Origin of the sequence: Selenomonas sp. AB3002 (assembly GCF_000702545.1) — a bacterium.
Taxonomy (GTDB): domain Bacteria; phylum Bacillota; class Negativicutes; order Selenomonadales; family Selenomonadaceae; genus Selenomonas_B; species Selenomonas_B ruminantium_A.
The window spans coordinates 110,599-224,210 of record NZ_JNIO01000002.1 but is presented as its reverse complement, the minus strand read 5'-3'; the positions used below and the strand labels follow the sequence as shown (position 1 = coordinate 224,210).

115 protein-coding genes, 3 tRNA genes, 2 pseudogenes and 1 other annotated feature (2 of these 121 only partly in view) are annotated in these 113,612 nt (G+C 52.6%); of the genes and pseudogenes, 95 read left to right on the top strand and 25 right to left on the bottom strand.

Translation table 11 applies throughout. The annotated features are described in order from the left end of the window. The 4 genes from P159_RS0101375 to P159_RS19005 all read left to right on the top strand — a co-directional run. Window positions 1-1,101 carry the 3' portion of a GTPase domain-containing protein gene (locus P159_RS0101375; RefSeq protein ID WP_029540691.1) on the top strand. It extends 117 nt beyond the left edge of the window, so only the last 1,101 of its 1,218 coding nucleotides appear in the window; the start codon falls outside the window, past its left edge; it ends in the stop codon at window positions 1,099-1,101. Window positions 1,102-1,164: 63 nt separating this feature from the next. After that, on the top strand, window positions 1,165-4,395 hold the full coding sequence (locus P159_RS0101370) for an ATP-binding protein (protein WP_051650037.1): 3,231 nt from the start codon (window positions 1,165-1,167) through the stop codon (window positions 4,393-4,395). Continuing rightward, window positions 4,392-4,934: an HNH endonuclease gene (locus P159_RS0101365; protein ID WP_051650036.1), complete on the top strand. Its 543-nt coding sequence runs from the start codon at window positions 4,392-4,394 to the stop codon at window positions 4,932-4,934. The genes P159_RS0101370 and P159_RS0101365 overlap by 4 nt, the downstream gene beginning before the upstream one ends. Before the next feature lie 12 nt (window positions 4,935-4,946). Continuing rightward, the gene (locus P159_RS19005; protein ID WP_029540688.1) at window positions 4,947-5,354 is read left to right on the top strand and encodes an SMI1/KNR4 family protein; all 408 of its coding nucleotides are present in this window, start codon (window positions 4,947-4,949) and stop codon (window positions 5,352-5,354) included. A 359-nt stretch (window positions 5,355-5,713) separates the two neighbouring features. On the opposite strand, the gene P159_RS0101355 is transcribed toward P159_RS19005, so the two are convergent. Next, window positions 5,714-6,274 (bottom strand): PD-(D/E)XK nuclease domain-containing protein, encoded by a 561-nt coding sequence (locus P159_RS0101355; RefSeq protein WP_185753573.1) that lies wholly within the window; start codon window positions 6,272-6,274, stop codon window positions 5,714-5,716. 257 nt (window positions 6,275-6,531) lie between these two features. On the opposite strand from P159_RS0101355, the gene P159_RS0101350 reads away from it, so the two are divergent. The 6 genes from P159_RS0101350 (at window position 6,532) to P159_RS0101325 (ending at window position 9,630) form a co-directional block, all read left to right on the top strand. Continuing rightward, window positions 6,532-6,918, top strand: a complete 387-nt coding sequence (locus P159_RS0101350; RefSeq protein ID WP_029540685.1) for a methylglyoxal synthase — start codon at window positions 6,532-6,534, stop codon at window positions 6,916-6,918. A 124-nt stretch (window positions 6,919-7,042) separates the two neighbouring features. Continuing rightward, window positions 7,043-7,118 (top strand) — tRNA-Asn (locus P159_RS0101345). Window positions 7,119-7,120: 2 nt separating this feature from the next. Beyond that, window positions 7,121-7,195, top strand: a tRNA-Glu gene (locus P159_RS0101340). Window positions 7,196-7,199: 4 nt separating this feature from the next. Beyond that, a tRNA-Lys gene (locus P159_RS0101335) sits at window positions 7,200-7,275 on the top strand. Window positions 7,276-7,433: 158 nt separating this feature from the next. Continuing rightward, a complete protein-coding gene (locus P159_RS0101330) occupies window positions 7,434-8,165 on the top strand; it encodes a LytTR family DNA-binding domain-containing protein (RefSeq protein WP_051650035.1) in 732 nt (243 codons plus the stop codon). Continuing rightward, window positions 8,158-9,630, top strand: a complete 1,473-nt coding sequence (locus P159_RS0101325; protein WP_029540683.1) for a GHKL domain-containing protein — start codon at window positions 8,158-8,160, stop codon at window positions 9,628-9,630. Before P159_RS0101330 ends, P159_RS0101325 begins: the two co-directional genes overlap by 8 nt. Here the strand turns inward: P159_RS0101325 and P159_RS0101320 are convergent. Then, window positions 9,615-10,199: a hypothetical protein gene (locus P159_RS0101320; RefSeq protein WP_029540682.1), complete on the bottom strand. Its 585-nt coding sequence runs from the start codon at window positions 10,197-10,199 to the stop codon at window positions 9,615-9,617. The genes P159_RS0101325 and P159_RS0101320 overlap by 16 nt on opposite strands. A 160-nt stretch (window positions 10,200-10,359) precedes the next feature. Here P159_RS0101320 and P159_RS19000 point away from each other — a divergent pair, with 160 nt between their 5' ends. The 4 genes from P159_RS19000 (at window position 10,360) to P159_RS0101300 (ending at window position 13,333) form a co-directional block, all read left to right on the top strand. Continuing rightward, entirely contained in the window at window positions 10,360-11,499 is a 1,140-nt protein-coding gene (locus tag P159_RS19000; RefSeq protein ID WP_051650034.1) for a DUF6033 family protein, read from the top strand. A 302-nt stretch (window positions 11,500-11,801) separates the two neighbouring features. Further along, window positions 11,802-12,671, top strand: coding sequence for an Rpn family recombination-promoting nuclease/putative transposase (locus P159_RS0101310; protein ID WP_051650033.1), 870 nt, complete (start codon window positions 11,802-11,804; stop codon window positions 12,669-12,671). Between the two features lie 60 nt (window positions 12,672-12,731). Beyond that, window positions 12,732-12,932 (top strand): hypothetical protein, encoded by a 201-nt coding sequence (locus P159_RS0101305; protein WP_185753572.1) that lies wholly within the window; start codon window positions 12,732-12,734, stop codon window positions 12,930-12,932. A gap of 86 nt (window positions 12,933-13,018) precedes the next feature. Beyond that, the gene (locus P159_RS0101300; protein ID WP_029540678.1) at window positions 13,019-13,333 is read left to right on the top strand and encodes a DUF2922 domain-containing protein; all 315 of its coding nucleotides are present in this window, start codon (window positions 13,019-13,021) and stop codon (window positions 13,331-13,333) included. Here P159_RS0101300 and P159_RS0101295 read toward each other — a convergent pair. Both P159_RS0101295 and P159_RS20435 read right to left on the bottom strand, forming a co-directional pair. Beyond that, window positions 13,323-14,129, bottom strand: coding sequence for a hypothetical protein (locus P159_RS0101295; RefSeq protein WP_185753571.1), 807 nt, complete (start codon window positions 14,127-14,129; stop codon window positions 13,323-13,325). The two genes, P159_RS0101300 and P159_RS0101295, sit on opposite strands and share 11 nt — an antisense overlap. A gap of 279 nt (window positions 14,130-14,408) precedes the next feature. Continuing rightward, complete coding sequence (locus P159_RS20435) at window positions 14,409-14,552, bottom strand: hypothetical protein (RefSeq protein WP_185753570.1); 144 nt, start codon at window positions 14,550-14,552, stop codon at window positions 14,409-14,411. Window positions 14,553-14,780: 228 nt separating this feature from the next. Here P159_RS20435 and P159_RS0101285 point away from each other — a divergent pair, with 228 nt between their 5' ends. From P159_RS0101285 to P159_RS0101225, 13 genes and pseudogenes are all read left to right on the top strand, one after another. Beyond that, a complete protein-coding gene (locus tag P159_RS0101285; protein ID WP_029540676.1) occupies window positions 14,781-15,305 on the top strand; it encodes a transcription repressor NadR in 525 nt (174 codons plus the stop codon). 63 nt (window positions 15,306-15,368) lie between these two features. Next, window positions 15,369-15,581 (top strand) — a binding site (T-box leader). A gap of 55 nt (window positions 15,582-15,636) precedes the next feature. Further along, on the top strand, window positions 15,637-18,312 hold the full coding sequence (locus P159_RS0101280) for a valine--tRNA ligase (RefSeq protein WP_029540673.1): 2,676 nt from the start codon (window positions 15,637-15,639) through the stop codon (window positions 18,310-18,312). Window positions 18,313-18,412: 100 nt separating this feature from the next. Beyond that, window positions 18,413-19,747, top strand: a complete 1,335-nt coding sequence (locus P159_RS0101275; RefSeq protein ID WP_029540671.1) for a folylpolyglutamate synthase/dihydrofolate synthase family protein — start codon at window positions 18,413-18,415, stop codon at window positions 19,745-19,747. Further along, window positions 19,740-21,116, top strand: a pseudogene (locus tag P159_RS0101270) (O-antigen ligase family protein); the annotation flags it as partial. The gene P159_RS0101275 and the pseudogene P159_RS0101270, both read left to right, overlap by 8 nt. A gap of 325 nt (window positions 21,117-21,441) precedes the next feature. Then, window positions 21,442-22,095 carry a redox-sensing transcriptional repressor Rex gene (locus P159_RS0101265; protein ID WP_029540668.1) on the top strand — a complete coding sequence of 218 codons (654 nt, stop codon included), beginning with the start codon at window positions 21,442-21,444 and terminating at the stop codon, window positions 22,093-22,095. Between the two features lie 172 nt (window positions 22,096-22,267). Next, the gene (locus P159_RS0101260; RefSeq protein ID WP_029540666.1) at window positions 22,268-23,767 is read left to right on the top strand and encodes an acetyl-CoA hydrolase/transferase family protein; all 1,500 of its coding nucleotides are present in this window, start codon (window positions 22,268-22,270) and stop codon (window positions 23,765-23,767) included. 84 nt (window positions 23,768-23,851) lie between these two features. Beyond that, a complete protein-coding gene (locus P159_RS0101255) occupies window positions 23,852-25,498 on the top strand; it encodes a methylmalonyl-CoA mutase family protein (protein WP_029540665.1) in 1,647 nt (548 codons plus the stop codon). 29 nt (window positions 25,499-25,527) lie between these two features. Continuing rightward, entirely contained in the window at window positions 25,528-25,923 is a 396-nt protein-coding gene (locus P159_RS0101250; RefSeq protein WP_029540664.1) for a cobalamin B12-binding domain-containing protein, read from the top strand. A gap of 148 nt (window positions 25,924-26,071) precedes the next feature. After that, window positions 26,072-27,004, top strand: coding sequence for a methylmalonyl Co-A mutase-associated GTPase MeaB (meaB, locus tag P159_RS0101245; RefSeq protein WP_029540662.1), 933 nt, complete (start codon window positions 26,072-26,074; stop codon window positions 27,002-27,004). 30 nt (window positions 27,005-27,034) lie between these two features. Continuing rightward, entirely contained in the window at window positions 27,035-27,448 is a 414-nt protein-coding gene (mce, locus tag P159_RS0101240; protein ID WP_029540661.1) for a methylmalonyl-CoA epimerase, read from the top strand. Window positions 27,449-27,564: 116 nt separating this feature from the next. Beyond that, entirely contained in the window at window positions 27,565-29,094 is a 1,530-nt protein-coding gene (locus P159_RS0101235; protein WP_029540660.1) for a carboxyl transferase domain-containing protein, read from the top strand. Between the two features lie 48 nt (window positions 29,095-29,142). Next, the gene (locus P159_RS20430; RefSeq protein ID WP_029540659.1) at window positions 29,143-29,283 is read left to right on the top strand and encodes a hypothetical protein; all 141 of its coding nucleotides are present in this window, start codon (window positions 29,143-29,145) and stop codon (window positions 29,281-29,283) included. A 24-nt stretch (window positions 29,284-29,307) separates the two neighbouring features. Further along, window positions 29,308-29,697, top strand: coding sequence for a biotin/lipoyl-containing protein (locus P159_RS0101225; RefSeq protein WP_029540658.1), 390 nt, complete (start codon window positions 29,308-29,310; stop codon window positions 29,695-29,697). 73 nt (window positions 29,698-29,770) lie between these two features. Here P159_RS0101225 and P159_RS0101220 read toward each other — a convergent pair whose 3' ends face one another. Beyond that, the gene (locus P159_RS0101220; RefSeq protein ID WP_029540656.1) at window positions 29,771-30,154 is read right to left on the bottom strand and encodes a hypothetical protein; all 384 of its coding nucleotides are present in this window, start codon (window positions 30,152-30,154) and stop codon (window positions 29,771-29,773) included. Window positions 30,155-30,391: 237 nt separating this feature from the next. On the opposite strand from P159_RS0101220, the gene P159_RS0101215 reads away from it, so the two are divergent. From P159_RS0101215 to P159_RS0101205, 3 genes are all read left to right on the top strand, one after another. Then, window positions 30,392-31,153: a DeoR/GlpR family DNA-binding transcription regulator gene (locus P159_RS0101215; protein WP_029540655.1), complete on the top strand. Its 762-nt coding sequence runs from the start codon at window positions 30,392-30,394 to the stop codon at window positions 31,151-31,153. Window positions 31,154-31,238: 85 nt separating this feature from the next. Continuing rightward, on the top strand, window positions 31,239-31,505 hold the full coding sequence (locus tag P159_RS0101210) for a DUF4160 domain-containing protein (RefSeq protein WP_029540654.1): 267 nt from the start codon (window positions 31,239-31,241) through the stop codon (window positions 31,503-31,505). A gap of 15 nt (window positions 31,506-31,520) precedes the next feature. Then, a complete protein-coding gene (locus P159_RS0101205) occupies window positions 31,521-31,757 on the top strand; it encodes a DUF2442 domain-containing protein (protein WP_029540653.1) in 237 nt (78 codons plus the stop codon). Between the two features lie 233 nt (window positions 31,758-31,990). Here P159_RS0101205 and P159_RS18200 read toward each other — a convergent pair whose 3' ends face one another. After that, a complete protein-coding gene (locus P159_RS18200; RefSeq protein WP_051650032.1) occupies window positions 31,991-33,172 on the bottom strand; it encodes a transposase in 1,182 nt (393 codons plus the stop codon). Further along, window positions 33,138-33,377, bottom strand: coding sequence for a hypothetical protein (locus P159_RS18995; RefSeq protein WP_051650031.1), 240 nt, complete (start codon window positions 33,375-33,377; stop codon window positions 33,138-33,140). Before P159_RS18995 ends, P159_RS18200 begins: the two co-directional genes overlap by 35 nt. A 189-nt stretch (window positions 33,378-33,566) precedes the next feature. On the opposite strand from P159_RS18995, the gene P159_RS0101195 reads away from it, so the two are divergent. The 7 genes from P159_RS0101195 (at window position 33,567) to P159_RS0101160 (ending at window position 39,859) form a co-directional block, all read left to right on the top strand. Beyond that, window positions 33,567-34,337 (top strand): hypothetical protein, encoded by a 771-nt coding sequence (locus tag P159_RS0101195; protein WP_029540652.1) that lies wholly within the window; start codon window positions 33,567-33,569, stop codon window positions 34,335-34,337. A gap of 151 nt (window positions 34,338-34,488) precedes the next feature. Beyond that, the gene (locus P159_RS0101190) at window positions 34,489-34,743 is read left to right on the top strand and encodes a P-loop NTPase fold protein (RefSeq protein WP_029540651.1); all 255 of its coding nucleotides are present in this window, start codon (window positions 34,489-34,491) and stop codon (window positions 34,741-34,743) included. A 116-nt stretch (window positions 34,744-34,859) separates the two neighbouring features. After that, window positions 34,860-35,744, top strand: a complete 885-nt coding sequence (locus P159_RS0101185; protein WP_029540650.1) for a hypothetical protein — start codon at window positions 34,860-34,862, stop codon at window positions 35,742-35,744. A 129-nt stretch (window positions 35,745-35,873) separates the two neighbouring features. After that, window positions 35,874-36,323, top strand: a complete 450-nt coding sequence (locus P159_RS0101180) for a site-specific DNA-methyltransferase (protein ID WP_029540649.1) — start codon at window positions 35,874-35,876, stop codon at window positions 36,321-36,323. 30 nt (window positions 36,324-36,353) lie between these two features. Beyond that, a protein-coding gene (locus P159_RS0101170; RefSeq protein ID WP_318253476.1) for an IS3 family transposase occupies window positions 36,354-37,513 on the top strand; the annotation gives its coding sequence in 2 pieces (ribosomal slippage) (window positions 36,354-36,609 and window positions 36,609-37,513; 1,161 coding nt in all). 57 nt (window positions 37,514-37,570) lie between these two features. Beyond that, entirely contained in the window at window positions 37,571-38,710 is a 1,140-nt protein-coding gene (locus tag P159_RS0101165) for a site-specific DNA-methyltransferase (RefSeq protein ID WP_080705864.1), read from the top strand. A 12-nt stretch (window positions 38,711-38,722) separates the two neighbouring features. Next, a complete protein-coding gene (locus P159_RS0101160; protein ID WP_029540645.1) occupies window positions 38,723-39,859 on the top strand; it encodes a DEAD/DEAH box helicase family protein in 1,137 nt (378 codons plus the stop codon). Here the strand turns inward: P159_RS0101160 and P159_RS18195 are convergent. After that, the gene (locus P159_RS18195) at window positions 39,835-40,728 is read right to left on the bottom strand and encodes an IS3 family transposase (protein ID WP_185753568.1); all 894 of its coding nucleotides are present in this window, start codon (window positions 40,726-40,728) and stop codon (window positions 39,835-39,837) included. The two genes, P159_RS0101160 and P159_RS18195, sit on opposite strands and share 25 nt — an antisense overlap. Continuing rightward, window positions 40,646-40,984: a transposase gene (locus tag P159_RS0101150; RefSeq protein ID WP_029540641.1), complete on the bottom strand. Its 339-nt coding sequence runs from the start codon at window positions 40,982-40,984 to the stop codon at window positions 40,646-40,648. Before P159_RS0101150 ends, P159_RS18195 begins: the two co-directional genes overlap by 83 nt. A 235-nt stretch (window positions 40,985-41,219) precedes the next feature. Between P159_RS0101150 and P159_RS20850 the strand changes: the two genes are divergently transcribed. The 8 genes from P159_RS20850 (at window position 41,220) to P159_RS0101110 (ending at window position 50,630) form a co-directional block, all read left to right on the top strand. Next, window positions 41,220-42,623 (top strand): hypothetical protein, encoded by a 1,404-nt coding sequence (locus P159_RS20850; protein WP_221174041.1) that lies wholly within the window; start codon window positions 41,220-41,222, stop codon window positions 42,621-42,623. Between the two features lie 309 nt (window positions 42,624-42,932). Next, window positions 42,933-43,388, top strand: coding sequence for a methylated-DNA--[protein]-cysteine S-methyltransferase (locus P159_RS0101140; RefSeq protein WP_318253475.1), 456 nt, complete (start codon window positions 42,933-42,935; stop codon window positions 43,386-43,388). A 5-nt stretch (window positions 43,389-43,393) separates the two neighbouring features. Then, on the top strand, window positions 43,394-44,800 hold the full coding sequence (locus P159_RS18990; protein ID WP_318253474.1) for a GGDEF domain-containing protein: 1,407 nt from the start codon (window positions 43,394-43,396) through the stop codon (window positions 44,798-44,800). A 32-nt stretch (window positions 44,801-44,832) separates the two neighbouring features. Continuing rightward, the gene (locus tag P159_RS0101130; RefSeq protein ID WP_185753567.1) at window positions 44,833-45,201 is read left to right on the top strand and encodes an arsenate reductase family protein; all 369 of its coding nucleotides are present in this window, start codon (window positions 44,833-44,835) and stop codon (window positions 45,199-45,201) included. A 135-nt stretch (window positions 45,202-45,336) separates the two neighbouring features. Next, window positions 45,337-45,660, top strand: coding sequence for a metal-sensing transcriptional repressor (locus P159_RS0101125; protein ID WP_029540633.1), 324 nt, complete (start codon window positions 45,337-45,339; stop codon window positions 45,658-45,660). A gap of 7 nt (window positions 45,661-45,667) precedes the next feature. Further along, a complete protein-coding gene (locus P159_RS0101120) occupies window positions 45,668-48,232 on the top strand; it encodes a heavy metal translocating P-type ATPase (RefSeq protein ID WP_029540632.1) in 2,565 nt (854 codons plus the stop codon). Window positions 48,233-48,378: 146 nt separating this feature from the next. Further along, window positions 48,379-50,313, top strand: coding sequence for a heavy metal translocating P-type ATPase (locus tag P159_RS0101115; RefSeq protein ID WP_029540631.1), 1,935 nt, complete (start codon window positions 48,379-48,381; stop codon window positions 50,311-50,313). 98 nt (window positions 50,314-50,411) lie between these two features. Then, a complete protein-coding gene (locus P159_RS0101110) occupies window positions 50,412-50,630 on the top strand; it encodes a cation transporter (protein ID WP_029540630.1) in 219 nt (72 codons plus the stop codon). A 112-nt stretch (window positions 50,631-50,742) separates the two neighbouring features. On the opposite strand, the gene P159_RS0101105 is transcribed toward P159_RS0101110, so the two are convergent. Then, a complete protein-coding gene (locus tag P159_RS0101105) occupies window positions 50,743-51,651 on the bottom strand; it encodes a polysaccharide deacetylase family protein (RefSeq protein WP_051650029.1) in 909 nt (302 codons plus the stop codon). Window positions 51,652-51,806: 155 nt separating this feature from the next. Here P159_RS0101105 and P159_RS18985 point away from each other — a divergent pair, with 155 nt between their 5' ends. Next, a complete protein-coding gene (locus P159_RS18985) occupies window positions 51,807-52,511 on the top strand; it encodes an EndoU domain-containing protein (protein ID WP_029540627.1) in 705 nt (234 codons plus the stop codon). A gap of 3 nt (window positions 52,512-52,514) precedes the next feature. Continuing rightward, window positions 52,515-52,826, top strand: a complete 312-nt coding sequence (locus tag P159_RS0101095) for a hypothetical protein (RefSeq protein WP_029540625.1) — start codon at window positions 52,515-52,517, stop codon at window positions 52,824-52,826. 72 nt (window positions 52,827-52,898) lie between these two features. On the opposite strand, the gene P159_RS0101090 is transcribed toward P159_RS0101095, so the two are convergent. Further along, entirely contained in the window at window positions 52,899-53,681 is a 783-nt protein-coding gene (locus P159_RS0101090) for a DUF6033 family protein (protein WP_029540624.1), read from the bottom strand. Between the two features lie 157 nt (window positions 53,682-53,838). Between P159_RS0101090 and P159_RS0101085 the strand changes: the two genes are divergently transcribed. Beyond that, window positions 53,839-54,624, top strand: coding sequence for a ZIP family metal transporter (locus P159_RS0101085; protein WP_029540623.1), 786 nt, complete (start codon window positions 53,839-53,841; stop codon window positions 54,622-54,624). A 37-nt stretch (window positions 54,625-54,661) separates the two neighbouring features. On the opposite strand, the gene hydE is transcribed toward P159_RS0101085, so the two are convergent. The 3 genes from hydE to P159_RS0101070 all read right to left on the bottom strand — a co-directional run bounded on the left by hydE (window position 54,662) and on the right by P159_RS0101070 (window position 57,795). Further along, window positions 54,662-55,735: a [FeFe] hydrogenase H-cluster radical SAM maturase HydE gene (gene hydE, locus P159_RS0101080; RefSeq protein ID WP_029540622.1), complete on the bottom strand. Its 1,074-nt coding sequence runs from the start codon at window positions 55,733-55,735 to the stop codon at window positions 54,662-54,664. After that, complete coding sequence (locus tag P159_RS0101075) at window positions 55,735-56,352, bottom strand: flavin reductase (protein ID WP_029540621.1); 618 nt, start codon at window positions 56,350-56,352, stop codon at window positions 55,735-55,737. Before P159_RS0101075 ends, hydE begins: the two co-directional genes overlap by 1 nt. 138 nt (window positions 56,353-56,490) lie before the next feature. Beyond that, a complete protein-coding gene (locus P159_RS0101070; RefSeq protein ID WP_029540620.1) occupies window positions 56,491-57,795 on the bottom strand; it encodes a dicarboxylate/amino acid:cation symporter in 1,305 nt (434 codons plus the stop codon). A gap of 234 nt (window positions 57,796-58,029) precedes the next feature. Here P159_RS0101070 and P159_RS0101065 point away from each other — a divergent pair, with 234 nt between their 5' ends. After that, the gene (locus tag P159_RS0101065; RefSeq protein ID WP_029540619.1) at window positions 58,030-59,157 is read left to right on the top strand and encodes a DUF362 domain-containing protein; all 1,128 of its coding nucleotides are present in this window, start codon (window positions 58,030-58,032) and stop codon (window positions 59,155-59,157) included. A gap of 107 nt (window positions 59,158-59,264) precedes the next feature. Here the strand turns inward: P159_RS0101065 and P159_RS0101060 are convergent, their stop codons facing one another. Both P159_RS0101060 and P159_RS0101055 read right to left on the bottom strand, forming a co-directional pair. After that, window positions 59,265-60,662, bottom strand: coding sequence for an ATP--cob(I)alamin adenosyltransferase (locus tag P159_RS0101060; RefSeq protein WP_029540617.1), 1,398 nt, complete (start codon window positions 60,660-60,662; stop codon window positions 59,265-59,267). Window positions 60,663-60,816: 154 nt separating this feature from the next. Continuing rightward, window positions 60,817-62,508 (bottom strand): DUF4127 family protein, encoded by a 1,692-nt coding sequence (locus P159_RS0101055; RefSeq protein WP_051650028.1) that lies wholly within the window; start codon window positions 62,506-62,508, stop codon window positions 60,817-60,819. A gap of 161 nt (window positions 62,509-62,669) precedes the next feature. On the opposite strand from P159_RS0101055, the gene rsmD reads away from it, so the two are divergent. From rsmD to P159_RS0100970, 17 genes are all read left to right on the top strand, one after another. Then, entirely contained in the window at window positions 62,670-63,251 is a 582-nt protein-coding gene (gene rsmD / locus P159_RS0101050) for a 16S rRNA (guanine(966)-N(2))-methyltransferase RsmD (RefSeq protein WP_029540614.1), read from the top strand. Beyond that, window positions 63,248-63,730: a pantetheine-phosphate adenylyltransferase gene (gene coaD, locus P159_RS0101045; RefSeq protein ID WP_029540612.1), complete on the top strand. Its 483-nt coding sequence runs from the start codon at window positions 63,248-63,250 to the stop codon at window positions 63,728-63,730. Before rsmD ends, coaD begins: the two co-directional genes overlap by 4 nt. A 78-nt stretch (window positions 63,731-63,808) precedes the next feature. Continuing rightward, window positions 63,809-64,441, top strand: a complete 633-nt coding sequence (locus P159_RS0101040) for an ATP synthase F0 subunit B (protein WP_051650027.1) — start codon at window positions 63,809-63,811, stop codon at window positions 64,439-64,441. Between the two features lie 31 nt (window positions 64,442-64,472). Further along, a complete protein-coding gene (gene larC / locus P159_RS0101035; protein ID WP_051650026.1) occupies window positions 64,473-64,943 on the top strand; it encodes a nickel insertion protein in 471 nt (156 codons plus the stop codon). Between the two features lie 82 nt (window positions 64,944-65,025). After that, entirely contained in the window at window positions 65,026-65,529 is a 504-nt protein-coding gene (locus P159_RS0101030) for a DUF177 domain-containing protein (protein WP_029540607.1), read from the top strand. Between the two features lie 30 nt (window positions 65,530-65,559). After that, window positions 65,560-65,739: a 50S ribosomal protein L32 gene (gene rpmF, locus P159_RS0101025; protein ID WP_029540606.1), complete on the top strand. Its 180-nt coding sequence runs from the start codon at window positions 65,560-65,562 to the stop codon at window positions 65,737-65,739. A gap of 415 nt (window positions 65,740-66,154) precedes the next feature. Further along, the gene (fapR, locus tag P159_RS0101020) at window positions 66,155-66,712 is read left to right on the top strand and encodes a transcription factor FapR (protein WP_029540605.1); all 558 of its coding nucleotides are present in this window, start codon (window positions 66,155-66,157) and stop codon (window positions 66,710-66,712) included. Between the two features lie 177 nt (window positions 66,713-66,889). Next, window positions 66,890-67,927, top strand: a complete 1,038-nt coding sequence (gene plsX, locus P159_RS0101015) for a phosphate acyltransferase PlsX (protein ID WP_029540604.1) — start codon at window positions 66,890-66,892, stop codon at window positions 67,925-67,927. Then, the gene (gene fabK / locus P159_RS0101010; protein WP_029540602.1) at window positions 67,927-68,874 is read left to right on the top strand and encodes an enoyl-[acyl-carrier-protein] reductase FabK; all 948 of its coding nucleotides are present in this window, start codon (window positions 67,927-67,929) and stop codon (window positions 68,872-68,874) included. The genes plsX and fabK overlap by 1 nt, the downstream gene beginning before the upstream one ends. 51 nt (window positions 68,875-68,925) lie before the next feature. Next, window positions 68,926-69,870: an ACP S-malonyltransferase gene (gene fabD / locus P159_RS0101005; protein ID WP_029540601.1), complete on the top strand. Its 945-nt coding sequence runs from the start codon at window positions 68,926-68,928 to the stop codon at window positions 69,868-69,870. A gap of 1 nt (window position 69,871) precedes the next feature. Then, on the top strand, window positions 69,872-70,615 hold the full coding sequence (gene fabG / locus P159_RS0101000) for a 3-oxoacyl-[acyl-carrier-protein] reductase (protein ID WP_029540600.1): 744 nt from the start codon (window positions 69,872-69,874) through the stop codon (window positions 70,613-70,615). Window positions 70,616-70,670: 55 nt separating this feature from the next. Then, entirely contained in the window at window positions 70,671-70,904 is a 234-nt protein-coding gene (locus P159_RS0100995; protein ID WP_029540599.1) for an acyl carrier protein, read from the top strand. A gap of 93 nt (window positions 70,905-70,997) precedes the next feature. Beyond that, window positions 70,998-71,939, top strand: a complete 942-nt coding sequence (locus P159_RS0100990; RefSeq protein ID WP_029540598.1) for a nitronate monooxygenase — start codon at window positions 70,998-71,000, stop codon at window positions 71,937-71,939. Between the two features lie 99 nt (window positions 71,940-72,038). After that, window positions 72,039-73,283, top strand: a complete 1,245-nt coding sequence (fabF, locus tag P159_RS0100985) for a beta-ketoacyl-ACP synthase II (RefSeq protein ID WP_029540596.1) — start codon at window positions 72,039-72,041, stop codon at window positions 73,281-73,283. A 15-nt stretch (window positions 73,284-73,298) separates the two neighbouring features. Continuing rightward, entirely contained in the window at window positions 73,299-74,015 is a 717-nt protein-coding gene (gene rnc, locus P159_RS0100980) for a ribonuclease III (RefSeq protein ID WP_029540594.1), read from the top strand. Between the two features lie 102 nt (window positions 74,016-74,117). Further along, window positions 74,118-75,083 (top strand): type I phosphomannose isomerase catalytic subunit, encoded by a 966-nt coding sequence (locus tag P159_RS0100975; protein WP_029540593.1) that lies wholly within the window; start codon window positions 74,118-74,120, stop codon window positions 75,081-75,083. Between the two features lie 158 nt (window positions 75,084-75,241). After that, the gene (locus P159_RS0100970) at window positions 75,242-76,036 is read left to right on the top strand and encodes an MBL fold metallo-hydrolase (protein ID WP_029540591.1); all 795 of its coding nucleotides are present in this window, start codon (window positions 75,242-75,244) and stop codon (window positions 76,034-76,036) included. Between the two features lie 63 nt (window positions 76,037-76,099). On the opposite strand, the gene P159_RS0100965 is transcribed toward P159_RS0100970, so the two are convergent. Then, window positions 76,100-76,537 (bottom strand): MarR family transcriptional regulator, encoded by a 438-nt coding sequence (locus P159_RS0100965; protein WP_029540590.1) that lies wholly within the window; start codon window positions 76,535-76,537, stop codon window positions 76,100-76,102. 197 nt (window positions 76,538-76,734) lie between these two features. Between P159_RS0100965 and P159_RS0100960 the strand changes: the two genes are divergently transcribed. From P159_RS0100960 to P159_RS0100925, 8 genes are all read left to right on the top strand, one after another. After that, complete coding sequence (locus P159_RS0100960) at window positions 76,735-77,895, top strand: efflux RND transporter periplasmic adaptor subunit (protein ID WP_139283580.1); 1,161 nt, start codon at window positions 76,735-76,737, stop codon at window positions 77,893-77,895. A gap of 12 nt (window positions 77,896-77,907) precedes the next feature. After that, window positions 77,908-81,108 (top strand): multidrug efflux RND transporter permease subunit, encoded by a 3,201-nt coding sequence (locus tag P159_RS0100955; RefSeq protein ID WP_029540587.1) that lies wholly within the window; start codon window positions 77,908-77,910, stop codon window positions 81,106-81,108. A gap of 133 nt (window positions 81,109-81,241) precedes the next feature. Further along, the gene (locus P159_RS0100950) at window positions 81,242-82,237 is read left to right on the top strand and encodes a biotin--[acetyl-CoA-carboxylase] ligase (protein ID WP_029540585.1); all 996 of its coding nucleotides are present in this window, start codon (window positions 81,242-81,244) and stop codon (window positions 82,235-82,237) included. 29 nt (window positions 82,238-82,266) lie between these two features. Further along, complete coding sequence (locus P159_RS0100945; protein WP_029540584.1) at window positions 82,267-83,061, top strand: type III pantothenate kinase; 795 nt, start codon at window positions 82,267-82,269, stop codon at window positions 83,059-83,061. Beyond that, window positions 83,058-84,023 carry a tRNA dihydrouridine synthase DusB gene (gene dusB, locus P159_RS0100940; protein ID WP_029540583.1) on the top strand — a complete coding sequence of 322 codons (966 nt, stop codon included), beginning with the start codon at window positions 83,058-83,060 and terminating at the stop codon, window positions 84,021-84,023. The genes P159_RS0100945 and dusB overlap by 4 nt, the downstream gene beginning before the upstream one ends. Before the next feature lie 154 nt (window positions 84,024-84,177). Next, window positions 84,178-85,569 carry an aminopeptidase gene (locus P159_RS0100935; RefSeq protein ID WP_029540582.1) on the top strand — a complete coding sequence of 464 codons (1,392 nt, stop codon included), beginning with the start codon at window positions 84,178-84,180 and terminating at the stop codon, window positions 85,567-85,569. Between the two features lie 32 nt (window positions 85,570-85,601). Beyond that, entirely contained in the window at window positions 85,602-87,020 is a 1,419-nt protein-coding gene (locus tag P159_RS0100930; RefSeq protein ID WP_029540581.1) for a sodium:alanine symporter family protein, read from the top strand. Between the two features lie 33 nt (window positions 87,021-87,053). Continuing rightward, entirely contained in the window at window positions 87,054-87,410 is a 357-nt protein-coding gene (locus P159_RS0100925; protein WP_029540580.1) for a hypothetical protein, read from the top strand. 59 nt (window positions 87,411-87,469) lie between these two features. On the opposite strand, the gene P159_RS0100920 is transcribed toward P159_RS0100925, so the two are convergent. Both P159_RS0100920 and P159_RS0100915 read right to left on the bottom strand, forming a co-directional pair. Next, window positions 87,470-88,657 carry an aminotransferase class I/II-fold pyridoxal phosphate-dependent enzyme gene (locus P159_RS0100920; protein WP_029540579.1) on the bottom strand — a complete coding sequence of 396 codons (1,188 nt, stop codon included), beginning with the start codon at window positions 88,655-88,657 and terminating at the stop codon, window positions 87,470-87,472. Then, window positions 88,654-89,133 (bottom strand): Lrp/AsnC family transcriptional regulator, encoded by a 480-nt coding sequence (locus tag P159_RS0100915; RefSeq protein WP_029540578.1) that lies wholly within the window; start codon window positions 89,131-89,133, stop codon window positions 88,654-88,656. Before P159_RS0100915 ends, P159_RS0100920 begins: the two co-directional genes overlap by 4 nt. A gap of 235 nt (window positions 89,134-89,368) precedes the next feature. On the opposite strand from P159_RS0100915, the gene P159_RS0100910 reads away from it, so the two are divergent. The 6 genes from P159_RS0100910 (at window position 89,369) to glmU (ending at window position 98,496) form a co-directional block, all read left to right on the top strand. Then, a complete protein-coding gene (locus P159_RS0100910) occupies window positions 89,369-89,839 on the top strand; it encodes a YhcH/YjgK/YiaL family protein (RefSeq protein ID WP_029540577.1) in 471 nt (156 codons plus the stop codon). A 109-nt stretch (window positions 89,840-89,948) separates the two neighbouring features. Then, window positions 89,949-93,764, top strand: coding sequence for a phosphoribosylformylglycinamidine synthase (locus P159_RS0100905; RefSeq protein ID WP_029540576.1), 3,816 nt, complete (start codon window positions 89,949-89,951; stop codon window positions 93,762-93,764). A gap of 190 nt (window positions 93,765-93,954) precedes the next feature. Next, window positions 93,955-95,343, top strand: a complete 1,389-nt coding sequence (locus tag P159_RS0100900) for a cache domain-containing protein (protein ID WP_185753566.1) — start codon at window positions 93,955-93,957, stop codon at window positions 95,341-95,343. 99 nt (window positions 95,344-95,442) lie between these two features. Beyond that, window positions 95,443-96,312: a 4-(cytidine 5'-diphospho)-2-C-methyl-D-erythritol kinase gene (gene ispE, locus P159_RS0100895; RefSeq protein ID WP_029540574.1), complete on the top strand. Its 870-nt coding sequence runs from the start codon at window positions 95,443-95,445 to the stop codon at window positions 96,310-96,312. A gap of 41 nt (window positions 96,313-96,353) precedes the next feature. Beyond that, window positions 96,354-97,079: a GntR family transcriptional regulator gene (locus P159_RS0100890; protein WP_029540573.1), complete on the top strand. Its 726-nt coding sequence runs from the start codon at window positions 96,354-96,356 to the stop codon at window positions 97,077-97,079. A gap of 43 nt (window positions 97,080-97,122) precedes the next feature. Continuing rightward, on the top strand, window positions 97,123-98,496 hold the full coding sequence (gene glmU, locus P159_RS0100885) for a bifunctional UDP-N-acetylglucosamine diphosphorylase/glucosamine-1-phosphate N-acetyltransferase GlmU (RefSeq protein WP_029540571.1): 1,374 nt from the start codon (window positions 97,123-97,125) through the stop codon (window positions 98,494-98,496). A 197-nt stretch (window positions 98,497-98,693) separates the two neighbouring features. On the opposite strand, the gene P159_RS0100880 is transcribed toward glmU, so the two are convergent. Next, a complete protein-coding gene (locus tag P159_RS0100880; RefSeq protein WP_029540568.1) occupies window positions 98,694-99,119 on the bottom strand; it encodes a tyrosine-type recombinase/integrase in 426 nt (141 codons plus the stop codon). 226 nt (window positions 99,120-99,345) lie between these two features. Here P159_RS0100880 and P159_RS19755 point away from each other — a divergent pair. From P159_RS19755 to P159_RS0100845, 6 genes and pseudogenes are all read left to right on the top strand, one after another. Then, window positions 99,346-99,489: pseudogene (locus P159_RS19755) on the top strand (DUF2922 family protein); the annotation flags it as partial. Between the two features lie 61 nt (window positions 99,490-99,550). Continuing rightward, a complete protein-coding gene (locus tag P159_RS19750) occupies window positions 99,551-99,715 on the top strand; it encodes a YvrJ family protein (RefSeq protein WP_072004088.1) in 165 nt (54 codons plus the stop codon). A 104-nt stretch (window positions 99,716-99,819) separates the two neighbouring features. Next, a complete protein-coding gene (locus P159_RS0100860; protein ID WP_051650025.1) occupies window positions 99,820-100,809 on the top strand; it encodes an Rpn family recombination-promoting nuclease/putative transposase in 990 nt (329 codons plus the stop codon). Window positions 100,810-100,864: 55 nt separating this feature from the next. After that, window positions 100,865-101,218: a hypothetical protein gene (locus P159_RS0100855; RefSeq protein ID WP_029540564.1), complete on the top strand. Its 354-nt coding sequence runs from the start codon at window positions 100,865-100,867 to the stop codon at window positions 101,216-101,218. A gap of 34 nt (window positions 101,219-101,252) precedes the next feature. Beyond that, window positions 101,253-102,008, top strand: a complete 756-nt coding sequence (locus P159_RS18980) for an HNH endonuclease (protein ID WP_029540563.1) — start codon at window positions 101,253-101,255, stop codon at window positions 102,006-102,008. A 51-nt stretch (window positions 102,009-102,059) separates the two neighbouring features. Continuing rightward, entirely contained in the window at window positions 102,060-102,614 is a 555-nt protein-coding gene (locus tag P159_RS0100845) for a hypothetical protein (RefSeq protein ID WP_029540561.1), read from the top strand. A gap of 499 nt (window positions 102,615-103,113) precedes the next feature. Here the strand turns inward: P159_RS0100845 and P159_RS21090 are convergent, their stop codons facing one another. After that, window positions 103,114-103,248, bottom strand: coding sequence for a hypothetical protein (locus P159_RS21090; RefSeq protein ID WP_318253473.1), 135 nt, complete (start codon window positions 103,246-103,248; stop codon window positions 103,114-103,116). Further along, window positions 103,249-103,557 (bottom strand): hypothetical protein, encoded by a 309-nt coding sequence (locus P159_RS20420; protein WP_185753565.1) that lies wholly within the window; start codon window positions 103,555-103,557, stop codon window positions 103,249-103,251. Window positions 103,558-103,825: 268 nt separating this feature from the next. On the opposite strand from P159_RS20420, the gene P159_RS0100825 reads away from it, so the two are divergent. Continuing rightward, complete coding sequence (locus tag P159_RS0100825) at window positions 103,826-104,749, top strand: site-specific integrase (RefSeq protein WP_029540560.1); 924 nt, start codon at window positions 103,826-103,828, stop codon at window positions 104,747-104,749. Window positions 104,750-105,128: 379 nt separating this feature from the next. Beyond that, window positions 105,129-105,374, top strand: coding sequence for a hypothetical protein (locus tag P159_RS0100815; RefSeq protein WP_029540558.1), 246 nt, complete (start codon window positions 105,129-105,131; stop codon window positions 105,372-105,374). A gap of 52 nt (window positions 105,375-105,426) precedes the next feature. Here P159_RS0100815 and P159_RS0100810 read toward each other — a convergent pair whose 3' ends face one another. Next, window positions 105,427-105,738, bottom strand: coding sequence for a hypothetical protein (locus P159_RS0100810; RefSeq protein WP_221174040.1), 312 nt, complete (start codon window positions 105,736-105,738; stop codon window positions 105,427-105,429). Window positions 105,739-106,323: 585 nt separating this feature from the next. On the opposite strand from P159_RS0100810, the gene P159_RS0100805 reads away from it, so the two are divergent. Next, window positions 106,324-107,052 (top strand): Tat pathway signal sequence domain protein, encoded by a 729-nt coding sequence (locus tag P159_RS0100805; RefSeq protein ID WP_185753563.1) that lies wholly within the window; start codon window positions 106,324-106,326, stop codon window positions 107,050-107,052. 166 nt (window positions 107,053-107,218) lie between these two features. Then, the gene (locus P159_RS18975) at window positions 107,219-108,781 is read left to right on the top strand and encodes an AAA family ATPase (RefSeq protein ID WP_051650023.1); all 1,563 of its coding nucleotides are present in this window, start codon (window positions 107,219-107,221) and stop codon (window positions 108,779-108,781) included. Window positions 108,782-108,848: 67 nt separating this feature from the next. On the opposite strand, the gene P159_RS0100795 is transcribed toward P159_RS18975, so the two are convergent. After that, complete coding sequence (locus tag P159_RS0100795) at window positions 108,849-110,123, bottom strand: hypothetical protein (RefSeq protein WP_029540550.1); 1,275 nt, start codon at window positions 110,121-110,123, stop codon at window positions 108,849-108,851. A gap of 285 nt (window positions 110,124-110,408) precedes the next feature. Between P159_RS0100795 and infC the strand changes: the two genes are divergently transcribed. From infC to P159_RS0100775, 4 genes are all read left to right on the top strand, one after another. Beyond that, window positions 110,409-110,969, top strand: coding sequence for a translation initiation factor IF-3 (gene infC / locus P159_RS0100790; RefSeq protein ID WP_037376813.1), 561 nt, complete (start codon window positions 110,409-110,411; stop codon window positions 110,967-110,969). A 26-nt stretch (window positions 110,970-110,995) separates the two neighbouring features. Then, a complete protein-coding gene (gene rpmI, locus P159_RS0100785) occupies window positions 110,996-111,193 on the top strand; it encodes a 50S ribosomal protein L35 (RefSeq protein ID WP_029540547.1) in 198 nt (65 codons plus the stop codon). 46 nt (window positions 111,194-111,239) lie between these two features. Further along, window positions 111,240-111,593 carry a 50S ribosomal protein L20 gene (gene rplT / locus P159_RS0100780; RefSeq protein WP_029540545.1) on the top strand — a complete coding sequence of 118 codons (354 nt, stop codon included), beginning with the start codon at window positions 111,240-111,242 and terminating at the stop codon, window positions 111,591-111,593. Between the two features lie 78 nt (window positions 111,594-111,671). Further along, window positions 111,672-112,478 (top strand): TrmH family RNA methyltransferase, encoded by an 807-nt coding sequence (locus P159_RS0100775; protein WP_037376812.1) that lies wholly within the window; start codon window positions 111,672-111,674, stop codon window positions 112,476-112,478. A 1-nt stretch (window position 112,479) separates the two neighbouring features. Here P159_RS0100775 and P159_RS0100770 read toward each other — a convergent pair whose 3' ends face one another. Continuing rightward, entirely contained in the window at window positions 112,480-113,190 is a 711-nt protein-coding gene (locus P159_RS0100770) for a thiamine diphosphokinase (protein ID WP_029540542.1), read from the bottom strand. A 195-nt stretch (window positions 113,191-113,385) separates the two neighbouring features. Here P159_RS0100770 and P159_RS0100765 point away from each other — a divergent pair, with 195 nt between their 5' ends. Next, window positions 113,386-113,612 carry the beginning of a metal-dependent hydrolase gene (locus P159_RS0100765; protein ID WP_029540541.1) on the top strand. It continues 448 nt past the right edge of the window, so only the first 227 of its 675 coding nucleotides appear in the window; it begins with the start codon at window positions 113,386-113,388; its stop codon lies off the right edge, out of view.

The following is a 113,612-nucleotide window of genomic DNA, read 5'->3' as shown; positions in this document are numbered from 1 at the left end:
TTACCTGTAGCAAATATCATTGTTGCAGGTATTACTGGATCTGGAAAAAGTACTTTAGTTAATGCAGTGTTTGGAGAAGAGATGGCAGCTACAGGTATGGGGAAGCCTGTTACTGAACATATTGCGGAATATAAGCCTAAAGACAAGCCGATATGTATTTGGGATACAGTCGGATTTGAACTTGATTCTAGTAAAACGGGAGCTTCTATTAAATCAATAAGAGAAACGATTAGAAAGAAAGCTAAATCTGAAGATGTTTTTGATAGGATACATGCTATTTGGTATTGCATAACTGCTGATTCAAACCGCGTTCAACCGAAGGAAATAGAGTTTATTAAAAGATTATATGAAGAGGGCGTACCTTTTATTATTGTTATAACTAAATGTCACCTTGCTGAAGAAGACACTGATCGTTTCGAAAATGAAATAAAAAATGCAACTGAAGAAAATGGTATGAATAATATTGATATCATTCAGATTTTAGCTAAGCCTTATAAGGCAAGGGGAGCGGATAAGCCTATCCCTTCTTTTGGTTTACCTAAATTGATAGACGTAACATTGGCTAAATTGCCTAAATTTATCGTCAGCGCATTTACGGCAGCTCAGAAAGTAAATAAAAATGTGAAAAGAGATGAATGTGGAAAAATTATTTTGAGAATAGCACGGGAATCTATAGGATTTCTAAATAAGCTGGTAATTATAGGGATAATACCACTTTCAATGAATATTAGAGAAATGCTTATTGGTATAAGCAAGCAATATAATGAAGTGGTTCCTGATGTAAAGATCGATGAATTTATTTTGCCACGATTGAAAGATCTTTTGCTGATGTGGGCAAAAGCACAGCTTCCAATAGATATGGTGAAAAGTCAAATCTTTGATTTCCTTGAAGAAAAAGAACGTGAAGGATTCAAACTAAAGAATTGTAAAATGTCCGATTTTGGTAAAACTCAATATCTCATAGTTTATGTTGGTGTTTCCTTCGTAGAAGCGTATGAGCAAGTTTGGGATGAGGTGAACGATGGACAGTTAAAAGAATTGAAAGAGAAAACTGATAGATTGGCTGAAGTGCTTAAGGTAAAATTTAGAAATTATAAGTAAAAAATTATTGGGGCAAATTTTGGTGTTGAAAATAGTGAAATGCTAAAATTGGAGGTGTGGATTATGGGAATCGTGACAAATACGAAGGAATATATACAGCAGAGAATGATTCCTGTAGGGAGAGCAATAGGTGATGGTATTGCACATGTCGCTGGTTTTAGTCCAAAGCAGATTAATGAGGCAGAGGAAAAAAGAAGCAGATACCTTCAATCCATGCCTGATATGGAATCAGATAAAATTAAAAATGTCATACAGAGCAATATGGGGGCTATAGCAGTAGAAGTATATCAAGCTTATTTTGAACAATTGAAAACTGTTTATGAACCCCTAGGATTTGTTTCGGAACGCTTTGATTCTGATAATAGGATTCGATATTTTGATATAACTAAATGGGTGGTAGATAGGGACGAAAAAAGTTTGGATAAACTCATTAATGTTTATCATGTGTTAAGTGAAGAAGAATGCAACATTGCGTTGATTTACAATAGGAATAGGGAGTCATGTCGTTTAACATTGGGGATTGTGAATAACAATTTAAGTGCTGATCCAGCTATTGCCGATAATTATCAGGAGCGCATAGCAGGGGCCTTGAAAGGTAATTTCCCGGGTACTTGTTTTGAAGAAGCCCAATGCGGTATACCTAATGTATTCACTGAGATTGCCAATGAACTTGGACAAACAAAATCTGTGGCAGTGGTTTCAAATATTGCCTCAGATAAATCTGAAAGCTTTATAAGTCAAAGTATAGAAAAACTTCTAGATGGATTCGTTCCTGAGAATGAGGGACAAGAGTATGCAGTTGTTCTATTGGCAAAGCCGGTCAGAGATCAATTGGAAAGAAAAAACAGATTGTATGATATGTATTCCAGATTGGCTCCTTATGCAGAGTGGGAGAACCAATATTCATATATGGAATCAGAAAGTCTATCCTCTTCTGCAACATTAGGTGCCAATATAAATGTAAGCACAGGAGCTCATGCAAGTGGTAATGTAACAGCAGGAACGGGTCATTCACATTCTGTTTCCAGTGGCAATAATTCTGGTGCAGGTCTCTCATTTACACCATTTGGAATTGGAGGAAGTATAAGCGGGGGAAGCTCAAGTAGTACCACGGACACATATAGTGCATTTGAATCCTCTGGAATAAGCAGTGGCGTGAGTGCAGCTTTGAATTTTGGTGCATCATTTTCTCGTTCGGCAGGTGTGGCGGTTCAGTCAGGGAAAAATGAAGGAATAATCCTGAAACAAATAAATTTTGCTATAAAGCATACCTTGGAAATTATTGAATCTCAAATAAAGAGGATAGAGGAAAGTTCTGCCCTTGGAATGTGGGAATTTGCAGCTTATGTTGTTTCTGATAGTTCCATTGTCGCTAATAATGTGGCTCATATGTATTTGGCTCTTACCCAAGGAGAATCTTCATATGTAACAAAGACAAATGTGAATCTTTGGGATGGTTCCAGAGAAAGGCAGTATTCATATGCTATTCTATCTAATATATATAGGTTGCAACATCCAGTGTTTGCGAGGAGATTATCTTATGAAAAAGAATGGCTCATGTATCCTACCCTGATAACGCCAACAACTGCATTATCAGGGAAGGAATTGTCCAAGGCATTAAATTTCCCGCGTAAATCGGTTGGGGGCCTGCCTGTTTTAGAAATGGCTTCCTTCGGCAGAGAAATAATAAAGTTAAGGGATACACCTAATGATAAAGAAAAGAGAATGAATATTGGGCGTATTTATCATATGGGAATTGAAGAAAACAATCCCGTATATTTTAATATGAATTCTTTGAACACGCATACTTTTGTAACAGGTTCGACAGGTAGTGGCAAATCAAATATGGTTTATCGATTGCTGGATGAATTGAAGCGCCATAAAATTCCTTGGCTGGTTATTGAACCTGCCAAAGGTGAATATAAAGATGTTTTTGGGGGAATGTCAGATGTTACTACCTATGGGACAAATCCATTTAAGGTTCCCAATCTGTTGAAAGTAAATCCCTTTAGTTTCCCAGATGATGTGCATGTGTTGGAGCATATTGATAGGCTGGTAGAAATTTTCAATGCTTGTTGGCCTATGTATGCAGCGATGCCTGCAATCTTGCGGGAAGCCATAGAACGAGCGTATGAGGAATGTGGCTGGAATCTTAACCTGTCTAAGGGAATCGGTGTATATCCTGATTTCAGCACTATTTTGGAGATACTCCCCGTGGTTATTGATTCTTCGGCATATTCTGCTGATACTACCAGTGATTACAAGGGGGCGTTAATTACGCGCATACGTTCTCTCACGCGGGGGATTCATGGCTTGGTTTTCAGTGGGGATATTTCTGCTGCTGAACTATTCAGTCGTAATGCAATTGTTGATTTGAGCAGGATTGGTTCTCAGGAGACAAAATCATTGATTATGGGGATATTGGTTCTGAAATTACAGGAATATCGGATGTCGGAAGGGAATCAACCCAATATGATGCTACGGCACGTCACGGTGCTGGAAGAAGCCCATAATCTACTGAGAAAAACTTCATCAGAGCAGTCCCAAGAGAGTTCGAACCTTGCTGGACAGGCGGTAGTTATGCTGTCCAATGCTATTGCAGAGATGCGTACATATGGGGAAGGATTTGTTATTGTTGATCAGTCGCCAGGATTGATGGATATGTCGGTTGTTCGAAATACGAACACGAAAATCATCATGCGTCTGCCTGACGAAGGCGATAGGGAACTGGTTGGTCGTGCGGCAGGACTTAATGATGCACAGATTGAGGAACTGGCCAGGCTGGAAATGGGAGTTGCGGCTGCGTTCCAAAGTGATTGGGTAGAGCCTGTACTGGTTAAAGTGACAAAATTTGAGAATATGCAGCCTTTGAAGAAAAGGTATGGCACCGAGAATTTTGAATGGTATGATAAGGAGCCAGAGGCTGTCCGTAAGTTTCTGCGAAACGCGATGGATTTAGAGCAAGAGCAGCTTTCGACAGAAGATAAAGATATTCTTCGTAAATGGTACAAGCGTTTGGGGTTAAGTTTAAAAGCGCAGTATGTATTTGATGAAATCTTGAATGGGAAAATGCTCAATGAGGAAGCTCAGCTGCTTGTTATTTTAGGAATAGCAGGACAAAGAGCGTCGGCAATGCTGTCAAAGGAAGCGATGATACATGAAATAGATAGTATTTTTAGGGGACGTTATGGCATTGACTCTGAAAGTGACGTTATCCGTGAAACGAATTATCTTATAAGGAACTTCTTGCCAGATATTTTGGGGCAAGACAGGAAAGCAGGTGTTGTGTTATGATAGAGAAAGGTGGATGTGAATCTCTTGAGAAGGTGACACCGCGAAATGATATTGCTACCTCCAGAAGGCAACATCTGGAAAAGAATGCAACGGTATCTGATTCGGAAAGGGAGAAGCTGGAGCATATAACGACAATTCGTGAAGATCTGGCAGGTAAAAAACATCCTGATACAGGTGTGTTGTATAGGAAGAGAATAGTAGAGACTTCTGATGGTAAGCAAGTTGAGGGAGTATTTCCTAAATTTCCTAGTGTTTATGATACTAAGCTTTCGCCAGAGCAATACAAAGCATCAGATGCAGTTCAGTTCAATACTTGCAAACAAAAGTTAAAAGAATCTGTGAATAATAATCCTGATATGAGAAGCAAATTCAACGCAAAACAACTTGGCCAAATTGAAAATGGAGACAGGCCAAGTGGTTATACATGGCACCATAATGAAAAGCAGGGTAGGATGCAGTTGGTTCCTACAGAAGTACATAGCAAAACGCCACATACTGGAGGAAGAAGCATATGGGGCGGTGGAAGTGATTATAGATAAGGGGATGGTCTTGTGGAGTGGAAATATGTCGAACCTTTGGAAAAGGTCAATGCGGTAGAAGTCTTTCTGAAGAATCAGGGAATATCTGTGTCAAAAGAGGTTGTGACGTTTATAGTTAAACACAATGCTGGTCGTCCTGCTGTGAATCGCTTTGATACGAACAAGAGAAAAGAATGTGTTTTTGATGGAGTGTTTTCTTATAATGAGAAAGATCCTGAGAACATATATGGAATTTATAAAGGCGAATTAAAAGAATCACTGAAGAAAGCTGGTTTGTTTCCTTTTGGCATGGAGCCAGGTGGCGATTTGATTTGTGTTGACATGAAAAACAAGGGAAGGATATGTATATTTGGATTGGAAAGCGGTGAGGTTGAATTTATAGCTGGGAATATAAATGATATGATGAATAAACTATATTAAAAGTGGGTTTATCATGATTGGAGCTGTTTATGAAATCCATCCGAGCGAAAACCTGCCGTCGCTGTGCTTTCTGCCAATATTGGTATGACCCTGGCAACGCCGCCATACGCCCCAAGAACCCTGCGCTGGGTTTATGGGAATATGATGAGAATGCTAAGAGCCATTGCAATAAGTTCGACTATAAACCGCCCAGAAGAAGCTCTCAGTCCTGCAATTCCTGGGTGTGCAAGGTGTGAATATATGGCGCTGTTTTTGATAATGCTGGTTCTGGTAAGCATATAAAAACAGGGTTAGGTGGGGGAAATGAGCCACAACCTGCCCTGTTTTCATGCTATTTGGTTGACGTATAGCGTGGGTGCTTACATCCCTGCCATGCAAACCTTCTTCCCCTGGAAGGCGATGCCGTAACTCCAGATTTCCTTTACGCCCTGTCGGGATAGTTCGTGTGTGTACTCTTTTTCCGCAATCTGCCCCAAAGCCTCTTGGGCTTTTTCTTCCAGTTCCTCCTCGGATTTGGCAGCCTTAAGTTCCAGGATAACCCCGGGGGTGACCGGTTTTAGAGGGAAAAAGGCCAGGTCGAAGCGGCCGTAGCCGGATTCGCGATTGGACTCCACCCGGTATTTTCCGTCAAGGAGTACGGAGAAGCCAAGCATCATACCGTGATATAAACAGCGAACCGATGCTTCAGCATCATGTGAGTCGTTTACGCCCTGGTGAAAACTCTCGGGCTGGGCAGTATCGTGATAGCTCACGAAATCCTGCAGGATATCGGCAAGGTGTTCCGAGAATTCTTTTGTGTCCCCGGCCATCATGGCACGAAGCATATCCCGCAGCAGGGTTTCACCTTGGCTGGGGACGATGTGACTAAGGATTTCCTTTCGATAGGCCATGCGGACTTCCACATTGGGAATTTTCAGCAATGCCCAGTCTGCATAGTCTTCGTCTTTCTAAGGGCAGAGCCGAGGAAACTGCGCATGAAGTCGATGCACTCCTGATTATTCCAATTCGTCATGGAAGGGAAGATTCCTTTGGGAACAGCTTAATTTGAAGGTTCGAAGCCATAAGGAAAGCCCGTTATGGCTGGCGGTCTATGAATCTGCCTGTCGACAAACAGTCATAATAGCTGTACAATATGAAAAGAATGAAAAATTCACACTAGCGAAAAGAGGTTGAGTATATGGAAACTATTGCTTTGATTGCTCATGACAAGAAGAAGGAAGAAATGCTGGACTTTGCTTCTAATCACAAGGAGCTGCTCTCCAAGTTCCATCTGGTTGCTACCCGTACCACCGGCACGCTGCTGAAGGAGAAACTGGGGCTGGAGGTGGAAACCATGATGTCCGGTCCTCTGGGAGGCGACCAGCAGATCGGCGCTTTGGTGGCTACGGAGAAGGTGCATTATGTGATTTTCATGAGGGATCCCCTGACCTCTCAGCCTCATGAACCGGATATCAATGCGCTGCTCAGGCTCTGCGATGTGCACAATATCCCTCTGGCGACCAACAGGAAGAGTGGCCATATCCTCTTGCAGTATGCGGATAAAAAGCTCAACGAGCAGGACTGAAAAGCCCCTTTGAAATTTTTTCAAAAAAAGTTTCAAAAAGGTGTTGACGAATGGGGAAGACCTGTGTATAATAATCTATGTTGTTAAGGCACAGCGCAAAAACAAAAGCGCGACGCCATGACATTCCTCGATAGCTCAGTCGGTAGAGCACCTGACTGTTAATCAGGCTGTCGCAGGTTCGAATCCTGCTCGAGGAGCCAATGGCGCCATCGTCAAGCGGTTAAGACACCGCCCTTTCACGGCGGGTTCATGGGTTCGAATCCCATTGGCGTCACCATATCGACTCACTAGCTCAACTGGCAGAGCAACTGACTCTTAATCAGTAGGTTCACGGTTCGATTCCGTGGTGGGTCACCATTGAATGCACAAGCCACCTTCGGGTGGCTTTTTTCTCGTATGCAGAAGTGATTTGCCATTCGCACCTCAAATGGGGTTGTTGGCTCCCTGCCTATTGAATCTTCTCTTCCTTTGTGCCTAAAATGTAAATTGGCATAATAGGCAAGGGAGACTTGAATGTGAACATAAAGATAGCCGTTTGCGACAGCAGCAGGGAGTCAGTAGACTGCCTGAAAGACTTGATTGTCAGGCAAAAGCCCGGAACAAGGGTACAGGCCTTTGCCTCGGCAGAGGAACTATTGGCTTTGGGCGAGGAGTTTGATATATATTTCCTGGATATAAAGGGAGCCGGAGGCATGGAACTGGCCCGTCATCTGCGGGCACGGGAGCAGGGGCGGCGCCATATCATCATCTTTGTCACGGGTTACAGGGAGTATATGGAGGCGGCCTTTGATGTGCAGGCGTTCCATTATCTCGTGAAGCCTATCGACAGAGAAAAATTTGCGCAAGTGCTGGAAAAAGCCTGCCGGGAAGCAGAATTCCTGCATCAGCAGGGAGAAGACCACGTGATTCTGAAGGTGCGGGGCCGGGAGGGGGAGATGGAAAGTCGCAAGGTGCTCTTGCGGGATATCCACTTTGTGGAGAGCAATAACAAGAATGTGATTTTCCATACTGAGGGCGATGTTTTCTCAGCTCAGGGCACCATGGAGGAGTTTGAGGAAAGGCTGGGGGCTGGTTTTTACCGCTGCCATCGCTGTTTCATCGTGAACATGGCCAAAATCACTGCTTACAACCAGAGGGAAATCCAGGTGGCAGGGGGAGAGACGGTCATGCTGGCCCACAAGCGCTACGGGGCCTTTGTGAAGGAATATCTCCGCTATGCCAGGGGAGGAGGTATGGTGAGTGTTTGAGGATTATCTGCTGGAGGTCATGGTCAGCCTGGTCTCCGGCTTTTTGGCGTTCCGCTATACGGAAAAATTCCTGCCTTTGCAGGCCGACAGGCGGGGGCGGGCCATGGGCCTTTGGCTGGCGGTTTTCGTCCTGGGACAGCAGCTTGCATCCAGGGGCATGGAATTTGCCTTGCCGGAACTGCAGCAGGGCATTTACGGCAGCATGCTGGGGCTTTTGGCAGGGACCTTGCTTATGGTCCTTCTGCAGAGGTGTTTCTTTGAGAAGGACATGACCAGGCAGATTTTTGTCTTGGCCAGCTTCTGGGCGGGCTGGGGTATACTGCGCTTTACCGTCAGTCCTTTGGCTCATGTGCTTTTCGACTGGTGGAATCCCCTGTGGCTGTATCTGGTGGAAGAAAGCATGAACCGGGGGATTGTGCCTGCTGATTGGCTAGTGGCAAATCTGGCCATGCTGAACCGGGTGTCGGTCTTTGTGCTACTCACGTTCTGCCGTCTGGTGCAGCTGGGGCTGCTGGCCCTGTACCTGCGGCTTATCGTGGTGAATTTCCCTGGGGATTACAAGCTGAAAGGTCAGGAGAGCTTCTTCCTGCTGATTCCCTGCGCTACGGCTTTGGTGATAGACCTGACCCTGCGGGTCATGGCCTTTTCCGTGGACAACAGTGCGCTCATGCTGATTTACGACAGGACGCCGGAAATCCTCGTGCTGTTGCCAGTGGTGAGCCTGTTGCTTCTGGGGCTGGTGGTATCGGCGGTGATTCTCTTCCGGGGACTGGTGCAGTCCAAGGAAGAGGAGCAGAAACGGCTGCTGTTGGAAAAAGGCGTGGCAGATGTACACAGGCAGGTGCATGAACTGGAGGATATCTACGGAGATATCCGTGGCCTGCGTCATGACCTGCGTGGGCATATTGCAAACCTGGCTGACTATGTGGAGCGCCATCTGCCAGAGGGCGGCAGGGAACTGGAGCCATACCTTTCAGGCATGGCCAGCACCGTGGCGAGGCTGGATTTTGCGGACAAGACAGGCCATGCCCTGACAGATATCATTCTCCATCAGGCCAGGCAACAGGCGGAGAAAAGGGGCATAGGCTTCTCTGCTGATTTCCATTATCCCAGGGAAGGCAGCTTTGACGTTTACGATATAAGCGTCATGCTGAACAATGCCTTGCAAAACGCCATTGAGGCCTGTGAAAAAGTTTCTGGCGGCGCGATAGATGTGCGCTCATACCTGCGGGGCAATTTGTATTTCCTTGAGGTTATTAACGATTACGCAGGCAGCCTGCAATGGCAGGAGGGAGGCGAACTTCCTTCCACCAGCAAGGAGGACAGGCAAAATCATGGGCTGGGCCTTGCCAATATCGCCCGTTGTGCGGGGAAGTACCAGGGCACCGTGGATATTGAGACAAGCGAAAAAGACGGCAGACCAAAATTTTGCCTTACCGTCATGCTTTATCAGCGCATCAGCTGAGATTGTAGATGATTTTTCTGTTGGGTTTCGGGGGAGCCTGCCGACAAGATTCGGCGGGCTTCTTTTTTTATAAGCCTTATTTCCCAACCTGCAACAGGCTGGCCTGTGATTTGTCCTTGATTGTTTACAAAGACAAAGGTTGGGGTGCTTTTGATAGTTGAGAGGAAGGGGAACAGGCTGTCATTGGTTAAAAGTTGGGGAAAGCTTGAGGGCAAGTTGCGGGTCATGCTCTTGGCTTTCGCAATCTTATCGGCGGGAGCATCGTCCTTAAGATCACCAACCAACCCTACAAGCTGAATAGAGTTTTCCTCTGTTTGTTGCCATGCTGCCAAGGCTTCAAGAATTTCAGCAGAGGAATCGTCTTTAGTTACCCAAAGGCAGACAAGGGTGAGATGGCCGTGGAAAAGGCTTTCGTCATACTCCTGCCCGTTTAAGTCTCTTGTACGGAAAGAGGGAAAGGTTGCAGGGGATTGTGGGAGTGTAGGGCTGAGATAGAATATGTCAATGGCAAAGAGCAGGATAATAAGGGTAAGTGGCGGCAGAAAGTACCGCAGATTTTGTTTCGTCATGGCTAAGACCTCGCTTTGCTATAGCATAGCACATAGCTTCCTTGCTTCCAATGCTGTTCGCACCGCAAATATAACCGTTCGCGCCAATCCTATTAAGAACAGCGTTTGCAGGTCGATATATAGGTAAAGAGGAGTTCGTCAGCACAAGGAGGTAAGGAAAATGCCGGTGAAAGTAGGAGCAAGCTATGTGTCCGAGGCGGCGTACGAATTTGCCAAGGCGCGCAGGGCGGAGAAAGCGGAAGGCAAGGAGGAGAAGGGCGTACTGAAAGAGCTGAAGGAAAAATATCCTGGCCTCAATATCACTGTGGGTACGGGGCCTTTCTCCGGCACAGGCACGAATAATCTTTCCATTTCGCCCAGGATTCTCAAGCAGATGGAGCAGGACCCGGAGAAGCGCATGGAGTATGAGGCGCTGATTTATGATGTGGCCCATACTGATGTCAATGGCGGGATTATGCCAGGCAGGAAGATGAAATCTCACGGCTTCATCATTGATGACAACGGCGGTCTGCGCGGTTGGGGGATTTCCGAAAGCAACGATGGCAGCCAGCGCCATCAGTCGCATCTTAAGCGCTCAGAGAAGAAGAACTGGTGGGAGGAGATGCTGGGGAAGCCCAAGCAGAAGAAAAAATCCTCGGCTAAGGTTAGGCAGGAACTATTGGAGAAGAGCAAGGAGCAAGCTGCCAAGGCGGATGAGGAGCCGACGGGCCTGCTGGCGGCTTTGCAAGGACAGGGGAGCGCTGTCAGGGACAAGGTGGTGCAGAGTGCAAAAGCTGATAACAATTCCGGCTTTGCCACCAAGAACGAATTGTATAAGTATTTGCAGGGAAACTATGACATCGTCAAGGGCGGCATGGCCAGCATTTCCGGCAAGTTCCTGCAAAAGTGCGTGACGGACGAGGAGAGCAGGAACAGGCTTTTTGACATCTTGAAAGCGGCAGACGAAAGCTATGCCAAGCGTAAGGATGAGGTGGGCTTCCAGGGGATGCAGATTACAATTGACGAAAATGGGGAAGTGACGTCAGAGTCCACCAAGAGCACTGTTTCCATCAACGAGGACAAACGCCGCCGTCAGATTGCTGCTGCCTCTACCAAAGGTGATATGCAATCCGTAATTGCCCTGCTGGAGGAAGATCTGCAGCAGGTGGAAGACGGACTGAAGCAGAATATATGTGACGAGGCTGAGGTGGCGAAGGCGAAGAAGCTTTTGGAGCTGGCCAAAGAGCGTATGGCTAAGCTGCCGGACAGGGCACCCACGCCTGCGGAACAGAGCAATATGACAGTGAATATGCTCATTTGAAAATATTTTTCATTTAGGTATTGAAAATGATTATCATCTATGCTATATTATCTATAGGCTTTCGTTTAAGCTCTCCTAAATACAATACACAGCCAAAAGGCGGCCGTACTGCTCATGCGGCCGTTTTTTGGTGTTTCGGGACGTAGGTGGAAGGGGACTTTTGAGGGGAAGTCAGTCACAAAGTCAGTCAAAGGACAGGGGCGGTAAATAACGAGGTCGAGCAAACGGCCTTTTTGGTGAGGTAATATTGCCTTTTAGGTGTCGAAGTCATAAAATATAGACAAGGAACAGGAGGAATGACCATGGCAGCTTTTCGCATCAATCGCACAAATGATGCAGTATTCAAGGCAATTTTCGCCAAGTACCCCAATATCACCCTGGCCCTTATCAACGCTTTCCTTGAGTTCCAGGGTACGGAGCAGCTGGTGGACATTGAGTTCATCGACCGGGAAATTGATTCTGACGAGTACGACGGCAAGGAATCCCGGCTGGACATTCTGGGGATTACCGCCAGTGGCGTGAAGGTCAATATCGAGATGCAGGTCAACTCCCTTGCTGCTATGGGCGAGCGCTCCCTGTTCTACTGGGCAAGGAATTATGCCGATCTGGAGCGTGGCGAGGAATATGACCAGCTGAAGCGCACCATTGCCATCAACATTCTGGGTTTCAATCTTTTCAATGAAAAGCAGTACCCGGATATACACAGTTGTTTCGGCATTTACGACATCAAGACAAAATGCCAGCTGACGGACAAGCTGGAGATACACTTTCTTGAACTGCCGAAGTTCAGGAGCAAGAGCGTAAAAGACATGAACCGCATGGAAAAATGGGCGGCCTATTTCTCCCCAAGCACCACCGATGAGGAACTGGAAGAAATCGCCGCCGGTGAAGAAGCCATTCGGGAAGCGATGGAGGTGGAGGACGTGTTCACCAAAGATGAAGTGGCAAAGAGGTCTTATGAGAAGGCCGAGAAATTCCGCCGCGACCAAGCTGCTCAGTTGGAATATGCCGAAAAGAAGGGCAGAGATAAGGAAAGGGCCGAAGGATTAGCCAAGGCTGTTGCCATGCTCAAACGGCTGAAACTCACCAAAGACGCTGCAATACAGGAGCTTATGGAAAGTTATTCCCTGCCAGATAAGGAAGCAACAGCTCTGGTAAACAGTAATTGGTGACTTCAACATTGCGGAGGAACTGGCATGTTTACTCAAGAAGAAATAGACAGGTGGAGGCGCTTGAAGCAGGAAAAGTTTGAGCATGATCAAAATGCTATGATGAGCTATGCCATAAAGAAAAGCTATCGTGAAGGACAGATGCTGGAGCGCCTCTCTAACATAAAAAGTGTAATGAACAACCTGCACTTTTCAGCAGAAAAGGCCATGGAGGCATTGGGGATACCAGCTGTGGACTTTCAAAAGTATCGTGGGCAGCTCTAAAATCCCCCTTGCAATCATAATGTTAACCTGCTAGGACAAACTCAACAATAAAACGTTGCTGCTTGGAATGACAGCAATCACTTACCATGACGTTCAAGCTGGAAGCAGGCGGCACCAAAACCTACGCCCTGCAGGACCCCGTAGATGGCCTGACTGAGGACGCGGTCAGGACCGTCATGCAGAAGATTATCAACAAGAAGGCCGTGGCCTCCGGCGAGGAACACGCCACGGAAATCCTTGGCCAGACGGCGGCCGTACTGCTCATGCGGCCGTTTTTTGGTGTGTGGGGCTGTAGGTGGCAGGGGGCTTTTGGGGGAAGTAAGTCACAAAGTAAGTCACAGCCAAAAGAGCTGCCGCGCATCATGTGCGTAGCAGCTCCACTTGCTCTGTTTACCGTCTGAACTCTATATCTGTGTAGTTGGGTTCCTCTGGTGACTGCCAGAACAGCACGCCCTCACGCATGGTAAAGGTGCTGCTTCCGTTCTGATAGATGATCTTATTCTTGCATGTGCCAGTCTCATCGCACACATAGTCAATGCGCTTGCCCCTGCCGTTGCAGAAAAGCTGGGCGCTGTAACTGTCATAGGTGCAGGGGAAGATCCAGCGCGAGCCCTCGGCAGCGCTGCTGGCCCACTGTATTTCTGCCAGGTAGCCGTTTCCCTCAGGCGTGATGGTCATACTGCACCTGCCGCAAGCCCATATTCCTGAATAGTCCTCCGGGTGCACTCCTGTGCCTGTATCGTGGCAGCTATTTTCCTGCCGGACAAAGTGCATGGCACCATCATGCCCGGAATACAAGTCAGTTTGCACCGGATATTCGCCATCTCTTTCGGCCCCCATCCACAGGGTGCCATCTTCTTCATAAAAATTGTACCAGCAGGATTTCGAGCCATCGGGGTGTTCATCCATGGACACCTTCACTGTCCCATGGCTTACGCCGCCGCCCCGATAGGCCAGCTCATAGGTGCCATCGGCATTTATGATAAGGGTGCGGGCATCAAGCACTCCTTCTTCCTGCCATTTGCCATAAATGCCCTGCAGGAAAGCCGAGTCGAGGCTTTGGGAATTGACCTCCTGCACAGAAGCGGGGACAGAAGGCGCATTCGCACCAGCTTCAGCCAGATTCCCGCCTAGCAGGCAGGTTGTGCTCAAGGCCAGGGCCAGGAGGAATTTTTTGCCTGAAAATGTCTTTTTCATCTTCTGCATTCCTTTCCCTCAGCCGGCAGCTTTTTCCCAATGGGTGTTAGTGCGGAAGCGAGAGTGACATTTTCCGTGATATTCAGGGATATCCGGATGCTGCACGTAGCAGGTGTATGCTATGTATTCGCCAGCAGGAACGTAAATATCGTTCACATAATGGCGAATGCCATAATCCGACCACATCTCCTGTCCGTTGTCGGCAATGAGCGTGAGGTCAATTTCTGTCCATTTGACGTAAGCTCCCTGGTCCCCGGAGTTCTCAAAGTAACCGACAATCTACGCCTCTCCCGCGGTGTGCAGATAGACATGTTCGATGGTGAATTTGATCTGTGGTTTTGCTTCTGCTCCTTGGGGAAGTGCGATGGCCCAGATCAGTGCCAGCGCCATCACAGCCAGGAGCCTTAAAGTGAGTGACTTCATAGAAAATACCTCCTTCTAAAATGTCACAATACTCACACAATATCTTTTCTATATATCTGCCTGAAATCCTGCTAAAGCTAAAAAAATATTTGGGGGAAATCTGGAATCATGCAGTGAGATGAGCGACAGGCTGACCTATCCAATACGGGCAGGTGAGCTTAGGGCTTGCCTGCCTGTTTGTATGTGTATATAATTTATGTAAATAACAGATTAGGCAGGGGATGGAATGTGACTACAGAGGAACGCAGGGCGGCGGTTTTGGCGCGGTTGAAGAAGGCCAAGTCTCCTCTTTCCGGCACGAAGCTGGCGCGGGAATTTGGGGTTAGCCGCCAGATTATCGTGGGGGATATCAGCATCCTCCGGGCAGAGGGGGCGAAAATCTACGCCACGCCCAGAGGGTATTTTGTACCCGAAAGTGAAGGGACAGAGGGGCTTCTGGTCAGCTTTATCTGCCGCCACAGCAGGGACGAGATGGAGCAGGAACTGCTGGCCTTCGTGGATAACGGGGGCGAGGTGCTGGATGTGATTGTGGAGCATCCTGTCTATGGTCCCTTGAAGGCAGACTTGCTCCTTACCAGCAGGCGCGATGTGAAGAACTTCCTCACGAAGATGCAGAAGTGTGAGGCGGCTCCTATTTCCATAGTCACCGGAGGAATCCATGTGCACACGGTGAGAGTGCCGGACGAAGAGGCGCTGGAGGCCATCAAGGAAGAGCTGGAAAAGCTGGGAGTTTTGGAGGAGACAGGCGTTTAAGGTCCTAAAAATCATTGTCAAGGCGGGGATTTTGTGATAGAATCAATGCCATGTCAAATGAATAGCAAGGCGATGACGGAGAGGAGTAGGGCTCTCTTCGCACTATAGAGAGGAAACGGCTGGTGGAAGTTTCTGTGCGGCGGGCTTGAAGGTCGCTTCCGAGCTTCCGGGCTGAACTTTGAGTAAGTGCGGACGTATGGCTGCGTTAAGGCTTTGAGCCGGGGATTCCCCGGGAACATTGGTGGTACCACGAAAGTGCGCGCTTTCGTCCTTTGGGGCGGGGGCGCTTTTTTAGTTTGTGGCGGATAGTTCCGCGAGTAGGAGGATAAAGATGAGCGAAGTTTTGGAGCAGGAAAACAACATTCCCAAGGTTTATGACCCCCAGTCCTTTGAGAAGAAATGGTATCAGTTCTGGGAGGAGAATAAGTTCTTCCACGCTGAGGTGGACAAGAGCAAGAAGCCTTACAGCATGGTGATCCCGCCCCCGAATGTCACGGGCCAGCTGCACATGGGCCATGCCCTGGACAACACCCTGCAGGATATCCTTATCCGCTACCACCGCATGCAGGGCTTCAACACCGTTTGGATGCCCGGCTGCGACCATGCAGGCATTGCCACCCAGGCCAAGGTGGAGGGGGCTCTCCGGGAGGAGGGCCTGAGCCGTTATGACCTGGGCCGCGAGAAGTTTCTGGAGCGGGTCTGGGACTGGAAGGAAAAGTTTGGCAGCCGCATCATGTCCCAGCTGCGCTCCCTGGGTTCCTCCCTTGACTGGGACCGTGAGCGCTTCACCATGGACGAGGGCTGCTCCAGGGCTGTGCGTGAGGTCTTTGTAAGCCTTTACGAGAAGGGCCTTATCTATCAGGGTACCCGCATCACCAACTGGTGCCCCTCCTGCAACACCGCCATTTCCGATATCGAGGTGGAGCATGAGACGGAGAATGGCCACCTCTGGCACCTGCGCTATCAGGTAGAGGGCACGGAGGAATATGTGGAGATTGCCACCACCCGTCCCGAGACCATGTTCGGCGATACCGGCGTGGCTGTGCATCCCGAGGATGAGCGTTACAAGCACCTGATTGGCAAGACCTTGATCCTGCCCATCGTGAACCGCCGCATCCCCCTCTTTGCCGATGAATACGTGGACAAGGAGTTCGGCACCGGCGCCGTGAAGGTGACCCCTGCCCATGACCCCAACGACTTTGAGATGGGCCTGCGCCACAACCTGGAGCAGGTGAAGGTCATCGGCAATGACGGCCACATGCTGGAAGGTGCCGGCAAGTACAACGGTATGGACCGCTATGAGTGCCGCAAGGCTCTGGTGAAGGAGCTGGAGGAAAAGGGCGTGCTGGTTTCCGTGGAGGAGCATGAGCATGCAGTAGGCCATTGCTCCCGCTGCCATTCCACCATAGAGCCCCTGGTTTCCAAGCAGTGGTTCGTGAAGATGGAGTCTCTGGCCAAGCCGGCAATCGAGGCTGTACGTGACGGCCGCATCGAGTTCGTGCCTGCCCGCTTCACGAAAATCTATGAGAACTGGCTGGAGAATATCCGTGATTGGTGCATTTCCCGCCAGCTTTGGTGGGGCCACCGCATTCCCGCCTGGTACTGTGCAGACTGCGGCAAGACCCATGTTTCCCGCACTGACCTTACGGAGTGTCCCCACTGCCACAGCAAGAATATCACCCAGGATGAGGATGTGCTGGACACCTGGTTCAGCTCCGGCCTCTGGCCCTTTGAGACCTTTGGCTGGCCGGAAGAAACCGAGGACTTGAAGCATTTCTATCCCACGGCAACCCTTGTCACGGGCTATGACATCATCTTCTTCTGGGTGGCACGCATGATCATGATGGGTCTGGAGTTCGGCAAGGACATTCCCTTCCGCCATGTGTTCATCCACGGTCTGGTGCGTGACAGCCAGGGCCGCAAGATGAGCAAGTCCCTGGGCAATGGCATCGACCCCATGGAAGTCATCAGCGAGTACGGTGCAGATTCCCTGCGCTTCATGCTGATCACCGGCAACACGCCGGGCAATGATATGCGCTTCTACGATGAGCGTGTGGAATCTGCCCGCAACTTTGCCAACAAGCTTTGGAACGCTTCCCGCTATATGCTCATGAACCTGGAGGGCTTTGACAAGAGCTTCGAGCCTGCTGCAGAGGACTATACCCTGGCTGACCGATGGATTCTCTCCCGCTATGCCCGTACGGTCCGCGATGTGACGGAGAACCTGGACAAGTTTGAGCTGGGCGAGGCTGGCCGCATGATTTACGAGTTCATCTGGAACGAGTTCTGCGACTGGTATATCGAGCTCACCAAGGCCCGCCTCTACGACAAGGAAAATGTCCGTGCCCGCAATACTGCCCTCTATGTGCTGAGCCATGTGCTGGAAGGCACCCTGCGCCTGCTGCATCCCTTTATGCCCTTCATCACCGAGGAAATCTGGCAGAAGGTGCCCCATAGCGATGAAATCAGGAGCATCATGGTGGCCCAGTGGCCTGTGGGTGATGAAGCCCAGATCAATGGCGACATTGAAGCTCAGATGACGGCCATCATGGAGACCATCAAGACCGTCCGCAATATGCGTGCCGAAGTTGGCGCAGCTCCCAGCAAGAAGAGCGAGCTGATTCTTTTCGTGGGTGATGATTCCCTGCGTTCCGTCTTCATGGATAACCAGGCTTATCTTGAGAAGCTGGCCTCCTCCGAGCCTGTCACCATCCTGTCTGCCGGAGCTGAAAAGCCCGAGAACGCCATGGCAGGTGTGGTAAGCGGCGTGGAAATCTACCTTCCCCTCAAGGGCCTCATCGATGTGGAGAAGGAAACTGCCCGCCTGAAGAAAGAAGAGGAGAAGCTCCAGAAGGAAATCAAGCGCCTTACAGGGAAACTCTCCAACGAAGGGTTCCTGGCCAAGGCACCCGAGCAGGTGGTGGCTGCCGAGCGTGAGAAGCTGGCTGGCTACGAGGAGAAGCTGAAAGCGGTGGAGAGCCGCATCGCTGACCTGGCCAAGCTGTAATAGGTAAATAAATGCTTTAGAATCACCCAGCAAGTCTGGGTGATTTGGGCATTTGGAGATTTTTCATGAGAAAAGAGAGAATTGAGATAGGAGCAGAAAGATGAACTATCAGGAAGCTCTGGATTATCTGGAGGGGCTGAATGTCTTCGGCGTGAGGCTGGGACTTTCCCGCATCAAGCGCCTGCTGGAACTGTTGGACCTGCCCCAGGAGCGCTATCGCACCATCCATGTGACGGGGACCAATGGCAAGGGCTCCGTTTCTGCCATGCTGGAGAGCATCATCAGGCGCTCGGGGCTTCATGTGGGTCTTTATACTTCGCCGCATCTTGCCTCCTATACGGAGCGCATGCAGGTGAATGGTCAGCCCATCAGCCAGCAAGAATTTGCTGACTGTCTTTCTACCATCAGGGCCTATGTGGAGCAGATGATGGCAGAGGGGGAGGAGTGCCCCACCCAGTTTGAGGTGCTGACAGCGCTGGCTTTCTTCTATTTTGCCATGAAGCAGGTGGACTATGCCGTCATCGAAGTGGGCTTGGGAGGACTTCTGGATTCTACCAATGTGATCGTGCCTGAGGTATCCGTCATCACCAATGTAGCCCTGGAGCATGCTGATCGCTGCGGCGGCACCCTGGAAGGGGTGGCGGAGCACAAGGCGGGCATCATCAAGGCCGGCGTGCCTGTGGTGACCGCAGCAACGGGCATCCCGCTTGAAATCATCCGCCAGACAGCTGAGGAGAAGAATGCGGATATCTTCGTGGCTGGGGAGGATTTCAAAGCTGTAGCTGTGGAAGCTGACCTGGAACGCCATACCCAGGGCTTCAGCTTCACTTCAGCTCTTCTGGGCATTGCCGAGGAACCCTTTGACGTAAGGCTCCTGGGCCCCCATCAGGTGCAGAACGCATCTTTGGCCGTGATGACGGCGGAACTCCTGCACAATGTGGAGCCCAAGGTGGATATTGATGCCATCCGTGAGGGCTTGAAGCTGGTTTCCTGGGGGGCAAGATTCGAGCAGGTGAACTGCGAGGGCAGGGAAGTCATAGTCGATGGCGCCCATAATCCTGCAGGCATAAAGGCTCTGAGGGAAAGCCTGGATATGTACTATCCCGAAAAAGAGCGGGTGTTCCTGCTGGGCATACTCCATGACAAAGATATAGAGCACATGCTGGAAACACTGCTGCGGCCCAACGATACAGTGGTAGTGACCCCGCCTCAGTCGGACAGGGCTGAGGCTGCAGCAGAACTTGCCAGACAGGTGTCTGGCAGAGTGAGCCATGTGGAGGCTTACGAGGATAACGAAGAGGCATTGGCAAGGTCCCTGGAACTTGCAGGGGATGAACGTCTGATGGTGCTCTGTGGTTCCCTTTACCTGGTGGGGAGCCTCAGGCAAAGCCTGCTGGCCCGCAAGGGCAGAGAGCGGGGTGAGGCGCATGGATGAGCATAAGGATATGAAGGAACTGAGGAAAGAGGCAGCCAGAGCCCGCTATGCCGCTTACCTCAAGAGCTGGACGGAAAATGCCCTATATGCCGAGGCATTCCTGTTGGCCCTGTGGCCTCTGGGGGCTACTATCGCCCTGTTGGCGGGAGTGGTGCTGGTGCTGGTGCGGTTTCGCATGGAGAAGGATTTCTGTTTCCGTCATCTGCCCCTGGATGTGCCGGTGGTGCTCTTTGCCCTGCTGGGGGCAGCTTCCGTCATCATGTCCCCGGATAAGGGCTTCAGTTTCTATAACTATTACAATCTGGTAGGTGTGTACCTGCTGACCTACTTCCTGGCGGGGCAGGTGGTGAGGGACGCCCGGCAGGTGCGCCTGCTGCTGGCGGTCATAGGCACTGCTGCCTGTGCGGTTATCCTCTATGGCTTCTACCAGTTCCTTTTCGGCATCGACACCGCCGCCATGAAATGGGTGGACGGGGAGGCCTTCCCGGAGCTGAAGAAGAGGGTTTTCTCCACCTGGGAGAACCCCAATATCCTGGCCGGGTATCTTGATATCATGGCCTGCCTGGCTATGGGGCAGCTTGTCACCTGCGGCAATCGCGACAGGCGCATAGTCATCGGCGTCTTCATGCTGGCGGCAGTGGCCTGCCTGGCCATGACTTATGCCCGTGGCGCCTGCCTGGTGCTGGCGGTGATACTGGCCGGCTACGGCGTGCTGAAGGACTGGCGGGTGCTGCTGGCCTGCGTGGGGGTGGCGGGGGCATTGCTGCTCCTTGACCCGGTGCTTTACGAGCGCATGCTGTCCGTCTTTACCAAGGTGGACACTTCCACGGAAATGCGCCTGGCCTTCTGGGAGAGCACCTGGGCTATGATACAGGACCATCCCTTCCTGGGCATTGGCTGGGGAGCTTTCTATCTGGTATACCCTGAGTATGATTTCTACATGCAGGGGGCTCCCATCCTGATTGTCCATGCCCACAATATGTATCTGAACTATGCGGCGGAAATTGGCCTGCCGGGAGCTCTGGCGTTCTTCTGGTTCTTCTTCGGCAGCATCTATCTTGCCTTCAGGGCGAGATTCCCCATGCCCAAGCCCCATCTGGTCATAACCCCCTTCACCTTGAAGGACGAGGGCCCTGACAAGGAACTGGCTGATATCACCGCTACGATTGAGGCTTCCATGCCCCAGCCTGCCCGGCACTTCTGGCATGAGATCTTTGATGTGGAGGAATGGAGGCTGCTGTCCGGCCTTTCTTTGGGCTTGGGGCTGGCCTTCATTTCCATCGCCTTGAACGGCCTCACTGACCATCTGCTTTTCAATATCCCGTCCTCTATGTTTTTCTGGCTGCTGGCAGCTTTGGCTGCGGCTGTGAGCCTTATGCAGGAGGAGCCTGAAAAGGTGGAAGAGGCAAAAGAAGAGGCCGGGGAAGAAAAACCTCAAGTGATTTATGAGGTCAGGTTAGACGACGCAGAGGAGAAAGCACAGGAAGCGGAGGCTCCTGCCGAAGAGCCTGAAACAGAAGAGATTAAACAAGAAGAAATTAAAAAAGAAGAATCTGAAAAGGAAGATACTGAAGAGAAAGAGACTGAAGGGGAAAAGTCCGAAGAGGAAGAACTTGAAGCAAAGCTGGAGGAAAAACTGGCTCTCTTTGAGAAGATGAAGAAGCCTGAGGACAGAAAGGAAGGCGAGGACAGTCATGAAGAAGGAAAAGACTAAGGTGCCGGGCATCTCCCGGGCCACCATCGACAGGCTGCCCCTGTACTTCCGCACCCTGCGGCTGGTGCAGGACGAGGGTCTGGACATCATCTCCTCAGATGAGCTGGGCAAACGCCTGGGCATCACTCCGGAGCAGATCAGGAAGGACCTTGCTTCCTTCGGCCAGTTCGGCAAGAAGGGCGTAGGCTACTATGTCAATGAGCTCAAGCGCAATGTGGGCCACATCCTGGGCCTTGACCATCATCTGAACATCGCGGTGGTAGGCATAGGGCATCTGGGGGTGGCTCTGGCCAACTATCAGAACTTCGTGGCCCTGGGCTTCAATCTGGTGGCCCTCTTCGACCAGGATCCCCATGTCATCGGTACAGTGGTGAACCATGTGAAGGTGGAAGACAGCAAGAATCTCAGGCAGATCGTCCGGGAAAGGAATATCCAGATTGGCATCATCGCCGTGCCTGCGGCCTTCGCCCAGGGAGTGGCGGATGAGCTGGTGGAGGCGGGGATCCAGGGCATCTGGAACTTTGCTCCCATCAAGATGCATGTGCCTGAAAGCGTGCCTCTGGTCAATGAGGATCTGTCCATTGGTCTCAGCAGTTTGTCCTACTATCTTACACGCTCAAAGTTATCAACGTGAAGAATGTCACAAAATCCATAAACGCCGTCAAGTCAAGGCTTGACGGCGTTTTTTTTTCGTGCTATCCTAAGTCATGGAGCATAATTTGTATTGGGTGGTATGATAATCTATAATTATGATTCATCATATTTATAACTTGATGTTATAGCCACCGATAAGGGGAGGATTTTCAATGATTGATATTCTCGATCGTGTACGCAACAAGGCCCTGCAGGAGAAGATCGTCACGGCTGAAGAGGCCGCCGCTTTCTTCAAGCCGGGCATGAATGTGGCATGCAGCGGCTTCACTGCTTCGGCTTATCCCAAGGCAGTGCCCATGGCCCTGGCAGAGCGCATGAAGAAAGAACCGTTCACTGTGAACATCTGGACTGGCGCTTCTACCGGCCCGGAACTGGACGATGTGCTGGCTCAGGTACACGGCATCAAAAAGCGTCTGCCCTATCAGACGGACACTATGCTGAGGAAGGAAATCAATGATGGCTCGGTGGATTACCTCGACCTTCATCTTTCTGAAAGCGCCCAGCTGAGCCGTTGCGGCTACTTGGGCAAAGTAGATGTGGCTTTGGTGGAGGCCTGCGCCATCACCGAAGAGGGCAATCTCATCCCCACCACCTCCCTGGGCAACGCTGCTTCCTATGTGCAGAGCGCTGACAAGGTCATCGTGGAAATCAACACCACCCAGCCTCTGGAGCTGGAGGGCATGCACGATGTGTATGTGCCCCTTGACCCGCCCAATCGTCTGCCAATTCCCATTGTTAAGGCAGATGACAGGGTAGGCACCAACTACATCCCCTGCACCCCGGACAAGATTCTCTACATTGTCCCCTGCGACATTGCTGACCACACTCGTCCGCTTTCTCCCATTGACGAGAATTCCAAGAAGATGAGTGCTTTCACCCTGGACTTCCTCAAGAAGGAGATTGCTGCAGGCCGCATGCCTGAGAACCTGCTGCCCCTCCAGAGCGGCGTGGGCAACGTGGCTAATGCCGTTATCGCAGGTTTCGTGGATTCTGACCTGAAGGATCTGACGGTTTACACCGAGGTCATCCAGGACGGCATGCTGGACCTCATCGATGCAGGCAAACTGAACTTTGCTTCCGGCACGGCCTTCTCTCCGTCTCCGGAGGGCATGGCCCGTTTCTATAAGGATGTGGCCAAGTACAAGAAGTATCTGCTGCTGCGTCCTGAGGAGATTTCCAACTCTCCCGAGGTTGTGCATCGCCTGGGAGTCATTGCCATGAACACCGCCATCGAGGTGGATATCTACGGCAATGTGAACTCCACCCACATCACCGGTACCAAGATGATGAACGGCATCGGCGGCAGCGGCGACTTCGCCCGCAACGCTTACCTCACCATCTTCTACACCCCGTCTGTGGCAAAGGATGGCAAGATTTCTTCTGTGGTGCCCATGTGCTCCCATATCGACCATACGGAGCATGATGTGGACATCATCATCACCGAGCAGGGCATTGCAGACCTGCGCGGCAAGGCTCCCCGCGAGAGGGCTTTGGAAATCATCAACAATTGTGCACATCCGGATTATCGCCCGATTCTCCTTGACTACTACAACAGGGCCACGGAGAAGTGCCACCATGCACATACGCCCCATATCCTTGAGGAAGCTCTTTCTTTCCATGAGAAGTTCCTTGAGACGGGCTGCATGAAATAACGAGGATACCCCGTAACTTAAAATAGAGGCTGGCATTCAAAGCAGCCAAATCCACTGAATGAAACTTAATAGGGAGGATTCACTATGAGCAACGAAAAGATCCAGGAAGAGCTCGCCAAGTACAAAGCGAGTGTCGAGAAGGCCATTGCCCGTTTCCCTGAGCGTGACCACCTGCCGGAGCAGCGCCTCTACACTCCCCTTGACATCAAGGGGGATGACTATGCAGAGGAAATCAGCTTCCCCGGCGTCTATCCCTACACCCGCGGCGTGCAGCCCACTATGTATCGCGGCCGTTTCTGGACCATGCGCATGTATGCAGGCTTCTCCACTGCTGAGGAGTCCAACAAGCGCTATCGCTATCTGATCGAGTCCGGTGCTACGGGCCTGTCCTGCGCCTTTGACCTGCCCACCCAGATCGGTTATGACTCCGATGATCCGATTTCCGAGGGTGAGGTCGGCAAGGTCGGCGTGGCTATCGACTCCCTGGCAGATATGGAAGTGCTCTTTGACCAGATTGACCTGGGCAAGGTTTCCACCTCCATGACCATCAATGCTCCTGCCTCCGTGCTGCTGGCTATGTATATCGCCGTGGCTGAGAAGCAGGGTGTTGCTCCGGATCAGCTCAAGGGTACCATCCAGAATGATATCCTGAAGGAGTATGCAGCCCGCGGCACTTACATCTTCCCGCCGCGTCCTTCCATGCGCCTGATTACCAACATCTTTGAGTATTGCTCTCAGAATGTGCCGAAGTGGAACACCATCTCCATCTCCGGTTACCATATCCGCGAGGCAGGCTCAACTGCTTCCCAGGAAATCGCCTTCACCATTGCTGACGGTATCGCTTACGTCGAGGCTGCCATCAAGGCTGGCCTGGACGTAGATGCCTTCGCAGGCCGTCTCTCCTTCTTCTGGAACGCCCACAACAATGTGCTGGAGGAAGTCGCCAAGTTCCGCGCTTCCCGCCGCATCTGGGCCAAGATCATGAAGGAGCGTTTCCACGCTAAGAGCCCCAAGTCCATGATGCTCCGTTTCCATACCCAGACTGCAGGCTCCATGCTGACGGCTCAGCAGCCTAACAACAACATCATCCGCGTGGCCCTCCAGACGGCAGCAGCTGTTATGGGCGGCACCCAGTCCCTCCACACCAACTCCCGTGATGAGGCTCTGGCCCTGCCCACTGAGGAGTCCGTAATGATCGCCCTGCGCACCCAGCAGATTGTGGCTTATGAGAGCGGCCTGGCAGATGTCATCGACCCGCTGGCCGGTTCCTACTATGTAGAGGCCATGACTGACCGCATCGAGAAGGAAGCCATGGAGTACATCCAGAAGATTGACGACATGGGCGGTGCTGTGGCAGCTATCGAGAAGGGCTATATCCAGAAGGAAATCCAGGACAGCGCTTACAAGTGGCAGATGGACGTTGAGTCCGGTGCCCGCACCATCGTAGGCGTGAACAAGTTCCAGATTGAGGAAGAGCCTCCCAAGAACCTCCTGCGGGTAGATGCTTCCGTAGGCGAGAAGCAGGTCAAGAAGCTGCATGACATGAAGGCTAAGCGTGATAACGAGGCCGTCAAGAATGCTCTAGCTGACTTGAAGAAGGCTTGCCAGGACGAGAATGAGAACCTTATGCCTCATATCCTGGCCGCCGTCAAGACTTATGCAACTCTCGGCGAGATCTGCAACGTGATGCGCGAAGTCTTTGGCGAGTACGAAGCACATATCAGCCTGTAATGGTTCTGTAGGATACGGAGGTAACGAAGATGGAAAAGAAGATCAGAGTATTAGTTGCTAAACCGGGCCTTGATGGCCATGACCGCGGTGCAAAGGTCATTGCCCGCGCCCTGCGTGATGCTGGTTTCGAGGTCATCTATACGGGCCTCAGGCAGACCCCGGAGCAGATTGCTGAAGCAGCTCTGCAGGAGGACGTAAACGTGGTGGCCATGAGCATCCTTTCCGGTGCTCATCCGCACCTCTTCCCGAAGGTGGTGGAGCTGGTCCGTGAGAAGGGCCTCACTGATGCCCTCATCATCGGCGGCGGCGTTATCCCTGAGGGCGACATTCCCGCTCTCAAGGAAGCTGGCGTAGCAGAGGTCTTCACCCCGGGCACCAACACTGCCGATGTGGTGGAGTTCATCAAGAACAATGTGAAGCTGTAAGAAGCTAAGATAACATGCGAGGGATGACAGCAGCGGTTCTGCTGCCGTCATCCCTTTTGCAATGCTGGGGCGCTTGCGACTGGCATTATGCCAACGCTTCACTTGCGTTAGCATGCTTATTACTGATACAGCGAAGGAGGTGCATGATTTGGATATAGCCAAAGAACTTTTGGCGGGGAACCGCCTGGCACTTTCCAGAGCCATTACGGCTATAGAGAATGAATACGACGAAGCTACCGAAATCATGCGTGAGCTTTATCCCCATACGGGACATGCCTACGTTCTGGGCATCACCGGCCCTCCGGGAGCCGGCAAGAGCACCATGACGGAAAAGATTGCCAAGGCTTACCGTGACCAGGGCAAGACCGTGGGCATCATAGCTGTTGACCCCACCAGCCCCTTTACGGGGGGCGCCATCCTGGGGGACCGCATCCGCATGAATTCCCTGACCCTGGACGAAGGGGTCTTCATCCGCAGCATGGGCACCCGTGGCAGCCTGGGCGGCCTTTCCCATAAGACCGCTGATGCGGTGAAGGCCCTGGATGCCTTTGGCAAGGACATCATCATCGTGGAGACCGTGGGGGTGGGCCAGTCTGAGGTGGACATCGTGAAAGCGGCGGACACCACTGTGGTAGTCCTCATTCCCGGCATGGGTGATGACATCCAGGCCATCAAGGCAGGCATTTTGGAAATCGGCGACCTCTTCACCGTCAACAAATCCGATTTGGACGGGGCGGACAAATTGGTCAAGGAAATCAACATGATGCTTGACCTGGACAGCCTCATGACTGACTGGCGGCCTCCCATTTCCAAGGTGGTGGCAAGCCGCAATGAGGGCATTGACCTCTTGCTGGCAGATGTGGCAAAGCATCGGGCTTACATCGAAGGCAATGGCGAACTGAATCGCCGCCGGACCAAGCGGGCCAAAGACGAGCTGCTGGATATTTTGAGCGCTGGCATTGAGAAGCGCATCAAGGAGCACACGGAAGGCCGAATGGATGGCTTTGTGGAAAGCCTGAAGAAGAGGGAGACAGATCCCTACAGCCTTGTTTCAGATATCATGAGCGAGATGCTCAAGTGATATAGATGTATTTTAGTTAGGAGGATTACTATGTTTAAGATTCTTGGCGTAGATCATATTGGTGTTGCTGTTCCGAACCTGGCTGAGGCCGGCACTTTCTGGAGCGATATCCTGGGCCTGCCCCATACCAAGGACGAGACGGTGGAGGAACAGAAGGTCACCACTGGTTTCTTCCCCACTCCCAACGGTGCTGAGTTCGAGCTGCTGGAGGCTACCTCCGAGGACAGCCCCATTGCCAAGTACCTTGAGAAGAACGGCGGCCGCTGCGGCATCCAGCATGTGGCTATCCGCGTGGACAACCTTGAGCAGGCTCTGGCTGACCTCAAGGAGAAGGGCGTGCGCCTCATCGATGAGAAACCCCGCAAGGGCGCAGGCGGCGCTATGATCGCCTTCATCCATCCGAAATCCTCCGGCATTCTCTTGGAACTCTGCCAGCACGATTGATGCAGCCTATGGCTTCCTAAGCCACAGTTATTTGATACCTAGTCATAAATAAGCTTGCAATTTTGTGCCGGATAGTGCAAAATAAGAGAAGCGTGATATTCTCTAGGAGGGATATAATGGCTACAGTTCAAGAGAAAATTGATTTGATGAAAGCTAAGAAAGAGCACATCATGCAGGGCGGCGGCGCTGCCCGCATCGAGAAGCAGCATGCCAAGGGCAAGTACACTGCCCGGGAGCGCATTGAGAAGCTTTTCGACCCTGACTCTTTCGTAGAGCTTGATATGTTTATGAAGCATCGCTGCACCAACTTCGGCCAGGACAAGAAGGACCTGCCGGGTGAGGGCGTTGTTACCGGTTACGGCACGGTGGATGGGCGTCTGGTCTATGCCTTCGCTCAGGACTTCACCGTAGAGGGCGGCTCTCTTGGTGAGAAGCACGCCCATAAGATCTGGAAGGTCATGGACCTGGCCATGAAGATGGGGGCTCCCTGCATCGGCATCAACGATTCCGGCGGCGCCCGCATTCAGGAGGCTGTTGACGCTCTGTCCGGTTACGGCGGCATCTTCTTCCGCAACACCGCAGCTTCCGGCGTGATCCCCCAGATTTCCGTCATCATGGGACCCTGCGCAGGCGGTGCTGTATACAGCCCGGCTATCACGGACTTCATCTACATGGTGAAGAACACCAGCCAGATGTTCATCACCGGCCCGGCGGTCATCAAGTCCGTCACCGCAGAGGAAGTCACGGCAGAAGCCCTGGGCGGCGCCATGACCCACAACAGCCGCAGCGGTGTGGCTCACTTCGCCGCTGAGAACGAGGACGACTGCATCGAGCAGATCCGTTACCTCCTTTCCTTCCTCCCCAGCAACAACATGGAGGATGCTCCTATTGTTGATACTGGCGATGATCCGGACCGTCAGGACGAAGCTCTGAACAGCGTAGTGCCTGACAATCCGAATGCTCCTTACGATATGAAGGACGTCATCCGCGGCATTGTGGATAACGGCGAGTTCTACGAAGTGCATCAGCATTTCGCCACCAACATCATCACCTGCTTCGCCCGCTTTGATGGCCGCAGCGTAGGCATCATTGCCAACCAGCCCAATGTCATGGCTGGCTGCCTGGATGTGGATGCTTCCGACAAGGCAGCACGCTTCATCCGCTTCTGCGATGCCTTCAATCTCCCGCTGGTGAACCTGGTTGACGTGCCGGGCTTCCTGCCGGGCGTAGACCAGGAGTACAACGGCATCATCCGCCACGGCGCCAAGATGCTCTACGCTTACAGCGAGGCTACTGTGCCCAAGGTCACGGTCATCACCCGCAAGGCTTATGGCGGCTCCTACATCGCCATGTGCTGCCGCGAGCTGGGAGCTGACCAGGTCATGGCATGGCCTACTTCCGAGATTGCGGTCATGGGCCCTGCAGGCGCAGCCAACATCATCTTCCGCAAGGATCCGGACAAAGAAGCCAAGACCGCAGAGTATGTGGAGAACTTCGCTACTCCGTACGTGGCAGCAGAGCGCGGCTATGTAGACCAGGTCATCGAGCCTTCCGAGACTCGTCCCTATGTCATCACGGCCCTCAACGCTCTCGCCAGCAAGCGCGAGTCCGGCCCTGCCAAGAAGCACGGCAATATTCCTCTCTAAGATAACTGAGGAGAGGTCCTGTCCCGTTCATTCAGGGAGGTAAATACCATGAGTTCCAAAGAAATCAGCCCGGAAGTGGTGGCAGCTATTTCAGCCGCCGTGCAGATGATGGGCGGCGGCAAAGTCCGCGCTGTCCGCATCAAGCCCAGTAATGCCTGGATTATGTCTGCCCGCACTAACCGCAAGTAAAGAGATAAGTTTGGAGGAATAAGCATGAAAAAGTTCAATATTACCGTCAATGGCACCGCTTATGAGGTTGAGGTTGAGGAAGTAAAGAGCCAGGCTGCCGCTGCTCCCAAGGCTGCTGCACCGGCTCCTAAGGCAGCTCCTGCACCGGCTCCGGCTGCTCCCGCAGCTCCTGCTAAGGCTGCTGTGGCTGCAGGCGCTGGCGAGCACTCCATCGATGCTCCCATGCCCGGCAAGATCGTGAAGCTGGTTGCTTCCGAGGGTCAGGCTGTGAAGGCTGGCGACGTGCTCCTCATCCTTGAGGCCATGAAGATGCAGAACGAGATTGCAGCTGATGCTGACGGCGTGGTCAAGACCTTCAACGTCACCGCTGGCCAGAGCGTCAAGGTGCATGATTCCCTGGTTATCCTGGGCTAATTGTCATACAGACAAAAATTTATCCCTCACCTGCGGGTGAGGGATTTTTGCGTATATAAGGAAATAGTAATATTTATGCTGCATGGCGCAGGAGGGGCTGGAGTTTTCTCCAGGCATCCATATCCTCTGCCAGCTCGTCTTCGTCATAGAGCTGCAGCAGCATGGGGAGGCTGGCGCCGGTGTAGACGACAGCACGGTCTTTGAGGCCAAGCTGTTCAAGAAGAAGTACTGTCTCGATGCAGGCAGTAGAGTCGAAGGTGTCGGCGAGGACAAGATATGTTTCATTGGGATTCTGTTCCTCACAGGTCTTCAGATAAGCTGCCAATTTCTCTGCTGTTTCCATGTGGGCAGGATGCTTGAAGCAGAAGGCTTCGCAGGTGGGACGGCAGGTGTATTCTGCCAGGGCTTCTTTCAGGACAGCTGCAAGAGAACTGTTGGAAACAAGGATGGTTTTCATGGTAATCTTCCTTTCGGTATAACGATTGATTGTTTTCAGTTTCTGCATCCGGATGATGTCGTTTTCTTGACTGTATTGTAGCAAGGTCTATGTGCTGTTACAAGCTGAAAATACCAGTTTTTGTTACTTTTAAAGATAAAATGAGCAGTTTTGTTAATTTTTATAGGTTAAATATGTTAAAATAACAATAAAAAATAACAAAATCTGGCGTATATGTCAGAAGGGAGGCTGCCTTTCATGAAGGCGTCTGCAAGGCGGGAAGAAATACTCAAATATCTGGAAGCTAATCATACAGGCTACACGGCAGATCTGTGCCGGGAACTGAATGTATCTGCCATGACTATCCGGCGGGATTTTGAATTCATGGCCAGCCAGGGACTGGTGACCTTAATCCGCGGGGGAGCTGCCCTGAATCACGGCACGGCTGTCATCTACAGCCTGAAGTTCCGTCAGACACAGCTGCCCTTGGAAAAACAGCGCATAGCTGAAAGGTGTGCTGCCATGGTCAGTGAAGGCAATGCGGTTTTTATCGACTGCGGTTCCACGGCTGAGCGCATTGCCGAGGCATTGCGGGGCAAGAAGAACATCACCGTGCTGACCAATTCCCTGGATACAGCCCAGGTCCTGAGTACTGCCAAGGGAATCAGGCTCATCATGGTGCCCGGGGAGTTCAACGAGGATATTCGCGGCTTCAATGGCCTGTTGACCACGGATTTTATCCAGCGCTTCCGCATAGATTACCTTTTTCTGGGAGCCAACGGCATTGACGCCCAGCATGGCCTCACTGTGCCGGACTATGCAGATGCGGAGACCAAGCGGGTGCTTATCCGCCAGTCCCGCCATGTGATTGTGGCAGCAGACCATGCCAAGCTTGGCGGCGACTTCTTTGAGATTGTGGCCAGGCTCCCGGAGATTGAAGCCGTGGTCACCGACAGCGGCGCCGAGCCCAGCCTGGTGCAGGAGCTGAAAGAGGGAGGCACAGAGGTTATTCTGGTTTGAAATTATATAGAAAATTTCATTTTTTTGTGCTAAACTTTAGGCAAAGAGATATTTTTGTTCTTGCTCATAGGGAGATGGATAGATAATGCCTGCTTTGTCAATGTTTTTTGGAATAATTGTTAGAATGCAATGTGAACTTGGAGGGAAACATCACAAAGCGCATATACATGCTCTTTATGGTGATTTTGAGATTGTCATTGCTTTAGATGGAGAAATATTAGAGGGAGAGTTTCCTAAAAAACAATTGAAGATGTTGGAGGGATGGATGGCAATCCATGAAGACGAACTTGCAGCGAATTGGAGAATGCTTTCTGCCGGTGAGGGATACTTTAAAATTGATCCTTTAAGATAAAAAGGAGAGATAGATATGCTTCGACCAACAGCGATTTCTGTTACGCCAAGTGATGATTATATTATTTATGTTAAGTTTGATAATGGTGAAGAAAAAAAGTTTGATGTCAAGCCATACATCAAGGGTGATTGGTATGGTCAATTGAGAAATATTGCATATTTTAAAGCGGTAAAGACGGACGGTTATACTGTTATCTGGCCAGATGGGCAAGATATATGCCCGGATGAACTGTATTTGTATAGCTATGAGTAATATTATGTGAATTAGAAAACCTCGGCAATCTAAATGAGAATTGGCAATCATCGGTATTGAGGTGATGTGAAATGCCCTTATACAAGGTTGGAATACCGTAGCTTGAAAGTGTATGGAAAAATTGGCGCAGGATACCCAGCCCTGAAAAATTGAATTTTTTTCAGGGTTCATGCACTCTCACATTTGCGCTCATGCCAATCATCTATGTGAATGACGGACAGTATGGCGAATAATCAAATATACCACATCATGGATGAGCGATGGCGCCCTTCTTCCAGCAGTCCGTCAATCTTTATGCGTTTGTTGGCCCGTTCAGCAGATGTGCGCTTGTTGTAGGCTTGCTTCCATTGAGGCGAACCTTGTGGAGGGTCGCAGAAAAGCCGTGGGTCATCCTTGAGGTTTATATTTACAACATGTCCATAAGTGGATTTTGTGCAGCGATTGTCGCACAGGCAAAGCCTTTCTGCGTATTTTGTCTTCGGGCAAATATATTTGGCTCTGTGCCGCTTCTTGTCAGTGCCATTGGACTTCATGGGAAGTCCCAGAAGGCAGATTGGCACACCGTCATCTCCAACGGTATATCCCTTGTCCTCAGCAGATTTCGTACCGCGAGGGTTCAAGTCTATGAAGGGCGTTATGCCGCTTTTGCTGCACATCTTGTACACGGCGGCTGCATCGTGTGCAGAATCAAGGATCAAAGCGGAAATATTCCAGTCAGAGAAAAACGCCTTGATGCAGGCCAGTCCGTGCAGCATGGCAGGAAGGTCATGGCGGGAAGCACGCTCCAGGACAGGGAAGACAGGCAGTCCGGAGTTGGCATCTGTGAAGAGATAGAGGTTATAGCCGTAGTAGAAGAAATTTCTGGACGAATCCCAGCCCCAATTGGCATCGGGCTGGGAGAACCAGCGCTTGCGGCAGCACTTGTCGATGCCCTGCTTATGGCAGTCACAGGTCGAGTGGCTGCGCTCACGGTTTGAGACCACAACGGGAGTGCTGTCACCAGCCAGAACCAACTTCTTGGTATTCAGAAGACCTTTGTGCACTGAGCCGGCCAAGAAGATACGGCTGAAGATTTTACCGATGATGGAAAGATTGCTCTTGAGGATGCCTCCGGCACCATGCCCATCGAAATATTTGATGATGGTGGCAGCATGATCTTTGTCGAAGGACGGAGACTTTTCACCATTGCCTTTACCTTTAGGCGATTTCTTCCTGCGATAGCGCAGGTGAGGCAAGAAATTGTTGCAGCCTGGCCATAAGCGGTGGAAGAAGTCATAAAAAGAGGCGAAGGACGGTGTATGGTCGGGGGAAAAGCCTGAAAGTATGGCCAGAGACTCATCGGACCGCAGACGCTCGGCCCAGTCAACAAGGGAAGTAGACTTAAGGCAGATGGAAAGCAAGTAGGAACGCAGCATCGAGGAAGGGATTCATGCAGGACGACCTTCCTCTGAGTAGAAAGGGGCGCATGATTTCGTCAATCGGTGAAAGATCAAGAGCCAGGAGCCTGGCTGCCAGCTTGCGCTTCTTCTTGTCGAAGCGCTTGAGGTGGCTGTTGTGAATGCGTTGGGAGAGGAGCTGCTTATAAGCAGCGTGGGAGCCGTCTTTAGGCAATCTCAGCATGATGTTCACCTTCTTTCCAAGTACTATTGTACATTTGAAACATCAAACTGAGATGGGGGGCTACTCATTCGCAACAGCTTTTGCTACAAATGGTGGGGGCACATTGAATAATGTGCCAAGTCTCGAGGCAGGCAAATAGTCGGCTTTGAGTTTTCTAATTTACATAATTATACTTGGGAGGATGGACTGATGCGTGAAAGCATAAAGGTAATAAAGTATTGCAGTAGGGCATCTTTAGTTTTCTTGGTGCTTACCTATGTTGTTTCAGTAAATCTTGAAGGGCATTTTATATCAATCGATTCTATGTGGATACCCAATAATTTTCTTATTACACTGTTTGGTGGCGTATTTGCGAGTATGCTTGTAGTTGTCTTTTGCGAAGTCCAAAAATACCTGAGCGTAAAGACAAATACAGAGGAATATCTTTTTTATCAAAGTGTTTATTTATATCAGGCACTTATGCAAATGAGAATAAACATAGAAGATTACCTAAAACATTGTGAATGGCAAGTTCCTGCTAACTTGTTTGATGAGAGTATAAGGATGATTCAGTGTGAAATGAACGCATTGCAACTGACAGACTATGCAACATTCGAGCATGGCAATGATTCTTTGATGATTGAACATGGAAGGTTCCGTATAGAGTCATTGTCGAAGATGCAGCCAATCTTACTGGCTGGAATCAGATTAAGGCTTGCTATCAATGAAACTGAATATTATAATTTACAAAAGCAGTTAGAAACTCATACCTATTTAAGTTCAAACAAACAGATTACGTCCGAGAGTCCAAGGATAGCTCGTATACTTAACGATGAATTGAAGAGAGTTTGTTTATCTGTTTCGTTAATGGATAGTTATATTACTGCGATAGATAATTATTGCAACCAAAGGTTCAAGTGGGATGAAATGAAAGTGAAGTTTGTGTTTATTCATCTTGGAGATACATGCTTACAAATTTAGTTATATACAGACTAACCATCAATAAACTCTATAATACAGGACTTCCACCAGACTATTCTAATTGCCACGAACTGGTGCAGCTAAACAGTTAGCAGAGGGCATTTTTCGCCTTCGTCGCTCTAGATCATTTTTTGAAAAGGAAATTACGATTATGTGGAATGATGTTGAAACTCAAACTGATTACTTGCATTTTTCCGTAATATCGCAGATAGTAGCGGATATGATTATCGAATCTGGGAACAATCCCATATCCATTGGTGTTTCCGGCAGCTGGGGATCGGGAAAATCCTCTATGGTAAAGATGATAGGACAAAGCCTAAAGGAGCAGGATAAGGAGAAGAAATATATATTTCTTGACGTTTTTGAAACACGCCTTAAAAGTTTGTTTAATCTATATGTTTTGTAGTATAATAAAAGGATAAAAATGTTACTATATCATTAGTAGAATTTACTTTGCAGTACAAATATGATTTTTGATGAAGATGTATTGTTTATCATGATGAATCTTTGGAGTTATGTAAAATGAGCTTGATAATATATTTAGAACAAAAAGCACTAAATAACAATATATCTATAACTGATTTATTGCGTACAGCTTTGGCTGTAGCTATAAAATTAGATGTTCAAGAGTTTGAAGAATGGATCAATAATGAATTGAACGGATATAAAGATGTTGATTCAAGCATGATTCCTAAATATAGATTTATAGCAGGAGAAGCGAAATATTATAATCCCTATCATGGTTGGTGTGATGTCTTGTGGGAAAATCAAAAACAATATGATTCATTTAATAATGTTGCAATACGTGAAAAGATTTCAGAAATAGAGGGTTTTGCGTCAAGTGACGGTGTGTTATCGCGAGATTTTTCAGTGGATGTGCAAAGATACTTTTCGAAAAATAATTATGGTATGGTGCCTAAGTTGATTTTTGGTAAACATAGTTTTACAGGAATAATAGATAGTGTGAGAAACAATATATTAAAATGGGTGTTGGATTTAGAGAGAAAAGGTGTCCTGGGTGATGATATGGTATTTAATGAAAAAGAGCGACAGACAGCTGGAAATATAACCATAAACAACTATATCGGGCATGTTGAGCATTCATACCTTCAGCAGGGCCAGGATGCCTGTATGAACATCAATTCTGGTTATGATAGAACAAAAATGGTAAAAGATTTAATTTCAGAAATAAAAAAAGTGCTACCGCAGGTAGAGAATAAATCTGATAGAGCAGAGATAAATGCGGATATAACGACAATAGAACAACAGTTAAAATATCCTAGACCTAAATTTGGTATTGTTTATGAACTACTAGGCTCAATAAGAAACGTTATGGAAGGTGCAGGAGGGAATTTGCTTGCTTCTTGTCCTGCTATAGTAGAGGGATTTAAAAGTATATTTGGATAGAATTTCGTATTTATTAAGTGGTGTTCATGATTACAGTATTAGTTGCCTTTTATGAGAATATGAATTATAGATAATTTATGATTGGTGTATGGATAGTACCTTATTATGGTATTAGGAGGTTTAGCATAGATGCCGGAACTAATATGGAATGGAAAGGAAGAGGCGGTAAAGGCGGCGGGACGTTTGCCGTATCGGCTGCTTACTGAAGACCGTAGCCTAAGTTATGGTGCTGATGGGGATAATATGCTTATTCAAGGGGATAACTTATCTGCCTTAAAGTCATTGTTGCCTTATTATAAAGGTTTAGTTAGGTGTGTTTTCATAGATCCACCATATAATACCAAGTCGGCGTTTGAACATTATGATGATAATATGGAACATTCTATATGGTTGTCAACGATATATCCTCGTCTGGAATTGCTTAGAGAATTTTTAACTGAGGATGGAAGTATATGGATTACCGTAGATGATAATGAGGGGCAGTATCTCAAAGTCATTTGTGATGAGATATTTGGCAGGAATAATTTCATTACGACCATAACTTTGCCCCATACCCGCTTTGCTGGACACCCGAAATGAATGGTACAATACATTCATGAGGTGATACGATTGAACAGATACAGTAATGAATTTAAGGAAGAAGCCGTAAAAAGAGTCTTGAGCGGTGTTCCGGCCAGCCAGGTAGCCCGAGAGATAGGAGTCAACGTAAGTTCCCTATACACTTGGAAGGCAAGATACATAAAACATCCGGAGCAGCCCTTTGTCGGCAGTGGCAAGCTCCGTGATGAGGATGCCGAGCTAAGAAGGCTACAGCGGCGTATTAAAGACCTTGAACAGGAGAATGAATTCCTAAAAAAAGCGAGCGCCTTCTTTGCCAAGAACCTGAAGTGATCCGATATTACTACATCGAAGCTAACCGCGGCAAATATCCGATTGCAAAGATGGTGCGATGGGCTAATGTATCCAGAAGCGGTTTTTACGCTTGGCTTTCCCGCAAGCCAAGCCCACGTGACAAAAGCAATGATGAGCTTTTACGTATCATTAAGCAAATTCACGAAAAATCCAATAAGACCTATGGTTCCGTGCGCATTTTCAGAAAGCTACGTAAAAAGGGGATTAAGGTCAACCACAAGCGTGTAGAACGTATCATGAAGGCAAACGGCATACATGGCAAGGCACGTCGTAAATATAAGGCTACAACATATTCAGACCATGATATGCCTGTTGCCGAAAATGTTCTCAACCGCAATTTTTCTGCGGAACATCCTGGGGAAAAGATGGTCAGTGATATAACCTATATCCCTACAGACGAAGGCTGGCTTTATCTAGCTGGGGTGATGGATTTATGCGGCCGTAAAATGGTAGGAGTGGCCATGGACAGCCGTATGACCAAACAGCTAGTTATGTCAGCTTTACAGGATGCCATAAATCATACCAGCGATGTAAACGGCTGCATCCTCCATTCTGACCGTGGAAGCCAGTATTGTTCCAAAGACTACTGCCAAATGGCAAAGCAGAATGGTTTTACGATGAGCATGAGCCGGAAAGGCAACTGTTGGGATAACGCTCCCATGGAAAGCTTCTGGGGTACATTAAAACAGGAATGGCTGAACGAGAAGCATTTCCGCACTCGCGCTGAAGCTAAGGCGGCTGTATTTGAGTATATTTGGATTTTCTACAACCGCCAGCGAATACATTCCAGCAACGATTACCAGACTCCGGAAGAATACTACATGGAGCGAATGCCCGTTGAAAAAATTGCTGCCTAAATTGGTGAAGATGGCCAAAACTGCGGAAAATAAAGCAATTTTGAGGATGCGTTAGGAATCTTTCATTTTAGGTGTCTAAGCGCATGGGGGAAGGCCACTTGGCAAAGCAGATACTCACGTTCAAATGATGCGGTTGTATCCTTGTCGCACAATTATATTTATGTTTATGCGGTAAATCCAGATGTATGGAAGAAAGCTAGGAATAGGTTGCCAAGGACAGAAGCACAGTCCAAGCAATATAAAAATCCAGATAAAGATCCTAATGGACCGTGGAGGGCAATTCCCTGGGATGCTCCCAATATAAGGCCGAATTTGACTTACCCCATTATAAACTTAAAGGGAAATGTAAAAATGCCACCTACTGGGCGTTGCTGGAGTAGGACTGAAGATCAATGGCTTGATATTGTCAGAGAAGGACGAGCGTACTTTGGCAAGAATGGTGATGGAATGCCTTCTGTAAAGTCATATTTGAAGGATGCTCCTCCGATAGTGCCTAACACTTGGTGGCCTCATGATGAGGCTGGTCATACAGATGAAGCCCAAAAAGAGATTATCGCCCTGTTCGGTAAAGATAATACTTTCGAAACCCCTAAGCCGGAAAGACTACTTCAGCGTATATTGCAAATAGCTACTAACGAAGGTGATTTAGTTCTTGATTCCTTTCTTGGCTCTGGCACCACTGCTGCCGTAGCTCATAAGATGAACCGCCGTTACATTGGCATTGAAATGGGGGACCATGCCATTACCCATTGTGTGCCACGCTTGCAGAAGGTAGTGGACGGTGAGCTGGGCGGTATTTCTAAGGCTGTGAATTGGCAGGGAGGCGGTGGATTCCGTTTTTATCGGTTGGGGGAGACTTTATTTGACGAGTACGAGATTATTCGCCCTGATATAAACTTCCTTGAATTGGCGGCGCATATCTGGTTTACAGAAACAAAGCGACCTTACAGTGGTGATGGCAAGAGCCCTCTTTTGGGCGTTCATAATGGTACTGCATACTATTTGCTTTATAACGGTATTTTGGGAGATAAAAAGCCCCAGAGTGGCAATGTGCTGTCAAGGAAAGTGATGTCTATACTGCCTCCTTATGATGGGCCCAAGGTCATTTATGGTGAGCGAACTCTCTTTGGGGCAGCAAAGATGCAGCAGCTTCAGATTACATTCAAGCATATCCCCACAGAAATCAAGGTCTATTAAGGAGGCGGCGCCATGTTGCAGTTAAAGAACTATCAGGAAGCGGCCTTAAAAAAGTTGGCGGCCTTTCTCGGCTCGGCAAGGCTGGATGGAAAAATTGCACGGGCCTTTGCAAAAGAGCAGGATGCCCAAGGTTATGGGGCAAAGTACAAGAGTATCAAAGGGCTGGAAGATGTCCCCTATATTTGCCTGCGCTTGCCCACTGGGGGAGGCAAGACTCTCTTGGGGTCCTATGCCATTGGCGTAGCGGCAGAGGAATACTTGGAACAGGATTATCCTCTGGTAATATGGCTGGTGCCTACAGATATTATCCGCAAGCAAACTTTGGAGGTATTGCAAAGTACCCATAAAGAGAACCGTCGAGTGCTGGATGAAAGGTTTGGCGGCAATGTGCGGGTTTATGACATTACTGATTTTACTCACTTGCGGCCTCAGGACTTGCGGGATAAGACAAATGTTTTCATAGCTACTTTTGCAGCTTTTCGGGTAAAGTCCAAGGATGGACGTAAAGTTTACCAGACTAACGAGGCATTAGATGCCTGCTTCCGCGATATTCCTTCACAGGACTATTTTGACAAGGACGAGGCAGGGGAGATGTTTCATTCCTTTGCTAACCTGCTTAGCTTTATGCGGCCTCTTATCATCATTGATGAGGCACACAATCATGCCAGCAAGCTATCAGAAGAAGTGCTGAGGAGGCTTCGCCCTTCGGCCATTGTAGAATTGACAGCTACTCCGGCAGATAACAGTAATGTGCTCTATAAGGTTACTGCTTCGGAACTAAAGGCTGAGGATATGATAAAGTTGCCAGTGATGCTTGAGGAAGCTCAAAGCTGGCAGGGCGCTATTGACAGTGGTATTGAACGGCGTAATGGTTTGGAAAAACTTGCGGAAAATGAGCCCCAGTATCTGCGGCCTATTATGCTAATACAGGCGGAAAACAAAGATAAAGAGGTAACGGTTGAAGTCGTTAGGAATTATCTTATTAAGGAGCATGGTATTCCGGCAGAACAGGTAGCAGTGGCTACGGGGGAGCAGAGGGAGCTCGACAAGGTAAATTTGTTTATAATGGGCCCCTTGTCAAGACCACATCCTGAAATTTTAAGAGTGTCAGTGAACAGAGTATCCTACGCAGCGAAGCAGCCAAAATAGAATTCGTTAGGAACCTTGTAGCCTAAAGCCTCGTGGGGACGTATATTGTTGTAATCATCCACGTATTGGTTGATCAGGCGGCGAAGCTCTCTTGGCGTACGGTATTCGTTAGGATAGAGCTGCTCCGTTTTGAGGCTGCGAAACCAGCGTTCAATCATGATGTTGTCAGCCCAGCGGCTCCTGCCATCCATGCTTTGACGGATGTTAAGGCTACGAAGCAGGTCTTTGTAGTCATCACTGGTAAACTGGCTGCCCTGGTCTGAATTGATGATGGCTGGAACGCCACATGCCTTAACGGTTTCCTTTACGGCATAAATGACAGATTCTGCTTCCAGACTATCTGAAAGATAATGGCCGACCAGCCGCCGGCTATACCAATCAATTATTGCAGTCAGATACATGTGTCCATGTGGCATCGGAATATAGGTGATGTCAATGGACCACACCTGGTTGGGGAAAGACACATTATAATTGCGTAACAGATAAGGCACGATAGACTCCTTGAAATTGCGCTTGGACAGATTAGGTTTAGGGTAAACGGCATAGATGCCCATCTTCAGCATAAGTCGCCGTACTGTCTTGCGACAGGCTGAAAAACCTTCTTCCTGCAGTTTGGCAACAATCTTACGAGAGCCGAGATAAGGACACCTGGTATGCCAGTAGTCGATACGTGCCATTAAGGCTTCATCAAGCTTGACAGCAGCTTTATCTGGTTCAGTGGGCGTGTAATATAGGCTTGAGCGGTTTAGTCCCAGCAGCTCGCACTGACGGCGTATGGAAAGACCATTACCCTTTCGGATCATATTCCGGGATTCGTGGGATGGTCTCCCCAGCCTGGCGAAAGCAGTCCTGAAGAAAGTCGCGTTCAAGCGTAAGCTGACCAATGGTCTTTAGCATTTGGTCATTCTTTTTCTTCAGGTCGTCCTCCTTCCTCTGAACGGCCTTACGCTCAGAGTCTGCGCCAAAGGCGAGATAGGCATTCTGCAAGAATTCTTGCTTCCATTTTCTGACCATGTTTGGATTCAGGCCGTTTTCAGAGCAGATGACATTGAATTCCTTGTCGCCTTGAAGAATTGACAAAACAATCTTGGTCTTGAATTCAGCAGTGTACTTTTTTCTTGGCATAATGGCAACCTCCAATTTTCGTTACCTATACTATATCATGCACTCTTAAAATTTTCAGTACTGGTCTGAATTCATGGGCCCATTATAGTTCGATCCTTCCTGCCCTGTGCGTTACGTCATTACTGTGCAAGCCTTGAAAGAAGGCTGGGATTGCTCCTTTGCCTATGTATTCTGCAGTGTGGCGAAGGTCCACTCCAGCAAAGATGCTGAGCAGCTTCTTGGACGCGTGCTTAGGATGCCCTATGCCAAACGGCGCCAGCATGACGCCTTGAATCGGGCTTATGCCCATGTGGCGGTGGACAGTTGGATGAGTGCCGTGGGCAGCTTTAAAGACAATCTTATAGACATGGGGTTCGAGCGTGAAGAAACAGAGGAGGCGGTACAGCCAAACTCGCAGATTTCTTTGCTGGAGGATGAAAAAAAGGAATATGTGCAGAATGCCACGTTGGAATTCTATACAACAGAAGCCCCGGATTTCTCTGGCAATATGGCACTTAATCTTTTAACCGAAGTTGTGAAGGAGGAGCAGACAGGCAAGTACAAAGTCACCATCAAGGAAGCAGATAAGGATAATCTGCGTGATTTGCAGGAACAGGTGACGGAGTGTTTCAAAAATCCTCATGACCAACAGGAAGCCTTGTATGCTGTATCAAGGACAAATGTTTACATCCCGCCTAAAGGGATGGTAGACAAGGGTGTAACCTTTGCCATCCCCCAGCTTTGTCTTGATTTTGGGGATGGGGCAGAACTGGCGGATCGGGAGGCCTGCCTGGCAGATGGCTGGTCACTATCAAGTTTTTCCGCGGAGTTGCCCGCCTTTGTGGTGGATGAAAGTCGCCATGTTTATGAATTTGATATTTTGGACGGCAAGATTACAGAACAGTTTTCCAGCTCAGAGGAAGGACCCTTGGGACTGGAGCGCATTACAGATTGGGATGAAAAGAAGTTGGTTATCTGGCTGTCCAGACGGATAACAGCTTTAGACTTAGACTTTGGCGACTTGGTAAACTATCTGCGTAAGGCTGTTGACTATCAGGTGCAGGTCAAGAAAGTGCCCATGGCAGACTTGGTGCGCTTTCGTTTTGTTCTGGCAAAAATACTCAAGGAGCAGATAGAAATCAATCGCAAGGAGGCTTACAAGCAGGGAGTACAGGAAACTCTGTTTGAAGGTGAGGCAGCTAGAGTGACGCCGGAGGTGCAAATGGCTTTTAGGCCGGGACATTATCCTGCTAAGAGTTTTTACCGTGGCAAGGTGAAATTCCAAAAGCATTTCTATGCTTCCATAGGGGATATGGATTCAAAGGATGAAGTGATATGTGCCCAATATATTGACGCACATCCAATGGTGGAAACATGGGTCAGGAACATTCCACGTGATACTCTTAACTCTTTTTGGCTGCCAACCCACCAAGATAACTTTTATCCGGATTTTGTGGTCAAGCTGACAGATGGCCGGGTAGCGGCTATCGAGGTCAAAGGCGGTCATTTGGTGACAGCGGATGATTCCAAGGAAAAAGATATGGTTGGCCATGTATGGGCAGAAGCCAGCCAGGGAAAGTGCCTGTTCCTGATGGCCACCCTCAAGGATGCACAGGGACGGGATATTGGCAGACAGGTCAATGAGCTTTTGGGTATGTGAGTTTGATAAAAGCTAGTGGTGCAACATCTTAGGTTAATGAAGAGAATTAAAAAAACACCGTATAACCCGTAGTAGGCAAGGTGTTCTGGGGAGGCTGGCCAATTATAGGCTGGCCTCTTATTTTGGTATGAGGAACATTAGTTAGAAACAATGTGCTGCTCAGGCAGGAATCAAATGGAGCAGTCGAGAATAAAGCCTTAGCGATTGTTTGGAGGGATTTTTACGTATAAATATTTCTACCATACTCCTGAAGGCTTTTCCAATCTGCTACTTGGCAGTGATGGGACATATCTTACGGATTTGAACTTTGTGAGCCAAGATGATGAGTGGCAGGGGAGTAAAGGCAAGGAACAGCGTCTGCCTGTTTTTGCAGAGACCTGCCGCTGGCTGGATATATATTTTGGAGGCAGGGAGCCTGGTTTTGTGCCTCCTTATCAGGAAAAAAATGCTACACCTTTCAGGCAGGTGGTGCTGAACATCGTGGCGAATATTCCCTATGGAAGGGTGACAACCTATGGGGAAATAGCTCAGGAGGCGGCCCGCCGGCTGGACAAGCCCAGGATGTCAGCCCAGGCTGTAGGCGGTGCCGTGGGCTGGAACCCCATCTGCCTGATCATTCCCTGTCACAGAGTAATCGGCGCCAAGGGCACGCTGACAGGATATGGCGGCGGCATGATGAATAAGATTGCTTTGCTGAGGCTGGAGGGGCATAGGGTGACGGAGAAGGGGATTTCCTCTGGTGTCACAGATTGGGTGAAATGGTGAATATTATGGCAAATGAAAGAATCCAAAGACCCTTAAAGAGAAGTGTCAAAATCGGGTGTATTTCTTTTGTATTGGTATTGTGCCTATGCCTTGGTGTCAGTATATATTTCAGCTACAGAGAGTTCTTTTTTGAACAGAGCGAAGTCCATATAAGAAATATAATTACTTATGTAATTGGCCATATTGATAATGATGACTTGAAACATTGCGCCGACACGAAAGCAGAAAGCGAGAAATACAAGGAATTGCTGGCTTTCATGGATGATGTCAAGGAGGATTTCAATCCGCAGTACCTTTACATCATCAAGCCCTTGAAGGAAGATGGCGGGAATCATGTGCTGATCATCATGAGTGCAGAAAATAATTATGACCGCTATGAAAATACAGAGGGAAACCTGTATCTCGGCGATATAACAGAGGATGAATATACCAAGGAAGAAGTAGACGAATATCATAAGGCTATGAGCGCCAAAGACATAGTATTCATGGAGAGCAGAAGCTATTGGGGGCATTCCTATTGCGGTTTATATGCTCTGCGTGATTCCCTGGGAGCTCCCTATGCGATTTTAGGAGTCGATATAGACCTGACACAGATGTACCGCGATATCCTGTATAAGACCCTTAATGTCCTTTTGATAATCATTGTTATCGGCGCTGTATTCATTTATGTATTTCTTGTCTGGACTTCGAGGAATATCACAGATCCTATCGAATTGCTGGAAAAAAGCGCCATCAGATACATTGAGCAGAGCAGGTGCGTAAGTTCCCCCGATCAGCTTGATTTTGAGAAACCAAATCTTGATATAAAGAATGAGGTGGAGTCTTTAAGCAATACCATCGGTCAGATGACAGTAAATATCAAGAACTACATGCTCCAGCTCATTTCTGCTGAAAAAGAGACAGCTCATATGAAATACCTGGCAAATACAGATTCTCTTACTGGTGTGAAAAATAAATTTGCATATAATGAGAGAGTGGAAGACATCAATGAAAAGATAGCCAGCGGCAGCATGGATGATTTTGGCATCATCATGATGGACCTTAATCTATTGAAGAAGATAAATGATACCTATGGTCATGAGTATGGAGATATGCTTATCAAGAATTTCTGCGGTGTTGTATGCGATGTATTTGTCCATTCTCCTGTCTACAGGATAGGCGGCGATGAATTTGTAGTTATCCTTCAGAAAACGGACCTGGCAAATGCAGATAAGCTGCTTTCAAATTTTGAGGAAAACTTAAGCAGGCGTTCTGCCAGGGAAGACGTCAAGCCTTGGGAAGCACCTTCTGCTGCCGTAGGAGTTGCTTATTTTAATAAAAATACGGATTCCAATGTAGAAGATGTATTCCGCCGTGCAGATGGCGCCATGTATAAAAGGAAAGTAGAGATGAGGGCTGAACGTACTGATTAGGCACATAAGCTATTTGAGAGGAGTGCGTTAGTATGAGTGAACTGCTTTTTGTCTGCTATCCCCGCTGCACCACCTGTAAGAAGGCGGAGCAGTGGCTGAAGGATAAGGGGATAGAGGTGAAGGTGAGGGATATCAAGGAGGATAACCCTACGGAGAAGGAACTGCGCCAGTGGCATAAGAAAAGCGGCCTGCCCCTGAAGCGTTTCTTCAACACCAGTGGTGTCAAGTACAAAGAACTGGGGCTGAAGGACAAGCTGCCAGAGATGAGCGAGGATGAGCAGTTTGCCTTGCTCTCTACGGACGGCATGCTGGTGAAGCGGCCTATCCTGGTGGGAAAGGGGCGGAATGCCAAAGTCCTGGTGGGCTTCAAGGAAAAAGAGTGGCTGGAAGTGTTTGAGTGAAAACCGTTATATGATTGTCCCTCACCTGCGGGTGAGGGCTTTTCTGTTGGAAGCAAGTGCTTGACATATACCCCTCATGGGTATAATCTATATACCTATAAGGGGTATATTTTGGACACTATCAGGGAGGCTGTTATGGAGCAAGCGCATGAAGGATGCTGTGGCTGTGCCGAGGTAAGGCACAAGTATCGTGACAAGGAGGGCGGGGAATACAAAGGGCTGATCTCCCGTCTCAACCGCATTGAAGGACAGGTGCGGGGCATCCGCCGCATGGTGGAAGAGGATCGCTATTGCGTGGATATCATGACCCAGGTCAGCGCCATACAAGCGGCCCTGGGGGCTTTCAACAAGGAACTGCTGTCCCAGCATATCAAGAGCTGCGTGGTCCACGATATCCGTGATGGCGACGAGGCGGTGGTGGATGAACTGGTGATGCTGCTGGGCAAGATGATGAGGTGAGGGGCTGATGAAAAAAGAACGATTCACCATAACCGGCATGACCTGTTCAGCCTGTTCGGCACGGGTGGAAAAGGCTGTGGCGAAACTGGAGGGCACAGAGGGGGTGAGCGTGAACCTGCTGACCAACTCCATGCAGCTGTCTTATGATGAAGGGAAATTGGACGCAGGGACAATCATTGCCGCAGTGGAAAAGGCCGGTTACGGCGCCAGCCTGAAGGGGCAGGAGTCTGTTTCCCAAAAGGAAGAGGCGGCGCCGCTGGAAAAAGAAGCGGCAGACATGAAAAAGCGTCTGCTTTGGTCGGTGCTGTTTCTCTTTCCCATCATGTATATTGCCATGCATCAGATGCTGTTGGCCTGGCTGGGACTGCCGGTGCCGGCGCTGGTGCGGGAGCTGTTTGACGGCGCAGAGAATGCCCTGACCTTTTCCTTGGCCCAATTCCTGCTGCTGCTGCCCATCATGTACCTAAATCGCAAATACTATATCAATGGTTTCAGGAACCTACTTCAGGGGGCTCCCAATATGGACAGCCTGGTGGCTATGGGTTCCATGGCGGCAGCCGTTTTTGGTGCCTTCGCTCTGTTCCGCATAGGATGGGGGCTGGGGCATGGGGACTGGGCCCTGGTGACGGAATACAGCCGCAATCTCTACTTTGAGTCGGCGGGCATGATTGTCACGCTGATTACCGTGGGCAAGTATCTTGAGGCCAGGGCCAAGGGCAAAACAGGTGCTGCCCTGGCCAGGCTAATGGAACTGGCTCCGAAGCAGGCTGCTGTGTTGCGAGGGGGCAGGGAAGTCCTGCTGCCCGTTGAGGAGCTGGTGGCAGGGGACGAGATTATCGTGCGGCCAGGGGAGAGGATACCCGCCGATGGCGTGGTGCTTGAGGGTCAGACCAGCGTGGACGAGTCGGCCCTGACCGGTGAAAGCCTGCCAGTCTTCAAGCAGGCCGGGGATATGGTGACCTCTGCCACGCTGAACAAGGCGGGGGCGATACATTTCCGTGCCCAGAAGGTGGGCAGCGATACCACCATCAGCCAGATCATCCGGCTGGTGGATGAAGCCAGCGCCAGCAAGGCTCCCATGGCCAGGCTGGCTGACCGCATTGCCGGGGTGTTCGTGCCAGTGGTGATTCTCATTGCCCTGGCGGCAGGGGGCGCGTGGCTGGCACTGGGAGAGAGCGTGGAATTTGCCTTTTCCATCGCTATATCCATTCTGGTCATCTCTTGTCCCTGTGCGCTGGGACTGGCAACGCCTGTGGCCATCATGGTGGGCACGGGCAAGGGGGCGGAAAACGGCATACTGATCAAGTCCGGGGAAGCTTTGGAAATTGCCCGGGCCGTGGATACGGTGGTCATGGATAAGACCGGCACCATCACTGAGGGCAAGCCTGCTGTGACAGATGTGGCAGTCTTCGCCATGGAGGAGACGGAATTTTTGGCTCTGGCGGCAGGCCTGGAACAGAAAAGCGAGCACCCGCTGGCTGAAGCCGTGCTGGCCTATGCCGGGAGCAAGAAGATTTCCCCGGCAGCAGTGCAGGACTTCCAGGCCGTCATTGGACGGGGTCTGAAAGGGCAGGTGCAGGGCAAGCCCTGCCTGGCTGGCAACGAAGACTTCATGGCTGAGCAGGGCATAGATATTTCGCCTCATAGCCGACTGGTGACAAAGTTGGCAGATGAGGGCAAGTCCCTGCTGTTCTTTGCCTGTGGGGGAGAACTGGTGGGCCTCATGGCGGTGGCGGACAGGGAAAAGGCTTCCAGCATCGAGGCTATCCGCAAATTCACGGCTATGGGGCTGGAGGTCATCATGCTCACCGGCGATAATGAACGCACAGCGAAAGCTGTCAGCCAGCGGCTGGGCCTCAGGAAATTCATTGCCGGGGTACTGCCGGCCCACAAGGAGCAGCATATTGCAAAGCTGCAGGCAGAGGGTCATAAGGTGGCCATGATTGGCGATGGCATCAATGATGCGCCGGCCCTGGCCCGGGCTGACTTGGGTATTGCCATTGGCGCCGGCACGGATGTGGCCATGGAGAGTGCCGATGCGGTACTGATGCGCAGCAATCTGCTGGATGCAGTGAGTGCCATCAGGCTGTCCCAGGCAGTGATTCGCAATATCAAGGAAAACTTGTTTTGGGCTTTCATCTACAATATCATCGGCATTCCACTGGCTGCAGGGCTTCTGTATCCTGCCTTTGGCATCAAGCTTTCCCCCATGATTGGGGCGGCAGCCATGAGCATGTCCAGTGTCTGCGTGGTCATGAACGCGCTGAGGCTGCGGTATTTCAAGCCGGAGCAGGGGGCAGCAGTGACGGCAGTTCATCAGGATAAAATTGAAGAAACAGCAAATGACAGAAAGGAAGAGGAAAAGACTATGGAAAAGGAACTTAAGATTGAAGGCATGATGTGCGCCCATTGTCAGAAGCATGTAAATGATGCGCTGGCCGGGATGGCGGGAGTTACCGCTGTGGAGGTGAACCTGGAAGCCGGTACGGCCAAGGTGACAGCTGAACGGGAGATTGCCCGGGAGGAGTTCGCCCAGGTCATCACCGAGGCAGGCTACGAATTGGTGGACTAAGTGAAATGGTCCGTCTGGTTTATTTTTATTCCAGACGGGCTATTTTTTTGCTGGTTATTGTTCTCAGGGTCAGGAAGTGGTATAATACATTCAACGAATGAATAATTGTTCATATATAATAATGTTTAGCCTGGGGAGGAATGTCTATGAATCAGAAGCAGAAGAAAAATCTTGTGCGGATTATCGTGGCTGCTGTCCTGATGATTGCCCTGGCCTATGCGCCGCTGGCGGGGCTTCCCCGCTTCCTGGCCTACTTGGTGCCTTATTTCATCATTGGTTATGATATCCTGTACAAGGCTGGCAAGGGCCTCAGGAACCGGCGGGCTTTTGATGAAAGCCTGCTCATGGCCATTGCCACCCTGGGCGCCATGGCTCTGGCTGTTTATGAGGACGGGGATTATACTGAAGCCATTGCCGTCATGCTGTTCTATCAGGTGGGTGAGTGGTTCCAGGCCTATGCCGTGGGCCGCAGCCGCCGGGATATCAGCGAGCTGATGGATATCCGTCCGGACTATGCGAATCTGCAGCAGGCAGATGGCTCCCTTGAGCAGGTGGATCCCTATGAGGTGGAGATTGGCAGCATCATTGTGGTCAAGCCCGGCGAAAAGATTCCCCTGGACGGTGTGGTGGTGGAGGGCACTTCCAGCCTGAATACGGTAGCCCTGACCGGTGAAGCCCTGCCCCGGGAAGCCGGGGCAGGAGATGAGGTCCTCAGCGGCTGCGTCAATATCAATGGCTTGCTGAAAATCAGGACCACCAAGGAATTTGACGAGTCAACGGCCTCCAGGATTTTGGAGATGGTGGAAGACGCCAGTTCCAGGAAGTCCAAATCGGAGGACTTCATCAGCAAGTTTGCCCGGGTTTATACCCCCATCGTGGTATATGCTGCTCTGGCGCTGGCCTTTTTGCCGCCCCTGGTACGTCTTTGGGGCATGGGGCTGGCTCCCGAGTGGGGTACCTGGATTTACCGCGCCCTTACCTTCCTGGTTATCAGTTGTCCCTGTGCCCTGGTGGTCAGCATTCCCCTCAGCTTCTTTGCCGGCCTTGGCGGCGCCAGCCGTCAGGGAGTGCTGGTAAAGGGCTCCAATTATCTGGAAACCCTGGCAGAGGTGGATACGGTGGTCTTTGACAAGACTGGTACCCTGACCAAAGGAGTTTTCCAGGTCAATGCCATTCATACGGACAAATTGAACCGGGAGGAGCTGCTGCACCTGGCTGCTCATGTGGAGCGCTATTCTACTCACCCCATTGCCGAATCTCTGCGCAATGCCTTTGGCCATGAGGCTGATGGCTGCCAGGTGGAAGAGGTGGAGGAAATCGCCGGTCAGGGCATCCGTGCCCGGGTCAACGGCAAGACCGTCTGCGTGGGCAATGCCAGGATGATGGAATCCCTTGGTGCCAGGTGGCATGAATGCGATGAAGCTGGCACCATGATCCATGTGGCGGTAGAGGGCGAATACGCCGGCCATATCATCATTGCCGATGTGGTGAAGGAACATGCCCATGAGGCTATCCGCGCTCTCAAGCGCAATGGCATCAAAAAGACGGTCATGCTCACTGGTGATAATTGCAAGTCAGCTGACAAGGTGGCGGCGGATCTGCAGCTGGATGAGGTATACAGCCAGCTGCTGCCCCAGGACAAGGTAGCCAGGGTGGAAGAGCTGTTGCAGCAGAAAAAGACCGGCAAGCTGGCCTTTGTAGGGGATGGCATCAACGATGCCCCGGTGCTTGCCCGTGCCGATGTGGGCATAGCCATGGGGGCTCTGGGCTCCGATGCGGCCATTGAAGCCGCCGATGTGGTGCTGATGGATGACGATCCTCTCAAGATTTCCGTTGCCCAGCGCATTGCCCGCAAGACCCTGCGGATTGTCAGGCAGAATATCTGGTTCTCCATCGGGGTCAAGGTGCTGGTGCTGATGCTGGGGGCTATAGGCTTTGCCAATATGTGGGCGGCTATCTTCGCCGATGTGGGGGTCATGGTCCTGGCTGTTCTGAACGCTGTGCGGGCCATGTTTGTCCCCAAGTCTGTCCTGCAGGCAAATGAAAACAGCCGCAGCCTTTCAGATGTGGCTGCAGCCTGAAGGATTTCATAAGCAGGGAAAATTGTTTGCCCTGCAAGAGGAGCAATACTTAGATTATCTAATGAATAAACATTCATATATAGAAAGGATGTGCCTGTATGAAGAAGGTTTACAAAATCGAGGTTGACTGTGCCGCCTGCGCGAATCTGATGGAGGAGGCTGCTAAGAAGACGCCAGGTGTCAAAGATGCAACGGTCAATTTCATGGGACTGAAGATGAAGGTGGAATTTGAAGAGGGCCAGGACGTTCAGGCTGTCATGGAAAATGTCCGCAGCAACTGCAAGCGCGTGGAAGACGACTGCGAAGTGTATATCTGAAGCTGGCAAGGGCATACTTGCGAAAATGGGCTGCTGCATGAGTGAGAGTTTCACTTATGCAGCAGCCCTGCTTGTTTGTGCTTATTTTATGTATATGGGGAGCGCCGAGGAGTTACCAGGGCTGGGGCGTCATGGGCGTCACTACGCCGAAGGTGTAGCCCCTTTCACGCAGGATGCGGATGATCTCAGGCACAGCCTTGACGGTTTCCTCATGGCCGCCGGAGCTGTGCATGAGGATGATGACGCAGTCCGTGACAGCCTGACCGGAAATGTTGTCGATGAAATCCTGGGCAGTGGGGTTCCCGGGGGCGGTGTCGGCGGAGCTGACATTCCAGTCGTGTTCCACATAGCCATTGGCAGCGATAGCATCTTCATAGGCCTTGGTGAAATTGCCCATGCGGCCGCTGGGAGCGCGGGTGATCAGGGGGCGTACCCCCAGGAGTTCATAGATGGCCTCATCTGCCTGTTCCATTTCTTCGATATAGTTGCCTACAGAAGCGTAGAGGCGGTTGTAGTCGTGGTCATAGCTGTGGTTGCCCAGGGCATGCCCTTCCTCGAAGATGCGCCTGGCGGTGTCGGGAAAGTTCCTGACATTCCTGCCAGTCACATAGAAGGTAGCCTTGACCCCTTCCTGCTTCAGGATGTCCAGTACCGCTGCCGTGTTTTTCTCATCGGGGCCGTCATCGAAGGTCAGGTAGGCAACTTTGCCCTGCTTGTAAGGCGTGATGGCAGGCAGGGCTGTAGTCAGGCCCTTCTCCCTGCGCTGGGCCAGTGTATAGCGGTCATAGACCGGCGTTTCGGCATTGTCCAGCGACAGGTTGCTGAGGTCATCGGCAACCACCACATAAGCCTTCTTTTCCTCTGCAGGTGCTGCTGCCGGAGTTTCCGTCTGGGCTGCTGCGCTGGAGGCAGGATCAGCTGCCTGGCTGCTGGTGTTTGTGTCCTGGGCGCCACAGCCGGAAAGAAGCAGGCAGGCAAGGCACAGAGCCGCGCCGTTGGTCCGAAGATGTTTGAGTTCCATGAAATAATCCCTTCCTCTTGTATGTATAGTCAATCCTGTCTTATTGTACCTTGTCTCAGAGCTGTTGGAAAGGGCTTATTGTGGCAGGAGGGAGGATTTTCAAGCAGCAGGGTGAAATACTTACTTGGAAAATGATTATACGAGGGGGAAACAGCATGAAAAAATGGTGCAGCAGTGTGCTGCTGGCGGTATTTGTCACGCTTATGCTGGCGCTGGCTTCCGGTTGCGGAGGGCAGGAGGAGGCCGGCAGCACGGTGAGCAGTTCTGCTGAGGTGCAGTCACAGCAGGCAGAGGCAGGGCGCAAGCTTCTTGAGGAAAAGTCAGCGGCCAGGGAGCAGGAGGCTGCTGCCAGAGAAGCGGCGAGAATGCGGGAAATCGCCAGGGAAGAGGCGAGAAAACAGGAGACTGGCAAGGATAGCAGTGCAGCAAGTTATACCATGCAGGATATCAAGAGGCTCAGGAACACGGAAGTCTTTGCCAGGGGCGCACTGGAGCATATCTTTGACGGCACCATCAACAAGAAGGGCAAGGCCACTGGGTATCACTATGACAAGGTGGAGGGCAGCCGGGGCAGGATTCTGCCGGGGACACGCTCCAAGGAGGACAGGCACGGTGTCTTCACCGCCAAGGTGGAGGTGGATGGCGTGCAGAAGAACGGCTTTAGTTCCTTCTATCCTGATGGCTGGACACCCCAGGAAGTGGTGGATGCTATCAATACAGCCTATGCGGATGCTTTGGGGAATTCGGACAATCCCCATGGTGAGCTTTGGATTGGCTACAGCGGGGATCTGGAGATAGATATGTACCTGAACGACCAAAAGAAAATCCTCACTGCCTATCCCATCTACAGGAAGGAGTAGCCCATGCTGAAATACAAAGTGAAAAGGGAAGGCAGGCAGGCTGTGCCGGTCTTTGCCTTTGAGGATAGGGAGTATGCCCTGCTGGGGGAATTCCTGCTGGCAGAGGCCAGGAATTTCGGGGCAGAGCTGCTTTCTTTCCTGTCAGACTGTGAAAAAGCATCTGTTCCGGCTGAGTTTGCCGGCAATGTATTCAGGGTGGAAGCCTCAGGTGGCGGGGCGAAAGTGATCAATGACATTACCGACAGGGAATGCTCGCTTCCGTTGGCGGAGCTCAAGGTCCTGGTGGAAAAATATGTGGGGTTGCTGGAGGAGTAGTTTCCCTGCCACGAAAACAAAGGCTTCTGCTGCCATAGTCGGCAACAGAAGCCTTTTAAATTTCTGAATGGTTCAGTCAAAGGCAATCTTGCTCCAGTCGATGCCCAGGATCTTTTCCCAGAATTCATCTTCGGAGTCAGCTTCGATTCGCGTGTGCTGGAGGGAAAGAGGCGGCTGTTCTTCTTCTGCTTCTTTTTCCTTTTCCTTGTCAGCCTTGGCGGCTTCCTCTTCCTTCTTTTCTTGGGCCTTTTCCAGGCGTTCCTGCTGTTCCTGGGAGGCACGCTCCAGTTCGGCGAAGAGCTTCATGTTGCCTTCGGCATCGATGGTGATGGCAATCTTGCTGAAGGAGACACCCTCGCCCAGCTTGCCATCTTTTTCCAGCTTGTCTGCTACGCCAATGGCCTTTTCCACTTGGCCCATGACTTTGTTCGCGTACTCTTCGTCATCTGCCATCTTTTCAAGCTCCTCATTGGAGAGGATGACGTAGTATCTCTTATTGCTGTTGCCGGCGCCGTCGAAGTCCAGGGGATTTTCTACATTATCGGCTACGAAGAAATCATAGTCCCCGTATTTCTCCCGCAGCTTGGCCAGGAAATCCTGAGCCTTGGGGGAGAGGGCTTCCTCGCCGGACTTCACGCCCCCGGAACCTTCGCCGCTGTCATCTTTGGCATTTTTCTGCTGGACGGCTAAGGCCAGTCCTTCCTGGGAAAGCTCCACGGAGGCGCTGCCGCCGAACTGGGCCAGAGGATCTTTGGCCTCAGAGGCCTTTTCCTTGCTGCCTTTGAACATGTTCTTGCCCAGCTGCTCTGTACTCTTATAGCGAAGCAGGAAATTATTGTTGATTGAGTTTGCCATGGCCCATTCCTCCTTTGGATGCCATAGAAGTCCGTTTCTCCATATCATTATATCGTTATTTGGGTGGCAAAGGTTAAGGGGGAGGGAGGATTTTTCTCCTGCGGGGAGGAAATAGTAATGAGGAAATTATCTCTGACATCTGATTTTGGAGGCATTTATGTTATCTTTGGAAGTATTGCAGGGGTTGCTGCTGCCTTTTATGGGCACTGCCTTGGGGGCGGCAGGGGTGTATGTGCTGAAGGATGAGCTCAATCCTCTGGTGCAAAAGGGGCTTATGGGCTTTGCCGCGGGGGTCATGGTGGCGGCTTCTGTCTGGAGTCTTTTGATTCCCTCCATGGAGGCTTCGGGGCAGCTGGGGCAGCTGGCTTTCCTTCCTGCGGTGATTGGCTTTTGGGCAGGGACGCTTTTCTTGCTGGCCCTTGACCATTTCATTCCCCATCTGCATCTGGACTCGGAGGAGGCAGAGGGCCCCAGCTGCTCGCTGCCAAAATCTGCCATGCTGGTGCTGGCGGTGACTCTGCACAATATCCCTGAAGGCATGGCGGTAGGCGTGGTGCTGGCAGGGTGGATCTCAGGGACTGCCGATGTTACCCTGGGAGGAGCTTTGGCGCTGTCTGTGGGTATTGCCATACAGAACTTTCCCGAGGGGGCCATCATCTCCCTGCCTTTGAGGGCAGCGGGCATGAGCCGCCATAAGGCTTTCCTGGGGGGCATGCTCTCAGGTGTGGTGGAGCCTATAGGAGGGCTGCTGACTATCCTGGCGGCCAGCTTTGTAATCCCGGTGCTTCCGTATCTGCTGGCCTTTGCGGCAGGGGCCATGCTCTATGTGGTGGTGGAAGAACTTATTCCTGAGATGTCCTCAGGCCACCATTCCAATGTAGGGGTGCTGGCCTTTGCCCTTGGATTTACGCTGATGATGGCGCTGGATGTGGCGCTGGGGTAAGTTTTGGCAGATATGGCAGCATGCAAAAAGAGGGGCGTCAGCGTCCCTCTTTTCTTTTGAAGCCGGGGTGGTCGCCCCGGCCTTTTACGATATGGAAGCCTGTGGAGGCAACTCGTCCTGAAAGGCATCTGATGCACTCGGCGGCTTCTTCGCCTGTGCAGATCTTGTTGTCGTACAGGGCATATTTTTTCCGCACTGAGACAGGGGACAGGTTGGGCATGAGGACATTGGCTCCGGCCAGCAGACCTTTTTCCCGTCCCCGGGGGTCGATGGTGCCTAAAGCGGTGGTGGCAGGCAGCAGCACCTGGGGCAGAAGCAGGCGGATTATGGAGAGCAGCCGCAGGGTGAGTTCTGCTGTGCCTGCTGGTTGGTCAGCAAAGGGCGTGTCCTGCTGGGGGATGAAGGGACCGATGCCCACCATTTCCGGCTGCAGTTCCTGCAACAGCCGGAAGTCCTTGATGAGGTGAGCCGTAGTCTGCCCAGGAGAACCCACCATCATGCCGCAGCCCACCTGATAGCCGATGGCTTTCAGGTCGCGCAAGCACTTCAGGCGGTGCTCCCAGGACATTCCTGCCGGGTGCAGGCTTTCGTAGTGGGCCTTGTCAGCTGTTTCGTGCCGCAGCAGGTAGCGGTCTGCCCCCGCCTCAAAGAGTTTCTCATAGCTGTCCCGCTCCCGTTCACCCACAGACAGGGTGACGGCGCAGTCGGGATGGCTTTTTTTGATGGCGCGGATAAGCCCGGCCAGCCTCTCGTCGGTGAAATAGCTGTCCTCGCCGCCCTGCAGCACGAAGGTGCGGAAGCCCAGCTGATAGCCTGCTTTGCAGCAGGCCAGGATTTCTTCGCAGGTCAGGCGGTAGCGCTGGGCTCTTTCATTGCCGCGCCTGATGCCGCAGTAATAGCAATTGTTCCGGCAGTAGTTGGTGAACTCTATGAGCCCGCGGATATATACGTCCTTGCCATAGTATCTTTCCCGGGTGTTTCTGGCCCGCAGGGCAAGTTCCGCGCAAAAAGCAGAGGAATCTGCCTCCAGGAGAGAGGCAAATTCCTCATCGCTAAGGTCTTGTGTCCGTTCAAGTTTGGTCAGCAGGGAAATAAGGTTCTTTTCGGTCATCAGTTTACCTTCTCAAAGTCCGAAGCGGGGTGCTTGCAGAGGGGGCAGATGAAATCTGCGGGAAGTTCGTCGCCTTCATACTCATAGCCGCAGATGGTGCAGCGCCAGATGGTCTTGCCATCTTTCTTGGGGGCTGCCTGGGGTTTCGGCTTGATGTTCTGGTGGTAGTAGGTGTAGGTGGCAGAGGGGGTATCATTCAGCACGTCCATATCCGTGACGCTGGCGATGAAAAGGCTGTGTGTGCCCAGGTCGATTTCCTGGGTGACGTAGCCGGAGATATAGGCATTGGTGCCTTCGTCTATGAGCAGGGCGCCGCTGGGCAGGCGTTTGGTGGCAGTGAAGCCCGCGAATTTGTCCACATTCTTCCCGGACTGGAAGCCGAAGCGTTTGAACAGCTCGAAGTCCGCCTGCTGGCTGATGATGGAGGCAGTGAATTTCTTGCTGGCCGCAATCATGTCCCGGGTGTAGTTGCTCTTGTTCACGGCAATGGTGATCTGGTTGGGGTCTGAGGTGACCTGGGTGACGGTGTTGATGATGCACCCGTTGTCCTTGCCGTCAAGATTGGCGGTGAGGACGTATAGGCCATAGGAAATGTTGAACATGGCTTTCGGATTCATAAGTGGCCCTCCTATCAGAAGAGAAAATTCAGATATATCTGTATTATAACTTACTGGGAAGTATTTGGCTATAGGACTTTAGAAGCAAAACGGCTTCTCCGCAAATTTGGCAGAGAAGCCGTTAGCTCAAATGTCATTTCAGATTGAACTTGATGCCGGTGCACTCTCCGGCAGGCTGTCCTTCAGGTCGTTGTTGGTCATGGCGCAGACGCAGGAGTCGGACCAGACGTTTTCTGCTGTCTCAATCATGTCGATGACGGCGTAGATGGGCAGGATGATGCCCATGAGCCCCAGGGGAGCGCCCAGAGAGGACATGAGGGAGAGAGTCAGGAAGTAGCAGCCCATGGGGACGCCGGCGTTGCCTACGGCGGCCAGCACAGCTACGAAGAGCCAGGAAATCATGGTGGGCAGGGTCAGCTCAAAACCGGCATTCTGCATGACGAAAAGTGACGTTACAAGAATAAAGGCGGCACAGCCGTTCATGTTGATGGTGGTGCAGATGGGCAGCACGAAGCGGGAAACCCTGGGACTCACCTTGAGGTTTTCCTCGGCCGTAGCCAGGGTCACCGGCAGGGTGGCGGCGGAACTCTTGGTGAAGAGAGCCACGGCAATGGCCGGGGACATCTTCTTCAGGACTTGGAGGGGGTTGAGTCCCCGGAGAGCCAGGAACAGGGGCAGCACGATGAAGAACTGGATGAGGTTGCCGCCCATGACAACTGCCACGTATTTGCCCAGGGCGCCTACGATGACGCCTGCCTCAATCTGGGCAGAGAGCTGGGCGGAGAAAGCCAGGATGCCGAAGGGCAGGATGTAGAGCAGGCCGCGGATCAGGGTGAAGAGAAGCTCCTGCAGGCCTGCAATGCCTTTCAGCAGCACTTCCCGGTTCTCGGTCCTGGGCATGAAGGCCAGCCCCAGGCCTGCGGCAGCAGCGATGAAGAGCACGGAGAGCACATTGCCAGCCAGGAAGGGCTGGAGCACATTGTTGGGGATGACCTTCAGGAAGTGGTCATAGTAGGAGAGAGAACCCACCTTGTCCATGGGAATGGCGCTGGCTCCTGCGCCGATGGCCTCGGCGGGCAGGTTGCCAGGCTCAATCCAGAGGTAGAGTAGCAGGCCCACTGCTGCCGCCGCGAACGTAGTCAGCAGGGTGTAGGAGAGGGCCCGGGCAAAGATCTTGCGGGTCTCCTTCTGTGCTCCCAGGCTGGAGAGGGTAGTGATGACAGCCAGGGCGATGGTGGGCACGGCGATGAACTGGAAGAGCCGGGTGAACACCGTGGCGATGAAGTCGAAGAAGGAAATCAGGGGGGCGGGGCCTACCCAGCCCAGGATGGCGCCCAGGATCAAAGCTCCCAGCCACAGCAGGAAGGTTTTGCCATTGCCTTGCTTTCGGCTGGTCTGAATGATGTTTTGGGCCTGCTCACGCAGGTTGTTCTTTTCAGACATAAGAATGCTCCTTTCTTGTGTACGGATGATTGCATAATTGAGTTGAAAATGAAAAATAAATGACTTGCTTGCTATTATATATATAAACGGGATAAATGTCTACTCTTTTATCTACTATTTTGATAGGCAAATAAACTCTGAGAAGTAAATATTATCTTTGGAAAAATGAGAACATTTGCGTTATAATATGACTAAGCGTGTAGTGTTTGTGTATATGTAAAAGGAGAGTCCCAAATGTCAAAGGCAAAGGTTTATTTCACGGATTTCCGCACTGACCTGCAGACCAACCTGATGCAGAAGCTGCAACGTCTCTGCAAGGTGGCTGGCATGACCAAGGAGATTGACTTCCAGGGCAAGTTCACCGCCATCAAGATGCATTTCGGTGAGCTGGGGAATATGGCTTACCTGCGTCCCCAATATGCAAGGGCTGTGGCAGAGATGGTGAAGGAAGCAGGGGGGATTCCCTTCCTGACGGACTGCAACACCCTATATCCCGGCAGTCGCAAGCATGCTCTGGAGCATTTGGATTGTGCCAATATCAATGGCTTCAATCCTCTCACGGCGGGCTGCCAGATCATCATCGCCGATGGTCTCAGGGGTACGGATGAGGCTGAGGTGCCTGTCAAGAATGGTGAGTATGTCAAGGAGGCCAAGATTGGCCGGGCCATCATGGATGCGGATGTTTTCATCAGCCTGGCCCATTTCAAGGGCCATGAGATGACTGGTTTCGGTGGTGCCATCAAGAACATCGGTATGGGCTCTGGCAGCAGAGCAGGAAAGATGGAGCAGCATTCTTCCGGCAAACCAGAGGTGAACGCAGAACTCTGCAAGGGCTGCCGCCGCTGTGCCAGGGAGTGCGGCTCCGATGCCATCACCTATGAGAATAACAAGGCTTATATCAATCCAGACCTTTGCAAGGGCTGCGGCCGCTGCATCGGCGCTTGCGCCTTCGATGCCATCGAGACTGTGCAGTGGGATGCGGGCAATCTGCTGGACAGGAAGATGGCAGAATACGCCCAGGCTGTCTGCCAGGACCGCCCCTGCTTCCATATCAATATCGTGAGAGACATTTCGCCCAACTGCGACTGCCACGGGGAGAACGATGCCCCCATCCTGCCGGATATCGGCATGTTTGCTTCCTTTGACCCGGTGGCCCTGGACCAGGCCTGCGTTGATGCCTGCCAGCAGGCAGAGCCCATGCCCAACAGCCAGCTGTCAGACAATCTGAAAAAGCCCGACTGGCAGTGCCACCACGACCACTTCATGGACAGCAATCCCAACGTGCATTGGAAGGAAACTCTGGAGCACGCGGAGAAGATTGGGCTTGGTTCCCGGGAGTATGAGTTGGTGAAGATAAAGTAAATCTTCATAACAGCATATACTGAGAAAGCCGCCTTGCTGGCTTTATTCAGCGAGGCGGCTTTTGCTGACTGTCATATTACGTTCAAGCAGCTTTGTTGCTTGCAGCTTTATAGGTGCTCAGGATACAGGTTATCCAAGGTATATTTGACCACATCAGAGCGGGAAATTTCTTCATACCCTGACTTAGAAAAGAATCCATAGCGATAGCAGTACAAGCCGCTCGAGTTCACTTGCTGGATTTCTTTTTCTATCATGGCATTTGAAACAGGGGCATCACGGAACTTTGCCTCATAGAAAGCATAGCCACGGTCATCCTTGGTCACTACGTCAAATTCGCCATTTTTATGCTCCTTGGGCAGATCGTAATAGTATTTGCCTATGGCCTCGAAAGGTTCATCCATTTCGCCCTGTTGATTTTTCAGGATAAGGAACTGCTTGCAAATGTCTTCGAACCTTTTGGGTACATAGAATTGCTCAAAATCACTCTCAATGTAACGCTGGTAGAAGATTTCGGGATTCATAATGCGCCGTTGGGAGGCATAGCGAAAAATATACCGATAAAAGAACATGGACATATTGTCGCTGATGAAATAGCCAGCCTTTTTTTTATTGTTAGCGTCATTTATGGGGGCTTCTTTGTCAACCATATCCATCAGCATAAGTTTTTTCAAGACATCAGATAATAATGCGCTGCTGGATAAGTGGGACTGGGACAGGATATCGCTAAACTTGGAAAAGCCTCTGGTCAAGGCCTCAAACACTTCATTGGCACTGTTTATCTTGGCAAGCTCAGTGCTTAAGTACATGGAAACCTCGTCTTCCAGGCGGGCACCTGGCAGGGCAATCAGCTCCATGATGTTTTCTTTGACTGACAGGCGCTCATCTATGAGGCTGTTGTAGTAAGGGATTCCACCAAACACGCTATAGAGCCGCACCTTGTCGTCGCGGGAAAAAGATGGATAGAAGTTTGCTGACTCCAGGTAGTTCATTGGCTTCAGATTGAGCACTGTAGAAATACGCCCGTACAAAGGATTATGCCGCAGGAGCAGTTTTTTCATGGTGTCCACAAAGGAACCGCATAATATCAGCTTAATCTGTGAATGGTTCTTATACTTGTCAATCAGTGCCTGCAAGATGCTGTCCAAGCCGGTTACTATCTTTTGCAGATAAGGATACTCATCCAAGACCAGGATAATCTTTCTCGCACAGGCCTGCTTGAACACGAAATCTAGCAATTGCTCTATATTAGCGAATCCTAGAGGGGGAAGTTGCATTTTATCGGAAACTAATTCTCCAAGAGTTGCTACATTATTTGATTCAGTAGTCTGCTTGCACTCAAAATATATGGCATCATCAACGTGTTGCTGGACAAATTGCTTTATCAGTTCGCTTTTGCCTACACGTCGCCGCCCATAAATCAATGTGGCTTCCTGTGTCTGGCTGTCGTACATTTTATCTAATCTGGCCAGTTCCTTTTCTCTTCCAATGAAATCATACTGCTGCATATTTCTCATCTCCTTTTTAGTAAATAGTGAGTTACTAAATCGCTATTTACTATATTTTACAACAGAATAAACGAAAAGAAAATAGCCGCTCCATTTGGCGGCTGACTTTTTAAAGGGCAACATCTTCTTCGGTGTTACACCATTGGCAGACAGGTTAAGGTATCTGATACAGTTCTGGATACGCCAGCAGATTAACCTCAAAGGTCCGGGGCCAGGGGAAGGATACGTCTATTTTCAGATGATGGAGGGCGAGCGTGAGCTCGCCCTTTTGCCATGCCACTTGGTAGGGGGCGCGGGCGGCACGGGTGTTTTGGTAGGCTGACAGATGTTCGTTGAGGGACTTCTGCAGCATGGCGGTGGCCCAGCGGTAGTTGTGCTCCAGGTCAAGGTCGGCTGTGTTGGTGTAGCCGGCTTTTTTCAGGCTGTTGTTCACTTCGTCGATGTCCTGCTTGAGATAAAAGTAGTCTTCCATGATCCGCCCTTGCAGGAAAGCGCTCTGGGCGTAGGCCGTCTGCATGACTTCGTCTTTGTCCTCACAGGCTGAGAGGGCGGCGAGGTACAGGGAGGCCTGGCTGCTGGCGGTGCCGATGGAGTTGCTGGCGGTGTTCCAGCCGGAGTAGGCGGCAAGGCTGCTGACGGGAAAATCTTCCTCAAGGAGCTGGGGGAAAAGGCATTCGCTGCCAGTGAAGTGCTGGCTTAGGTCAACGATGGCCAGCTGCTTTCCTGCCAGCTGATATTTATTCAGCCGGGCGGTGCTTTTTGCCCGGCTTTTCAAGGTATCCTCCTTGTTGTCTATGGCTGACATAAAGAGAATGAAATCTGCTTCTTCGGGGTTGTTGGTTTCTTCGCCCCCCAGCAGGGCAATCTTCTCCCGGGCGGTGGTCTCCATGTCCACAGCCATATAGGGCATGATCTTCTGCAGTGTTTCCGGGGTGTTGCAGTCAAGGAAGACTTTGGGAGCAAAGCCTGTGCGCTGATTTTCGATGCCTGCCAGCAGGGTAAGGGCAATCTCGTCTGCCCCGTGGGTGAGGAATACACGGGAGCTGTCCAGGCCGCTGGCAGCTATGTAGCCCAGCAGGGCGCTTTTCTCTATATTGGGAATGCTGTAGGCTTCGCCGTCGTCCTGTCCCAGGACCAGCTTGGTGAGTATGCCCTCCCTGGTCAGGTCGATAAGTTTCTGATTGAGGTATTCATTTTCCTTGAAGTGGGCCAGATAGGCTGAAAGGCTTTGGGGCGGGATGGCTTCTTCAAGCCGCCTGAGTTCGTTTTCATCAACTGCCAGCCCGGCGGCTTTTCTGCCGGCCAGGCGGGAGTAGGCTGTCAGGTCTTTCCGTTCCTGGTAGCCGTCAATGCTGTCCTGGGGGGTGAGGCGCGGCAGGATGGAAAAGGCGTAGAGAGGGACAGCGGGATATTTTTCGTGCAGGTTCCTCAGATATGCTGTCAGGCTGTCCACTTCTGCATGGCTGGCATTTTTTTCTCTGGCAGCCAGCAGCCCGCCGTGGAGCAATTGGTCAATGGAGATAAGGGCGGCGGAGGAATCGCTGAGGTCGTTCATCAGCCATTCTTTCATGCTCTGAGTGTTGCCTGGCAGTGAGTAGTAGTCTTGCAGTTCGCCTGGAGGCACGGAAACTTCAAGCCCTGCAATCCTGCCGCCATTGATGACAAACTGGCGGCAGGGAGGGCGGCCATCCAGGGGCAGCAGGGTGATTTTTGCCTTTGGCGGGATTTGGGGCAGGGGCAGGGGGGTGCCAGCGGGAGCAGGGGTGTGCAAGTGCCAGACGCCTAAGGCGAAAGCTGTTATAAGCAGGATAAGAGTGAGAGAGGCAAGGTTTTTATTTTTAAGCAAGGCAAGGCTCCTTTGCTGAATTTGTGGATGAATAACCATACATATATGATATTATACGTCATAGAACTGTTCACGAAAACGAAAAAATATGATAGAATGTTTTCTGTGTAAGAAGATTGGCGGGTGCAACCATTGCAGGCACCGCCGGAATGGAGCAGGAAATGCGGATTATCACGGGCAGCGCCCGGGGCGCAAAACTGAAGACCCCCAAGGGGCAGGACACCCGGCCCACAGCCGACAGGGTGAAGGAATCCCTGTTCAATATCCTGGGCAGGATGATTGAGGGCCGGACGGTGCTGGATATCTTTGCCGGTACCGGCAGCCTGGGGTTGGAAGCCCTGTCCCGGGGGGCGGAAGGGGCCGTGCTGGTGGATAAGGCCACCGCAGGCCTGATCAGCGAGAATGCCCGCCACACTCGTCTGGCAGACAGGGCCGAGGTCATGGGCTGTGATGTGTACAGCGCCCTCAGCCGCCTCTCTGCCGCCGGCCGCAGCTTCAGCCTGATCTTTTGTGACCCTCCTTATCATAGGGGGCTATGGGAAAGGGCGCTGGAGGTCCTGGATGAAAATGATGTGCTTGCCTATGAGGGCATACTGGTGGTGGAGCACGGGGCTGATGAAAATAAGTACCCGCAGTTGGAGAAGCTCCAGCTGGTGCTGAATAAGCGCTATGGGCACACCACCCAGCTGAGTTTCTTCCAGCGAAAAGATTATCTGGCAGCTTGTGAGGAGGCAGGAGAATGAAGAGAGCCATCTGCTCCGGGAGCTTTGACCCGGTGACCAACGGCCACATTGATATATTTGAGCGGGCCAGTGTCATGTTTGATGAGCTTATTGTCTGCGTCTTCAACAATATGCTTAAAAACCCTTTCCTGCCAGTGGAACAGCGCGTTGCGCTGATTGAGGAAGCTGTCAGACACCTGCCCAATGTGAAGGTGGATTCCTTCTCGGGGCTGGTGACCAAATACATGGAGGAGCACGACGCCCATATCATCGTCCGGGGAGTACGCTCCGTGAAGGATTTGGAATATGAGCAGAATGAAGCCTATATGCTGAGGCATCTGGACAAGAAGCTTGATACGGTGTTCCTGCTTACCCGCCCGGAATACTCTTTTGTCAGTTCTTCAGGGATAAGGGAACTGGTGCATTTCGGCGGAGAGATACACGGCCTGGTGCCAGATTGTGTGGAGCGGGCTATTCTGGAGCATCACGAAAAGATGTGATTTCTGAAATACAGTTTCTGACTGGTTGTACAGAGTGACAGATGGATATAATTAGGGAAAAGAAAGGGAGCAATATTTATGTCAGTTTTTGAATCATTGGATAGGATAGAGAATCTGGTGGTTGGGGCCCGTCGCGTGCCTTTCACGGAAAAGACCATGGTCAGTGATGGCGACCTGATCCATTATGTGGACGAGCTGCGCCATGACGTTTCCAGCGAGCTGGAAGAATCAAATGCCATCAAGGCCAATAAGAATGCCATACTTGAGGAAGCTCAGAAGGAAGCTGAACGCATTGTGGAAGAGGCCAAGAAATACGCCCAGCGCATCACGGATGAGCAGGAAATCATCAGGAACTCCCGTGGCGAGGCAGAAAGAATCATGGCCGAAGCCCGCAGCCAGGCCGAAGCCACGGTGACGGAGAGCCAGGAAAAGGCCCGCACCCTTATGGAGCAGGCTCAGTCCCAGGCCAGGGAGATCATGGAGCGCACCCAGGCCAATGCCACCCAGCTGCAGAGTGATGCCGACAGCTATGCCAATCAGGTTTTTGACCAGCTCATAGCCCATGTCAGCAGCACCTTCCAGGGTGTGCGTCAGGCTGAGGCTGGCCTGCAGCAGGCTTTGACGGTGCTGCAGCAGGCCAAGAGCCAGATGAACCAGCCCCATCCGGTGAACAATCATCCGGCTGCGGCTCCCCAGCCTATCGAAGAATAAGGGCACAGGCTCATGCCGGGAGGCGATATTCATGCAGGAAGAGGTCAGGGCAGCAGATAATCTTCTGCTATTGGAAACCAATATTGATGACATGAATCCCCAAATTTATGGCTATCTCTATGACAGGCTTTTTGAGGCCGGGGCCAGGGATGTGTGGACGACTCCTATCTATATGAAGAAAAACCGCCCGGGGCAGATGCTCTCTGTGCTGGCAAGCGAGGATAAGAAGGACGCTTGTGCCAGTATTATCTTCAGGGAAACCACCAGCATCGGCATCAGGGTGCGGCGTATTGAAGAAAGGCTGGAAGCTGACCGCCATCTGGCCAAAGTGGATACCAAATATGGGGATATTACCTGCAAGGTCAGTGCTTATGGCGGCCATCTCATCAATGTGGCTCCTGAGTATGAGGACTGTTGCCGGGCGGCCAGAGAGAAGAAAGTGCCGCTGAAACTTGTGCAGCAGGAAGCTATGCGCGCCTTTGAAGCAAGGCTGGGAGACTAGCTTGCCATGGGCTGAAGTTACAGTTATCTTTTTGTTGCAAAAACTGGTCTAAAGTATTATAATATCTGAGGTTGATGCTGAAATGATGAAAATGAGTATTGCTGAGGCGGCAGGGAGCCTGGGACAGGAGATTCCCTTCGCCTATCAGACGACCGCAGAAGATCTGGGGGCAACGGGGGAGGATTTTTCCTTTGTGGGAGAAATCAGTGTCCGGGGCAGCCTGGTCTATACGGGCGTCTGTTATCGTGTTTTTGGGGAAATCAAGGCGGTCAAGGCTTTTGCCTGTGACCGCTGCCTGAAGGACTGTGAGGAAGAGCAGGTTCTCAGCTTTGAGGAGGAATTCCAGAAAGCTGGGGAAGAGAACCCTGAAGGCCTGATGGTGGATGGGGACTATGTTGATATCACGGATATGATTCGGGATACCGTCCTGGCAGCCCAGTCCCTCAGCAATCTTTGCCGGCCCGACTGCAAGGGCCTTTGCCCGGTGTGCGGGGCTGACCTCAATGAAGGCGACTGCGGCTGCGACCGCTTCGTCCCGGATCCCCGCCTGGCAGCATTACAGCAACTGATAAATAAGGAAGACTGATAGAAGTACCTTGAAGGAGGTGTATCCGACATGGCAGTTCCAAAGCGTAAAATGTCCAAGGCTCGTCGTGACAGCCGCCGTGCCAACTGGAAGCTGGAGGCCCCTGGTTTCGTTTCCTGCCCCCAGTGCCACGAGCCCAAGATGCCGCATCATGTGTGCACTGAGTGTGGCTACTATGATGGCAAAGAGGTCATCGCAGCCGCTGAGTAAGGCTATATAGAGCAGAACCGCGAGGTTCTGCTCTTTTTTCATGTGCGCGAGAATAGCTGATTTTAGAATTGTTTCGTAAATCGTAGGTCTTACCTGCCCCGTGAAACGGGGAAGGGGGACCGCCGTTAGGCGGTGGAAGGGGTGTGAGGGTAACGTTACGACTTCGATTCCCCCTTCCACCGGCTTCGCCGGTCCCCCTCCCCCGCAAGCGGTGGAGGTAAGATCTGCTAGAAACGCAATTCTCCTATATGAAAAAACTGATCGTAAGTATAACAATATTAAGTCTGTCCACCAAGAATGTACAGTCGAACAACTTTATTTTCATGACACATGACCCTTGCATTTTTAAGACATACCCTTTATAATAGTCCATTATATGAGATAGTAGCAGCAGGTACTAAAAGGAGGTGAGAACATGGCACGGGTGAAGAAGAAGGAGAGGCAGCAGCTTTTGCTGGCTCAGGTGAAGGACAAGCCTTTCCTCACTGATGAGGAGCTGGCCAAGAATCTGGACGTCAGTGTCCAGACCATCAGGCTGGACAGGCTGGAGCTGGGCATCCCGGAACTCAGGGGGCGTATCCGCAAGATGGCGGAAACGGCTCAGAACAAGGTGAAGGCGCTCAGAAGCGGTGAAGTGGTAGGCGAGCTTATCGACCTGGAACTGGGTCATTCGGGGATTTCTCTCCTGCGCATCACTGAGGATATGGTTTTCGCCAAGACGCAGATTGCCAAGGGGCAATACATGTTCTCACAGGCCAATTCCCTGGCCATAGCGGTGATTGATGCGCCTATGGCAGTGACGGGAGTGGCCAACGTCAAGTACAAGGTGCCTGTGCATGTGGGCGAAAAACTTATTGCCAAGGCAGAGATCGTAAGGGTGCGGGGCAATAAGTATTTTGTCTGGGTGAAGACCCGCAATGAGACGCAAGAGGTTTTTCGAGCCAAGTTTATTATGGTATCTTGGGGAGAATAAGATTGCCCTCTTTGTTTTGTTTCGGTTGTTCATTTTCTTTGACGCAAAGAAAACGAACCAAAAGAAACAGCGGCCGCGATTTCGTCCGTAAAATCGGACGGCCGCAGAACGCCCATCCATGGGCTGAAGATTGAATAGTCTTGGGTTGGATTTATTAATTTACTAGGAGGCGGCAGCGTGAAGATTGCAGTCGATGCCATGGGCGGAGACTATGCGCCGGAACAGATTGTATTTGGTGCAGTCAGGGCAGCAAAAAAATATGGCTGTGAGATCGTACTGGTGGGAGATGAGCCTCAGATTCGTGAGGTATTGAAAAGAGAAGATGGCTGGGAGAAACTGGGCATCACTATTCATCACACCACACAGGTCATCGGGATGGATGAACATCCTGCTGACGCTGTGCGCACAAAGAAAGATTCCTCAGTAGTGGTGGCTACCAGGTTGGTGAAGGACGGCGTCTGTGATGCGGTACTTTCCGCAGGCAGCACCGGGGCAGCTGTGACGGCAGCCCAGCTGATCCTTCGCCGCATCAAGGGCATAGGCCGTCCTACCATTGCCACTCCCATGCCAACCCCCAAGGGGGTGACTCTCCTGCTGGACTCCGGCGCTAATGTTGATTCCAAGCCGGAGCATCTGGTGCAGAGCGGCATCATGGGTTCCATCTATGCCGAATATGTTTTCGGCAGGAAGAGCCCCCGGGTGGGCCTCCTGAATATCGGCGAGGAGGAAACCAAGGGCAACGAGCAGGCCAAGGCTACTTACCAGATACTGAAGACCATGCACACCATCAACTTCCAGGGCAACGCAGAAGGCAGGGATATTCCCAAGGGGAATTTCGACGTCGTAATTTGTGATGGATTTGTTGGCAATGTTGTGCTAAAATTTGGTGAGGGTCTGGCAAAGACCATTATGAAGCTGATTAAGGATGCCGTGAAAGAAGGAGGCATACTGCCGAAGCTGGGAGCACTCCTGCTGATGCCCACTCTGAAGAAGCTGGGCAAGAAACTGGATGCCAGCGAGTACGGCGGCGCGCCCCTCCTTGGCGTTAACGGCTGCTGCCTTATCAGCCACGGCTCATCCAATGCGAAGGCCATCTGCAGCGCCATCGGCGTGGCGAAAGACTATGTGGAAGGGAGCGTCCTCACCCATATCCAGGAGGCACTCCAGGAAGAGGAGCAGCTGGTCACTGACGGCTCTAAGGAGGATAATGATTGATGTTTGAAAACAATGCGATTTGTAAGCTACTCAACATAAAGTACCCGATTTTCCAGGGTGGTATGGCCTGGATCGGCACGGCTGAGCTGGCTTCGGCAGTATCCAATGCCGGCGGCCTGGGCATTATTGGTGCAGGCCATATGCCGCCTGACATCCTCCGGGCTGAGATCCAGAAGTGCAAGGGTTGGACGGACAAGCCCTTCGGCGTGAACATCATGCTCATGAGCCCCTTTGTCAAGGAGGTCATGCAGGTGGTCATCGACGAGCGCGTGGCCGTGGTCACCACTGGCGCTGGCAATCCCGGCGAGTATCTGCCCGCCCTGAAGGAAATCGGCACCAAGGTCATCCCCGTGGTGGCTTCTGTGGCTCTGGCCAAGCGCCTGACCCGCATCGGTGCTGATGCTGTCATCGCTGAGGGCACTGAGTCCGGCGGCCATATCGGTGAAATCACCACCATGGCGCTCCTGCCCCAGGTGGTGGATGCCGTGGACGTGCCTGTCATCGGTGCAGGCGGCATCGGCGACTCCCGCGGCATGGCAGCAGCCTTTGCCCTGGGGGCACAGGCTGTGCAGATGGGCTCCCGCTTTGTCCTCTCTGAGGAGTGCATTGCCCATGAGAATTACAAGAAGATGGTGCTGAAGGCCAAGGACCGCTCCACTGTGGTCACCGGCCGCTCTTTGGGCCATCCTGCCCGGGTGCTGGCCAACAAGCTTTCCCGCAAGTACGAGGAGATGGAGGCCGCCCAGGCACCTGCTGAAGAACTTGAGAAGCTGGGTGCAGGCAGCCTGCGCCGCGCTACCCATGAAGGTGACGTGGAGAACGGTTCTGTCATGATTGGCGAGATTTCCGGCATGCTGAATGACATCAAGCCTGTCAAGACCATCATTGAAGATATCGTGAACGGCCTGCCCAAGGTCATCACTGGCATTGAGGAAACCTGCAAGTAATAGGTTATTGCAATAAGAAGTTTCCTGCTTATCTTTCTAGGAGGCATTGCTTTGAATAAACTGGCATTTGTATTCCCCGGTCAGGGTGCCCAGGCTGTCGGCATGGGCAAGGATTTCTATGATAATTATGATGTAGCCAAGAAGATTTTTAAGGAAGCAGACGAAGCTCTTGGTTATTCCATTATGAATATGTGCTTTGAGGGTCCTGCAGAGGACCTGAAGCTCACGGCCAATACCCAGCCTGCTATCCTCACCATGAGCGTCATTGCCAATGAAGTATTGAAGGAAAATGGCATTCAGCCCGAGGTGGCTGGCGGCCACAGCCTGGGCGAGTATTCCGCCCTGGTGGCAGCAGGCGTGCTGTCCTTCCAGGATGCAGTGGTACTGGTGCACAAGCGCGGCCAGTTCATGCAGGAGGCTGTACCTGTAGGCGAGGGCGGCATGGCTGCCATCATCGGCCTTTCTGATGAGGTCATCGTGGACGCCTGCGAGAAGGCAACGGCAGCCAAGGGTGCAGTGCAGGCCGTGAATTTCAACTGCCCGGGCCAGACGGTCATTGCCGGCACCACTGCAGGTGTTGAGGCAGCCGTGGAGGCCCTGAAGGAAGCTGGTGCCAAGAAGGCCGTAATCCTGCCTGTCTCTGCACCTTTCCACAGCACGCTCATGAAGCCTGCTGCTGAGAAGCTCTCCGCAGAGCTTGACAAGGTAGCTCTCCATGATGCGGCTTTCCCGGTAGTGGCAAACTATACGGGCAAGCTCCAGACCAAGGCTGAGGAGATCAAGGAGAACCTGGTGAAGCAGGCAGATAATCCTGTGAAGTGGATTGACTGCGTCAAGACCATGCAGGAATTCGGCGCCGACACCTTTGTGGAGGCAGGCCCCGGCAAGACTCTCTGCGGCTTCAACCGCCGTATTGACAAGGCTATCCAGAGCCTCAACGTAGAAAATATGGAGTCCCTGCAAAAAACGCTTGACTATTTCAAGGAGGTCCGCTAATATGCTTTTAGACGGAAAGGTTGCGCTTGTTACAGGTGCTTCCCGGGGCATCGGCAGGGCTGTGGCCCTGAAGCTGGCCGCCGAGGGCGCCAAGGTTGCTGTGAATTACTCCGGCAGCCAGGCCAAGGCCGAAGAAGTCAAGGCTGAGATTGAGAAGATGGGTGGCGAGGCCATCCTGGTGCAGGCTAACGTGGCTGACAAGGACGCTGTGGAAGCCATGGTCGGGAAGGTCGTTGAGGCTTTCGGCACCATCGATATCCTGGTGAACAACGCCGGCATTACCCGTGACGGCCTGCTGGCCCGTATGAAGGACGAGGACTTCGAGGCTGTGGTGGACATCAATCTGAAGGGTGTTTTCTACTGCACCAAGGCTGTGGCCAAGCTCATGATGAAGAAGCGCAGCGGACGCATCGTGAATATGGCTTCCGTGGTAGGCCTTACCGGCAACGCCGGTCAGACCAACTATGCAGCTTCCAAGGCTGGCGTTATCGGCTTCTCCAAGTCTGCCGCCAAGGAGCTTGCTTCCCGCGGCATCACCGTGAACATGGTGGCTCCGGGCTTCATAGCCACGGACATGACTGACGCTATGAATGAGAAGGCCAAGGAAGCTGTCCTGGGCACTATCCCCATGAAGAAGGAAGGCCAGCCTGAGGATGTGGCAAATGCTGTCCTCTTCCTGGTGAGCGAAAATGCAGCTTATATCACAGGCCAGATCGTCAATGTAGACGGTGGCATGGTAATGTGATATTATCTATATTAGGTACTTTTGCAAGTACACCAATTTAAGGAGGTGAAACTTCATGTCTACTTTCGATAAAGTAAGAGATATCGTGGTTGAGCAGCTGGGTGTTGAGGCTGATGAGGTAGCAATCGAGTCTACGTTCATCGATGATCTTGGTGCTGATTCCCTGGATATCGTGGAGCTGATCATGGCTTTCGAGGAGGAATTCAACATCGAGATTCCTGACGAGGCTGCTGAGAAGATCAAGACTGTTCAGGATGTAGTTACCTACATCGACCAGAACAAAGACTGACAATAGTTTTGGGCGTCTTACCTTTTGAAAAATCCCGTGAACTTCAGTTTCGCGGGATTTTGTCAAGAGGGGAGATTGATTGGAGGAGTAACATTGAAGCTTCCAGAGCTGAAAATTGGCACGAAAATCGCAAAAATGCCTATTATCCAAGGAGGAATGGCGATTCGTCTGTCAACGGCTCGTCTGGCTGCTGCGGTAGCTAACGAGGGTGGCATTGGGCTCATTGCTGCATCCGGAATGTCCCATGACGAACTGCGCTACGAGATAAGACTGGCTCGTTCCCTTACCAAAGGCATTATCGGCATCAATATCATGGTGGCTGCCCGCGACTTTGCAGAGGTAGTGAAGACTGCCATCGATGAGGGCATTGACCTTGTGGTAGCTGGTGCGGGGTTCTCCCGTGATATGTTCGGCCTGGGCAAGGAATCCGGCACGCCTATCGTACCGATTGTATCGTCAGTTAAATTGGCAAAGATTTCCGAGCGTCTTGGCGCTACTGCTATTGTGGTAGAGGGCAAGGAGGCTGGCGGCCACCTGGGAACGGACACCTCTGTGAGGGACCTTATCCCGGATATACGTGCAGCTGTGAAGCTGCCGGTGATTGCAGCCGGCGGTGTCCTTTCCGGTCAGGATGTCGTTGATTTGATAAACATGGGTGCCAATGGCGTCCAGATGGGGTCCCGCTTTGCGGCTTCTGAGGAGGCCAATGGCGCACCGGCCCTGAAGGAATATTATCTGAAATCCAAGCCCGAGGACGTAGTGGTCATCCACAGTCCTGTGGGACTTCCTGGGCGCGCCGTGCGCACTCCCTTCACCGCCAAGGTGCTGGAAGGGCCCGTGCCGCCGACGGTTTGTGATGCCTGCCTGAAGGCCTGCAAGCACAATTTCTGCATCATCCGCTCCCTGATCAGGGCTCAGCAGGGCGATGTGGAGACGGGGCTGGTCTTTACGGGAGAGCGTCTGCCCACTATCAAGAGCATCATGAGCGTGCATGATATCTTTGAGCAGCTCAAGGCTGAGGTAGCGGCAATCTAAGAGGAAATGGGGGGCGTGCTCTGCGCGCCCTATTCTGTTGATTAGGAACCTTGTTTGAAGTTTTTTGAGAACGGTTTCAATTGCGAGAGGAGATTTGTTGTGAAGAATCGCGTAGTTATCACCGGCCTTGGTGCCGTCACCCCTATCGGCATCGGCAAGGACGAATTCTGGAAGGGACTCCTGGAGGGCAAGAACGGCATTGAGAAGATCACCCGTTTCGATGCTTCCGAGTACGGCGCCCAGATCGCCGGCGAGGTGAAGGATTTCGATCCCGCTGATTACATCGACAAGAAGGAGTCCAAGCGCATGGACCGCTATGCCCAGTTCGCTGTGGCTGCAGCCAAGCTGGCCATTGAGGATTCCGGGATTGATCTTGAGAAAGCAGATCGTGACCGCATCGGCACTTACATCGGCGCTGGCATCGGCGGCATCGAGACCATGCACAGCCAGTACGAGAAGCTCTTTGCCAAGGGTCCTTCCCGCATCAGCCCCTTCTTCATCCCCATGATGATTGCCAACCTGGCCACCGGCCATGTGGCTATCCAGTTCGGCCTCCACGGCCCCTCTGAGTGCGTGGTGACGGCTTGCGCTACGGGCACCAACTGCATCGGTGATGCCTTCCGCGTGATTCAGCGCGGCGATGCTGATGCCATGCTGGCTGGCGGCACCGAGGCCTGCATTTCTCCCGCTGCTGTGGCAGGTTTCGCTGCCATGAAGGCCCTCTGCATGAATCACAACGATGATCCTGCTCATGCTTCCCGTCCCTTCGACAAGAACCGCAGCGGTTTCGTCATGGGCGAGGGCGCAGGCATTGTGATGCTGGAGAGCCTGGAGCACGCCAAGGCCCGCGGCGCTCATATCTACGCCGAGGTGATTGGCTATGGCGCCAACTCCGACGCTTATCACATGACCAGCCCTGCTCCCCATGGCACCTATCAGGCCAAGTGCATGCAGCTGGCTCTGGATGATGCAGGCATGAAGGCCAGCGAGGTTGACTATGTGAACGCCCATGGCACCTCCACCCACCTGAATGACGAGGGTGAGAGCGAGGCTATCAAGGCTGTTTGGGGCGAGGCTGCCAAGGAGGTTTCCGTGTCCTCCATCAAGTCCATGACCGGCCATCTGCTGGGTGCTGCCGGCGGCGTGGAGGCTATTGCCACTGCCCTGACTGTGGAAAATGATATGATGCCTCCCACCATGAACTATGAGACTCAGGACGAGGGACTGGATCTTGACTATGTGCCGAACAAGGCCAGGGCCAAGACCGTGCGCGCAGCTATGTCCAACTCCTTCGGCTTCGGCGGCCACAATGCCTGCCTGCTGCTGAAGAAGTACGCTGAGTAAGCAAGAGGAACAGATATGTCTGAATTCCTTTCTGAGGAAAGGCGTGAGGAACTGGAAAAGCTGGCGGGGAGCCTGGGCGTGAAGTTCAGGAACCTTGCCCTGCTGGACCGGGCACTCACCCATACCTCCTACGCCAATGAGGCGAAAAGGAAGACTGACCATAATGAACGTCTCGAATTCTTAGGGGACGCAGTGCTGGAGCTTGCCTCCAGCACTTATCTGTATGGTCATTTCAAAAACCTTCCCGAGGGCGAGCTTACCAAGATCCGGGCCAGCATTGTGCGCTCGGAGACTCTGGCCCGCCTGGCCAAAGACCTGAAGCTGGGTGAGCATCTGCTCTTGGGCCGGGGGGAGGAAATGGGCGGCGGCCGCAACCGCCAGACCAATCTGGAGGATGCCTTCGAGGCCGTTATCGGCGCCATCTATGAGGACCAGGGCTGGGAGACTGCCCAAGACTACGTGGTGAGGCAGCTTTCCCATGAATTCCAGCAGGCCAGCCGGGTAGGGGAGATCCTGACGGACTACAAGACCACTTTCCAGGAACTGGTACACAAGGACCCGGAAAAGGTCATAACCTACGAAGAAGCAGGCGAGTCCGGCCCCCCTCACGAAAGGATCTTCACCAGCCGGGTGCTGGTGGACGGCGTGCCCTACGGCGAAGGCTCCGGCCGCAGCAAGAAAGCGGCAGAGCAGCAGGCCGCCAGGGCAGCCTTGGCTAAATGGAAGGGCTGAAATTGCATATTTAGAGGTGGAAGATAATCACAGCTTCCACCTCTTTTTGTTGTCTGTAATTTGTGCTAAAATGTGACTAGATTATGAAGGGGAGGAAGATATATGCTTTATCCTGTTAAGCTGCAGGCACCGCTTAAAGACTATCTTTGGGGGGGCAACCGCCTGCGGGAGGAGTACGGCAAGGCCTCGGAGATGGAGAAGGTGGCGGAGAGCTGGGAGCTTTCCTGCCACAAGGACGGAGAGAGCATCATTGCCGAGGGGGAGGACAAGGGCCTGACTCTGAGGGAATACATTGAGCGACAGGGGCAGCAGATCCTGGGGCCGAAATGTCAGGGGCTGGCGGAATTCCCCCTGCTGATCAAGTTCATCGATGCCAGGGACAGCCTTTCTGTGCAGGTGCATCCGGACAATGAATACGCCCAGCGGGTGGAAGGTGAGCAGGGCAAGACGGAGATGTGGTATGTGCTGGATGCCGAGCCTGGAGCGAAGCTCATCTACGGCTTTGAGAAGGAGATTTCCAAGGAGGAGTTCAGGAACCGCATTGAGGAGGACACCCTGCTGGAGGTCTGCCGCCAGGTGCCGGTGCACAAGGGGGATGTGTTCTTCATCGAGGCGGGGACACTGCATGCTATCGGGGCAGGCATTCTCATCTGCGAGGTGCAGCAGAGCTCCAATTCCACTTATCGCGTCTACGATTACGGCAGAGTGGGGGCAGACGGCAAGTCTAGGCCCCTGCATATCGGCAAGGCCTTGGCAGTGACCAGGAGGAAACCGCTGCCGCTAAATACGAGGCCCTTGGCAGAAATTGACCTGCTGAAAGGGTGCAGGGTGTCGCTGCTGGCTAAGTGCGATTATTTCACGACTTATCATCTGGAGGTTGATGGTGAGGCGGATTTCAAGGCTCCCGGGGAGTCTTTCCAGTCTTTGACGGTGCTGTCCGGCAGTTTGAAGCTGGTCTGCGGCGGCAAGGATACTGAGCTTGCCAAGGGGGAGACGGTTTTCCTGCCGGTGGGCATGGAGGATTACAGACTCTCTGGTGAGGGTGAGTGCCTTTTAGTTGAGAAGTAAGGGGGCGGCTTGTACTTTTCTTTGATGCAAAGAAAAGTACCAAAAGAAAACCTTTGGGCCTGAATTCATCCTGAATTCAAAGGCCCTTTGGCCCCCATCCTTGGGGGCCGGTTGCATGAGTCTTTGGTGCGATTAGAGGGGGCGTTTTTGTGCGGAAGATGTATGTTTTGGGGACTGGCTTTGCCATGGCTACCAAGTGCTTCAATACCTGCTTTTATCTGGAGACGGAGCAGGGGCTGTTCCTGACTGATGCGGGGGGCGGCAATGGCATCCTGCGCCAGCTGGAGGAGACTCCCTTCAAATTCGGTGACTGCCACCACATGTTTGTGACCCACGGCCATACTGATCATGTGCTGGGGGTCATCTGGGTCATGCGCAAGGTGGCTGACCTGATGAACAAGGGCAAGTACGAGGGGCAGTTTCACATTTATTGCCATGATGTGGTGAAGGACATGCTCATCACCATGACGAAGATGACCTTGAAGAAGAAGGATTTTGCCAGGGTGGGGACGGATATCCTGGTGCATGAGGTGCAGGACGGGGAAAGCGTGGAGCTGCCCTTTGCCAATCTCACCGCCTTTGATATCTGCTCTACCAAGGCCAAGCAGTTTGGCTACCGGCTGGTTTTCCCCGATGGCATGAAGTTCGTCTGCCTGGGGGATGAGCCTTACAATGAGCATGACAGGGAGTATGCGGCAGGGGCTGATTGGCTGCTGGCGGAGGCTTTCTGCCGCTATGAGGATAGGGAAGTCTTCAAGCCCTATGAAAAGAACCACAGCACCGTGAAGGAGGCCAGCGAACTGGCTGAAGAATTAAAAGTCAGGAATCTGGTGCTCTATCATACGGAAGATAAACATATAGCCACACGCAAGCAGGATTACAGCACAGAGGCGGCGAAGTACTACGGCGGTAAGATTTTCGTGCCGGATGACCTTGAGGTGATTGACCTTTGAGCCTGCTTGGAGGATGAAAAAAGAACCGGAGTACCAGGTTTCCCAGGTAGTCCGGTTCTTTTTTTAGGAAAACATGCGGTCGATGGAGTTTTTCAGGCAGTTGATAGCTTCTGAGAGCTGCTGCTGTTCTTCTCCGGAGAGCTTTTGCAGTCTGTCTTCAAATTTTTTCCGCACGTATTCGTTCTGCTGCCTGATGATCTCCCTGCCCTTTTCCGTCAGCTCCAGCAGGCAGCGCCTGCGGTCGCGGCAGTCGGTGTTCTTGCTGATATAGCCTTGCTCAAGGAGCCGCTCGGCCACGGTGCTCATCTGCTGCTTGGAAATCTTCAGCATCTCGCTGGCGCTGCTGTTGGTGATGGCTCCTTCTGTATTTATGAACATGAGCAGCACATATTGATTGAGGGGCAGGGGCAGCTGTTTGTTGCGGAATACATTCACATGGATGAGCATGAGGGTTTCCAAAAAGTCTTTGGAAAGGGCATGCCCGGGATTTTTTAAGGTCATTTCCGTCCCTCCTTGTCAAGAAGGTGATTTTTGTCATGTGCTTCTTGACTTTTCCTTAGCAGTATAATACTATATAATCCATTGATAGTAAACACTTATTTACTAATCTCCAGAAACGTTGTAGTTGTTGAGTTATAGTATGAAGGAGGTTTTTTGCTTTGTTTTTGACGAAAAACAAGAAGGCTTTGGCCCTGGTGATGGCCCTTTGCCTCTCCGTGGTGCTCTCTGGCTGCGGCAAGGAGCAGCAGCAGGCCCAGAAGGGCGGTGCCCAGGTGAAGGCCATGAACGTCATCCAGCAGGATACGCCCCTCACCAGTGAGTATGCAGGCTCCCTGGTAGGCAAGGATGAGGTGAAGGTCCAGGCCAAGGTCTCTGGCAAGATTATCGAAAAATATGTCCAGGGCGGCCAGTATGTGGTGGAGGGACAGCCCCTGTACCGCATTGACTCCCGCCAGTATGAGTCGGCGGTGCTGAACGCCCATGCCAATCTGGCTCAGGCCGAGGCCAATCTGAGTAATGCCCAGACAGACCTCTACCGCTATGAGGAACTCCTGAAGTCTGATGCCATAGCGGAGCAGACTGTGGCCAACCAGCAGTCTCAGGTGAATGCCTATGAAGCTGCTGCTGCTGCCAATGCGGCCCTGCTGAAGAAGGCTCAGGAAGATCTTGACGATACGGTGGTTTATGCTCCCATGACGGGCCAGCTCTCCGTGGATGACGTGGCAGTAGGCACTTATGCCACTGCCGGCAACACCACTCTGGTGACCATCGGTTCCTCTGACCCCATCTATGCCCAGTTCTCCATTTCCGAGACTGAGTTCCTGAAATTCATGAACATCAAGGCCATGCAGCAGGGTGATCCCAACAGCAATGTGAATGTGAGCCTTACCCTGTCTGATGGTACGGAATATCCACTCACTGGCGTCATTTCTGAGTCTGACCGCGCTTTATCCGATAATACGGGTACCTTGACCCTGAAGGCTCTCTTTGACAACCCCAACGGCATCCTGCTCCCCGGCATGTACGCACGGGTGAAGCTCACGGGTGAGGTTGTGCCGGGAGCCATCCTGGTGCCCCAGCGTGCCGTGCAGCAGCTCTTGGGCAAGTCCTTTGTCATGGTAGTGAACGGGGATGCCAAGTCCGAGGCCCGCACCGTGAAACTTGGGGAAAAGGTGGGCAGCTACTACATCATCAAGGAAGGCATCGATGCCAGCGATATTGTGGTGGTGGAAGGCCTTACCAACCTGCAGGAGGGCAGGGACCTTACGGTGACTATGGTGACGCCTGAGGAAATGGGCTTCTCCCTGAATACCGATACTTCCCTTTTCGATCCCGACGCTTCTACTGTCAAGAAATAAGGGGGCGGCGTTTTGTCAAAGTTTTTTATCCACCGCCCAATCTTTGCGATAGTCATTTCCATCATTATCGTAATCGTGGGCCTTATATCGGCTGTGCAGCTGCCTATAGCGCAGTACCCGCAGATTGCCCCGCCGACTATTTCTGTCGGTACGTCCTATACTGGCGCTAACGCCAGCGTAGTAAATGACACGGTGGCCCAGATCATTGAGCAGCAGGTCAACGGCACCCAGGGCATGGACTACATGAGCTCCACCTCCAACGATACTGGCCGGTACAGCCTCAGCGTGGTGTTTGATACGGGCTCTGACGGCGATATGGATTCCGTCAAGGTGCAAAACAACGTGGCCATCGCCAATGCCAGCCTGCCCTCGTCGGTGCAGTCCGTGGGCGTAACCACCCGCAAGTCTTCTAACGATATGGCTTACATGGTGTCCCTGACTTCTCCTGATGGTACGTATGACCGTGCTTTCATGAAGAATTATGCGGATATCTATCTTTTGGATCAGATCAAGCGTGTAGCCGGCGTAGGTGATGTGCAGGTCTTCGGCGCCGACTATGCCATGCGTGTCTGGCTGAATCCTGACCGCCTGGCAGAGTACAATCTGACGGTGAAGGACGTAACCGATGCCATCAATGAGCAGAATGTGCAGGCTCCGGCAGGTACCGTAGGCGGCATGCCTGTGGACAATGGCCAGGAAAAGCAGTACACGGGCAAAATTCAGGGCCGTCTCTCCACCCCTGAGGAATTCGGTAACATCGTGCTGAAGACCCATGGCACAGATGGCTCCTTCGTGCGCCTGAAGGACGTGGCCCGGGTGGAGGAAGGACAGAAGGACAATGGCTTTGTGACCAAGAGCAACGGCGCTCCCGCCGTGGGCTTCGGCATCCAGCTTACCAATGACGCCAATGCCATGCAGACGGTGGCAGGGGTCAAGGAAATCATTGAAAAAGCAAAGTCTGATCTGCCTCCCAACTTGGAAGTCAGCGAGATCATGGACAGCACCAACTATATCAACGCTTCTATCAAAGAGGTGCTGGAGACCTTCTTCGAGGCTCTGCTCCTGGTGGTGTTCGTTATCTTCCTCTTCCTGCAGAGTTGGCGGGCTACCATCATTCCTTTGCTGGCAGTGCCGGTATCTCTGATTGGTACCCTGGCAGCCTTCATTCTCCTGGATTTCTCCATCAATACCCTGACCCTCTTTGCCCTGGTGCTGGCCATCGGCCTGGTGGTGGATGACGCCATCGTGGTCATCGAGAACGTGGAGAAGCACATGGAAGAGGGACTTGAGCCTGTGGACGCCACCGAGCGCGCCATGGATGAAGTGCAGGGCCCGGTAGTGGCCATTGCCTTCGTGCTGGCGGCGGTGTTCGTGCCCGTGGCTTTCCTGGGGGGCATGACCGGCGTGCTCTATCGCCAGTTTGCTCTCACCATCGCGGTTTCCATGGCCCTGTCTGCCTTCGTGGCACTGACCCTGACTCCGGCTCTTTGTGCCATGATTCTCAAGCGCCATGAGGAGAGCGAAGGGCAGGACGGCGCTTTGGACCGTTTCTTCACCGCTTTCAACAACTGGTTTGAGAGAACCAAGAAAGGCTATGTGGGGATAGTGGCCCGGGGCATTGCCAATGCCAAGCTGGCTGTGATCTTCCTGCTCATCGTGTCGGGCTTGATGGCCCTGCTCTATATGAAGCTGCCCTCTACCTTCGTGCCTTCGGAGGATCAGGGCTACGCTTTCGCCATGGTCAACCTGCCTGAGGGAACTTCCCTGAACCAGACCCAGAAGACCATGGACAAGCTGCAGGCTGCGGCTCTCCAGAGCATCAAGGGCATAGACCAATCCATGGCGGTCACGGGCTTTGATATGCTGGCCTTCACCAGCAAGCCAAGCGCAGGCCTCCTGATCATCGGCATGAAGGACTGGAGCCAGCGCCCCGGCGGGGATCAGTCCGTGGATGCTGCCGTGGGCACTCTCTTCGGCCTGGGAGCGCAGCTGGCTCCCGAGGCTACGGTCATTGCTGCCAATCCTCCTGCCCTGCCCGGTCTGGGCAATGTGGGCGGCTGGAATCTGCAGCTCATGGATATGTCTGGCCATACGGATGAGGAACTCTATGAGATTACGAATCGCATCGTGGCCAAGGCTAATCAGAACCCTGCCCTGCAGGGTGTGCGCACCACCTATTCCATCACTTCTCCTACCATCGAGTATGATGTGGATCGCGAGAAGATCAAGAAGATGGATGTGAAGCTGTCTGATGTGTTCACAGCCATGCAGGTGAACTTCGGCGGCGCTCAGGTGAACGACTTCAACCGTTTTGGCCGCAGCTACAAGGTGGTGCTCCAGTCTGATACCGCCTTCCGCAGCGAGACGGATGCCATGAAATTCATGTTTGTGCGGAGTTCCTCCGGCACCATGATTCCTCTTAGCACCCTGCTGACTCCCAGGAACAGCACGGGCCCCACGGTTATTTCCCGCTTCAACGGCACCAAGGCCGTCAGCATCCAGGGCAATGCCGGCGACGGCTACAGCTCCGGACAGGCCATGGATACCATCGAGCAGATTGTCCGGGAGGAAGCCGGTACTGGCTTTGAGATTGAGTGGTCCGGCCAGAGCCGCGAGGAAAAGAAAGCTGCAAGCTCCACCTTCCAGGTGCTGGCCCTGGCGCTGGTCTTCGTGTTCCTGTGCCTGGCAGCCCTCTATGAGAGCTGGAGCGTGCCCTTTGCCGTGCTCTTTACGGTGCCTACAGGCATCTTCGGTGCTCTGTTCTCCGAGTGGGCTTTGTCCAATCTGGGCATGATGCTCACGGGGCACATGAACTCAGGCTTGCAGAACTCCGTCTACATGCAGATAGGCATCATCATGATCATCGGCCTGGCGGCCAAGAACGCCATCCTGATCGTGGAGTTTGCCAAGGTGCGTGTGGACAGGGGCATGGAGCCTGTGAAGGCTGCCCTTGAGGCAGCAGGCCTGCGTCTCCGTCCTATCCTCATGACCTCCTTTGCCTTCATCATCGGCTGTCTGCCCCTGGCTATGGCCAGCGGCGCCGGCGCAGCCGCCCGCAACGGCATGGGCGTGGCGGTAGTGGGCGGCATGCTCTTTGCCACCTTCATGGGTGTCTTCCTGATTCCTGTTTTCTTCGTCATCACGGAGTGGATAGCCAAGCAGCTTGGCTATATGAAGCAGGAGAAGAAGAAGTCTTCCATCGATTACATGTAAGGATTTTTAGATCCAATCGCTGGCGGTACAGGAAACTGTCCCGCCAGCTTTTATTTTGCGTGGCTTTTATGGTATACTGTTACAGTGTAATTTTGTATGAACAGTTCCTTAAGTCCCGGCAGGGGGGAAATATATGCGCGGCAAGATACTTGACCTATTGCGGCAATCCGGAGACCGTTACGTTTCCGGGGAAGAGATGGCAGAAAAACTGGGGGTCACCAGGACGGCTGTGTGGAAGCACATCCAGGAGCTCCGCAGCTCTGGCTATGAGATTGTCAGCCATTCCCGCAATGGCTATTCTTTGAGGGAAAGTCCGGACAGCCTGCTGGCCAGTGAGATAAGCCATGGTTTGAATACGGAATTGGTGGGCCGCCTGATCAAGAATTTCCAGCAGGTGGATTCTACTAATAATGTGGCCAAGCAGATGATCATAAAGAATGGCCCTGGCGGCTGGAAGAAGCTTGATGGCCTGGTGGTGGTGGCAGAGAGCCAGACCGGAGGGCGGGGCCGCCTGGAGCGGAGCTTCTTTTCCCCGGCGGGGACAGGCATCTGGTTTTCGTTGGTATTGTGCCCGCCCTTCGCTCCCCAGGAGGCGCCCAAATGCACTTTGCTGGCGGCGGTGGCTGTGACGGAGGCCATGCGGGAGTTTGGCCTGACGCCAGGCATCAAATGGCCCAATGATATTGTCTATGAGGGAAAGAAGCTGGTGGGCATCCTCACGGAGGCCAGTTGCGACATAGACCGCATCAAGCACATCGTCCTGGGCATCGGCATCAATGCCAATATCAAGGAGGAGGACTTCCCGGAGGAATTGCGGGGCAAGGCCACTTCCATGGAAATCATGAAAGGCGAGCCGGTGCCCAGAGTGAAGTTCCTGCAGGCGGTGCTGCGTTCTCTTGAGAAGTGGTACAAGACGGCTTTGGAGAAGGGCTTCACCCCCGTTCTTGAGGCCTGGCGAAAGTATTCGGTGACCTTGGGACAGGAAGTCAGGGTCATCGGCATCCACGGCGGTGATGAGTTCACGGGCAGGGCTGTGGATATTGATTCCTACGGCGCCCTGCTGGTGGAAAAAGACGGCGAGATCCGCACGGTGATGGCAGGGGATGTATCCATCAGGCCGAAGAAATGAGTTCTAGTTCCCAATGGGAGGAAAATACTTTGCTGTTAGTTTTTGATATAGGCAATACAAATACGGTCATGGGCACCTACGAGGGCAAGAAGCTGGTGAAGCACTGGCGCATCTCTACGGACAGGCAGAAGACTGGTGATGAGTACGGCATGCTTTTAAACGACCTCTTCCGCTTTCAGGGCATCAGCATGACGGATATTGAGGCCATCATCATTTCTTCAGTGGTGCCGCCTCTGGTGGTGCCCATGATGAAGATGTGCGAGCGCTATTTCCACATCAAGCCCCTGGTGGTGGGCCCCGGCATCAAGACGGGCATCAAGCTCCATTATGAGAATCCCAGGGCCATCGGCGCAGACCGCATCGTCAATGTGGTGGGTGCCTATGAGCAGTACGGCGGCCCCCTGATTGTCATTGATATCGGCACGGCCACCACCTTTGATGTGGTGGCGGAGAACGGGGATTTCCTGGGGGGCGTCATCGCTCCCGGCATCGGCACCAGTGCCGATGCCCTGTTCCAGCAGGCGGCCCAGCTGCCACGCATCGAGCTGGTGCCTCCCAAACAGGTCATCTGCCGCAACACCATTCAGGGCATGCAGGCGGGCATCATCTTCGGCTATGTGGGCCAGATCGATGAAATCGTGCGCCGCATCAAGGAAGAAATGGGCTGTGAGATGAAGGTCATCGCCACAGGCGGCCTGGCCAAGATGATTGCCAAGGAATCGGCTACCATCGACAAGATAGACCACTTCCTGACCCTCACGGGCCTTCGTGCCCTTTATGAGCGCAATCAGGTTAAGAGCGGCGAAAGGAAAGTGCAGGAATGAAGGGCATAGATATCGGCGCTTTCCACTTCGACTATCCGGTGTTCCTGGCTCCCATGGCGGGGGTGACGGATACGGCCTACCGCATCATCGCCCACGATATGGGCTGCCCTCTCTGCTATGCGGAGATGGTCAGCAGCCAGGGCATCCACTTTCGCAATGAGAAGACATTGAAGATGCTGAACTCCGAGCCGGGAGAGCGCCCCCTGGCCATGCAGATTTTCGCTGCTACCCCGGAGATGGCGGCAGAGGCGGCGGCCTTTGTGGAGGCTCAGGGCACCTGTGATATCCTGGACTTCAATATGGGTTGTCCTGCCCCGAAAGTGGTGAAGAATGGCGAGGGCTCTGCCCTGATGAAGGACCCGGAGCGGGCCTGCGCCATCATGAAGGCTGTGCGGGCGGCTGTGAAGATGCCCTTCACGGTGAAAATGCGCCTGGGCTGGGACGAGGAAAATGTCAATGTGCTGGAAATCGCCAGGATGGCGGAAGAGGCAGGCGTTGACGCCATCGCTGTCCACGGCCGCACCCGTGCTCAGTTCTACGCCGGTCAGGCAGACTGGGAGAAGATTGCTGAGGTGAAGCAGGCTGTTTCCATTCCCGTCATTGCCAATGGAGATGTGAGGACCTGTGCCGATTTGAAGAAGATAATGGAAGTCACCGGGGCAGACGGGGTCATGATTGGACGCGGCGCCCAGGGCAATCCCTGGATTTTCAAGCGCCTGACCCATTATCTGGCCACCGGGGAGGAGCTGCCGCCCCCCACCATGCAGGAACGGGCCCAAGTGATCATGCGCCACCTTGACCTGTTGCTGAAGTACAAGGGCGATTACATCGGTCCCCGGGAAATGCGCAAGCACGCCACCTGGTATACCAGAGGCCTGCAGCATGGGGCGTTGCTCCGTGACAGGTTCAACAAGGCAACTACCCGTGGGGACTTTGAGAAAATCTTAGAAGACCACCTCTGAAGCCTTCCCCTTGAGGGGAAGGGGGACCGCGAAGCGGTGGATGAGGTGTCTCGCTATGTTGATTGACTGCAGCAGGCCACCTCATCCGTCAGCCTGTCGGCTGACACCTTCCCCTCAAGGGGAAGGCTATTTGATACAGAAAGGAACGTTTTTCATGGCTGAAGATAAAGCAAAAGACTCCATCTGGAGCCAGTATACGGACAGCGACAGGGAAGTTCTGGAGAAGCTCTCTGCAGGCTACATAGATTTCCTTTCCCGCTGCAAGACTGAGCGGGAGAGCGCCGCTGAGGCGGTCACACTTGCGGAGAAGGCCGGTTACCGCGACCTCTATGCCATGCTGGAGGCAGGGGAGCAGGTGCGCCCCGGTGACAAGGTCTACGCGGTGAACATGAAGAAGTCCGTGGTGCTCTTCAATATCGGCGAGGAGCCGCTGGAGAAGGGCATGAACATTCTGGGGGCACATATCGACACCTGCCGCCTGGATGTGAAACAGAACCCCTTTTATGAGGAGGGGGGACTTGCTTACCTTGATACACATTACTACGGCGGCATCAAGAAGTATCAGTGGGTGGCCCTGCCCCTGGCCCTGCACGGCGTAGTGGTGAAGCCCTCCGGCGAAGTGGTGGAGATCTGCATCGGCGAGGATGAAAAGGACCCGGTGTTCTGCGTCACTGACCTCTTGGTCCATCTTTCCCAGGAACAGCTGAAGAAGGCTGGCGCCAAGGTGGTGGAAGGAGAGAGCCTTGATATCCTGGTGGGCAACTATCCCCTGAAGGAAGGGGAGAAGGAATCCGTCAAGGCAGGCGTGCTGAAGCTTATCAAAGATAAGTATGGCATTGAGGAAGAGGATTTCCAGTCCGCTGAGCTTGCCCTGGTGCCTGCTGGCAAGGCCAGGGAGCTTGGGTTTGACCGCAGCATGGTGCTGGCCTATGGGCAGGATGACAGGGTCTGCTCCTATACGTCCCTCATGGCTATGCTGGAGACGGGGCGCATGCGCCGCACTGCCTGCTGCCTGCTGGTGGACAAGGAGGAAATCGGCAGCGTGGGCGCTACGGGCATGCAGTCACGTTTCTTCGAGAACGTGGTGGCAGAGCTGCTGAACGCCATGGGGCAGGGCAGCGACCTCTCTGTGCGCCGCACCCTGGCCAATTCCAAGATGCTTTCCTCTGATGTGTCCAGCGCCTATGACGCCCTCTACGCTTCTTCCTTTGACAAGAAGAACGTGGCTTATCTGGGCAAGGGCATGGTGTTCAACAAGTTCACCGGGGCCAGGGGCAAGTCTGGCTCCAACGATGCCAATGCGGAGTATTTGGGAGAGATCCGCGGCATCATGAAGAAGCATAATGTCCACTTCCAGCTGGCAGAGCTGGGCAAGGTTGACCTGGGTGGGGGCGGCACTATCGCCTACATCATGAGCCTTTACGGCATGCAGGTTATCGACAGCGGCGTAGGAGTGCTCTCCATGCACGCTCCCTGGGAAGCTACCAGCAAGGTGGATATATATGAAGTTTGGAAGGGGTATCAGGCCTTCCTGGTGGAAGCCTGAGCAGAAGAGGATGAAAGGTGAGGGGATAGCTTATGGATGTATCAAGACTTTTGGCAGACATCAATGATTTTGTCTGGGGGCCGGTCATGCTGGCCTTCCTGGTGGGCACCGGCATCTTCCTGACGATAAGGCTGCGCTTCCTGCCCTGGATAAATCTTGTCTATGCCATCAAGATGATTTTCCGCCAGAAAAAGAGCCATGAGGGGGATATTTCTCCCTTCCAGTCGCTGATGACGGCCCTGTCCGCTACGGTGGGCACAGGCAATATCGTAGGCGTGGCCACGGCTATGGTGCTGGGCGGCCCGGGAGCCCTTGTCTGGATGTGGATCAGCGCCGCCTTCGGCCTTTCTACCAAATACGCTGAGTCCGTGCTGGCGGTGAAGTACCGTGAGACCAACAGCGTGGGTGAGATGTCCGGCGGTCCCATGTACGCCATGAAGCATGGCTTCTCCAATAAGTTCATCGGGCGTACTCTGGCGGCTCTCTTTGCCTCCTTCGTGGTGCTGGCCTCCTTCGGCATCGGCAACATGACCCAGGCAAATTCGATTTCTGCAGCACTTTTTACCAGTTATGATATACCTACCTGGATTACCGGTACCGTCATCATGGTGGCAGCCACCTGCACGCTGGTGAACGGCATCCGCAGCATCGGCAAGGTGTCCAGCATCGTGGTGCCTGCCATGGCGGCTTTCTACTTTGTTACAGCTCTTATTGTCATTATCGTGAATTTCGAAGCTGTGCCTGCAGGGGTCATGGAAATGTTCCGCATGGCCTTCTCCTTTGACTCCGTGGCAGGCGGTGTGGGTGGCTCCATCGTGGCTTCAATGCTCACTTCCATGCGCTGGGGCGTGGCCCGGGGCGTGTTCTCTAACGAGGCAGGTCTTGGCTCTGCGCCTATTGCAGCAGCTGCTGCCCGCACTGACCATGCTTCCCGCCAGGGCTATGTGAACATGACGGGCACCTTCTTCGACACCATGATCGTCTGCATGCTGACGGGCCTGGTAATTGCCTCCTCTGGTCTTTTGGGCACCATAGACCCTGCTACCGGGGCTCCCGTGTCCGGGGCACAGCTCACTATCCTGGCCTTCTCTACGGTTTTTGGTGAGTATGGCAAGCTGGTTATTTCCATCTCTTTGTCCCTCTTCGCCTTCTCTACCATTCTGGGCTGGGAGTATTACGGCGAAAAGGCCCTGGAGTACATTATCAAGAACCGCAAGGTCATCATGAGCTACCGGGTGATTTTCGGCATGATCACCTTCGTGGGTGCCACCACTTCCCTGGAAGTGGTCTGGAACTTTTCCGATACCATGAACGGCCTCATGGCCATCCCGAACCTTATCTGCCTGCTCTGGCTTTCCAATGATGTAGCCAGCGAGTGCTTCGAATTCCAGAAGCAGGTGGTGGAAAAGGAAAAGAACGGGGAACGCATCGATTGCCAGGCTGATATTTAATTTTCGTTTGCTTATAGAGGGGGAGGCGTGAACATGGAAGAGGAAAAGGAATCTGTGCGGGTGCTCACCCGTGATGAGAAGAACTCCTATGAGGGTGTGACCATAGATGCCGATGGCAATGAAGCTGACAGCCGTCATGACTATCAGCAGGACAGGGAGCAGCCCCAATACTACCGCGTCTATTCCAGCCACGCTCCCTTCTCCCAAGGCCTGGGCTGGAGCCGCATCATTCTGGGAAATGACTGGCGCACCAGGATTGTGCGCATAGTTGCCCTGATTGGCGTGGCGACTGTGGTGGTGCTCTTTGTAAGTTTTGTCCTGCCGGTACTGCTGGGGGCAGTGGGGCTGGCCATAGCTTACTATTTCATCAAAAGGCTTCTTTTCCGCTGATTTGGCAAAAGAAAGACAGGTATTGAGGATGATGCATTCTCAATACCTGTCTTTTTAATTTACTTCCTATGGTTTTTCAGGAAGTTCTCAATGCGGTTGAGAGCTTCTGAAATCTTGTCTATGGAGGTGGCGTAGGAGCAACGGACGTGGCCTTCGCCGCAGGCACCGAAGGCGCTGCCGGGGACCAGGGCTACGTGCTCAGCCTGCAACAGGGCTTCGGCGAACTCGTCAGAGGTGTAGCCGGTGCTCTTGATGCTGGGGAAGATGTAGAAGGCGCCTTTGGGCTCGAAGCATTCCAGGCCCATCTTGATGAAGCCGTCGTAGATGAGGCGGCGGCGGCGGTCATATTCCGCTACCATCTTCTTCATGTATTTCTCCCCGTGCCGCAGGGCCTCCACAGCTGCCACTTGTGCAGTGATGGGGGCGCAGAGCATGGTGTACTGGTGAATCTTGGTCATGGCGGCGATGATGGCCTTGTTGCCCATGGCGTAGCCGATGCGCCAGCCGGTCATGGCGTAGGCCTTGGAGAAGCCGTTCAGCAGGATGGTGCGTTCCTGCATGCCCGGCAGGGAGGAGAAGCAGATGTGATCTTCCTCGCCGTAGGTGAGATCGCCGTAAATCTCATCGGAAATGACGATGAGGTCGTGTTTTTCGGCAAAGTCAGCCACAGCCAGCAGGTCCTTCCTGGTCATGATGGCGCCCGTGGGGTTGTTGGGATAGCCAATCAGCAGCACCTTGGTCTTTGGGGTGACGTGCTCCTCAAGTTCTGCCGCCGTGATGCGGAAGTCGTTCTCAGCTTTGGCGGGCACAGCCACGGGCACGCCGCCGGCCAGGATGGTGCAGGCCTGATATGACACGTAGCAGGGCTCGGGAATCAGCACTTCGTCCCCGGGGGCCAGGATGGCCCGCATGGCGATGTCAAGGGCCTCGCTGACACCTACGGTCACGAGAATATCCGTATCCCAGTCGTAGCTTGTGTCATAGCGGCGCAGGTAGAGGGCGGCTATTTCCTGCCTCAGTTCCGGCATGCCCCGGTTGGCAGTGTAGGAGGTGTAGCCCTGCTCCAGGCCATAGACGCAGGATTCGCGGATAGACCAGGGGGTGACGAAATCCGGCTCGCCCACGCCCAGGGAGATGACGTCCTCCATCTGGGCGGCGATGTCGAAGAACTTGCGGATGCCCGAGGGGGCAATGGCGTTCACTCCCGGGGAGAGACGCTCCTGCCAGTCGCTTCTTTTCTCAATCATGGGGACACCACCAATCTGCGGTCACGTTCCTCATCGTTGATGATGACGCCGTCCTTCTTGTAAGGCTTCAGCATGAAATGACTGCGGGTGGCGGTGACGCCTTCGATGGTGGCCAGGCGGGTGGCTACGAAGTTGGCCACGTCCTTCAGGGACTTGCCCTCGATGATGACCAGCAGGTCAAAGCTGCCACTCATAAGATAAACGGTGCGCACTTCGTCGAAGCGGTAGATGCGCTCGGCAATGGCATCAAAGCCCACTTCCCTCTGGGGGGTAAGGTTGATCTCGATGACGGCGGTCACTGTATCGTCGCCGAATTTCTCCCAGTTGATGAGGGTGTTATAGGAAAGGATGATCTTGTTCTTTTCCAGGTCCTTGATATTCTTTTCTACTTCGTATTCGCTGCGCTGCAGCATGGAAGCCAGTTCGCTGACGGGGCGGCGGGCATCGTGCTCCAGAAGCTCTAGCAGTTCTCGCATAAGGGATCCTCCTTATATGTAAAGTGTACAATTGCTAGTGCTTATCTTAGCATAAAGCCCGTGAAGCTGGCAAGATATTTAAGTAGGGAGCAGCTGGAAAACAAGTCAGATGTCCTTTTGCGAAAATATTAAGAGGTCTCCTTGCCAACTCACCATCTTTCGGCTAAAATAGGCATAGAGAAAGTTATCTCTTAATTTCGTGGGGGAGATTCCCGCTATTTGGAGGCAGTCGGATATGGTTATTGGCAGCATTGACACTTTTGACAAGGGACATGTAGTCTATCCCGAGGCTATTACCAAGGCCTTGGAGTATCTGCGCAACCATGATTTCACCAAGATGGAGGATGGCAAGTACCTCATCCAGGGGGAAGATTGTTTTGTGAACCTGCAGAGGTACGTGACCAAACTGCCGGAGGATTGCCATCCTGAGACTCATAAGAAATACGTTGATATCCAGTACCTGGCTGCAGGGGAGGAGTATGTGGGCTGGTGCCCCTTCAGTCCCGACCTGGAGGTTCTGGAGCCTTATGACGAGGAAAAAGACATTGCCTTCTATAAATGCCTGATACCGGAGAGCGACATCCTGCTGAAGCCGGGCTGTTTTGCTGTGCTCTATCCTGACGATGTCCATGCGCCCCAGTGTGCAGTGGACAAGCCCATGGAGGTTGTCAAGGCAGTGGTGAAGGTATCTGTAGATCTTTTGTGATGGAATATGGGCATGGCGGAGCTTATCTGCCATGCCTATTTCTATATATTAAATTTCAATTTTATTGCCGTGTCACTTGTGTATGATGGTTTGGAGGAAACAGACACTCATGACGGTAAGAAGACTTTTCGTGGAAAAAAGACAGGGTTATTTCGATATTCCTGCCCAGCAGCTCTGCAGCGACCTCAAGGAAACTTTTGGCCTCAGGGATCAGCTCAAGGCTGTCCGCATTATCCAGAGGTATGATATCGAAGGCCTTGATGATGAGGAATATGCCAGGGTGCGGCCGGTGGTGTTCGCCGAGCCCCCGGTGGATGTGATCTATGAAGAAAAACTGCCCAATTTCCCCAATTCACGGATGTTTGCCGTCGAATACCTGCCGGGCCAGTATGACCAGGCCGCCGACTCTGCCGCCCAGTGCGTGCAGCTGGTGACCCAGAAGGAGCGCCCCGAGATCCGCACTGCCCGCTGCATCGTGCTGGTGGGTGATGTGAGCCGCGAGGTCTTCGAGAAGATCAAGGCCTACTGCATCAATGAGGTGGAGTGCCGGGAGGCAGCGCTTGAAAAGCCGGAATCCCTGGTGCAGCACTATGAGGAGCCCGAGGACGTGGAAGTGCTGGAGGGCTTCGGTAGCCTCAATATGCAGGAACTGGCAGCCTTCCACAAGGAGCGCGGTTTTGCCATGAGCCTGGAGGATCTGGCCTTCTGCCAGAAGTATTTCTTCGAGCAGGAGATCCGCAATCCTACCCTTACGGAACTGCGGGTCATCGATACTTACTGGTCTGACCACTGCCGTCATACCACCTTTACCACGGCTATTGACGAAATCAAGATTGACGAGGGCTATTTCAGCCCTGCCCTGGAAAAGGCTTATGGCCTCTATCAGCAGGACAGGACGGATATCTACCGGGACGAGGAGCGCCCCGTGACCCTTATGGACCTGGCCGTCATCGGCATGAAGGCCCTGCGCCGGGCAGGCAAGCTGGACGACCTGGACCAGTCTGAGGAAATCAACGCCTGCAGCATTGTGGTGAAGGCTGATGTGGGGGGACAGGATGAAGACTGGCTGGTGATGTTCAAGAACGAGACCCACAATCACCCCACGGAAATCGAGCCCTTCGGCGGTGCCGCCACCTGTCTGGGTGGCGCTATTCGCGACCCGCTGTCCGGCCGTTCCTATGTCTATCAGGCCATGCGCGTGACTGGTGCGGCTGACCCGCGGGCTGCCTTCAAGGACACCATGCCCGGCAAGCTCCCCCAGAAGAAGATCACCCTGGGGGCGGCTGCAGGCTACAGTGCTTACGGCAACCAGGTGGGCCTGGCCACGGGGCAGGTGCGTGAGGTATATCACCCAGGCTATATGGCCAAGCGCATGGAAATCGGCGCTGTCATTGCGGCAGCTCCCAAGGTGAACGTCATTCGTGAGCGCCCGGCTGCCGGCGATGTGATCGTGCTGGTGGGCGGCCGCACCGGCCGTGACGGCTGCGGCGGTGCTACGGGCTCTTCCAAGGAGCATACGGCAGCATCGCTTACTACCTGCGGGGCAGAGGTGCAGAAGGGCAATCCTCCTACGGAGCGCAAGATCCAGCGCCTCTTCCGCAATCCTCAGGTGAGCCGCCTCATCAAGCGCTGCAATGATTTCGGCGCCGGCGGCGTGGCGGTGGCCATTGGCGAGCTGGCTGACGGCCTGGTCATCGACCTGGACGCTGTGAAGAAGAAGTATGCAGGCCTTGACGGCACGGAGCTGGCCATTTCCGAGTCCCAGGAGCGCATGGCTGTGGTGTTGGCCGCTGAGAATGTGGCAGCTTTCAAGCAGTTTGCCGATGAGGAGAATCTGGAAGCTGTGCCGGTGGCTGTGGTTACGGAGAAGCCCCGTCTCATCATGAAGTGGCGCGGCAAGGCCATCGTGCAGATGAACCGCGAGTTCCTGGATACCAACGGCGTGCGCCAGCATGTGACTGCCAAAGTGACCCAGCCGGACAGCGAGCACCGCTATCTCCGGGAGGTGCCGGAGGAAGTGAAGGCTGCAGGGAATGACCTGGAGCAGGCCTGGCTGGCTAATCTTGGCTCCCTCAATGTCTGCAGCCAGAAGGGACTGGCGGAGCGCTTTGACTCCACCATCGGCGGCAATACCGTGCTCATGCCCTTCGGCGGCAAGAAGCAGCTGACTCCTGCCGAGGGCATGGTGGCCAAGCTTCCTGTACTGGGAGCGGAGACCAAGACCGCTACGGCCATGACCTTCGGCCTTAACCCGGATCTCATGAGCTGGAGCCCCTTCCACGGTTCCCTCTATGCCGTGGTGGAGTCTGCTGCCAAGATGGTGGCCTTGGGCGGCCGTGCTGACCGCATCCGCCTGACCTTCCAGGAGTATTTCGAGAGCCTGGGCAAGGATCCGGAGAAGTGGGGCAAGCCCCTCTCTGCCCTCCTGGGCGCCCTCTATGCCCAGCATGAGCTGGCTATCCCCGCCATCGGCGGCAAGGATTCCATGTCCGGCACCTTCACCAGCAAGGACGGTGAGGAAATCTGCGTGCCGCCCACCCTGGCTGCCTTTGCGGTGGATGTGTTCCCCGCTGACCAGGCCATTTCTCCTGAGTTCAAATACGTGGACAACAAGGTCTATCTGGTGCCCTGCCCCCTGGATGAGCAGGATTTGCCTGACTTTGACCGTTTGAAGGATAACTTTGCCAAGATCAGCCGCCTGACTGAGGACCACAAAGTGTTCTCTGCCCAGAGCGTGGGAGTGGGCGGCATTGCCGCCGCCGTCACCAAGATGTGCCTGGGCAATGGCATTGGCTTTGCTTTCAATATGGAAACCTGGCCCTACAGCCGTGAAGACCTCTTCAAGCCCATGTACGGCTCCATCATCCTGGAAGTGCCGGAAATGGTGCAGGTGGAGGAACTGCTCGCTGGCACCGGCTTCTTCGAGCTGGGCCGGACCACCGGCGGTCCCAGCATGGTCTTCGGGGAGACGGTGGTCATGCTCGCTGATGCAGAGACTGCCTATACGGAGCCTCTGGAGAAGATTTTCCCCACCGAGGCCCGGGCCAAGTCCCTCTTCAAGGAAAAGGCTACCTATGTACCCTATACCAAGGGTACGCCCCTCACTGGCGGTGATACCAAGGTGGCCAAGCCCAAGATCTTCATTCCCGTGTTCCCCGGCACCAACTGCGAGTATGATACCGCCCGTGCCTGGGAGAGGGCAGGGGGCGATCCCCAGACTTTGGTGGTGCGCAATCTCACGCCCCAGGCCACGGCAGAGACCGTGGAGGCCATAGTGAGGGGCATCAAGGAAGCCCAGATTGTCATGCTGCCCGGCGGCTTCAGCGGCGGCGACGAGCCGGACGGCTCCGGCAAGTTCATTGCTGCCATGTTCCGGAATCCCCGCATCCAGGAAGAGATCATGAAGCTCCTGAGGCAGAGGGACGGTCTCATGCTGGGCATCTGCAACGGCTTCCAGGCCCTCATCAAGCTGGGCCTGGTGCCCTACGGTGAGATCCGCGACCTGTCCGACAGCTCGCCTACCCTTACCCACAACAGCATTGGCCGCCATGTGTCCTGCATGGTGCAGACCAGGGTTTCTTCCAACCTTTCTCCCTGGTTCAACAACGTGCAGGTGGGAGATGTGCATACCATTGCCGTATCCCACGGCGAAGGACGTTTCGTAGCTGACCAGGAAGTGGTGGCCAAGATGCGCATACGGGGGCAGATTGCCACCCAGTATGTGGATCAGTTCGGCAATCCCACTCTGGATATGCCTTACAACCCCAACGGCTCTGTCAACGCCATCGAAGGCATCACCAGCCCCGATGGCCGCGTCCTGGGCAAGATGGGCCACTCCGAGCGCATCGGCGAGAGCGTAGCCCTGAACGTGCCGGGGGCCAAGGACCAGCAGCTCTTTGAAGCCGGGGTCAGGTACTACAAGTAAGATATTCTTTGCTGCAGACAGCCATGAGAGTCTTCTCTTGTGGCTGTTTTTAATTGTTTCGCACGGAGTTTTTTGCAGGGAGATTTAAGGAATTGTAGAACTTATATTATCAACGGAATCTACAAATGTCTTTGGTCGAAAAGGCAAAATATCTTGTAGGTGAGGGATTTCGATGATGCAGTTCAGATCGATGCAATCTCGTTTGACTATGATATTCATTGGCATATCCCTGCTGACTATGCTGATTTTGGGAGCTGTCAGCGTTTATGGCGCTGTGCAGGAGAATCAGCGCATGATGCGGGAGTTTCGCAAGGATATGGAGAAAAATGCCGAGCTGCAGCTGGAATGGCAGACCCATTCGGCCTGGAGTGTAGTGGAAACCTGCTATCAGGCCCAGATGCGTGGCGAGGTTACCCAGGAACAGGCTATGCAGCGGGCAGCTGACCTGGTGCGGAATATGCGCTATGACAATGGACAGGGGTACTTTACCATCGACACGGATGAGGGAGTGAATGTGGTGCTGCTGGGGACGGAAGCTGAGGGCAAGCCCCGCCTGGAGTTCCAGGACCCGGAGGGTCGTTATTTCATCCGTGAGATGATCAATCAGGCCAAAGAGGGGGGAGGCTTCTCGGAGTTCATGTTCCCCAAGCCAGGTACCGAAAAGCCTCTGCCCAAGCTCTATTACACGATGGAATTTTTCCCCTATCATTGGGTGATTGGCACAGGCATCTGGATTGACCAGATCGACCGCCGGGTGGTCATGCGGGAAAAGGCTTTTATGGAGAACATGAAGGAGCACGTTGCCCGCATGCTTACGGGACTTGTGCTGCTGGAAGCGCTTTTCGTGCTGTTGGCGGTTTACACAGGGGGGAAGCTGGCTTATCCCATCCAGGTGGCAACGAAGCGCATGAAGGAACTGGGAGAGGGCGTGCTCAAGATGGATGAGCAGACCGAGGCCCAGATGCAGGAGCTGTCCAAGCGGGATGATGAACTGGGGGCCATGAGCCGCGCTATGAGCGAGATGAACAAGAATCTCTACAAGAATCAGATGCTTATCCTGAGCATGGCCCAGCATGATGTGCTTACAGGATTGGCCAATCGGCGTCATTTTGGGGAGTTCATCAAGCAGTGTTCTGCCGATACCATGTTTACCCTGATATCCCTGGATTTGGATCACTTCAAGGAGGTCAATGACAATTTCGGCCATCAGACAGGGGATGCAGCCTTGCTGATCCTGGCTGAGGTCTTGAAATTGCAGTTTCCTGATGCCCTGAATGTGCGCATGGGGGGAGATGAGTTCCTGGTGGTGCTCACGGGGAAGGTGCAGAGAGAGTCGGTGGAGGAGCGGCTGGAGTCATTCATGCGGCAGCTGATATCTGTCTATCATCAGGATCCGGGGCTTAATTGCCTGACTGTCAGTGCCGGCATTGCCTATGCTGATGACCAGCCGGTTCCCATTGATGTGCTGATGAACCGCAGTGACCGGGCTTTGTATGCAGCCAAGTCCGACGGCCGCAGCTGCTACCGCGTCTACAGTGAAGAGCTTGAGAACAGGAAAAAAGAGAAGAATAAGCCATGAAGGCGTTTTTGGGTGCAAAGCCCGCATTCTGTTATTGACAGACCCACAAGTCAAAGGCTAATATCATTAGAGAATAACTGACAGATAGGAAGGATTGCTTTGCTGAAAATCGAAGGAAAAGCCAAAATCAACCTGACCCTGGACATACTGGGCAAGCGGCCTGACGGGTACCACGAGGTGGCCATGATCATGCAGTCTCTTGCCCTGCATGATACCCTCAGCCTGGAGAAGGCGCGGGAGGGCATCGGGCTGAAGATCAATGTGCCCTGGATGAAGGCCGATGAGAGCAATCTGGTCTGGAAGGCAGCGGCTCTTGTGCAGGAGCGCTGTGGACTCAAGGGGGGCGTGAATATCCACCTCACCAAGCGCATCCCTGTGGCAGCCGGACTGGCCGGGGGCAGTGCTGATGCGGCGGCGGTGCTCAGAGGCATGGACAGGCTTTTCGGTCTGGGGCTTTCTGATGAGGAGCTTTGCGCCCTGGGGGCGGAGCTGGGCTCTGATATCCCCTTCTGCCTGATGGGGGGGACCATGTTGTCCACGGGCAGGGGAGAAGTGCTGCGTCGGCTCAAGGGCATGCCTACCGCCTGGGTGGTGCTGGCCAAGCCCCGGGTTTCCGTGTCCACGGCCTGGGCTTACCAGAACTATGACGAGCAGGGGGCGGAGCGCCACCCTGACAACGATCTGGTGGAGAAAAAAATCATTGCCCAGGACCTCAAAGCCATGGTGCCCTTGTTGTGCAATGTGCTTGAAAGTGTTACTATTAAGAAGTATGAGGTCATAGAGCGCTACAAGAAGCTCATGATGGAAAAAGGGGCGCTGGTGAGCATGATGTCCGGCAGCGGCCCCACTGTCTTCGGCCTGACCGCCAAGAAAAGCGAAGCCCTGCGCATCGCCGGCTTCCTGCGCCATGTGACCCGGGCGGATGTGTTTGTCACCCGCACCAGCGGCTGCGGCACCCGCTTTGTATAAACACTTTCAGTAAAATCCAGAATCAGAATAGGGGAATCGTTATGGACAGGAGATTATCTCCCATCAAGCTTGACAGCTACCAGCCCTTGAGGGAAGTTGTCTGCGAATCATTGCGTGAAGCAATCCGCAACGGCGTCTTGAAGCCCGGGGAGCGGATCATGGAGATACAGCTGGCAGAAGAACTGGGCGTATCCCGCACTCCCGTGCGTGAGGCCATCCGCAAGCTGGAGTTGGAAGGCTATGTGATCATGATGCCCCGCCGGGGTACCTATGTGGCCACCATGTCCATAAGGGATATCAACGAGATTTTTGAAATCCGCACGGCGCTGGAATCTCTTTCCAATGGCCTGGCAGCTGAGCGCATTACAGATGAGGAGCTGGAGCATCTTCAGCGCCTGCTGGTGATCATCGGGGGCTATATAGCGGATAATGACATTGAGAAAATCGTGGAAACGGATATTGAGTTCCACGACCTCCTGTACCATGCAGCCCGGAATACCAGGCTGGTGGGGGTCATTTCCAATCTGCGCGATCAGCTTACGCGCTTCCGCACTTTGTCCATGTCTTATCCTGGCCGTCTGGAAGCTACGTTGGAGGAGCACAGGGCCATTGTGGAAGCCATCGCCCAGGGTGATGTGAATACAGCCCGCAAGGCGGCAGAAATGCACATGGAAAACTCAGAAAAGACCCTCCTGCAGGCCATGGAAGTGGTGAACAAGAAGCAGGCCAAGGGCAAGAAAACCAGCAAGGCCGCGAAGGAAAAGTAGGATAAAGCACAGCAGATGTGCTGAAGATAGGAGATAGGATAATATGTCAGATTTGGTAACCATAATCCTTGCCGCCGGCAAGGGCACCCGCATGAAGTCCAAGCTGCCGAAGGTGCTGCACAAGGCAGCCGGCAAGGCCATGCTGCAGCATGTGATAGATGCAGCCAAAGAGGCCGGGGCTGTCCGCAACGTGGTAGTCACTGGTTTTGGCGGCGATGTAGTCCGTGAGACCATGGGAGAGCAGCAGGGTGTGGAATATGTGACCCAGGCTGAGCAGCTTGGTACGGGCCATGCCGTGCTCCAGACCAGGGAATTGCTCTCCGGCACCCAGGGCACGGTCATGGTGCTCTGCGGTGATACGCCTCTGCTCACCGGTGACCTGCTGAAGAAGCTCTATGAGTCCCATCAGGAAGCCGGCGCCAAGGCTACGGTGCTCACGGCCATCATGCCTGACGCTACGGGCTACGGCCGCATTATCCGCAGCGAGGACGGCTCCGTGCTGAAGATTGTGGAGCACAAGGATGCTACGGAAGAGGAGCGCCAGGTGAAGGAAGTCAATTCCGGCATCTACTGCTTCGATATCCAGGCCATGTTCGAGGCTCTGGGTAAGGTTACCAACGACAATGCCCAGGGCGAGTATTACCTGCCGGATGTGCTGGAAATCCTGCGCAGCCAGGGGGATAAGATCTGGGCTGTGGCTGCAGATGACTATGAGTCTACTCTGGGCATCAACTCCCGTCAGCAGCTGGCTGGCGCCGAGAAGATCCTGCGCCGCCGCAAGAATGAGCAGCTGATGGCAGAGGGTGTCACCCTCATGGACCCGGATACCACCTATGTGGATTTCGATGTGCAGGTGGGACGCGATACCATCATCTATCCCATGACCTGGCTGGAAGCCGGCACGGTCATTGGCGAGGAGTGCGAAATCGGCCCCAGCGTCCGCTTCCAGAACGTGAAGTGCGGCAACAACGTAGTGGGACAGTTCTGCTATGCCCATGACTGCCAGATTGACGATGGCGTGGCTCTGGGCCAGTTCAACCATATCCGTCCTGCTTCCCACCTGGCTGAGGGCGTGAAGATGGGCAACTTCGTGGAAGTGAAGAACTCTACTGTGGGCAAGGGTTCCAAACTGCCGCATCTTTCCTATATCGGTGACTGCGATATGGGTTCCGGGGTGAACATGGGCTGCGGCACCATCACGGTGAACTACGATGGCAAGAAGAAGTTCCGCACCGTTATCGGCAACGATGCCTTTGTGGGCTGCAACTCCAACTTGGTGGCTCCCGTCACTGTGGAGGACGGTGCCTACATCGGCGCTGGCTCTACCATCACCAAGACCGTACCCCAGGGGACGCTGGCCATTGCCCGCGCCCGCCAGAAGAACATCGAGGGCTGGCTGGACAAGCGCAATCAGTAATTGCTTTCAAGCCTTGGAATTCCATTTTTCTTTCAGCAAATTTAAATCTAAATCTAATCCGTCCCTAAAGTTGATTTTACCCTGCCTAATATTTGGTTGGGGTGGAAAAATCCTTTAGGGACAAGCCCTGCATGGGATTCTCGCAGGGCTTTTTTTATGGCTTTTTGGCTGATGTGTAGCCAGTGTATAGCCAGAGGTCAGGAGGATTTTTGGGAGGCGTTGTTTTTGCTGGTGTCCTCCATCAGTTCGGTCAGGTCTTCTTCCAGCCAGGTGCTGACTTTGGTTTGCTGGGCTTCGTTGTCGATATGGGTGTAGATATCCATGGTGATGTTGATGGAGCTGTGGCCCAGCTGGGTCTGGATGTCCTTCAGGTCGAACTGGCTGGAGTTTTTCATGCGGCTGGCCATGTCGTGCCGTAGCATGTGGAAAGTGCTCTTGATGCCAAGTTTCCTGCGGAGGCTGCCAAAGTAGTTGCTGAGGCGGTTGGGACGGATAGGAGCTCCTTTTTTGGTGGTGAAGACAAAGTTTGTGTCCTGCCAGTCGGGCACTGTCAGGCGCTTTTCCAGCTGCACTTTGCGGTAGTGCTGGATTTCCTGGCAATAGTAGAGGGGCAGCGCCAGCACCCGGTCGCCCTGGGCTGTTTTTGGCGGGCCAAGGAACAGGGGGCTTTTTTGTCCTCTTTTCCTTTGTGGCCAGTGGAGAGTGTGTGGGCAATGTGGAGGGTGCCGGATACTACGCGCCCATTGCTGTCTTTTTCCAGGTGGATATCTTCCCAGCGGAGGGCCAGGATTTCGCCCATGCGGGCGCCTGTGACGTATTCTGTGAGTATGATCCACTACTCTTCAGGATCCCGCGCCGGGGCTGACTGACGCAGCGGTCAGGACCGTCATGCAGAAGATGATTGACAAGAAGGCCGTTTCCGTAGGCGGGGAGCAGGCCACGGAAATCAAGGAAGCCTATATCCGCATCAGCGATCGCGAGGAACTGGCGTGAGCTAGGCGGAGGATAAGGGAGGCCCCGAGAAATCGGGGCTTTTCTTGTAGGGGGTGAGGTAATGGAGCAGACGGCACTCACGGCGATTTCCACGGTGGGGTTCCCCATTGTGGTTACCTTCTATTTGCTTACCAGCTTCCAGAAGTCCATGGACAGGCTGAGCGGGGAGATTGCAAAATTGACGGAGTTTCTGCAGGCTATGGAGCGGGAGCGTAAAGCAAAATAATGGGGCCGGCGTTATGCCGGTCTTTTATTATGAGGAAATATTGCCTTTTGAATGCCAAAGTCATAAAATATAGACAAGGATGAAAAGAAACGGGGGCTGAGATTTTGGGCGTTAAAGATTCCATTACGCATGAATACATGAAACAGCCGGAGCAATTCGCCGATGTCTTCAACGGGGCACTATTCAGGGGCGAGGAAGTCATTGACCCGAAGAATCTGCGGGAAATGTCCACCACCAGCATTGCCCTGCCCTTCGGCAAGGATGGGGCCACTATCCCAAAGCAGAAAGAGCGTGACCTGCTGAAAATGGTCTTGAAGACTGATGGGCAGGCGGCTTATTGTATATTGGGCGTGGAAAATCAGGGGAAAGTTCATGGGGCTATGGCCGTAAGGAATATGCTATACGATGCCATGACCCTAATGGAACAAGTTAAGGCCACCGCCAAATCCCACCGTCAGGCGGGAGACATGGGCAAAGATGAAGGCGAGTTCCTGAGCGGCTTTCACAGCGAGGACAGGCTGTTGCCGGTGATTACCATGGTAATACATTGGGGGACTGAAAGCTGGGAGGCACCTCTGAGATTGCGGGAAATGTATCAGGAGGACGTAAATCCCCGCCTGATGGAGTACGCCGCAGACTACAAAGTAAATCTGGTGTCCCCCGCTCGTATGAGCGATATGGAGCTGGACACCTTTAAGTCAGACCTGAAGGAAGTGCTGAAATTCATCAAGCACTCCACAGATAAGGACGAATTGAAGAAACTGCTGGATGAAAACGAGAACTATAAGAAGCTAGATAGGCTGGCGGCCCAGACCATCAGCATTTGTTCCGGAGTAGATTTCAATATTCCCGTGGGAGAGGGGGAGGTCAACGTGTGCAAGGCCATTGAAGATATGAAGACAGACGCTCGCAATGAGGGGCTTAACGCTGGTCGCGAGGAAGGCCGGAGTGAAGGCTTCAATGAAGGAATTTTGATGACTGTGTCAATGCTGAAAAAAATGAATTTAAGCAAGGACGCTGTTATTAAGCAGCTGACAGAAAATTATCCTCTGACTGGAGATAAAGCGGCGGCGCTGGTCAACAGCAGGTGGTGAAGTATTGATTAGTATGGCAAGCTGATAATATTCATTATAAAGCGGGTACATAAGAATGACAGAAACTCAAAGGGTAACAGAAGCGGCTAATTTGCTACATGAGTATTGCAAGAATCATATTGGGCTGGACGAATGCAAGGATTGTGTTTTCGGTGACTTTGAAATTTGCGCACTCTCACATAAGTCAAGTTCTCCAGCTGATTGGTTTGACTTGCCTTCATACAGTTGCCAAGCGTATGATATTGAGTGGGATATCGACATTGAGGAAGGAGAAGAGTACGAGGAGATTCTGTACGAATATGGTTTGTCCAATGCTGTTGGTATTCCTGACGGCATTGAAGAAAAAGACATACCTGCATGGATATTTGAAGAGTATGGCTACCATGTGAAGGGATTCAAGATTCGTTGATAGAGTAAAACAAGGGAAAAATAGGAGGAGCAAGATGCAGGAAATGAACCAAGTCCCCCTGGCAATATCTTCTCCGGCAAATATAAAAGAATATTTCAGTCGTTATATACTAGAGGTCAAGAAGTTATCATCTGGTTCAGAGTACAACTATAAACGAGGGCTGAAAAAAGTTTCCCAGTGCATGAAAGAAATGGGGCTGGTGGAAGAATCAATCTACGAAATCGGCACCATAGAAGAGCTTGATGCTGTCTGGCAAAAACTGAAATCAGACCCAAAATTTTCCGCAATGGACAGAACCGGGCACAGAATGTATAGTTCAGGTTTCAACTGTTACCGTAAATTTGCCACAGGAGATATGTTCCATGAATACAGCGCTATTGATGTGAAGACATTGGATACTCCCATGAAACTGGAAAAGCCTGTTAAAGTGGAGTACAAAATTTGGAAGCGCTCTGGCATAATGAGAACCCAGACTGTTGCTTTGGCAAACTACGCTTGTGACATAGACCACGGCCATGCCACCTTCACTGCCGCCAGCACTGGGCACCAGTACATGGAGGCACACCATATAATCCCTTTGAAGTTACAGGAAAGATTTTCCAGCAGCCTTGATGTTTACGCCAATCTCATTTCCCTTTGCCCCATCTGCCACAGGAAAATTCACCTGGGGATAAAGGAAGAACGCCGTCTGATGATTGATGGCATTTATGAAGAGCGTAAGGACAGGCTGGCAAAATGTGGTTTTATTTTAGGCAAAGAAGAATTTGAAGATTTATTTATGGGGGTATAGAATCCCCCTTTTTTCATAAGGAAATGCAGGAAAAGGAGTGGGGCAGAAACTATGCGATATCTTGATACATACGTTGAAAAGATAAGGACTAGAGGGGATGATTACCTTGCTGATTATGTGAAGAGGAATGCTCATAGAATTGGTGAAAGGTATTTGGAGCAGTTCGATTTTATAAGTCATGAGAGAGGTATAATGCTGGATAGTGAACATGACAATGGTATGGAGCAGTTATGCGGTATAATATGCTACGCCGCTGACCTAGGATTTCCTTTATTTGTTTTCCTGACGGAAAACAGAGTGGTTCTATATGAGAAGACATTGCAGAGAATAAAATCCGAAATGGAAGACTTTTGTGTTTGCGGCGAAAATGATTGTCGATTTTTTGAAAAGAACAATCTTGAAGAGCCTGCCGTTGTCGTGCTGAAGAAAAATTATCGAGTATTGAAATTATGGGATATGGTGCTTAATTCTACAGAGTATCTGAAAGAAATACCTATTATTGTAGTTGAGCATGAAAATTATAAGAAGATGTCCTTGATTGGAAAATACATTAGTTCCATAAAGAATAGCGCGTACAGCAGTTTTCTTTTGAAATTGGCAGTATAAAGGATTGATGAAAAAGTTAATCAAAAACGGCCTGTTTAAATACACTGTTGACGAAATCTAGGTTATTGCAAAACGCCTCGGCATCTTGCTTTCCAGCGAAGACTACGCTCCGACAGGTACAAAAAGTCTCAAGTTCAGCCCCGTCAGCAATAAAAAGGAGTTGTTTATAGTCCTTATATGGGAGCATTTGGCAAACAGCCTTGTGGAAGGGCAGGACTTAAACGAAACTTGCTGAAAGCGAAGCTGATGGGGTTCGGTGGTTGCCCTCGTCCGTGAGGGCATATCATAAATAGTGCCCGTTCCTGGGCACGGCCTTCCATGGCGGCCTGTGGTGCCCCCGTCCTTGGGGGCACGCTGCCGCACACCGACACGCTTCTCACCGCAAAGCCCGGCCCGCCTCCGTCCTCCGATAATGTCCTTACGGCTATCATTGCCGGAACACAGAAGCGGAGGGGAGAGGGGGCGGCACCCGTCACCGATAGCCAACATTATCGTAGGACTAGAGGCGCTTCACGCTCAAGTTCGCCCTGCGAAGCCACCGGCCCGCCATCACGGCGGGCCTTTTCTGCTGGCTGTTTTTCTTGCCGGACAGCACCCCAGCCATGTCAGTGCTCGGCGGCAGCATCGCTGCCAACTACGCCCCGCCAGTGCTGGCGTGCTTGCCGTATTTCACCCGGTCGCCCTCCTTCCGGCTTCGGTGGCCTGCCTGCCCGGGGGCTCCTTCGTCACCCTCTTTCCGGGCAGGTAGGCCGCCTCCCCCTCCAGTCGGGGCTCCCTCATTACCCCTGCTCACTTTGCCAGGGCACCGGTTCAGGGTGGGGTTCTGTCTCCGCTTCGCTACGCCATTCAGCCCACCCTTCACCCGTGCCAGTACGCACCATCTTTCTATTGGTCGCGCATCGGCAAAGCGGGGAACGCTGGCCCTGCTGATCCAGAACGCCATAAAACTGATAAGCCCGGCGGAGGTGTCCGCCGGGGGCAGACCAGCTTATAGGTTACGGAGGCGAGAGGGGCGGGACCGTCAAGGGCTGCGCCGCCATTGGCGGTGGCTTTCAGCCACCCTTGACCGCCCCCGCAGCCTCCTATTGCCAGGTTGCGGCAGGGGAATGAAAACACCAGCAAACCCTTGATAATAAAGGGGTTCGACATATTGACAGAACAAATGTACTGTTATATAATATAGGAAAGGAAGTGCAAAGGAGGCAACCAAAATGACTGAGAACCTGAGCACAAAAGCTCTTTCCTATATGGCGAAAGCCAAAGCTGAGAATACACTGAGGGCGTACACTGCCGACTGGGCAGACTTCGAGGCATACTGCCAGCGCTTTGGCCTTGACTGCCTCCCAGCCGCCCCCGCCACGGTGGCAAACTACCTGGCAGACAAAGCGGAGGATCTAAAGCCCGTCACCCTCACCAGGCGGCTCACCGCTATCGGCGCAGTCCACGAAGAAGCAAACCTGCAAAATCCCGTCCATGCTTCCATCGTCCGCCTGACGCTGGCGGGCATAAAGCGGGAGAAAGGAACGAGGCAGACCGTAAAGGCCCCCATCAGAGTTGAAGACCTGCGCCGCCTCATGGCCATGAATGTTTTCCACGGCTTAACCGGCCTGCGGGACAGGGCGCTCCTGCTCCTGGGCTTCGCGGCAGCCCTCCGCCGTTCCGAGCTTGCCAATGTGCGAGCAGAGGATTTGACCTTCACCGGCGCTGGGGCAGTGCTGCTCCTGCCACGCTCCAAAGCTGACCAGCAGGGGAAGGGCACTGAAATCGCCCTGCCCTACGCTGAAGAACCACAGCTTTGTCCTGTCCGCGCCCTCATGGCATGGCTGAGCGCCGCCCACCTCCAGCGGGGTCCCATCTTCCAGTCCATCGACCTGCGGGCAAATCTAAGCGGTAAGGCCATCAGCCCCCGCACCGTGGCAGAGATAGTTAAGCGATACGCAGCCCGCCTGGGCTACGATGAAAGCCAGTTCAGCGGCCACTCCCTGAGGCGCGGTTTCGCCACCGAAGCCTCACGGAGTGGTGCCAGCCTTCCCGCCATCATGCACCACACCCGCCACAAGTCCGAAAGGCAGGCGCTGAAATACGTGGAGGCGGGCAGGAATTTCATAGATAGTCCCCTCAAAAGGATTATATAACCCCATACCCCTTAGATTTGCCACCCTTTTCCTGTGGGTGGCTTTTTCATTGGGCTGGTGCCCCGCCCCCCAGCCGAAGCCTTACAACGAGCCGAGCGGGGCGGTCAAGGGTGGCGTAGCCACCGCCAGAGGCGGCTTGCCCTTGACGGCACCGCCCTCCCCGATAGTAACGAACCCAAAAGCTATTTTGAACCCGGCGGATACCTCCGCCGGGCTTATCAGTTTTATGGCGACCTTCTGAGCTGTGCTCACAGATCAGCACAAGTGCCCCCTCTCCCGTCCCCCGATGGTGCGTATTGGCACGGGTGAAGGGCGGGCTGAATGGCGTAGCGAAGCGGAGACAGAACCCCGCCCTGAACCTGTGCCCGGCAACCTGTGAGTGCAGCTGAGTGAGACCCTCCTGCAGTGGGAGGCGGCCTACCTGACTGGAAAAAGGGCGACAAAGGAGCCCCCAGCCAGGCAGGCCACCGAGCACGGAAGGAGGGCGAACGGAGCGAAAACGGCAGCACTCCAGCCGTGGCGGGGCGTAGTTGGCAGCCATAGCTGCCGCCGGAGAACCGTCATGGCTGGTGTGCTGTCCTGCAAGAAAGCCATGAGGGAAGCCAGCAGGGAGAAACTGCAATGAGCACGGCAGAGGCCCGTCGTGATGGCGGGCCGTATAACTATGCGGGGCAACCTCAAGCGTGAAGCGCCAGCCGTCCGCCGATAATGCTGCCTATCGGGGGCGAATCGTAACTGGCCAGCGAAAGCCCCTGCACTCCCGCCTCTGATAGGCGTAAAGGCATTATCGGCGGACGCACCACAAAGAATCGGCGCGGAGGAAACTGCAATGCACCGCCGAAGCCCCGTACCCCGGAGGGCATGAGGGCAAGCGACTGGACAGCAAAGCTGTCCTCAAAGTACGCCGTCATGCCCTGAGGCGAACTCCCGCCCTCCGAAGCGTAGATATCGGCAGGGCTGTGACGGAGCGACGTGGGCGACGTGCCCACCAAAGCCCCGTGACAGCCCTGCCGCGTGCAAACTGCGGGCTGTGCCCCCAGGGACGGGGGCACCAAAAGCCGTCAAGGATGACCGTGCCCATGGATGGGCACTATCAATAATAATCCCTCAAGGACGAGGGTAACCATCGAACCCCATAGCGGACTGCCGTTCCGTGTAAAGGACGCACTGCATGAGAGCATTTGCAGCTTTCCCAGGTGGTGGGCCGTGACTGATCTGAGCAGGGAATGTATCGAGTTATGGCGGTAGCCTTTCTCAAAAAAATAGACCTGCCGAATAGACAGGTAGTATATACAAAACACCGTTCCTGAAGCAAAAAATCTGTGTAGCCACTGTGTAGCCACCATCACATAGAATTATGAAAAATATAGAGAAACTATAAAGTTTAGATTTGTGTGTATCTCCTTAAAATATAGGAGTATAATAGTTTATGTAGAATTATGGTACTGAAAAAATTAATGGAATTATAATCCGTCCCTAAAGACTTTTTAATCATTAGGTTTTATACTATTGTCATAGTCAAGGAAAACCAAGATTGTTATCGTTTTAGGAAAGGCGTGAATGAAATGAATGCTATGAAGAAAAAAATGCTGACTGGGATTTTGGCTGGTGCTGTGCTTTTGGGCGGCGGTCTGGGGACCATGTCTGCCCAGGCTGAGACGCCTGAGGGGCACCGCATGCCGTCTCCTCCGATGGCAGGGCAGAAGATGCCGGGCCAGCATCCCAAGGTAGAGATGAATGCTGACGAGGCTGCCAAGCACGTGGCTGAGACCTTTGGCGTGAAGCAGTCAGAGGTGAAGAAGGCCATCGAGGACAAGGAAGATTTCCGCGATATTGGCCAGGCGGCCATGTATGCGAAAATCACCGGCAAATCCTTCAAGGATGTGCTGGCCCTGCACAAGGACCAGAAGGACTGGCGGGAGATCGGCAAATCCCTGGGCGTGACTCATGCCCAGATCAGGGAGGCCATGCTGGAGATGCGGGCCATGCACATAGGTCAGAAGGGCTTGCTGGCCCAGGATAAGGCCCTGGCCCTGCTCAAGAATGGCTACCAGAGCAAGGATATCATGATGGCTGCCGTCCTCGCCAAGGAAAGCGGCAAGGATGTCCAGGCTGTGCTGGACATGAAGAAGATCAACAACCGCTGGAGCGATGTGGCTGACCAGCTGGGGGTTGACAAGAGCAAGCTCCGTCCCGAGGGTGCTCCTCACCACATGGGCGGCAGCTTCCAGCCCGGCCCCATGGGCGGCCCCCAGGGCGGCCCGCCCCCGGAAATGATGGAGGAAGGGGACGCCCAGGAGTAAGGGCCTCTGGTCCAAATAAGTTTTTTGCATACAAGGCTCAGTTATCTACAACTGGGCCTTCTTTTGTGATATAATCAAAAATTGAACAGGTGTCTCACCTGCTCAGGAAAAATTGATAGGTGGTTACCATGCAAGAAATGTATGCACGAGAGGATGGGATATTGGCATGCCGCCTTATATGATGAGAATCCCCTTTGCCCAGAAAATCTTTCACAAGACTGTCTGCTTTGACAGCCCGGTGGAAGAGTTGATGGATATAGCGGATATGAATCACCTGCTGGACGGAAGCGGGGAATCGGCAGATAAATCTCTTTACAGTTTATCTCCCGATGGGGAAATGTCCCTGCCTTGCCAGGACAGGGTGGAGGAAATATATTTTTCCTTCAGGAAGAAAGGTCTGTTCGGTCTTTGTGTCAACTACCGGGCAGACGGCATTACCTATGGTGAGGTCTGCGATCTCATTGTGGGAGTTGACGACCAGGCCAAGGAACATGGGCTGAAGATAACCAGCGTAGAGCTGGCGCAGCGGGCATTCAAGAAAATCTTGAGTCCTTATAGCGTGGAGGCTGTTGGCGACATAAGTGAATGCCTGCCTTCCCTGACATGGACAGATGGTGATGTGGAGATCTGCATTTCGGGACTGAAATGCTCCAAGCACATTACGGTTGAGAGTTATTTTGCCAAAATGGGCAGCATGATCGACCAGATCGATTATGCCGACTGCATTCAGGCCAGAGCCGAGGCAGAGAAAAAAGCCCAGCAGCTGGAAAAAAGGGAAGCCAGCTATGAAGAAGTGGAAGAAGAAAGCCCGGTAGAGGAAGCCCCGGTGCAGACTGAGGAAGAAAAGACCGAGGCTGTCAATGAAGCCGTGGCCAAGGCCAAGGCTAAAGAGCCGGAGCCCAGCTACGAGGAGCTTATGGAGGAGCTCAATTCCCTGGTGGGCTTGGGGCAGGTCAAGAAGGATGTGCAGAGCATCATCAATTCACTGCGCCTCAACAAGCTCCGTGAGAAGCGTGGCTTGCAGCAGGTACCGGTTTCACGGCATCTGGTCTTTGCAGGCAACCCTGGCACAGGCAAGACTACTGTGGCGCGGCTCCTGGCGAAAATCTACAAGGAGCTTGGCATCCTGTCCAAGGGGCAGCTTATCGAGACTGACCGTGCGGGGCTGGTGGGCGAGTACATCGGCTGGACGGCTCCCAAGGTCAAGAAGGTAGTGGAAAGCGCTCTGGGAGGCGTGCTCTTCATCGATGAGGCGTATTCCCTGAACGGGGGAGACGGCAAGGACTTTGGCCGTGAAGCCATTGACACCCTGCTTAAACTCATGGAGGATCACCGTGACAATCTCATTGTCATCGTGGCAGGTTATACGAACCTCATGGGCAAGTTCCTGAGCACCAACCCTGGCCTCAAATCCCGCTTCAACAAGTACATCGAGTTCCCGGACTATAAGCCGGAAGAACTGCTGTCAATCTTTGAGGGCATGTGCGAGAAAGCCCAGTTCGTGCTTTCTGATGAAGCCAAGGATTACCTGGGGGAGTCCTTCAAGGAACTCTACGCCCGCCGCAAGCCGGACTTTGCCAATGGCCGCACCGTGCGCAACTACTTCGAAAAGGCCCTCACCAATCTGGGTGACCGCCTGGCGGAGAGCACAGAGGAGCTCACGGACGAGGATCTCATGACCATCGTGGCAGAGGATGTATGGAGCATTTCCTTTGCCCAGGATACGTGAAAAAGCATAAAGAAGCCTTCCCACAGCTGTCATGAAGCTGTGGGAAGGCTTCTTTTCGTTGCAAGTCTTACTTTTCGGGATGGCGGTTTCGGGCGAGGAACTGGCTGGTTTCCCAGTCTACTTCCCTGATGCCTATGCCTACGGCATGTACCCCCAGCCCGCTGCGGCTGTCGGGATTCTTGATGGCGGCGATGCGCACCAGCTCGTAGAATTCAAGTTCATCGCGGTGCACCATGAAAAGATGGGTGATCAGCCTCTTTTCTCCCATGGCCTGGTGGATTGCCTCGGGGTGCATGAACTTCAGAAATGCTTCCCGATCAGCTTCCACCACGAAGGATTTCGCATATTCTTCCATGGTATCCAGGAAGGTGAATTTCTGGCCTGGGGTCAGGCTGCAGTCAAGACCGATGGCTTTGTGGCAGGTACCTTCGCCAGTGTCCAGATCAAGATAGTAGACATTGCGGTAGTCTGAGCCAAGGGCAGTGATGATGTTATTGGCCTTGGAGCTGGAATCCTCCCAATAGCGGCGCAGCCCGTCTCTGACTTCCTGCACCCGTTCGTGCAGATTGCCCAGGTTGGTTTCATCTTTCCTGGGGGGCTGATGTTCATCTCCCTGGGCTTCAATATCGGCCACTGCCCAGGTAAGTTCACTGAGGTCATGGGACAGGTCGCTGAGATTCTTCGTCATGTCCCGCAATCTGCTCCGCAGGCTGCGTGTAGCCACCAGTACCAGCAAGATGCAGAGGCCTGTGGAAATCGCCAGGCAGAAAGCGATGGTGCGCGTCTGTTTGGCAAGTTCGTTGTCATACCATTCGGCATCGAAATCCACGGCCACGATGCCTGCCACTTTGCCATCGGAGCCCAATACCGGGCTGTAGGCGCTGTAGAAGCTGCCCCATTCATCGGTATATGGTTCCTCGTCCACGGCTGACTGGCCCAGGCTGGCCTGATAAAGGGCGTCCGTGTAGACCACCGGCGAGCCGAATTCTCCCGGGTCTTCTATGGTGGGGTCTACGGAAAAGACAAACTGCTTGTTGCCGATGTACTGCACGCAGTAGATGTATTTCAGGTCTATATTGTTCTGGAAATACGCCAGGGTATCATTTACCTGCTGATAGTCAGGCTTGCCCTTGTCCTCGGCTTTGAGGGCTTTTAGCTTGTCGCCGTCCAGCATGTCTGCAGCTGTTTTAGATATGTCCAGCATGCGGTTCTGGATCAGCACTTTCATGGCTGAGCGGGACTGGCCTGTCAGCATGAAGCCCAGCAGGGCATTGGCTGCCAGCAGGACGGCCAGGGCCAGGCCCACGAGCAGGAGGGTATTGTCTGATTGTGCCTTTTTCATGATAGATATCACTCCGAAATCTTTTCCGAGCCAATAGTTATCCTCTTGAATCCTGCTATTTCGACATCGTCGCGGCAAAGTCCTGCCCTGTTTTTGCATGATAAGAAAATCCTTGACACCTGGCCTGCAAAATGGTAAACTACCCATTGTTGAGCAAGTAGAGCCACCGCTCTCACCTGTCGGCTGAAGGCCGTTTGGGTTCATAATGTGAGATTATGGAGAGGTGGCGTATGCCATCTCTCTTTTTGCTAAAGACGATTACTTTAATTAGGAGGTGTTTTTACTATTAGCAGGGAATCATTACGCATCAATGAGCAGATTCACATCCGTGAGGTCCGCGTCACCAGCGCTACCGGCGAGCAGCTGGGCATCATGCCCACCCGCGAGGCTCTCCGCATGGCTGAGGAACAGCATCTGGACTTGGTGGAGGTTGCTCCCAAGGCTAAGCCCCCTGTCTGCCGCATCATGGATTTCGGCAAGTACCGCTATGAGCAGCAGAAGCGCGAGAAGGAAGCCAAGAAGAAGCAGAAGACCATCAGCATCAAGGAGGTCAAGCTTCGCCCCAACATCGAGCAGCATGACTTCGATGTGAAGGTCAAGAATGCTGTCCGTTTTGTCCAGGAGGGCAACAAGGTCAAGGTCACCATCATGTTCCGTGGCCGTGAGCTTAGCCATCCTGAGCTGGGCAGGGAAATCCTTGACCGGGTGGCAGCAACCCTGGGAGACACGGTTTCTGTGGAGCGCAATGCAAAGCTTGAGGGCAAGAACATGACCATGATTCTGGCTCCCAAGGCACAGAAGGCCAAGAAGCCTCAGGTGCAGGCACCCGCTGAGGATGCTGAATAAGAAAGAATTTTGAGGAGGAAAACATAATGCCGAAGATCAAGACCCGTCGTGCAGCTGCTAAGCGTTTCACTATGACCGGCAGCGGCGAAATCAAGCGTAACAAGGCTTTCAAGAGCCACATCCTGGAGAAGAAGAGCCCGAAGCGTAAGCGTAACCTGCGCAAGGCTGCCCTTGCTTCCGAGGCTGATTACAGCCGCATCAAGAGCATGCTGCCCTACGCATAATCATTGATAGCTACGTAAGTTCTGATAGATATTAGGAGGAAATACAATGCCAAGAGTTAAAGTCGGCGTGACTGCACATCGTCGTCATAAGAAGATTCTGAAGCTCGCCAAGGGCTACAAGGGTTCCAAGAGCAAGCAGTTCAAGAAGGCCAATGAGACCGTCATGAAGGCCCTCTACTATGCACGTCGTGACCGTCGTGCCAAGAAGGGCGAGTTCCGTCGTCTCTGGATTGCCCGCATCAACGCTGCTGCCCGCCTGAACGGCATGTCCTACAGCCGTCTCGTGTGCGGCCTGACCAAGGCTGGCGTTGAGGTCAACCGCAAGATGCTGGCTGACCTGGCTGTGTCCGACAGCGCTGCTTTCGCCAAGCTCGTTGCTGTGGCTAAGGAGAACCTGTAATTTATTACAGTAGATCAAAATGGGTTGACAGGATTGATTCCTGTCAGCCCATTTTTTAGCAACTGAAAGGAGTCTCCTATGGACTTCATGCACATTGAAAGCGATGCCAACAAAAAAATAAAATTAGCAGCATCACTTCACCAAAGAAAGAACCGGGAGAAGGAGGGGCTTTTCCTGGCCGAGGGCGTGCGCCTTTGCGAAATGGCAGCGGAATCTTCATGGAAAATAAGGTTCGCTCTTGTGACTGATCAGTTATTGTCAACGGAACGGGGCAGGACACTGGCTGATAGATTATCCTCAATCACAGAAGTCTGCCTTGCAACAGAGAAAATCTTCCTCAAGGCCGCCGCCACCGAACAGCCCCAGGGCATTCTCCTGGCCGTGGAGCAGCAGAAAAAAAGCCTGCAGGATTTGCAGGCTGCGGAAAATCCTCTCTATGTGGTCCTGGACGGAGTGCAGGACCCGGGCAATGTGGGCACCATCATCCGCACGGCAGATGCCGCCGGAGCTTCTGCTGTGCTTTGCACCAAGGGGACGGCAGATGTGTTTTCTGACAAAGTGGTGCGCTCTACCATGGGCTCCCTGTTTCACCTGCCCATCATCAGCGGGGTGAAGCCAGATGAAGTCATCGGATTTGCCAAAAAGTGTGGCTGCCAGCTGTTGGTCACTGCTCTTGATGAAAGTGCCAAGCCTCTTTATGAGCGCAGCCTTGCCCAGCCCGTCATGATGGTCTTCGGCAATGAGGGCAACGGTGTCTCCCCCGAGTTGCTGAAGGCAGGGGAGAAGACCTACATACCCATGGTGGGCGGTGCCGAGTCATTGAATGTGGGCGTGTCAGCGGCAGTAGCCCTGTTCGAGGCCCTGAGGCAGAGAAAGTACAGCTGAATCATTCCCAGCAGAGATAAACCCCCAAGGTGCCGCGCCCCAGGCTGACGGAGAAGGTGCTTTCACCGTCAGCCAGCCTGTTGCTGGTGGCGTTGGGCACCCCCTGCAAGAGCAGGGCCTCCGTGAGTTCCCAGTGCAGTCCCCGGCAGGTGACTCCCTGGCAGCGGGAGCTGAAGGGAATCAGGGACACTGCCGTGGGCCGTTCATGGCAGGTCAGGGCAATTTCCTCCTGTCCGTGGAGGTAGAAAAGGGCTTCGCTTTCATCTGCTACTATGCACTGCAAGGGGGAAAAGGCGCAGGTGAAGAGGGTGTTGTAGGCGTGGTCGAAGCGTCCTCCCATGGCACCTGCCAGCAGCACGCTTTTCACGCCCTGTTCCTGTGCCTTGAGCAGGGCCAGCTGGGTATCTGTGTAGTCCTTGTCCTGGGGGAAGCGGTCTGCCTTTATGGCGCTGCTTTCCGCCCAGGCCAGCGCTTCTGTTGATACGCTGTCACCGTCACCAAGAAAATATGAGGGCTTCAGGCCGCTTCTGAACAAGCTGTCCAGCCCGTGGTCCGCCGCCCAGAGGGTACGTCCCTGGGCGGCTTTTTGCAGCCAGGAGCTTTCCGGCGGGCGTCCGCCTGCCACCAGCAGGTGGCTTGGCTCCGGGCCTTTGGGAAGCAGGGCGGTGAGTTGTGGCAAGTGCAGGGAAGCGGGAGAAATATTTTTTTCCATGGCAATGACCTCTATTTGTGTGTTGGTTTTTTGTTTAGGTTTTATTTTATATATGGTATAACGGGTCTTTGACCCGTTGAAACGCTAATTTGTATATTTTGTCTGTCGACAAAATCTGAACTATGGCGTTATAATAATTATGCTATATGTTATGATAGCATAGGCTGAGGGGGATAATAAAGGAGGACTTACACAATGGTTAAGTTTTCGTACTACGGACATTCGGCATTCCTTCTTGATGATGGCAAACATAAAGTTTTGGTAGACCCGTTCCTCACCGGTAATCCTAAAGCTACGGTGAAACCTGAAAATGTGAAATGCGACTTCGTGCTGGTCAGCCATGCCCATGGCGACCATCTGGGCAATGCTCCGGAGATTGCCTACAACACCGGGGCAGGTCTAATCACCACGCCGGAGGTCAT

Bases quoted from the DNA above. Each gene is read 5' to 3' on its own strand.
- P159_RS0101370 (WP_051650037.1), top strand. From the start codon at position 1,165: ATGGGAATCGTGACAAATACGAAGGAATATATACAGCAGAGAATGATT.
- P159_RS0101365 (WP_051650036.1), top strand. From the start codon at position 4,392: ATGATAGAGAAAGGTGGATGTGAATCTCTTGAGAAGGTGACACCGCGA.
- P159_RS0101350 (WP_029540685.1), top strand. From the start codon at position 6,532: ATGGAAACTATTGCTTTGATTGCTCATGACAAGAAGAAGGAAGAAATG.
- P159_RS0101320 (WP_029540682.1), bottom strand. From the start codon at position 10,199: ATGACGAAACAAAATCTGCGGTACTTTCTGCCGCCACTTACCCTTATT.
- P159_RS19000 (WP_051650034.1), top strand. From the start codon at position 10,360: ATGCCGGTGAAAGTAGGAGCAAGCTATGTGTCCGAGGCGGCGTACGAA.
- P159_RS0101310 (WP_051650033.1), top strand. From the start codon at position 11,802: ATGGCAGCTTTTCGCATCAATCGCACAAATGATGCAGTATTCAAGGCA.
- P159_RS0101300 (WP_029540678.1), top strand. From the start codon at position 13,019: ATGACGTTCAAGCTGGAAGCAGGCGGCACCAAAACCTACGCCCTGCAG.
- P159_RS0101295 (WP_185753571.1), bottom strand. From the start codon at position 14,129: ATGAAAAAGACATTTTCAGGCAAAAAATTCCTCCTGGCCCTGGCCTTG.
- P159_RS20435 (WP_185753570.1), bottom strand. From the start codon at position 14,552: ATGAAGTCACTCACTTTAAGGCTCCTGGCTGTGATGGCGCTGGCACTG.
- P159_RS0101280 (WP_029540673.1), top strand. From the start codon at position 15,637: ATGAGCGAAGTTTTGGAGCAGGAAAACAACATTCCCAAGGTTTATGAC.
- P159_RS0101275 (WP_029540671.1), top strand. From the start codon at position 18,413: ATGAACTATCAGGAAGCTCTGGATTATCTGGAGGGGCTGAATGTCTTC.
- P159_RS0101265 (WP_029540668.1), top strand. From the start codon at position 21,442: ATGAAGAAGGAAAAGACTAAGGTGCCGGGCATCTCCCGGGCCACCATC.
- P159_RS0101260 (WP_029540666.1), top strand. From the start codon at position 22,268: ATGATTGATATTCTCGATCGTGTACGCAACAAGGCCCTGCAGGAGAAG.
- P159_RS0101255 (WP_029540665.1), top strand. From the start codon at position 23,852: ATGAGCAACGAAAAGATCCAGGAAGAGCTCGCCAAGTACAAAGCGAGT.
- P159_RS0101250 (WP_029540664.1), top strand. From the start codon at position 25,528: ATGGAAAAGAAGATCAGAGTATTAGTTGCTAAACCGGGCCTTGATGGC.
- mce (WP_029540661.1), top strand. From the start codon at position 27,035: ATGTTTAAGATTCTTGGCGTAGATCATATTGGTGTTGCTGTTCCGAAC.
- P159_RS0101235 (WP_029540660.1), top strand. From the start codon at position 27,565: ATGGCTACAGTTCAAGAGAAAATTGATTTGATGAAAGCTAAGAAAGAG.
- P159_RS20430 (WP_029540659.1), top strand. From the start codon at position 29,143: ATGAGTTCCAAAGAAATCAGCCCGGAAGTGGTGGCAGCTATTTCAGCC.
- P159_RS0101225 (WP_029540658.1), top strand. From the start codon at position 29,308: ATGAAAAAGTTCAATATTACCGTCAATGGCACCGCTTATGAGGTTGAG.
- P159_RS0101220 (WP_029540656.1), bottom strand. From the start codon at position 30,154: ATGAAAACCATCCTTGTTTCCAACAGTTCTCTTGCAGCTGTCCTGAAA.
- P159_RS0101215 (WP_029540655.1), top strand. From the start codon at position 30,392: ATGAAGGCGTCTGCAAGGCGGGAAGAAATACTCAAATATCTGGAAGCT.
- P159_RS0101210 (WP_029540654.1), top strand. From the start codon at position 31,239: ATGCCTGCTTTGTCAATGTTTTTTGGAATAATTGTTAGAATGCAATGT.
- P159_RS0101205 (WP_029540653.1), top strand. From the start codon at position 31,521: ATGCTTCGACCAACAGCGATTTCTGTTACGCCAAGTGATGATTATATT.
- P159_RS18200 (WP_051650032.1), bottom strand. From the start codon at position 33,172: ATGCTGCGTTCCTACTTGCTTTCCATCTGCCTTAAGTCTACTTCCCTT.
- P159_RS18995 (WP_051650031.1), bottom strand. From the start codon at position 33,377: ATGCTGAGATTGCCTAAAGACGGCTCCCACGCTGCTTATAAGCAGCTC.
- P159_RS0101195 (WP_029540652.1), top strand. From the start codon at position 33,567: ATGCGTGAAAGCATAAAGGTAATAAAGTATTGCAGTAGGGCATCTTTA.
- P159_RS0101190 (WP_029540651.1), top strand. From the start codon at position 34,489: ATGTGGAATGATGTTGAAACTCAAACTGATTACTTGCATTTTTCCGTA.
- P159_RS0101185 (WP_029540650.1), top strand. From the start codon at position 34,860: ATGAGCTTGATAATATATTTAGAACAAAAAGCACTAAATAACAATATA.
- P159_RS0101180 (WP_029540649.1), top strand. From the start codon at position 35,874: ATGCCGGAACTAATATGGAATGGAAAGGAAGAGGCGGTAAAGGCGGCG.
- P159_RS0101160 (WP_029540645.1), top strand. From the start codon at position 38,723: ATGTTGCAGTTAAAGAACTATCAGGAAGCGGCCTTAAAAAAGTTGGCG.
- P159_RS0101150 (WP_029540641.1), bottom strand. From the start codon at position 40,984: ATGCCAAGAAAAAAGTACACTGCTGAATTCAAGACCAAGATTGTTTTG.
- P159_RS20850 (WP_221174041.1), top strand. From the start codon at position 41,220: ATGCCCTATGCCAAACGGCGCCAGCATGACGCCTTGAATCGGGCTTAT.
- P159_RS18990 (WP_318253474.1), top strand. From the start codon at position 43,394: ATGGCAAATGAAAGAATCCAAAGACCCTTAAAGAGAAGTGTCAAAATC.
- P159_RS0101130 (WP_185753567.1), top strand. From the start codon at position 44,833: ATGAGTGAACTGCTTTTTGTCTGCTATCCCCGCTGCACCACCTGTAAG.
- P159_RS0101125 (WP_029540633.1), top strand. From the start codon at position 45,337: ATGGAGCAAGCGCATGAAGGATGCTGTGGCTGTGCCGAGGTAAGGCAC.
- P159_RS0101120 (WP_029540632.1), top strand. From the start codon at position 45,668: ATGAAAAAAGAACGATTCACCATAACCGGCATGACCTGTTCAGCCTGT.
- P159_RS0101115 (WP_029540631.1), top strand. From the start codon at position 48,379: ATGAATCAGAAGCAGAAGAAAAATCTTGTGCGGATTATCGTGGCTGCT.
- P159_RS0101110 (WP_029540630.1), top strand. From the start codon at position 50,412: ATGAAGAAGGTTTACAAAATCGAGGTTGACTGTGCCGCCTGCGCGAAT.
- P159_RS0101105 (WP_051650029.1), bottom strand. From the start codon at position 51,651: ATGGAACTCAAACATCTTCGGACCAACGGCGCGGCTCTGTGCCTTGCC.
- P159_RS18985 (WP_029540627.1), top strand. From the start codon at position 51,807: ATGAAAAAATGGTGCAGCAGTGTGCTGCTGGCGGTATTTGTCACGCTT.
- P159_RS0101095 (WP_029540625.1), top strand. From the start codon at position 52,515: ATGCTGAAATACAAAGTGAAAAGGGAAGGCAGGCAGGCTGTGCCGGTC.
- P159_RS0101090 (WP_029540624.1), bottom strand. From the start codon at position 53,681: ATGGCAAACTCAATCAACAATAATTTCCTGCTTCGCTATAAGAGTACA.
- P159_RS0101085 (WP_029540623.1), top strand. From the start codon at position 53,839: ATGTTATCTTTGGAAGTATTGCAGGGGTTGCTGCTGCCTTTTATGGGC.
- hydE (WP_029540622.1), bottom strand. From the start codon at position 55,735: ATGACCGAAAAGAACCTTATTTCCCTGCTGACCAAACTTGAACGGACA.
- P159_RS0101075 (WP_029540621.1), bottom strand. From the start codon at position 56,352: ATGAATCCGAAAGCCATGTTCAACATTTCCTATGGCCTATACGTCCTC.
- P159_RS0101070 (WP_029540620.1), bottom strand. From the start codon at position 57,795: ATGTCTGAAAAGAACAACCTGCGTGAGCAGGCCCAAAACATCATTCAG.
- P159_RS0101065 (WP_029540619.1), top strand. From the start codon at position 58,030: ATGTCAAAGGCAAAGGTTTATTTCACGGATTTCCGCACTGACCTGCAG.
- P159_RS0101060 (WP_029540617.1), bottom strand. From the start codon at position 60,662: ATGCAGCAGTATGATTTCATTGGAAGAGAAAAGGAACTGGCCAGATTA.
- rsmD (WP_029540614.1), top strand. From the start codon at position 62,670: ATGCGGATTATCACGGGCAGCGCCCGGGGCGCAAAACTGAAGACCCCC.
- coaD (WP_029540612.1), top strand. From the start codon at position 63,248: ATGAAGAGAGCCATCTGCTCCGGGAGCTTTGACCCGGTGACCAACGGC.
- P159_RS0101040 (WP_051650027.1), top strand. From the start codon at position 63,809: ATGTCAGTTTTTGAATCATTGGATAGGATAGAGAATCTGGTGGTTGGG.
- larC (WP_051650026.1), top strand. From the start codon at position 64,473: ATGCAGGAAGAGGTCAGGGCAGCAGATAATCTTCTGCTATTGGAAACC.
- P159_RS0101030 (WP_029540607.1), top strand. From the start codon at position 65,026: ATGATGAAAATGAGTATTGCTGAGGCGGCAGGGAGCCTGGGACAGGAG.
- rpmF (WP_029540606.1), top strand. From the start codon at position 65,560: ATGGCAGTTCCAAAGCGTAAAATGTCCAAGGCTCGTCGTGACAGCCGC.
- fapR (WP_029540605.1), top strand. From the start codon at position 66,155: ATGGCACGGGTGAAGAAGAAGGAGAGGCAGCAGCTTTTGCTGGCTCAG.
- fabK (WP_029540602.1), top strand. From the start codon at position 67,927: ATGTTTGAAAACAATGCGATTTGTAAGCTACTCAACATAAAGTACCCG.
- fabG (WP_029540600.1), top strand. From the start codon at position 69,872: ATGCTTTTAGACGGAAAGGTTGCGCTTGTTACAGGTGCTTCCCGGGGC.
- P159_RS0100995 (WP_029540599.1), top strand. From the start codon at position 70,671: ATGTCTACTTTCGATAAAGTAAGAGATATCGTGGTTGAGCAGCTGGGT.
- rnc (WP_029540594.1), top strand. From the start codon at position 73,299: ATGTCTGAATTCCTTTCTGAGGAAAGGCGTGAGGAACTGGAAAAGCTG.
- P159_RS0100975 (WP_029540593.1), top strand. From the start codon at position 74,118: ATGCTTTATCCTGTTAAGCTGCAGGCACCGCTTAAAGACTATCTTTGG.
- P159_RS0100970 (WP_029540591.1), top strand. From the start codon at position 75,242: ATGTATGTTTTGGGGACTGGCTTTGCCATGGCTACCAAGTGCTTCAAT.
- P159_RS0100965 (WP_029540590.1), bottom strand. From the start codon at position 76,537: ATGACCTTAAAAAATCCCGGGCATGCCCTTTCCAAAGACTTTTTGGAA.
- P159_RS0100960 (WP_139283580.1), top strand. From the start codon at position 76,735: ATGGCCCTTTGCCTCTCCGTGGTGCTCTCTGGCTGCGGCAAGGAGCAG.
- P159_RS0100950 (WP_029540585.1), top strand. From the start codon at position 81,242: ATGCGCGGCAAGATACTTGACCTATTGCGGCAATCCGGAGACCGTTAC.
- dusB (WP_029540583.1), top strand. From the start codon at position 83,058: ATGAAGGGCATAGATATCGGCGCTTTCCACTTCGACTATCCGGTGTTC.
- P159_RS0100935 (WP_029540582.1), top strand. From the start codon at position 84,178: ATGGCTGAAGATAAAGCAAAAGACTCCATCTGGAGCCAGTATACGGAC.
- P159_RS0100930 (WP_029540581.1), top strand. From the start codon at position 85,602: ATGGATGTATCAAGACTTTTGGCAGACATCAATGATTTTGTCTGGGGG.
- P159_RS0100925 (WP_029540580.1), top strand. From the start codon at position 87,054: ATGGAAGAGGAAAAGGAATCTGTGCGGGTGCTCACCCGTGATGAGAAG.
- P159_RS0100920 (WP_029540579.1), bottom strand. From the start codon at position 88,657: ATGATTGAGAAAAGAAGCGACTGGCAGGAGCGTCTCTCCCCGGGAGTG.
- P159_RS0100915 (WP_029540578.1), bottom strand. From the start codon at position 89,133: ATGCGAGAACTGCTAGAGCTTCTGGAGCACGATGCCCGCCGCCCCGTC.
- P159_RS0100910 (WP_029540577.1), top strand. From the start codon at position 89,369: ATGGTTATTGGCAGCATTGACACTTTTGACAAGGGACATGTAGTCTAT.
- P159_RS0100905 (WP_029540576.1), top strand. From the start codon at position 89,949: ATGACGGTAAGAAGACTTTTCGTGGAAAAAAGACAGGGTTATTTCGAT.
- P159_RS0100900 (WP_185753566.1), top strand. From the start codon at position 93,955: ATGCAATCTCGTTTGACTATGATATTCATTGGCATATCCCTGCTGACT.
- P159_RS0100890 (WP_029540573.1), top strand. From the start codon at position 96,354: ATGGACAGGAGATTATCTCCCATCAAGCTTGACAGCTACCAGCCCTTG.
- glmU (WP_029540571.1), top strand. From the start codon at position 97,123: ATGTCAGATTTGGTAACCATAATCCTTGCCGCCGGCAAGGGCACCCGC.
- P159_RS19750 (WP_072004088.1), top strand. From the start codon at position 99,551: ATGGAGCAGACGGCACTCACGGCGATTTCCACGGTGGGGTTCCCCATT.
- P159_RS0100855 (WP_029540564.1), top strand. From the start codon at position 100,865: ATGACAGAAACTCAAAGGGTAACAGAAGCGGCTAATTTGCTACATGAG.
- P159_RS18980 (WP_029540563.1), top strand. From the start codon at position 101,253: ATGCAGGAAATGAACCAAGTCCCCCTGGCAATATCTTCTCCGGCAAAT.
- P159_RS0100845 (WP_029540561.1), top strand. From the start codon at position 102,060: ATGCGATATCTTGATACATACGTTGAAAAGATAAGGACTAGAGGGGAT.
- P159_RS20420 (WP_185753565.1), bottom strand. From the start codon at position 103,557: ATGGCGTTCTGGATCAGCAGGGCCAGCGTTCCCCGCTTTGCCGATGCG.
- P159_RS0100825 (WP_029540560.1), top strand. From the start codon at position 103,826: ATGACTGAGAACCTGAGCACAAAAGCTCTTTCCTATATGGCGAAAGCC.
- P159_RS0100805 (WP_185753563.1), top strand. From the start codon at position 106,324: ATGAAGAAAAAAATGCTGACTGGGATTTTGGCTGGTGCTGTGCTTTTG.
- P159_RS18975 (WP_051650023.1), top strand. From the start codon at position 107,219: ATGCCGCCTTATATGATGAGAATCCCCTTTGCCCAGAAAATCTTTCAC.
- P159_RS0100795 (WP_029540550.1), bottom strand. From the start codon at position 110,123: ATGAAAAAGGCACAATCAGACAATACCCTCCTGCTCGTGGGCCTGGCC.
- rpmI (WP_029540547.1), top strand. From the start codon at position 110,996: ATGCCGAAGATCAAGACCCGTCGTGCAGCTGCTAAGCGTTTCACTATG.
- rplT (WP_029540545.1), top strand. From the start codon at position 111,240: ATGCCAAGAGTTAAAGTCGGCGTGACTGCACATCGTCGTCATAAGAAG.
- P159_RS0100775 (WP_037376812.1), top strand. From the start codon at position 111,672: ATGGACTTCATGCACATTGAAAGCGATGCCAACAAAAAAATAAAATTA.
- P159_RS0100770 (WP_029540542.1), bottom strand. From the start codon at position 113,190: ATGGAAAAAAATATTTCTCCCGCTTCCCTGCACTTGCCACAACTCACC.